Annotated in this window: 107 protein-coding genes and 6 pseudogenes (1 of these 113 running past the window's edge); 52 read left to right on the top strand and 61 right to left on the bottom strand. The window is 65.8% G+C overall.

The features are described from left to right. From AC5Y49_RS17595 to AC5Y49_RS17620, 6 genes and pseudogenes are all read right to left on the bottom strand, one after another. The coding region (locus AC5Y49_RS17595; protein WP_499889300.1) for a type I restriction-modification system subunit M at positions 1–1356 on the bottom strand (1356 nt) is incomplete at its 3' end. 189 nt (positions 1357–1545) lie between these two features. Beyond that, positions 1546–2259: an ATP-binding domain-containing protein gene (locus AC5Y49_RS17600; RefSeq protein WP_499889565.1), complete on the bottom strand. Its 714-nt coding sequence runs from the start codon at positions 2257–2259 to the stop codon at positions 1546–1548. 303 nt (positions 2260–2562) lie between these two features. Continuing rightward, a pseudogene (locus AC5Y49_RS17605) lies at positions 2563–3015 on the bottom strand (UvrD-helicase domain-containing protein); the annotation flags it as partial. Beyond that, on the bottom strand, positions 3012–4793 hold the full coding sequence (locus tag AC5Y49_RS17610; protein ID WP_499889302.1) for an ATP-dependent nuclease: 1782 nt from the start codon (positions 4791–4793) through the stop codon (positions 3012–3014). The gene AC5Y49_RS17610 and the pseudogene AC5Y49_RS17605, both read right to left, overlap by 4 nt. 398 nt (positions 4794–5191) lie before the next feature. Next, positions 5192–5956: a hypothetical protein gene (locus AC5Y49_RS17615; RefSeq protein ID WP_499889303.1), complete on the bottom strand. Its 765-nt coding sequence runs from the start codon at positions 5954–5956 to the stop codon at positions 5192–5194. Next, on the bottom strand, positions 5943–6848 hold the full coding sequence (locus AC5Y49_RS17620) for a HipA domain-containing protein (protein ID WP_499889304.1): 906 nt from the start codon (positions 6846–6848) through the stop codon (positions 5943–5945). The genes AC5Y49_RS17615 and AC5Y49_RS17620 overlap by 14 nt, the downstream gene beginning before the upstream one ends. 324 nt (positions 6849–7172) lie before the next feature. Here AC5Y49_RS17620 and AC5Y49_RS17625 point away from each other — a divergent pair, with 324 nt between their 5' ends. Then, positions 7173–8966 (top strand): thiamine pyrophosphate-requiring protein, encoded by a 1794-nt coding sequence (locus AC5Y49_RS17625; protein ID WP_499889306.1) that lies wholly within the window; start codon positions 7173–7175, stop codon positions 8964–8966. A gap of 140 nt (positions 8967–9106) precedes the next feature. Then, positions 9107–10480, top strand: coding sequence for an HNH endonuclease signature motif containing protein (locus AC5Y49_RS17630; protein ID WP_499889308.1), 1374 nt, complete (start codon positions 9107–9109; stop codon positions 10478–10480). A gap of 7 nt (positions 10481–10487) precedes the next feature. Here the strand turns inward: AC5Y49_RS17630 and AC5Y49_RS17635 are convergent, their stop codons facing one another. The 3 genes from AC5Y49_RS17635 to AC5Y49_RS17645 form a co-directional block, all read right to left on the bottom strand. After that, a complete protein-coding gene (locus AC5Y49_RS17635) occupies positions 10488–12305 on the bottom strand; it encodes a glycoside hydrolase family 15 protein (protein ID WP_499889311.1) in 1818 nt (605 codons plus the stop codon). Further along, entirely contained in the window at positions 12305–13351 is a 1047-nt protein-coding gene (locus AC5Y49_RS17640) for a glucose 1-dehydrogenase (RefSeq protein WP_499889313.1), read from the bottom strand. Before AC5Y49_RS17640 ends, AC5Y49_RS17635 begins: the two co-directional genes overlap by 1 nt. A gap of 256 nt (positions 13352–13607) precedes the next feature. After that, the gene (locus AC5Y49_RS17645; protein WP_499889315.1) at positions 13608–15269 is read right to left on the bottom strand and encodes a molybdopterin-dependent oxidoreductase; all 1662 of its coding nucleotides are present in this window, start codon (positions 15267–15269) and stop codon (positions 13608–13610) included. A 485-nt stretch (positions 15270–15754) separates the two neighbouring features. Between AC5Y49_RS17645 and AC5Y49_RS17650 the strand changes: the two genes are divergently transcribed. Both AC5Y49_RS17650 and AC5Y49_RS17655 read left to right on the top strand, forming a co-directional pair. Then, positions 15755–16675 (top strand): LysR family transcriptional regulator, encoded by a 921-nt coding sequence (locus AC5Y49_RS17650; RefSeq protein WP_499889317.1) that lies wholly within the window; start codon positions 15755–15757, stop codon positions 16673–16675. Positions 16676–16853: 178 nt separating this feature from the next. Then, positions 16854–17813, top strand: coding sequence for an iron-containing redox enzyme family protein (locus AC5Y49_RS17655; RefSeq protein WP_499889549.1), 960 nt, complete (start codon positions 16854–16856; stop codon positions 17811–17813). Here AC5Y49_RS17655 and AC5Y49_RS17660 read toward each other — a convergent pair. The 7 genes from AC5Y49_RS17660 to AC5Y49_RS17690 all read right to left on the bottom strand — a co-directional run bounded on the left by AC5Y49_RS17660 (position 17793) and on the right by AC5Y49_RS17690 (position 22972). After that, complete coding sequence (locus AC5Y49_RS17660) at positions 17793–18008, bottom strand: CDGSH iron-sulfur domain-containing protein (RefSeq protein ID WP_499889318.1); 216 nt, start codon at positions 18006–18008, stop codon at positions 17793–17795. The two genes, AC5Y49_RS17655 and AC5Y49_RS17660, sit on opposite strands and share 21 nt — an antisense overlap. Then, a complete protein-coding gene (locus AC5Y49_RS17665; RefSeq protein ID WP_499889320.1) occupies positions 18005–18703 on the bottom strand; it encodes a HemK2/MTQ2 family protein methyltransferase in 699 nt (232 codons plus the stop codon). The genes AC5Y49_RS17660 and AC5Y49_RS17665 overlap by 4 nt, the downstream gene beginning before the upstream one ends. Before the next feature lie 82 nt (positions 18704–18785). Next, positions 18786–19346, bottom strand: a complete 561-nt coding sequence (locus AC5Y49_RS17670) for a type 1 glutamine amidotransferase domain-containing protein (RefSeq protein ID WP_499889324.1) — start codon at positions 19344–19346, stop codon at positions 18786–18788. 20 nt (positions 19347–19366) lie between these two features. After that, positions 19367–20536, bottom strand: coding sequence for a zinc-dependent alcohol dehydrogenase (locus AC5Y49_RS17675; protein WP_499889326.1), 1170 nt, complete (start codon positions 20534–20536; stop codon positions 19367–19369). Continuing rightward, positions 20533–21465 carry an SRPBCC family protein gene (locus AC5Y49_RS17680; RefSeq protein ID WP_499889328.1) on the bottom strand — a complete coding sequence of 311 codons (933 nt, stop codon included), beginning with the start codon at positions 21463–21465 and terminating at the stop codon, positions 20533–20535. The genes AC5Y49_RS17675 and AC5Y49_RS17680 overlap by 4 nt, the downstream gene beginning before the upstream one ends. Further along, positions 21458–22462, bottom strand: a complete 1005-nt coding sequence (locus tag AC5Y49_RS17685) for an LLM class F420-dependent oxidoreductase (RefSeq protein ID WP_499889330.1) — start codon at positions 22460–22462, stop codon at positions 21458–21460. Before AC5Y49_RS17685 ends, AC5Y49_RS17680 begins: the two co-directional genes overlap by 8 nt. A 45-nt stretch (positions 22463–22507) precedes the next feature. After that, entirely contained in the window at positions 22508–22972 is a 465-nt protein-coding gene (locus tag AC5Y49_RS17690) for a GatB/YqeY domain-containing protein (RefSeq protein WP_499889332.1), read from the bottom strand. Between the two features lie 108 nt (positions 22973–23080). Between AC5Y49_RS17690 and AC5Y49_RS17695 the strand changes: the two genes are divergently transcribed. The 5 genes and pseudogenes from AC5Y49_RS17695 (at position 23081) to AC5Y49_RS17715 (ending at position 28475) form a co-directional block, all read left to right on the top strand. After that, positions 23081–24322: a DUF7847 domain-containing protein gene (locus AC5Y49_RS17695; RefSeq protein ID WP_499889551.1), complete on the top strand. Its 1242-nt coding sequence runs from the start codon at positions 23081–23083 to the stop codon at positions 24320–24322. Between the two features lie 2 nt (positions 24323–24324). After that, positions 24325–24978 (top strand): DUF4129 domain-containing protein, encoded by a 654-nt coding sequence (locus AC5Y49_RS17700; RefSeq protein WP_499889334.1) that lies wholly within the window; start codon positions 24325–24327, stop codon positions 24976–24978. Next, positions 24960–26120: a DUF4350 domain-containing protein gene (locus AC5Y49_RS17705; protein WP_499889336.1), complete on the top strand. Its 1161-nt coding sequence runs from the start codon at positions 24960–24962 to the stop codon at positions 26118–26120. Before AC5Y49_RS17700 ends, AC5Y49_RS17705 begins: the two co-directional genes overlap by 19 nt. Positions 26121–26185: 65 nt before the next feature. Continuing rightward, positions 26186–27153, top strand: a pseudogene (locus AC5Y49_RS17710) (AAA family ATPase); the annotation flags it as partial. After that, positions 27153–28475 (top strand): DUF58 domain-containing protein, encoded by a 1323-nt coding sequence (locus AC5Y49_RS17715; RefSeq protein WP_499889338.1) that lies wholly within the window; start codon positions 27153–27155, stop codon positions 28473–28475. The pseudogene AC5Y49_RS17710 and the gene AC5Y49_RS17715, both read left to right, overlap by 1 nt. A gap of 2 nt (positions 28476–28477) precedes the next feature. On the opposite strand, the gene AC5Y49_RS17720 is transcribed toward AC5Y49_RS17715, so the two are convergent. Next, entirely contained in the window at positions 28478–29470 is a 993-nt protein-coding gene (locus AC5Y49_RS17720; protein ID WP_499889339.1) for a stage II sporulation protein M, read from the bottom strand. 145 nt (positions 29471–29615) lie between these two features. On the opposite strand from AC5Y49_RS17720, the gene AC5Y49_RS17725 reads away from it, so the two are divergent. Next, positions 29616–30449, top strand: a complete 834-nt coding sequence (locus tag AC5Y49_RS17725; protein ID WP_499889341.1) for an RDD family protein — start codon at positions 29616–29618, stop codon at positions 30447–30449. A 1-nt stretch (position 30450) separates the two neighbouring features. Here the strand turns inward: AC5Y49_RS17725 and AC5Y49_RS17730 are convergent, their stop codons facing one another. Beyond that, positions 30451–30837 carry a hypothetical protein gene (locus AC5Y49_RS17730; RefSeq protein ID WP_499889342.1) on the bottom strand — a complete coding sequence of 129 codons (387 nt, stop codon included), beginning with the start codon at positions 30835–30837 and terminating at the stop codon, positions 30451–30453. A 78-nt stretch (positions 30838–30915) separates the two neighbouring features. Between AC5Y49_RS17730 and AC5Y49_RS17735 the strand changes: the two genes are divergently transcribed. Together AC5Y49_RS17735 and AC5Y49_RS17740 are read left to right on the top strand one after the other, a co-directional pair. Further along, the gene (locus AC5Y49_RS17735; protein WP_499889344.1) at positions 30916–32175 is read left to right on the top strand and encodes an MFS transporter; all 1260 of its coding nucleotides are present in this window, start codon (positions 30916–30918) and stop codon (positions 32173–32175) included. 66 nt (positions 32176–32241) lie between these two features. Beyond that, complete coding sequence (locus AC5Y49_RS17740; RefSeq protein WP_499889346.1) at positions 32242–33021, top strand: PadR family transcriptional regulator; 780 nt, start codon at positions 32242–32244, stop codon at positions 33019–33021. A gap of 27 nt (positions 33022–33048) precedes the next feature. Here the strand turns inward: AC5Y49_RS17740 and glpK are convergent, their stop codons facing one another. Next, complete coding sequence (gene glpK, locus AC5Y49_RS17745) at positions 33049–34611, bottom strand: glycerol kinase GlpK (protein ID WP_499889348.1); 1563 nt, start codon at positions 34609–34611, stop codon at positions 33049–33051. Between the two features lies 1 nt (position 34612). Here glpK and AC5Y49_RS17750 point away from each other — a divergent pair, with 1 nt between their 5' ends. Genes AC5Y49_RS17750 through AC5Y49_RS17760 form a run of 3 tightly spaced genes read left to right on the top strand, consistent with a single transcriptional unit; the run spans position 34613 to position 37601 of the window. Then, the gene (locus AC5Y49_RS17750) at positions 34613–35404 is read left to right on the top strand and encodes a class I SAM-dependent methyltransferase (protein ID WP_499889553.1); all 792 of its coding nucleotides are present in this window, start codon (positions 34613–34615) and stop codon (positions 35402–35404) included. A gap of 18 nt (positions 35405–35422) precedes the next feature. Then, entirely contained in the window at positions 35423–36910 is a 1488-nt protein-coding gene (locus tag AC5Y49_RS17755) for a glutamate-cysteine ligase family protein (protein ID WP_499889349.1), read from the top strand. Between the two features lie 10 nt (positions 36911–36920). Further along, positions 36921–37601, top strand: a complete 681-nt coding sequence (locus AC5Y49_RS17760) for a class I SAM-dependent methyltransferase (RefSeq protein WP_499889351.1) — start codon at positions 36921–36923, stop codon at positions 37599–37601. 7 nt (positions 37602–37608) lie between these two features. Here AC5Y49_RS17760 and egtE read toward each other — a convergent pair whose 3' ends face one another. From egtE to AC5Y49_RS17825, 13 genes are all read right to left on the bottom strand, one after another. Next, entirely contained in the window at positions 37609–38742 is a 1134-nt protein-coding gene (gene egtE / locus AC5Y49_RS17765; RefSeq protein WP_499889352.1) for an ergothioneine biosynthesis PLP-dependent enzyme EgtE, read from the bottom strand. Then, positions 38739–39704: an L-histidine N(alpha)-methyltransferase gene (gene egtD, locus AC5Y49_RS17770; protein WP_499889353.1), complete on the bottom strand. Its 966-nt coding sequence runs from the start codon at positions 39702–39704 to the stop codon at positions 38739–38741. Before egtD ends, egtE begins: the two co-directional genes overlap by 4 nt. Beyond that, the gene (gene egtC, locus AC5Y49_RS17775; protein WP_499889355.1) at positions 39701–40393 is read right to left on the bottom strand and encodes an ergothioneine biosynthesis protein EgtC; all 693 of its coding nucleotides are present in this window, start codon (positions 40391–40393) and stop codon (positions 39701–39703) included. The genes egtD and egtC overlap by 4 nt, the downstream gene beginning before the upstream one ends. Next, complete coding sequence (gene egtB / locus AC5Y49_RS17780; protein WP_499889356.1) at positions 40393–41673, bottom strand: ergothioneine biosynthesis protein EgtB; 1281 nt, start codon at positions 41671–41673, stop codon at positions 40393–40395. Before egtB ends, egtC begins: the two co-directional genes overlap by 1 nt. Then, entirely contained in the window at positions 41670–42956 is a 1287-nt protein-coding gene (gene egtA / locus AC5Y49_RS17785) for an ergothioneine biosynthesis glutamate--cysteine ligase EgtA (RefSeq protein WP_499889358.1), read from the bottom strand. The genes egtB and egtA overlap by 4 nt, the downstream gene beginning before the upstream one ends. A 133-nt stretch (positions 42957–43089) precedes the next feature. Then, positions 43090–43728: a sensor domain-containing protein gene (locus AC5Y49_RS17790; protein ID WP_499889554.1), complete on the bottom strand. Its 639-nt coding sequence runs from the start codon at positions 43726–43728 to the stop codon at positions 43090–43092. Between the two features lie 16 nt (positions 43729–43744). Then, positions 43745–44173, bottom strand: a complete 429-nt coding sequence (locus AC5Y49_RS17795) for an organic hydroperoxide resistance protein (protein WP_499889360.1) — start codon at positions 44171–44173, stop codon at positions 43745–43747. Between the two features lie 88 nt (positions 44174–44261). Further along, entirely contained in the window at positions 44262–44735 is a 474-nt protein-coding gene (locus AC5Y49_RS17800) for a hypothetical protein (RefSeq protein ID WP_499889362.1), read from the bottom strand. A gap of 42 nt (positions 44736–44777) precedes the next feature. Continuing rightward, entirely contained in the window at positions 44778–44945 is a 168-nt protein-coding gene (locus AC5Y49_RS17805) for a hypothetical protein (RefSeq protein WP_499889364.1), read from the bottom strand. Between the two features lie 105 nt (positions 44946–45050). Further along, positions 45051–45428 (bottom strand): hypothetical protein, encoded by a 378-nt coding sequence (locus AC5Y49_RS17810; RefSeq protein WP_499889366.1) that lies wholly within the window; start codon positions 45426–45428, stop codon positions 45051–45053. A 64-nt stretch (positions 45429–45492) separates the two neighbouring features. After that, on the bottom strand, positions 45493–46536 hold the full coding sequence (locus tag AC5Y49_RS17815) for a DUF4185 domain-containing protein (protein ID WP_499889368.1): 1044 nt from the start codon (positions 46534–46536) through the stop codon (positions 45493–45495). Between the two features lie 124 nt (positions 46537–46660). Further along, entirely contained in the window at positions 46661–47692 is a 1032-nt protein-coding gene (locus AC5Y49_RS17820; protein WP_499889370.1) for an aspartate-semialdehyde dehydrogenase, read from the bottom strand. Then, entirely contained in the window at positions 47693–48958 is a 1266-nt protein-coding gene (locus AC5Y49_RS17825; RefSeq protein ID WP_499889371.1) for an aspartate kinase, read from the bottom strand. A 281-nt stretch (positions 48959–49239) separates the two neighbouring features. On the opposite strand from AC5Y49_RS17825, the gene leuA reads away from it, so the two are divergent. Next, positions 49240–51117: a 2-isopropylmalate synthase gene (leuA, locus tag AC5Y49_RS17830; RefSeq protein WP_499889373.1), complete on the top strand. Its 1878-nt coding sequence runs from the start codon at positions 49240–49242 to the stop codon at positions 51115–51117. 120 nt (positions 51118–51237) lie between these two features. On the opposite strand, the gene AC5Y49_RS17835 is transcribed toward leuA, so the two are convergent. Continuing rightward, the gene (locus AC5Y49_RS17835; RefSeq protein ID WP_499889375.1) at positions 51238–52227 is read right to left on the bottom strand and encodes a DEDDh family exonuclease; all 990 of its coding nucleotides are present in this window, start codon (positions 52225–52227) and stop codon (positions 51238–51240) included. A gap of 72 nt (positions 52228–52299) precedes the next feature. Between AC5Y49_RS17835 and AC5Y49_RS17840 the strand changes: the two genes are divergently transcribed. From AC5Y49_RS17840 to eccA, 12 genes and pseudogenes are all read left to right on the top strand, one after another. Continuing rightward, positions 52300–53529 carry a Mur ligase family protein gene (locus AC5Y49_RS17840; RefSeq protein WP_499889376.1) on the top strand — a complete coding sequence of 410 codons (1230 nt, stop codon included), beginning with the start codon at positions 52300–52302 and terminating at the stop codon, positions 53527–53529. A 2-nt stretch (positions 53530–53531) separates the two neighbouring features. Further along, positions 53532–54221, top strand: coding sequence for a type 1 glutamine amidotransferase (locus AC5Y49_RS17845; protein WP_499889556.1), 690 nt, complete (start codon positions 53532–53534; stop codon positions 54219–54221). Between the two features lie 135 nt (positions 54222–54356). Then, a complete protein-coding gene (locus tag AC5Y49_RS17850; protein WP_499889378.1) occupies positions 54357–54656 on the top strand; it encodes a PE domain-containing protein in 300 nt (99 codons plus the stop codon). Positions 54657–54667: 11 nt separating this feature from the next. Beyond that, the gene (locus AC5Y49_RS17855) at positions 54668–55864 is read left to right on the top strand and encodes a PPE domain-containing protein (RefSeq protein WP_499889379.1); all 1197 of its coding nucleotides are present in this window, start codon (positions 54668–54670) and stop codon (positions 55862–55864) included. A gap of 172 nt (positions 55865–56036) precedes the next feature. Further along, positions 56037–56354: a WXG100 family type VII secretion target gene (locus AC5Y49_RS17860; protein WP_499889381.1), complete on the top strand. Its 318-nt coding sequence runs from the start codon at positions 56037–56039 to the stop codon at positions 56352–56354. Between the two features lie 28 nt (positions 56355–56382). Continuing rightward, positions 56383–56673 (top strand): WXG100 family type VII secretion target, encoded by a 291-nt coding sequence (locus AC5Y49_RS17865; RefSeq protein WP_499889383.1) that lies wholly within the window; start codon positions 56383–56385, stop codon positions 56671–56673. A 53-nt stretch (positions 56674–56726) separates the two neighbouring features. Further along, positions 56727–57533 carry an ESX secretion-associated protein EspG gene (locus AC5Y49_RS17870; protein WP_499889385.1) on the top strand — a complete coding sequence of 269 codons (807 nt, stop codon included), beginning with the start codon at positions 56727–56729 and terminating at the stop codon, positions 57531–57533. Positions 57534–57555: 22 nt separating this feature from the next. Continuing rightward, a pseudogene (locus AC5Y49_RS17875) lies at positions 57556–58494 on the top strand (MinD/ParA family ATP-binding protein); the annotation flags it as partial. After that, positions 58494–59966, top strand: coding sequence for a type VII secretion integral membrane protein EccD (gene eccD / locus AC5Y49_RS17880; RefSeq protein ID WP_499889386.1), 1473 nt, complete (start codon positions 58494–58496; stop codon positions 59964–59966). The pseudogene AC5Y49_RS17875 and the gene eccD, both read left to right, overlap by 1 nt. Then, the gene (gene mycP / locus AC5Y49_RS17885; protein ID WP_499889388.1) at positions 59963–61468 is read left to right on the top strand and encodes a type VII secretion-associated serine protease mycosin; all 1506 of its coding nucleotides are present in this window, start codon (positions 59963–59965) and stop codon (positions 61466–61468) included. The genes eccD and mycP overlap by 4 nt, the downstream gene beginning before the upstream one ends. Next, a complete protein-coding gene (gene eccE, locus AC5Y49_RS17890; protein WP_499889390.1) occupies positions 61465–62997 on the top strand; it encodes a type VII secretion protein EccE in 1533 nt (510 codons plus the stop codon). Before mycP ends, eccE begins: the two co-directional genes overlap by 4 nt. A gap of 3 nt (positions 62998–63000) precedes the next feature. After that, the gene (gene eccA, locus AC5Y49_RS17895; RefSeq protein ID WP_499889392.1) at positions 63001–64851 is read left to right on the top strand and encodes a type VII secretion AAA-ATPase EccA; all 1851 of its coding nucleotides are present in this window, start codon (positions 63001–63003) and stop codon (positions 64849–64851) included. 32 nt (positions 64852–64883) lie between these two features. On the opposite strand, the gene AC5Y49_RS17900 is transcribed toward eccA, so the two are convergent. Next, positions 64884–65318, bottom strand: coding sequence for a nitroreductase family deazaflavin-dependent oxidoreductase (locus tag AC5Y49_RS17900; RefSeq protein WP_499889394.1), 435 nt, complete (start codon positions 65316–65318; stop codon positions 64884–64886). Between the two features lie 15 nt (positions 65319–65333). Further along, complete coding sequence (locus AC5Y49_RS17905) at positions 65334–66170, bottom strand: NmrA family NAD(P)-binding protein (protein WP_499889395.1); 837 nt, start codon at positions 66168–66170, stop codon at positions 65334–65336. Positions 66171–66284: 114 nt separating this feature from the next. Between AC5Y49_RS17905 and sigI the strand changes: the two genes are divergently transcribed. Then, positions 66285–67157: an RNA polymerase sigma factor SigI gene (gene sigI / locus AC5Y49_RS17910; RefSeq protein ID WP_499889397.1), complete on the top strand. Its 873-nt coding sequence runs from the start codon at positions 66285–66287 to the stop codon at positions 67155–67157. On the opposite strand, the gene AC5Y49_RS17915 is transcribed toward sigI, so the two are convergent. Then, positions 67154–68302, bottom strand: a complete 1149-nt coding sequence (locus AC5Y49_RS17915) for a MinD/ParA family ATP-binding protein (protein WP_499889398.1) — start codon at positions 68300–68302, stop codon at positions 67154–67156. The two genes, sigI and AC5Y49_RS17915, sit on opposite strands and share 4 nt — an antisense overlap. A 680-nt stretch (positions 68303–68982) precedes the next feature. On the opposite strand from AC5Y49_RS17915, the gene gltB reads away from it, so the two are divergent. The 3 genes from gltB (at position 68983) to AC5Y49_RS17930 (ending at position 76961) form a co-directional block, all read left to right on the top strand. Then, a complete protein-coding gene (gene gltB / locus AC5Y49_RS17920; RefSeq protein ID WP_499889400.1) occupies positions 68983–73575 on the top strand; it encodes a glutamate synthase large subunit in 4593 nt (1530 codons plus the stop codon). Then, on the top strand, positions 73568–75034 hold the full coding sequence (locus AC5Y49_RS17925) for a glutamate synthase subunit beta (protein ID WP_499889402.1): 1467 nt from the start codon (positions 73568–73570) through the stop codon (positions 75032–75034). The genes gltB and AC5Y49_RS17925 overlap by 8 nt, the downstream gene beginning before the upstream one ends. 490 nt (positions 75035–75524) lie before the next feature. Further along, the gene (locus AC5Y49_RS17930) at positions 75525–76961 is read left to right on the top strand and encodes a WXG100 family type VII secretion target (RefSeq protein WP_499889404.1); all 1437 of its coding nucleotides are present in this window, start codon (positions 75525–75527) and stop codon (positions 76959–76961) included. Positions 76962–76971: 10 nt separating this feature from the next. On the opposite strand, the gene AC5Y49_RS17935 is transcribed toward AC5Y49_RS17930, so the two are convergent. Then, the gene (locus AC5Y49_RS17935) at positions 76972–77820 is read right to left on the bottom strand and encodes an LLM class F420-dependent oxidoreductase (RefSeq protein ID WP_499889405.1); all 849 of its coding nucleotides are present in this window, start codon (positions 77818–77820) and stop codon (positions 76972–76974) included. A gap of 54 nt (positions 77821–77874) precedes the next feature. Between AC5Y49_RS17935 and AC5Y49_RS17940 the strand changes: the two genes are divergently transcribed. The 3 genes from AC5Y49_RS17940 to AC5Y49_RS17950 all read left to right on the top strand — a co-directional run bounded on the left by AC5Y49_RS17940 (position 77875) and on the right by AC5Y49_RS17950 (position 80094). After that, complete coding sequence (locus tag AC5Y49_RS17940) at positions 77875–78309, top strand: hypothetical protein (protein ID WP_499889406.1); 435 nt, start codon at positions 77875–77877, stop codon at positions 78307–78309. Positions 78310–78331: 22 nt separating this feature from the next. Next, positions 78332–79336, top strand: coding sequence for a PHP domain-containing protein (locus AC5Y49_RS17945; RefSeq protein ID WP_499889408.1), 1005 nt, complete (start codon positions 78332–78334; stop codon positions 79334–79336). A gap of 197 nt (positions 79337–79533) precedes the next feature. After that, complete coding sequence (locus tag AC5Y49_RS17950) at positions 79534–80094, top strand: EspA/EspE family type VII secretion system effector (RefSeq protein ID WP_499889410.1); 561 nt, start codon at positions 79534–79536, stop codon at positions 80092–80094. A gap of 204 nt (positions 80095–80298) precedes the next feature. Here the strand turns inward: AC5Y49_RS17950 and dinB are convergent, their stop codons facing one another. Continuing rightward, positions 80299–81519 (bottom strand): DNA polymerase IV, encoded by a 1221-nt coding sequence (dinB, locus tag AC5Y49_RS17955; protein ID WP_499889412.1) that lies wholly within the window; start codon positions 81517–81519, stop codon positions 80299–80301. Between the two features lie 24 nt (positions 81520–81543). Next, the gene (locus AC5Y49_RS17960; RefSeq protein WP_499889414.1) at positions 81544–82185 is read right to left on the bottom strand and encodes a TetR/AcrR family transcriptional regulator; all 642 of its coding nucleotides are present in this window, start codon (positions 82183–82185) and stop codon (positions 81544–81546) included. 76 nt (positions 82186–82261) lie between these two features. Between AC5Y49_RS17960 and AC5Y49_RS17965 the strand changes: the two genes are divergently transcribed. Further along, on the top strand, positions 82262–83737 hold the full coding sequence (locus AC5Y49_RS17965; RefSeq protein WP_499889415.1) for a flavin-containing monooxygenase: 1476 nt from the start codon (positions 82262–82264) through the stop codon (positions 83735–83737). A 5-nt stretch (positions 83738–83742) separates the two neighbouring features. Here AC5Y49_RS17965 and rraA read toward each other — a convergent pair whose 3' ends face one another. From rraA to AC5Y49_RS18015, 10 genes are all read right to left on the bottom strand, one after another. Next, positions 83743–84237 carry a ribonuclease E activity regulator RraA gene (rraA, locus tag AC5Y49_RS17970; RefSeq protein ID WP_499889416.1) on the bottom strand — a complete coding sequence of 165 codons (495 nt, stop codon included), beginning with the start codon at positions 84235–84237 and terminating at the stop codon, positions 83743–83745. A gap of 2 nt (positions 84238–84239) precedes the next feature. Beyond that, the gene (locus tag AC5Y49_RS17975; RefSeq protein ID WP_499889418.1) at positions 84240–84776 is read right to left on the bottom strand and encodes a hypothetical protein; all 537 of its coding nucleotides are present in this window, start codon (positions 84774–84776) and stop codon (positions 84240–84242) included. Between the two features lie 113 nt (positions 84777–84889). Then, complete coding sequence (locus tag AC5Y49_RS17980; protein WP_499889420.1) at positions 84890–85405, bottom strand: copper resistance CopC family protein; 516 nt, start codon at positions 85403–85405, stop codon at positions 84890–84892. Further along, complete coding sequence (locus AC5Y49_RS17985; RefSeq protein WP_499889558.1) at positions 85402–86049, bottom strand: YcnI family copper-binding membrane protein; 648 nt, start codon at positions 86047–86049, stop codon at positions 85402–85404. The genes AC5Y49_RS17980 and AC5Y49_RS17985 overlap by 4 nt, the downstream gene beginning before the upstream one ends. A 16-nt stretch (positions 86050–86065) precedes the next feature. After that, positions 86066–86722 (bottom strand): DUF6474 family protein, encoded by a 657-nt coding sequence (locus AC5Y49_RS17990; protein ID WP_499889422.1) that lies wholly within the window; start codon positions 86720–86722, stop codon positions 86066–86068. Between the two features lie 107 nt (positions 86723–86829). Continuing rightward, positions 86830–87228 carry a transcriptional regulator gene (locus AC5Y49_RS17995; protein ID WP_499889424.1) on the bottom strand — a complete coding sequence of 133 codons (399 nt, stop codon included), beginning with the start codon at positions 87226–87228 and terminating at the stop codon, positions 86830–86832. A gap of 332 nt (positions 87229–87560) precedes the next feature. Then, positions 87561–88256 (bottom strand): TMEM165/GDT1 family protein, encoded by a 696-nt coding sequence (locus AC5Y49_RS18000; protein WP_499889426.1) that lies wholly within the window; start codon positions 88254–88256, stop codon positions 87561–87563. Between the two features lie 296 nt (positions 88257–88552). Then, complete coding sequence (locus AC5Y49_RS18005; RefSeq protein WP_499889428.1) at positions 88553–89086, bottom strand: peptidase; 534 nt, start codon at positions 89084–89086, stop codon at positions 88553–88555. A gap of 164 nt (positions 89087–89250) precedes the next feature. Continuing rightward, positions 89251–89874: a superoxide dismutase gene (locus AC5Y49_RS18010; RefSeq protein ID WP_499889430.1), complete on the bottom strand. Its 624-nt coding sequence runs from the start codon at positions 89872–89874 to the stop codon at positions 89251–89253. 176 nt (positions 89875–90050) lie between these two features. Beyond that, positions 90051–90209 carry a hypothetical protein gene (locus AC5Y49_RS18015; protein WP_499889431.1) on the bottom strand — a complete coding sequence of 53 codons (159 nt, stop codon included), beginning with the start codon at positions 90207–90209 and terminating at the stop codon, positions 90051–90053. Between the two features lie 462 nt (positions 90210–90671). Between AC5Y49_RS18015 and AC5Y49_RS18020 the strand changes: the two genes are divergently transcribed. The 3 genes from AC5Y49_RS18020 (at position 90672) to AC5Y49_RS18030 (ending at position 92940) form a co-directional block, all read left to right on the top strand. Continuing rightward, positions 90672–91019, top strand: coding sequence for a rhodanese-like domain-containing protein (locus AC5Y49_RS18020; protein ID WP_499889433.1), 348 nt, complete (start codon positions 90672–90674; stop codon positions 91017–91019). A 63-nt stretch (positions 91020–91082) separates the two neighbouring features. Next, on the top strand, positions 91083–92111 hold the full coding sequence (locus tag AC5Y49_RS18025) for a DUF4328 domain-containing protein (protein WP_499889435.1): 1029 nt from the start codon (positions 91083–91085) through the stop codon (positions 92109–92111). A 4-nt stretch (positions 92112–92115) separates the two neighbouring features. Beyond that, complete coding sequence (locus tag AC5Y49_RS18030) at positions 92116–92940, top strand: glycerophosphodiester phosphodiesterase (protein WP_499889437.1); 825 nt, start codon at positions 92116–92118, stop codon at positions 92938–92940. Between the two features lie 177 nt (positions 92941–93117). Here AC5Y49_RS18030 and AC5Y49_RS18035 read toward each other — a convergent pair whose 3' ends face one another. From AC5Y49_RS18035 to AC5Y49_RS18050, 4 genes are all read right to left on the bottom strand, one after another. Further along, positions 93118–93663, bottom strand: coding sequence for a ferritin (locus AC5Y49_RS18035; protein ID WP_499889439.1), 546 nt, complete (start codon positions 93661–93663; stop codon positions 93118–93120). A 167-nt stretch (positions 93664–93830) separates the two neighbouring features. After that, positions 93831–94949 carry an LCP family protein gene (locus AC5Y49_RS18040; protein ID WP_499889441.1) on the bottom strand — a complete coding sequence of 373 codons (1119 nt, stop codon included), beginning with the start codon at positions 94947–94949 and terminating at the stop codon, positions 93831–93833. Continuing rightward, on the bottom strand, positions 94949–95710 hold the full coding sequence (locus AC5Y49_RS18045) for a CPBP family intramembrane glutamic endopeptidase (RefSeq protein WP_499889443.1): 762 nt from the start codon (positions 95708–95710) through the stop codon (positions 94949–94951). The genes AC5Y49_RS18040 and AC5Y49_RS18045 overlap by 1 nt, the downstream gene beginning before the upstream one ends. 65 nt (positions 95711–95775) lie before the next feature. Beyond that, positions 95776–96579 (bottom strand): DUF2470 domain-containing protein, encoded by an 804-nt coding sequence (locus AC5Y49_RS18050; RefSeq protein WP_499889445.1) that lies wholly within the window; start codon positions 96577–96579, stop codon positions 95776–95778. An 86-nt stretch (positions 96580–96665) separates the two neighbouring features. Here AC5Y49_RS18050 and pheA point away from each other — a divergent pair, with 86 nt between their 5' ends. Together pheA and AC5Y49_RS18060 are read left to right on the top strand one after the other, a co-directional pair. Beyond that, positions 96666–97589: a prephenate dehydratase gene (gene pheA, locus AC5Y49_RS18055; protein WP_499889447.1), complete on the top strand. Its 924-nt coding sequence runs from the start codon at positions 96666–96668 to the stop codon at positions 97587–97589. Next, positions 97586–98275 (top strand): histidine phosphatase family protein, encoded by a 690-nt coding sequence (locus AC5Y49_RS18060; protein ID WP_499889449.1) that lies wholly within the window; start codon positions 97586–97588, stop codon positions 98273–98275. The genes pheA and AC5Y49_RS18060 overlap by 4 nt, the downstream gene beginning before the upstream one ends. A 4-nt stretch (positions 98276–98279) precedes the next feature. On the opposite strand, the gene AC5Y49_RS18065 is transcribed toward AC5Y49_RS18060, so the two are convergent. The 3 genes and pseudogenes from AC5Y49_RS18065 to AC5Y49_RS18075 all read right to left on the bottom strand — a co-directional run bounded on the left by AC5Y49_RS18065 (position 98280) and on the right by AC5Y49_RS18075 (position 100250). Next, a complete protein-coding gene (locus AC5Y49_RS18065; protein WP_499889451.1) occupies positions 98280–98471 on the bottom strand; it encodes a hypothetical protein in 192 nt (63 codons plus the stop codon). Then, positions 98468–98890 (bottom strand): annotated as a pseudogene (locus AC5Y49_RS18070) (metallopeptidase family protein). Before AC5Y49_RS18070 ends, AC5Y49_RS18065 begins: the two are co-directional and overlap by 4 nt. Positions 98891–98894: 4 nt before the next feature. Beyond that, a complete protein-coding gene (locus AC5Y49_RS18075; protein WP_499889452.1) occupies positions 98895–100250 on the bottom strand; it encodes a septum formation family protein in 1356 nt (451 codons plus the stop codon). Between the two features lie 130 nt (positions 100251–100380). Between AC5Y49_RS18075 and serS the strand changes: the two genes are divergently transcribed. Next, the gene (gene serS, locus AC5Y49_RS18080; protein ID WP_499889453.1) at positions 100381–101640 is read left to right on the top strand and encodes a serine--tRNA ligase; all 1260 of its coding nucleotides are present in this window, start codon (positions 100381–100383) and stop codon (positions 101638–101640) included. On the opposite strand, the gene AC5Y49_RS18085 is transcribed toward serS, so the two are convergent. Further along, positions 101637–102128 carry a DUF2834 domain-containing protein gene (locus AC5Y49_RS18085; RefSeq protein ID WP_499889454.1) on the bottom strand — a complete coding sequence of 164 codons (492 nt, stop codon included), beginning with the start codon at positions 102126–102128 and terminating at the stop codon, positions 101637–101639. The genes serS and AC5Y49_RS18085 overlap by 4 nt on opposite strands. Before the next feature lie 77 nt (positions 102129–102205). Here AC5Y49_RS18085 and AC5Y49_RS18090 point away from each other — a divergent pair, with 77 nt between their 5' ends. Further along, positions 102206–102811: a TetR/AcrR family transcriptional regulator gene (locus AC5Y49_RS18090; protein WP_499889456.1), complete on the top strand. Its 606-nt coding sequence runs from the start codon at positions 102206–102208 to the stop codon at positions 102809–102811. Between the two features lie 57 nt (positions 102812–102868). Next, on the top strand, positions 102869–104431 hold the full coding sequence (locus AC5Y49_RS18095; protein WP_499889458.1) for a phytoene desaturase family protein: 1563 nt from the start codon (positions 102869–102871) through the stop codon (positions 104429–104431). Here the strand turns inward: AC5Y49_RS18095 and AC5Y49_RS18100 are convergent. Next, positions 104428–104769: a hypothetical protein gene (locus AC5Y49_RS18100; RefSeq protein ID WP_499889460.1), complete on the bottom strand. Its 342-nt coding sequence runs from the start codon at positions 104767–104769 to the stop codon at positions 104428–104430. The genes AC5Y49_RS18095 and AC5Y49_RS18100 overlap by 4 nt on opposite strands. After that, positions 104766–106316 carry a Rieske 2Fe-2S domain-containing protein gene (locus tag AC5Y49_RS18105; protein WP_499889462.1) on the bottom strand — a complete coding sequence of 517 codons (1551 nt, stop codon included), beginning with the start codon at positions 106314–106316 and terminating at the stop codon, positions 104766–104768. Before AC5Y49_RS18105 ends, AC5Y49_RS18100 begins: the two co-directional genes overlap by 4 nt. Positions 106317–106503: 187 nt before the next feature. Here AC5Y49_RS18105 and AC5Y49_RS18110 point away from each other — a divergent pair, with 187 nt between their 5' ends. From AC5Y49_RS18110 to AC5Y49_RS18140, 7 genes and pseudogenes are all read left to right on the top strand, one after another. Then, positions 106504–107286 (top strand): lysophospholipid acyltransferase family protein, encoded by a 783-nt coding sequence (locus AC5Y49_RS18110; protein WP_499889464.1) that lies wholly within the window; start codon positions 106504–106506, stop codon positions 107284–107286. A 4-nt stretch (positions 107287–107290) separates the two neighbouring features. Further along, positions 107291–108040 (top strand): lysophospholipid acyltransferase family protein, encoded by a 750-nt coding sequence (locus AC5Y49_RS18115; protein ID WP_499889466.1) that lies wholly within the window; start codon positions 107291–107293, stop codon positions 108038–108040. Between the two features lie 2 nt (positions 108041–108042). Next, positions 108043–108582: pseudogene (locus AC5Y49_RS18120) on the top strand (lysophospholipid acyltransferase family protein); the annotation flags it as partial. Positions 108583–108644: 62 nt separating this feature from the next. Next, the gene (locus AC5Y49_RS18125) at positions 108645–109229 is read left to right on the top strand and encodes an IS607 family transposase (protein ID WP_499889468.1); all 585 of its coding nucleotides are present in this window, start codon (positions 108645–108647) and stop codon (positions 109227–109229) included. Position 109230: 1 nt separating this feature from the next. Next, positions 109231–110610, top strand: a complete 1380-nt coding sequence (gene tnpB / locus AC5Y49_RS18130; RefSeq protein ID WP_499889470.1) for an IS607 family element RNA-guided endonuclease TnpB — start codon at positions 109231–109233, stop codon at positions 110608–110610. A 15-nt stretch (positions 110611–110625) separates the two neighbouring features. After that, a pseudogene (locus AC5Y49_RS18135) lies at positions 110626–110754 on the top strand (1-acyl-sn-glycerol-3-phosphate acyltransferase); the annotation flags it as partial. A gap of 43 nt (positions 110755–110797) precedes the next feature. Then, positions 110798–111613 carry an HAD family hydrolase gene (locus AC5Y49_RS18140; protein WP_499889471.1) on the top strand — a complete coding sequence of 272 codons (816 nt, stop codon included), beginning with the start codon at positions 110798–110800 and terminating at the stop codon, positions 111611–111613. A 5-nt stretch (positions 111614–111618) separates the two neighbouring features. Here the strand turns inward: AC5Y49_RS18140 and AC5Y49_RS18145 are convergent, their stop codons facing one another. Continuing rightward, complete coding sequence (locus AC5Y49_RS18145; protein ID WP_499889473.1) at positions 111619–113241, bottom strand: N-acetylmuramoyl-L-alanine amidase; 1623 nt, start codon at positions 113239–113241, stop codon at positions 111619–111621. 160 nt (positions 113242–113401) lie between these two features. Next, positions 113402–114361: a hypothetical protein gene (locus AC5Y49_RS18150; RefSeq protein ID WP_499889474.1), complete on the bottom strand. Its 960-nt coding sequence runs from the start codon at positions 114359–114361 to the stop codon at positions 113402–113404. Between the two features lie 288 nt (positions 114362–114649). Between AC5Y49_RS18150 and glf the strand changes: the two genes are divergently transcribed. After that, a protein-coding gene (gene glf / locus AC5Y49_RS18155) for a UDP-galactopyranose mutase (RefSeq protein ID WP_499889476.1) crosses the window boundary here: on the top strand, positions 114650–115343 show its 5' portion. 500 nt of this gene lie beyond the right edge of the window; 694 of the gene's 1194 nt are visible here — the first part of the coding sequence; it begins with the start codon at positions 114650–114652; its stop codon lies beyond the right edge, outside the window.

Raw genomic sequence — 115343 nt, forward strand, 5'->3', positions numbered from 1 at the left:
CTCTTGCCGCGTTACGATGCGTGTGAAAGCCGGTATGTCACTGAACATTCGGTAAGCCGAAACAATCTTCTCGATGTGCTCGGGTTCGAGGAAGTTCTGCGCGCGGCCTTCGCGATAGTCGCGATCGGCGTTAATGAACAGTACCTTGCCCTGGCGCTCGATCGGCTTGGAGTCCTTGTGCCGCAAGATGAGAATGCAGGCTGGGATGCCAGTGCCGTAGAACAGTTGCGGGCCTAGGCCGATGATGGCTTCGATGATGTCATCTTCGAGCAGACGGCTGCGAATCTTGCCTTCCTCACCGCCACGGAATAGAACGCCGTGGGGCATAACCGTGGCCACCATGCCATCTGTGCGCGTGACGGCCAACATGTGCTGGACGAACATCAGATCGGCCTTCTTCCCGCTCTCGGGCGTATATCCGTAGCGGAAGCGCTCGGGGAAAGGAATCGCGTCCTTGTTGTAGTTCAACGAGAACGGTGGATTGGTGATGACGCGATCGAAGCGCATCAGCTCACCGCCCTGTAGGTGGGCTGGATCCTCCAAGGTGCCGTCGTTGTTGTTGCGTACGTCGGCGTCGGGAATGCCGTGGAGCAGTAAGTTCATCTTGGAGATAGCCCAAACGCTGCCATCTTTCTCCTGACCGGCCAACGCAAGGTTACGGCGATTGCCACCATTCTCCTCGACGTAGTCCTTGGACAGAATCAACATGCCGCCCGAGCCGCTGCAGGGGTCATAGACACTCATGCCTTCGCGCGGATCGGCGATCTGTACCATCAGACGCACCACCGCGCGGGGTGTGTAGAATTCTCCGCCCTTCTTACCTGCGGAGTCCGCGAAGTCACGAATCAGATACTCGTAAGCGGCGCCGAGTAGGTCGGGGAACTCGAAGCGGTCCTGACGAAGCGACTCCTTATTGAAATGCATGATGAGCTCACGCAACTTCTTGTCCGACATTGACGACTGACCGACCTTGCGGTTGAAGTCGATGTGTTGGAGCACGCCCTCCAGCGCGGGGTTACGTTCCTCGAGGGCCTGCAGGGCCTTGTTGAGTTCGTTGCCAACCTGCTTGTGGGCGTGGTCACGCAGGCGCGGCCAGCGGGCACGCTCGGGCACGTAGAACGTTTCGTAGAAGGCAGAGTCTTCCGCTCGTTTCTCGGCCTCGGACTGACTGCGACCCCTGGCGAGCTGATCGGCGATGACCTTCTCGCGCTCGGCCGCGAACTGATCGGACGCGTATTTCAGGAATAGCATGCCGAAGATGTATTCCTTGTAGGCCGATGCCTCCATGGACCCGCGTAGGACGTCAGCCGCAGAAAAGAGGTGGCGCTCCAGCTGTGGAAGCGTTAGCCGCGCCATCTACAGTGCCTCCGCAACGGTCGTAGCACCGTAACTATCGGTGGAGCATCTCAGTGCTGTCGCGCCGACCCCGGACATCTTCGTGGACTTCACTTATCACCCTCGTTGGCAGCGTGTTTGCGACGAGACATTACTTAAGCCGAGCCCGTCGATAGGGAGAACCACGGGCTGTGTGCCTTGCCTCGACCATTACTGTTTCCGGCCGGCGATTTTGCGAGGGTTCGGGCTCCGCCTGGTCTCGCTGACGGTGATCGTCGCGCTCCCGCCGATGATGGTCACGGACTTACGTGCCCGCGTGAGGGCGACGTAGAGGTTGCAGTGATCGGTCAGTCGATCGACGTCGGAGATGATCACGTGGTCATACTCGAGTCCCTTGATGAGGACAGTGCGTGAGACGGTGCGCCTTGACGGCCGACGTCCGCTATGGCGGAGGCGGTCACGAACGCGGCCAAGCTCGGCCGTGGGAGAGCGATCGGCTTCCGACCCACAATGCTCCAGCGCCGTAGCCATGTCATTCCACGCCTCGCGGGAATGCGGCTGCGCCTCCTTCGCAGCCCGGATTTCGCGCATCGAGTCGCCGAGGGTTTCGAACGCCGGATTTGCAAGGACTCTGTCGAGGGCGGCGAGGGTGCGTTCAAGCCCTAGCCTCGTCAGGCTGGACACTGTCGTGCCCTTTTCGAGCCGCTTCAGCACTGTCTGATCGAGTTTCGTGTAACCGGTGAAGCACTTCTTGGCGAGACACGCCAACCACAGCGCGAACTGTCCTGGTTCGATTGCTTCCAGCTTGACGAAGGCTTCGATCATGAAGTTGCCGCCGATGTCCTCCATGGTTGTGTAGGCGCCGTTGAGACGGCTTGCGATCGATCTTGCCGACCCTCTGTCGGGTGGCGCGATGATCACCACTGATTCACCGTCGGGACGTGACTGCAGGGCAGCGTCCCGAAGCTCAAATCTCTGTGGCGTTGCTGGGACGAAAGTGACGCCGACTGGTAGGTCTGCGTCGAACGTTATCGGTGATCCTGGCTGCAGCCGGGCCCTGATCGCGTATAGCCATTCGCCGAGGGGTTGATTGTGCTCGGCCCAACGATGCGGGACGTAGTCAACGGGAAATGCGGGGAAATGCGGGAGCACGTCTGACTCCCAATCGACGATGGCTTCGCGAAACCCGAAGATGCCCTGCAGTCGGTCTCCGAAGACCGCGCAGGCGGGGATGGCACGGGCAAGCTCCAATATGAGTTCGTGCTGGGCCAGCGAGCAGTCTTGGTATTCGTCGATCAGGACGTGGCTGTAGCTGCTGGCCATAACATCGCGGATGTGCCGGTTCCCAAGTACACGGCAGGCTCCCTCGATGTATTGGGCTGACTCGTCCCAATTCGGGGTCTCTGGAACTGCTAGTCCGGCGATTCGCGAGTAGCTCCGCGCGAGTTCGAAAGCGAGGCTGGTGATGGTGCCCACGCGGGCGGCTTCAGGTGCCACACCGAGCATCCGCATCTTGTTCCGAATGGAGTGAACGCCCGCGTGTGTATGGGTGAGGACCAGCGTCTTGCCGGACGTGGCGGCGACCTCCCGGAGAGTGTCGACGAGCAACCAGGTCTTGCCTCCGCCGGCAGGGAGTTCCACCGAACATGGCAGCGCATCACTGAGGCGAGCGGTGGTCATTGTTCGGTTAGATTCGACGGATTACCGCGGGTACCGGTGTCCCCCTCGGGAGCTGGTGCGAACACGGCGTCTCGTAGTTCCTGGACCTTCAACGCGCTGTCGGAATCCGGGTAACCCTCTGCCTCAAGAAGGAGCGCCGCCAGCGCTCGGCCTTTGTCGACCCTCTTGAACCAGCTGCGCTTGTGTGCGGCGCGTGCCACTGTCGCGCGGGCGGCATCGAGGCCGACACCAAGTTCGTTCCATTCCTCAACGCGAAGGGTTGTCACCTCCTCGGACAAGCCGTAGGCGTGGAGATGATCGAGAACGTTGCTGCGGTACGAAGACGGGTCATCGGATAGCTCGATGGCCTTACCGATAAGGCCATCGAGTTCGGATGCAGTAAGTGTGTCGGTGACCGCGAGTTCGATGTTGTAACCGTCTTTCCACCGTACGACGGCAACCCCATTGCCCGCCAGTGCATCGGCGGCGTCACGGTCCTTCTCCACGTCGCTATCCATGAAGAGAACGACGTCGTAGCCCACGTCAGCCAGAACTCGTGCCCACTCGATAGTGTCACCGCCGCTGCCTTCCACGGCCACCGCACCGATGGCGGCGGACGAGGGTTTGCAGCCCTCGGCGAGCTCGGCATTCCATCGATCGAGGAGTTCCAGAAGAAATCCGTACTCGGTCTTGCCCTCCGCAAGCACGACCCGGCGGGCGAGGAATGCTTCGGGAGAACGGCGGATCAGTTTTTGGAGATCGGTCTGATCCGGCGCGAATGACTTGACCGTCACAGTGCCATTGCTGTCGCGGCGCACGATTCCGAGGTCGTCGACGGCGAGATGTCGGAGTGCGGTCGGCGAATGAGTGGTGGCGATAGCCAAGGCTGAGGCTGTCCGGTCTTTGACGCACGTCAGCAGGTTGACGAGGCGATGGGGTTCCAGCCCGTACTCGATCTCGTCGATCAGAATGATGCCCTTGTCTGCGTTTGCCATCTGCTGCGCGGCGACACCCGCTAGGCGTCGGCTGCCCAGTCCGAAATTGCTCAGGGGGACAGGCCCTTCGTAGAGGGCAAGGTTGCCCGTGGACGTGGATAGCGATTGGTCTAATCCGGGCTTGAGATTCTTGAACTCGCCACTGCCGAGCGCGTGAAGACGCTGCTGGACAGCAGCAACGAGTTCGGCAAGCTCAGGCGGAATTGCGGCGGAGACGGCCTTGCGTGCCTCCCTGCTGGCCCTGAGGAGAAGTTCGTCCGCCCCGTGCTCTGCCTCGGTGAGTCGGCCGAGTGCGGACGTTCGTGACCACCTCAGGTGAGTATCGATTCGTTCGTCGACTTTGTAGGCGCCGATAAGCCGTCTCGCGGCAGCAGTCACGGTCACAACAGGTTCTGGCTTATTCGGCCGATAGGCAGTCCACGTGGGCTCTAGGTTCTCGTCAACAGCAAGAGCGATGACCAAGCAAGAGTCGTGGTCGTCGTCAGGATCCTCGTGGAGCTCACCAGCCTCATCGATCCCCGCGAGCGACATGCCAAGCATGTCGTGGTGGCGAATCGGGGTCGGCAGATCGCTGAGAGCTACCCGGATGCTGATCGGCTTCTCGACGTCTCCCTGGTAGAAGTCGGTGTCGCTGATCGAAAGGTTCCACCGGTCGCTGAGGGCCATGTCGATCGCGGAAAGGATGGTTGATTTTGCAGTGTCGCCGGGGCCGATCAGCGCTAAGAAGCGCGCCCCTTTCGGAATGTGCCAGGACATATGCTCGATACCCCGAAAATGAGCAATGTCCACCCGCCGTACATCCACCTCAAAACCTCGATCTGCATGTCGGATCACACCGTGGTCTGCGCCACGCCAACGTTCGACTATCTCACCGAGGACCGACAAGATCGTCTAGTTGGGTGAGCAACCAACACACCATGGGGCGGGTTCGCAGGCCTGACGCCAATCAACAGGCCACCACGTCGGCATCACCGGGTCACGAACACTCAGCAGCTGGCTCGCCGCAGGAAGCAGGAATATCGAGAGGAAGCGGGCTGCCCAATCGATTTTCAACTCGTTAGACCCCGGCCTCAAGCAAGATGCGAGGCCGGGGCCATTCGACTAGAGCACAGACCCGCAGGTCATCTCCAACGCTGGTCCCGAAGCCGTTTGTTTCACCGGCCGCATCAGAGTGCACTTCGCTCAGTGTAAGTGGGGTGCGCTCATTCGAGCGCCGGCCACACGCCGCCGGTGAACATCGCTGCCCCGGGAGTGATTCGTCCAGTCAGTCGCACCAGGAGACGCGCGTGCCAGGGCGCGGTGGGCCCGTTGTTCTGTAGCAGGTCCAGGAAGCCGCCGCCGGATCGCACCTGATGGGCGTAGTCGACAAGTAGGTCTGGGACCCATCCCACCGGTGCACCGTCGGACGTTTCCAGGAGCAGAGCTCGCGGGTTCGCTACGTTCGTGGAGTCGTCCATGAGATTGAGGCGGTCGCCAGCCTGGAGCGATGCCGCCACAGCTTCGGTGCCGTGCTGGCGTACTGCATAACTAACCCCGCGAACAAGGAAGATCGCCTCAGTTTCACCGCCGTCGGCGACGGCGGGTGACTCGGCGAGCAACACGCTGTCGCCCTTTCGCTCTCCGCCGCTGCGGCTGAGTATGTCGAGCCGAGATGCCTTGACTGTGAGCCCGAGCCAGCGCACGTACTGGGGATAGTCCGGTCGCTTTCGGTCCATCACGCGTAGGTCGAAGAAGGGCCAGAGCCGGTCCGATTCATAAACGTAGTTGAGGTCTGGGAACCCGATGAAGGGACGGAATCCCTCAACAGACGTCCCTACTCCTTCCAGGTACTGGAAGCGGTAGCCGGTTTCCCGATAATCCAGCACCCCTACCGGTGTGATGACGCGACGCTGCCGATTGCGCCAGGCAATCGCGAAACGTCGCACAGCACGGCTCGTAGGCGGTGAGAGCACCTCAGCGGAGGACATCAAGCAATCTCCCTCGGTTGACCATGATGAGCTCGACGGTGAAGCGGCGCGTGATTTCGGACATCTCCGATGCGGCGACCACACTCACCACCGAGTCGGTGTCCACAGCCACGATGCGCTTGCGCCAGTAATCTCGCGTGGTTGACTCGCAGAGTGCAGTTGCGGAGTGCGCCAGTTCGACGAGGGTCTGCCAGCGGGTACCCCGACCATGCTCGAACCTGTACGCCTTTCCGCGGCTCGCCCAACGCGGAACGGTCCCGTCGCGCAAATGCTGAGCGCGGGTCTCGTCGGTCAGCGTGAACCCGAGGCTGGCCGCGTGGTCGAACGATGGGCACAGCGCTTCCGCCTCGTCTGTCTCCGGCGGTGGCACGAGTACCGCCCAGTTCCGATCGTGACGGTCACCGTGGGCGATCAAAGCGTCGAACACAAGGTAGCCGGCGAAAGCATCGAATGCGCGGAACGTGGACGGGAGCGCTGAGCCGGGAGGTATCGCAAACCGCGTAAGCGCCTGCTGGATCGTCCGAACGTTGTGCCCACGTTGCCCCGGATCGTCCGGGTCGTAGCTCGGCAAAACCTCGGGCATCAACGCCTGTCCCGCCTGCAGCTCCCAGTTCGGCAACCGCACGTCCTCAATAAGGGCACCATGCACCCCATCACGGACAGCCAGCTCGACCGGCGCCGCCGGAATCCCGACGAGCCGCGCCAACTCGCTGGCGAGTTTCTCCGCTAAGTCTTCGCCGAGCGAGCGATCACGCTCAGGTCGCGCCGGCTTGAAGAGCCATGTGCGCTTCTGCGAAGGATGCTTCAGCCAATCGTGCGGGTGCTGGCCCTGGGGCTCCAGACCGGCGACCGACCAATCGTCGACGGTAACGACCGGCCAGGATTCGAGCACCAGCTCATTGTGCCGGGCATACGCGCCGGACAGACGAGCTGACGGCGCCTGTCGCGCCCACATTAATTTCAGGGCCAGTCCGCAGTCAGTCCGCAACACATCCACATTCGGTCCGTGCCACCCAACCAAACCAATACCTTTGACCTGTGACTTCTTACTCACGCCAACACCGTCAACTCAATCAAACGCGCTGGTGTCGTGGTTCGGGACGAAGAGGTCGTGGGTTCGAATCCCGCCACCCCGACTTGTGTGGGTCTAAGTCGACTGCCTCCTGGGTAATCACCTTCCTGTTACCTGCTGCCTAAAACAGGAATGGGGTGTGCGATGGCAGGCGCTTTGGTTGCCGACTTCGTGCTGGAACGGCTGCGCGACTGGGAGATCGAGAAGGTTTTCGCCTACGCCGGCGATGGCATCAACGGGCTGCTCGCGGCCTGGGGTCGGGCGGACAACAAGCCGAAGTTCGTGCAGGCCCGCCACGAGGAGATGGCCGCGTTCGAGGCGGTCGGCTACGCGAAGTTCTCTAACCGGCTCGGAGTATGCGCGGCGACGTCGGGCCCCGGCGCCATCCATCTGCTCAACGGCCTTTATGACGCCAAGCTCGACCGGGTACCGGTACTGGCGATCGTCGGGCAAACGAACCGCAGCGCGATGGGCGGCTCCTATCAGCAAGAAGTCGACCTGATGAGCCTGTACAAAGATGTAGCCAGCGAGTACATCCAGATGGTCACCGTGCCCGAGCAGCTACCCAACGTCTTGGACCGGGCCATCCGCACAGCGGTGACGAAGCGGACGGTGACGGCCGTCATCATTCCCGCTGACGTGCAGGAGCTCGAATACTCGCCGCCGACTCACGAATTCAAGATGGTCCCGTCCAGTCTGGGGTTCGAGTGGCCTGACATCGGGCCCTCGAAGGACGGGTTGCAGCAGGCCGCCGAGGTGCTCAACGCCGGCGAGCGCGTCGCCATGCTCGTGGGTTGCGGCGCGAAGGGGGCGGTCGACGAGGTGACCGAACTCGCCGAGTTGCTCGGGGCGGGTGTCGCCAAGGCATTGCTGGGTAAAGATGTGCTCTCCGACGAGCTGCCTTGGGTGACCGGCTCCATCGGGCTGCTGGGGACGCGTCCGAGCTGGGAGTTGATGCGCGACTGCGACACTCTGCTCACGATCGGATCGAGTTTTCCCTACACGCAGTTCTTGCCGGGATACGACCAGGCGCGTGGCGTGCAGATCGACATCGACCCGGCGTTGATCGGCATGCGCTACCCCAACGAGGTGAACCTGGTGGGCGACGCGGCAGCGACGGTGCGCGCGCTGATACCGCTGATCCAGCGCAAGTCAGATCGGTCCTGGCGTGAAACGGTCGAGAAGAACGTGAATCGTTGGTGGGAAACCATGGAGATGGAAGCCAACGTGTCCGCCGATCCGATCAACCCGATGCGGCTTTTCTCCGAGTTGTCACCCAAGCTGCCCGACAACGCGATCGTCACCGCCGACTCGGGGTCGTCGGCGAATTGGTATGCGCGCCAGCTGAAGTTTCGCGGCAACATGCGCGGCTCCCTGTCGGGGAACCTCGCCACAATGGGCCCCGGCGTGCCCTATGGCATCGGCGGCAAGTTCGCTAACCCTGACCGGCCGGTGATTGTGTTCGCCGGTGACGGTGCGATGCAGATGAACGGGATGGCCGAGTTGATCACGATCGCGCACTACTGGGAGGAATGGGCTGACCCCCGGCTGGTCGTCGCGGTTCTGCACAACAACGACCTCAACCAGGTGACATGGGAGATGCGGGCGATGTCCGGCGCGCCGAAATTCCCTGAGTCCCAGACTATTCCAACGGTAGACTACGCAGGCTTCGCAGCCAGCTTGGGTCTGGCGTCGGCGACGTTGACCGATCCCGATCAGATCGCATCGGCGTGGGATCAGGCGCTGCGGGCGGATCGCCCGACGGTGCTCGACGTGCATTGTGACCCCAACATCCCGCCGGTGCCGCCACATGCGACCTTCGATCAGATGAAGGCCGCCGCCACCGCGGTGCTCAAGGGCGACGAGGACACCCTCGGCATGCTCAGGGAAGGCATCAAAGTCAAGGCTCAGGAGTTCATCCCGCGCCGACGCAAATAGCGGGGTTTGCCGACGCTGGCTTAGCTAACTGAAACCACTTGCGTCACTTGGTTTCAACCGGTTGTCCACAGTCGGCCCTCTATCCACAGACTTGGCGGCTGGAGCCGTAGGTTGTCGGCCGGTGGCGCTACTATTCGAACATGCGAGCGAATAGTTGGGACGAGATCGTCGGGATCTTCGACGCCGCCGACGCCGACATGCGACTCGCTGTGGACCTGTCGTTTGATGGGTTGACCACTCCAGAGTGTTTGGCGCTGCTGGAGCGTTGGGAACGAATCCGTCGGAGCATGTCGGCGGTTGATCACGCGTTGATCAACAAGGTCGCCGAACAGGCCGACGAAACGGAGTTGGGCGGCAAGTTACCGTTTGCGTTGGCGCAGCGGTTGCGTATTACTCGCGCCGAAGCCTCCCGACGTATTGGCGATGCCGCCGATTTGGGGCCGCGCCGCGCGATGACCGGTGAGCCGCTGGCGCCGGTACTGCCGGCCACTGCCGAAGCGCAGCGCGCCGGGGAGATCGGCGACGGTCACGTGCGGGTGATCCGCGGCTTCTACCACCGGCTGCCCGACGCGGTTGACATTGAGACTCGAGAGCAGGCCGAAGCGCAACTGGCTCGCCAAGGCAGCCAATTTCGGCCCGACCAACTGGCCAAGCTGGCCGACAGACTCACCGACTGCCTCAACCCCGACGGCGATTTCAGCGACAACGACCGTGCCCGCCGACGCAGTCTGATCATCGGCAAACAAGACGTCGACGGCATGAGCCCGATCACCGGATATTTGACCCCCGAGGCGCGCGCCACCATCGACGCTGTCCTGGCGAAGTTGGCCGCCCCAGGCATGTGCAACCCCGACGATCCCGCCCCATGCGTGGGCGCCACCCCCTCTCAAGAGGCCATCGAGCGCGACACCCGCAGCACCGGCCAGCGCAACCACGACGCGCTCAATGCCGCCGGACGTGCGCTTTTGGCCTCCGGTGATTTAGGCACGCACAACGGGTTACCAGCGTCGATCATTGTGTCGACCACCTTGGCCGAGCTCGAAGCGGGTTGCGGCAAAGCGATCACCGGCGGAGGAACCCTGCTGCCAATGAGTGACGTGATTCGGCTCGCTTCCCACGCCCATCATTACCTCGCGATCTTCGACAAGGGCAAGGCGATCGGGCTGTATCACACTAAACGCCTGGCCAGCGCCGGGCAGCGAATTGTGTTGTATGCCAAAGACCGTGGCTGTTCATTCCCTAACTGCGACGTGCCCGGCTACCTCACTGAAGCTCATCACGTCACCGATTTTGCGCAGTGCCGGGAAACCAACATCGATGATCTCACCTTGTGCTGCGGTCCACACCACAAACTGGTCAGCTCTGGCGGCTGGAACACCCGCAAACTCAAAAATGGTGACACCGAATGGATCCCACCGCCTCACCTGGACCGCGGCCGACCCAGAACCAATACCTACCATCATCCCGAGCGACTGCTCCGCGACGGCGAAGACGATGATCCAGCGGCGGCGTAGCGATTCACTAGTGCTGGGGCCGCGGGGCGGCGGTAGCCGCCCCCTTGCCGCCGGTCTGCGTCGACGATCCGCTCAGCTGTCGCGCGGTGTTCACCAATCCGACCATGCTGAACGCCTGCGGGGTGTTGCCGACCAGTCGCTGCGCACCGGTGTCGTATTCCTCGCTGAGCAGCCCGACGTCGTTGCGCAGGTCGAGCAGCTTCTCGAACAGCTCGCGAGCCTCGTCACCGCGGCCGATGCCGTGCAAAGCATCAGCGAGCCAGAACGTGCACGCCAAAAACGTGCCCTCAGTGCCAGGCAAGCCGTCGACGCCGCCGTCGGCGTCGGGTCGGTAACGCATCAGGAATCCCTCGCTGGCCAACTCGCGCCGCACGGCATCGACCGTGCCGACGACCCGCGGATCATCCCACGGCAAGAACCCGACGCGGGGTATCAGCAGCAGCGCGGCATCCAGCCCCTGAGAGCCGTAGAACTGCGTGAAGGTCTGCCTTTCCGCGTCGTAGCCGTGCTCACAGACGTCGGCGTGGATGCGGTCCCGCAAGTCGCGCCACGTGTCGAGCGGGCCGTCGAGCCCCTGCGTTTCCACGGTGTGCACAGCCCGGTCGACGCCGGCCCACGCCATCACCTTCGAATGCACAAAATGCCGTCGGTCGCCACGCACTTCCCACAGGCTGGAATCCGGCTGGTCCCAATTGCCTTCGAGAAAGTCCAGCAACGCCAGCTGGATGTCCCACGCCGAATCCACCGCCTGCATCCCGGTTTCACGCGCCAGGTGCAGCCCGTCGAGCACCTCGCCCCACACGTCGAGCTGGAACTGTCCGGCCGCGTCATTGCCGATCCGCACCGGCGCCGAGTTCTCGTACCCGGACAGCCAATCAAGTGTCAGTTCCGGGATCCGGCGGGTGCCGTCGATGCTGTACATGATCTGCAGCTTCGCCGGATCACCGGCGACGGCTCGCACCAACCAGTCCCGCCACGCTCTGGCCTCGTCGATATAGCCGGTGCCCAGCAGCGCCTGCAAGGTGAACGTCGTATCCCGCAGCCAGCAGTACCGATAGTCCCAATTACGAACTCCGCCAATACCTTCGGGCAACGACGTAGTCGCCGCGGCGAGAATCCCGCCGGTCGGGTCGTAGGTGAGCGCCTTCAGAGTGATCAGGGCGCGGCGAACCGCCTCTTCGTACGGACCGCGGTAGCTGCAGCGGCCGATCCAGTCCCGCCAGAATTCTTCGGTGTCGGACAGTGCCCGGTCGGCGTGTGCCCGCACGGCATGCGGACGGTGCGACGACACGTGGGTCAGCACGAACGGCACCTTGTCGCCGGCGGCCACCTCGAATTCGGCGACCGTGGACATGTGGTCGCCGCGTACGTCGGCGGGCGTGGTCAGGCACAAGGTGTCGGGACCGGCAATGGCGATCAGACCGTCCTCGCTTCGCCGAATCCAGGGCACGACATTGCCGTAATCGAACCGGATCACCAGGTGCATCCGCATCGACACCCGCCCGGACAGCCCTTCGACAATGCGCACCACGTCGGCGGCTTCACCGCGCGGCGGCATGAAATCGGTGACTCGCACCGACCCTTCGTCGGTGTCCCACTCGGTGTCCATGATCAAGGTGTCGTCGCGATAGGCGCGCCGCGTCGCCGGCCCACCCGAGGCCGGCGCCAGTCGCCAGTGACCGGCGGACTCGTCGTGCAGCAGCGCCGCAAAGCACGAACCGGAGTCGAACCGCGGCAGGCACAACCAGTCGATGCTGCCGTCACGGCTCAGCAGGGCGGCGGTGTGCAGATCGCCGAGTAGCGCATAATCCTCGATTCGAGCCATCAGAGTTCGATAACCACCTTCACGTCGCCGTCAGCCGGCTGGAATGCGTCCGCTGCATGCTCCAACGGGACGCGGCGGGTGACCAGGCCCTCCAGCCAGTCGTTGTCGGCGCGGGCCAGCACCTCGGCGCCCTGCTGGTAGTGGCGCAGGTTGGCGTTGACCGAGCCGACCACCACGTCGTTCTCCAGCACGATGTCACGGTTCACCAGCCCGGCGTCGACGTCAATGCTGTGCCCGCCTGACGAGACGCCGGTCAGGCAGGTGATGCCGTAGGTTTCGGTGTTCATCAGCGCGCCGAAGACGATGCTGCCCACACCGGTGGCCTCGATGACGACGTCGGGCCGCAATTGTTTGGCCACCGACTCGATGTCCTCGTGGTGGTAGGTAGCGCCGAGCGATGTGACCAGCTTCGGCTTCGGGCCGTCGGTCACCCGGTCCAGCACGTGCGTGTCCAAACCGCGTTGCACACCGATCAGCGCCGCCAACAAGCCGATCGGTCCGGCGCCGGTCACCAGTGCCCGTTTCGGTTCGAACCAGCCGCGGCTGCCGATCCGCTCCACCTGCTCCCAGGCCTTGGCCACCACTGTCGTCGGCTCCAGCAGCATGCCGACACGCTCCAGCGACGGATCGAGCCGCACCGCGTAATCGGGTTCCACACACCACGCTTGGCTCCCGTAGCCGTCCAGCTCCTTGATGCCCCGCTCGCGGTAACGGCCATTGCGGCACATGTCGAACTCACCGTGCGCACACGCGCCGCACGGTTCGGGGTCGGGCCGGCGCACCACGCCGACCACCAGATCACCGGCCGAGAAGCTGCTTGATGCCGGTGCCTGACGCACCCGGCCGAGCGATTCATGGCCGAGGACCAGGCGCGACGAGCTCGGCGGTGCCCAGCCATACTCGCCGGAGACGATCTCCTTGTCGGTGCCGCAAACCCCCATCGCGATGCCGTCGACCAGTAGTTCGCCGTCGGCCGGGGTGGGGTCGGGCACGTCGGACACGCTCAGCGAGCCCTTGTGGCCCGGCTGCACGGTCAATGCGCGCATACCAGCTCCTCCTTCACTAAGTACCAACTTTTCGTCACAGGTGATACCCCGCGCTGGACGTGACAATGCCTCCAGTTCGGGGACGTTCATCGGGGCCGGTCTCGCATAGGTGCTCCTGCCCGGCGCGCACAGTCGAAGTCGGCCCAGTTTCGGCAGATCGGAATCGGCGCCAATCGATATGCACTCGTTCACCTTTCGTTCGATTCCTCTGATGGGGACCAATGCGCGGGACAACCAAGACGGCATCGACAAGCGATCAGATCGGCATCCGGTAGCCGAAAAACTCGTAGTCCTCGTGCGACCCGCCTTGGCCCAACCCGAGATGGGCGAAGCTTTGCACGAACTCGATCCTGTCGATCCATTTGACTTGCTTGAAACCGATCTCGCGCTCATTGCGCAGGCGAAGCGGCGCACCGTGTGTTTCGTTGAGGGCTTGACCGTTCATCTCGTACGCCAGCAGGCATGTCTGCTCGCGCATGTGCCCGATCTTGTGGCAGTCGTAGTATCTGCCTTCCTCGGGGTCGGGACCCGCGTCCGCCATGGAGTAGAACACCACCCAGCGCGCCGACGGTAAAGGGCGGACGATATCGAGGATGTCGGACATGCGCACCCCACCCCATTTGGCCACCCCTGACCAGCCTTGGATGCAGTAATGCTGGGTGATTTGTTCATGTTTCGTCAACGCACGAATATCCTTGTAGGAGAACATCACCGGGTTCTCCACCAGCCCATGGATGCGCAGCGACCATTCCGACCAGTTGGTGGACAGCAAGTAGTTGTAGTGGTCGGAGGTGGGTATGTGACCATTCGGCCAGAAGTACGGTGAGATATCTTTTTCTGAGTAGGTGGCCTTCGGATGCGCCCATTCCATGAACGCCTTGATCCAGCCCACGGCCCACCGACCGACGACTTGAACGACGCCGGGATAACGGATGGTGATCGGCGAGGCAACCAACCACAATCCGATAATGATGGCCATCGCCACGATGTAAACGACTAGCGCCCAATATGATTCGGTGTTCGTCCCCAATACAATGTGATTCAGATTTCCCACGAACCCGGTGATGAAAACCATCACCGTGTGGACTGCGATGAAAAAGACCATCCACAACAAAATCGCGAAGTGCACGGTGCGCGCGACTTGACGGTTGAGGACGCCCCGCCCAAATCCGAACCGGGCGGCAATCGCGGGCGCCTGCAATAGACCGGTGACAAACGCCAGCGGCGCAGCAACCAGCACCGTGGTGAAGTAGGCGACGATCTGTAATCCGTTGTAGTTGGTAAAACCTTCGTTGGTTGGGAAGTCCAACGACGCGTACTGCACTCCAGTCGACAATGCGTTGGGAAGCACCTCCCAGGAGCGTGGCACGATGCGCTGCCATTGCCCGGTGCCGAACATCAGCACATAGAACACCAGGCCGTTGACCAGCCACAATAAATCAAAGCTGAAGTGCCACCACCGCGCTAACCCAATCGAATGCCGAAAGCCAGGTATTCCCAACCATTTCGGGACGGCGACCGAATCGTCTTTTGCCGTCCATATCCGAGCCGCATCGTCTTCGTCCATGCGGTCCGGCGGGACCGGATCGCGCATCCGCAGCCATGCGGTGCCCGGCTTGCAGCCGGAGTTAAGATACAGCCGGGGATGATCGGCCAGGATCTGTATCCCGGCCCGCATCAAGAACATCATGAAGATGATGTTGAACAGATGCTGCCAGCGTAACCATGCCGGGAATCCTGTGGTGACAGCCGGCGCATAGGTAGCCGATGTGCCGGGATAGGTCTCGATGAAATTCTTCATCCAGTCGTACTGGCGCAGCTGCTGGGCCAGCGCCACCATTATCAGTAACCCGGCGACGCTGATCGGGATCAGCCACAGCGTGCTGTACCAGCATCGACCGATCCGGACGTCGGGCACCCGAGCCTTTTCTTGCGGTAATCCGCCTGCCCAGGAACCGAGATTGATGCGACGATCGAATGCTCGCCGGCTCCGTCGCTGATAGAGCGGTGATTCGGGACGACCGGTGGCGGCCGAATCATTGCCGCGTTGCAAACTCTCAGTCACTCTGTTCCCTACGACGTGCCTCTCGGGATTACGGAGCCGGCCCTGAGACGTGATCGCCGGACGACATCTCCCTGATAAAACGGATAGACGGATGATGCGAACCGTCCGCAACTGCTGCGCCCATCGAAGCGGCCCTTATTTTTTGAAGGCACGCTCAGCCAGCCGCAACAACATCAAAGTAGCTGAGCGACAAAGCAGTTGGTGATCGCGTTCGCGCATAAGCCCCCGCTGGTTCGCAGGTTCTGACTCGACGATAGCGAGTCCCGGCCACTGCCTCCACTGTCGCGGCGGTCTTTTCGACAGTTAATTTCGATGGGCGAAATCATTACTATCGATGCATGGACTTGCGGCAGCTGACGCATTTCGTGGCCGTCGCGGAGGAAAGGCAGTTCACCCGTGCCGCCGCGCGGGTTCACGTCGTGCAGTCAACCCTGTCCGCCTCGATCGGTTGTCTTGAACGTGAGCTCGGCACCGCCCTGCTGATTCGCAACAATCGCCGGGTGGAACTCACAGCCGCGGGGCGTGCACTGCTGCCGGCCGCGCGGAGAGCATTAGCGGCCGCTGACGATGCCCGTGCGGCCGTTGACGCGGTGCGCGGCCTACTGCGCGGGCGCCTGGCCATCGGTGTCGTTCAAGCAATCAGCGTCGTCAACCTGTCCTCACTGCTCGCGCAGTATCACGAGCGCTTTCCCGGTATCAGCTTGACTCTGCATCACAGCACCGTGGATGGCCTGGTCCGTGGCACGGTCGATGGCAGCCTGGACCTGGCTTTCGTCAACCGCCCGTTCGATCCACGTCGTATTGAAGAACTGTCGTTGGGGGCCGAATCCCTGGTACTTGCCGTATCACGCGACGACCCCCTCGCGGCCGAGCAGGTCGTCGCACTCGCCGACCTCGTGGGCCGCGACTTCGTAGGATGCCCAACGGAATTTGCGATCCGCGCCCGCGTCGACGCCAGCTGTGCCGCTGTCGGTCTCCACCGCAACATATGCTGCGAGACTGATAGTCTTAGCGACCTGCTCGACCTCGTCGGCAGCGGGTTGGGCATCGCGTTTCTGCCCCCATCGTTAGCACGAAGCTCAGATCGTGTCGCCACTGTGAGCACCGAACCTGCCATCCCGTGGGAACTTGTCGTGGTCACGACGGCCGAGCGCCCGCATTCTCCGGCCGCCACGGCCTTCCTCGACCTGCTTCGGGAATATCTCCGCCCCGCAGCGCAAGGATGCACGAACGAATCGGCTTTACCGGAACCCGCGTAATCGGGCCCGCGCCGGTGCTGACCTCGGCGCTGTCGGCGATGCGCAAGCAGTTCGGCGGGCGCGACGAGAAACCCCGCGACTCCGTTTGGCCGGTGCGCAAATCGGGGTAAACCCCGGCGTGACCCAGGCAGAAGCAACGGTCGAACCCAGGCTGCCCGCAGCGCATGGACCGCTGTCGATGGCGGTGCGGCGCACTCTCACCGAACCGGCGCCGCGGGACCAGTTGGTCCGCATCGGAGCTTCGGTGCGGGAATCGGATCCCTACGGTCTGGACCTGCAGCTGGCGCTGTACATGTGCTACGAGCTGCACTACCGCGGCTTCGCCGGCGTCGACCCGACCTGGGAGTGGAATCCCGGACTGTTGCACCTGCGTGGCCAGTTGGAGCGGGCTTTCCTGGCGGCCGTGCAACGAGACGTCGGTCCGATCGACCCCGACCACACCGCGGCAGCCGAAATGGACGCCCTCTCAGTCGAAACCGTCGACGGCACTGGCCCGTCATACTGGCTGCGCGACAACGGAACCTGGGCGCAGATGTGCGAATACTTCGTGCATCGGTCGCTGTATCACCTCAAAGAGGGCGATCCGCACGCCTGGGCTATTCCGCGCCTTACCGGCCAGGCCAAGGCCTCGTTCGTGGCGGTCGAATTCGATGAGTACGGCGCCGGACAGGGTCCGCGAGTCCATCAACAGTTGTTCGCGAACCTGCTGACCGCCGCAGGCTTGGACTCGACGTATCTGGCCTACCTGGACGCGGTTCCGGCCGAATCGCTGGCAGTGGTGAACCTGATGTCGCTGTTCGGTCTGCACCGCCGGTTACGCGGTGCGGCGATCGGGCATTTCGCGTCGACGGAAATCACCTCTCCACCGGGTTCGCGCCGACTGGTGGAGGCCCTCCAGCGACTCGGGGCACCCGCGGAGTGTGTGAAGTTCTACAGCGAGCACGTCGAGGCCGACGCCGTGCACGAGCAGGTGGTGCGCATCGACGTGGTCGGCGACTTGGTCGGCCGGGAGCCGCAGTTGGACTGCGACGTGGTGTTCGGGATCCGCGCCCACGCGATGATTGAAGACCGTCTCGGTGACGCCATGGTGGCGGCGTGGAAAGCCGGCCAGAGCTCGCTACGACGACCGCTCGGTTGACGCTGACTGCGTGCGGCGACAGCGTCGGTGGCTGGTGTCGCACAGCGGGTAGTTCTTGCTGCGCCGACAGGTGCAGACGGCCACCATGAACCGATCGGATTCGACGACATCACCGTCGGGCATCTCGATGCGCACCGGCCCGGCTATCAGCACCGGCCCGTTGGGCACCACCTGTACCCGCGTACAGCCGGTCACGGCTTGTCCGCCCGGATAACCACGAGTTCCTCCGCACGGCATCCGCGCCGAATGCGGCCGGTGTCTTCTAACCAGCTTGCCCGGGCCGACATCACCGGTCCAAACGGAATCCATTGGGAGGCAATGACTCGAGCACTTAAGCCGGTTGATCGCAATGCCTCGAGCGTCTCGTCGACGCCCGATAAGCTGGAGTGCACCAGCAGCATGGAGCCGCCCTCGCAGAGCAACCGAGATGCGGACTCACACAGCGGATCCAGTATCAGCCGCCCATCCACTCCGGCGTTCCACGCCCATTCAGGGCCAGCGCATTTCGGGATCGCCTCGCTGTCGCCCGCCGGGGGGGTCGCCACATACGGCGGATTGGACATGATCACCTCGAAGGGTGCGCAGTTGAGCGCACCGATCCAAGACCCTTCCCGCACGTCCACATCGACACCGGCATGCACCGCATTTCCTCGCGAACACGCCACAGCGTGGGGACAAATGTCGAATGCGGTCACACTGGCTGCCCCCAATTCGGCAGCGGCGATCGCGATGTAACCGCTGCCGGTACACAGATCCAGTACCCGGCGCCCCGGTACGAGCGCGGTGGCTTCCATGGTGTCGACGAGAAGCTGCGAGTCCTGTTGCGGCGGATACACGCCGTCGGCGGCCAGCGAATCCGTTACGGGCGGCGCCAAGTAAGAAGTGGTCACCTGCGGCCTTTCGACACGTTGCCACGTCGATCGCGGCTGGCGTGACTATGCCCGCAAACCATGCTGTTGAAACCAGGGCCGATCAGGCGCCCGTGGGTGCGTGAGCGAATTTTTCAACAATCGTTGAACAGAACGCCGGCAGATCGGACGGCGAACGGCTGGTGATCAGATTCCCATCGACGACGACCTCCTCGTCGACGACATTGGCGCCGGCATTGCGCAGATCGGTGCGAATGCTCTGATACGACGTCAGCGTGCGCCCCTTGGCCACCCCGGCCTCCACCAACGTCCACGGGCCGTGGCAGATTGCCGCGACCGGCTTTCCCGACGTCACGAAGTCCCGCACGAACGAGACCGCCGAATCGTCCATCCGCAGCTTGTCCGGGTTGACGGTGCCGCCGGGCAACACCAGCGCGTCGAAATCCTCGACCGACACATCCTTGACCGCCCGGTCAACGGGAAATGTCCCCGCCGGCTCCAAATCATGGTTCCGCGCCTCGATTTCGCCAGATTTCAGCGACAGCAACTGGGTCTGCGCACCTGCGTCTTCCAGCGCCGCGCGCGGCTGTTCGAGTTCGACCTTTTCTACGCCGTCCGCTGCCAGAAAGGCGACCTTCTTGCCTTGCATCTGATCATGTGACATAGCGGTTCTCCTTCGTTGTCTTAGGGTTTGAGCACGACCTTGGTGCAGTTGTCGCGCTTGTGTTTGAAGATCTCGTATCCGTGTGGCGCCTCGTCGAGCGAAAGCCGGTGGGTGACCAAGAACGTCGGATCGACCTCGCCGTTGCGGATCCGCTCGAGCAGCGGTCGCATATACCGCTGCACGTGGCATTGTCCGGTTTTGATGGTCAGCGACCGATTCATGATCGCCCCGATGGGGAACTTGTCCATCAGCCCGCCATAGACCCCGACGATCGAGATCGTGCCACCGTTACGGCAACTCATCGCCGCTTCCCGCAAGGCATGGGGCCGTTCGGTTTCCAGCCGAGCAGCCTGTTTCACCCGGTCATAGGCGTCCACCACGGTGGACCCGTTACGGGCCTCCAAACCGACCGCATCGATACAGTGGTCCGGACCACGCCCGGCGGTCATGTCGCGGAGCTCTTCGAGCACCGACGTCTCGGCGAAGTTGAGCGGTACCGCCTGTAGTTCTTCGGCCAACTCCAACCGATACGGAACCCGGTCAATCGCAATGACTTTCGAAGCGCCCAGCAGATAAGCACTCGCCATCGCGAACAGTCCTACCGGGCCGGCACCCCAGACTGCGACCACATCACCCGGCGTGATGTCGCACATCTCGGCACCCATGTAGCCGGTCGGAAAGATGTCCGACAAGAACAGCACCTGTTCGTCGGTGAGGTCATCCTCGATCTTCAGCGGGCCTACATCGGCAAACGGCACCCGCGCGTATTCGGCCTGCCCGCCGGCGAATCCGCCCAGCATGTGCGAGTAGCCGAACAGCCCGGCAGGTGAGTGGCCCATCAGCTTCTCGGCGATGCCCGCGTTCGGGTTCGAGTTCTCGCACAGCGAGTACAGGTCGCGCTCACACGCCGAGCACGCACCGCATGCAATCGGGAACGGCACCACCACCCGATCGCCCAGCGCCAGTTTGGTCACCGCCTTGCCGACTTCGACGACCTCGCCCATGAATTCGTGCCCGAGGATGTCGCCGTGCTTGACGGTCGGAATGTAGCCGTCGTAGATGTGCAAGTCCGAACCGCAGATTGCCGTCGAACTGACGCGCACGATCGCGTCGCGCTCGTTGAGAATCTTCGGATCGGGAACCGACTGCACCTCCACGGTGTTACGTCCGGCCCACACCGTGGCCTTCATCGGTCGGCTCCCTTCGGCTGCCCGCTCTGCTGATGCATTTGCCTGCGCGCGGTAGTACCTTCCGGCGATCCATCCGAACGCGTAACCTGCCCGGTCTCCAGGATCTGCTTGAAACGACGAAGGTCGTCGTTGACTTGTTGGTCCGGCGACTCGCCGAATACGGTTGCCGCCGCCTTGGCCAGCGCGCCGCCCGGCAGGCGATAGCTCATCGTCACCCGCACCTCGGTGTCGGTGCCGCCCGGCGCGGGCGTGAACTCGACGCTGCCACCGTTTTCGATGGCTGAGCCCGGCAGCGACTGCCATGCGATGCGGGTGTCGGGCTCGTCGTCGGTGATCTGCGCGTCCCACTCCACCGACTGGCCCATGGGCGCGTTGGCCACCCAGTGCGTACCACCGTCTGATCCGGCGGTCACCGACTTCAGGTGATACATGAATGACGGCAGGTTCTCCAGGTCGCGCCAAAACCGGTAAACGTCCGCGGGCGGGCGTCGCACCGTGACCGCTGCCCGCAACGTCTGATGGCGCGGCCCGTTGGCGTGTCGTCCACCACCGTCGCGACTGGTGCGCAGCGCCGCGTACAGGTCGGCAGCACCGATGCCGGCCAGTGCGGCCGCCGCGATCGCGCCCCGCTTCCGCCGCCCCGGTCCCCGATTGGCCACCCCGACACCCAGCAACGCCAGATCCAGGACGTCGCCGGCGACGCGGGTCCATACCAGCTTCTCCGGCCCGAACAGCAGCGCGGCGCCGTGTCCGCATTCACGCAGGCCCAGCGCCCGGATCACCGACCGCGTTCGATCGGTGTCGTCCACACCGGCCACCCCGGCAACCTGCGCCGGTGCCAGCAATTCACTGAGGCCCAGCACCACACTCGCTCCCCCGAGCCCCTTCACCAGCAGAGCTGTGCCGTTCGCAAACGACGGATTAGTCATCACCGTCCCCTTGGTTGGCGGCTGCCCGTAGCGCCTCGAGCAACGGCTCGGCGGCCTCTTTGAAGAACAGGTCTTGTGCCTCGCCACCGATTTGCACCAAAGCGACGTCGGTAAACCCGGATTCCCAATAGGCCCGAACCGCGTCGACGATCGCGTCGAGGTCCGGCCCGCAGGGAATGCTCTCGGCGACGTCCTCGGGGCGGACGAACTGGGTGGCGGCGGCAAAACCCGCCGTCGTCGGCAGGTTGGAGTTGACATGCCAGCCCCCGCCGAACCAGCGGAACTGCTCGTGGGCGCGTTGCACCGCGGCGTCGCGGTCCGGGTCCCAGCACACCGGTATCTGCCCGACGACCCGGCCGCCACCGGCCATCCCGACGGCCTGACGCGCGGAGTGCCAGTCACGGACCAGGTCTCCGCTGGGCTGCACCGCGATCAGGTGGTCGGCGAGGGTGGCGAACTTGCCGATCGACCGTTCGCCGGTCATCGCCACCGCGATGCCGATCGGATCATCAGGCAGATCCCACAGTCGTGCCGAGTCCACCTGGTAGTAGTCCCCGCGCCAATCGACCAACTCGCCACCGAACAACGCGCGGATGATCTCGATCGCTTCGCCCAGCATGTCCTGGCGCTGCTTGAGCGCCGGCCAGCCCTGGCCGACGACGTGCTCGTTGAGGTTCTCGCCGCTGCCCAGCCCGAGGGTGAACCGGCCGTCGGCAAGGATCTGCACGGTCGCGGCCTGCTGCGCGACGACCGCCGGGTGGTATCGGATCGTCGGACAGGTCACATACGAGTACAGATCCACCCGTTCGGTGGCATGTGCGACCGCTCCCAGTACTGCCCAGGCGTTGGGGGCGTGTCCTTGCGACGAGAGCCACGGCGAGAAGTGGTCACTGCAGACCTCGAAGTCGAAACCTCGACGTTCAGCCGAAATCGCATATCGGACAAGGTCTTTCGGGCCATTCTGTTCTGTCAACAGGGTGTAGCCGAACCGCGTCATTCCAGACGGGTACCCCAGCACGGCCAGGGCAAACGATTGCCGCGACTAAAGGCGGTCCTTCACCGCCGCCGACAGCCGGGCTCCGTCGGCCTTGCCGGCGGCGATCGCGGTGGCCGCCTTCATCACCATGCCCATCTGTTTCATGCTGGGCCGCTCGCCGAGTTGCTCGGCCACCTGGGCGACCGCGGTGTCGACGACGTCGGCGAGCTCACCCTCGGTGAGCGGGGTGGGCAGGTATTCGTCGATGACCCGCGCTTCGGCGTGTTCCTCGGCGGCGAGCTCGCCGCGGCCGTTTTGGGTGTAGATCTCGGCGGCTTCCCCCCGTTTGCGGGATTCCCGGGCCAATACCTTGAGCACCTCGTCGTCGGAGAGTTCCCGCGACTGCTTGCCGGAGACTTCCTCGGTCTGGATCGCGGCCAGCAACATGCGCAGGGTCGCGGTCCGCAATTTGTCCCGCGTCTTCATCGCTTCGGTCAAGTCGGCGCGCAGCCGGGATTTGAGGTCGGCCATAGCTCAGACGCTACGCGAGCCATCTGGCGCCGCGGGACCTTGCGAGACATTGAGAAATACCCTCGTGGCCGACAGGATGGGAGTCATGATCGACGACGGCGGCGCCACCTGGTGAGCACGCCGCCGTTCGACTACCCCGAATACCCCGAGGGGTGGAACCCGCCGCCAGGTTACGGTCCCCCGGGATACCCCCCGGCGGGCTATCCGCCCCCTGGGTATGGACCGCCGGCCGGCGGCCCGCCGCCGGGGTATGGGCCGCCACCCGGCTATCCGCCTCCGCCTGGTTATGGATCGCCACCTGGCTACGGGGGTCCGCCGCCTGGCTACGGGGGTCCGCCGCCCGGCTACGGCGGCCCGCCGCAGTTCCACCCGGGCGGTTTCCGGCCGGGGATCATCCCACTGCGCCCGTTGGGACTAAGCGAAATCTTCAATGGCGCAGTCGGCTATGTCCGGGCCAATCCGAAAACAGCTCTCGGGCTCACGGCGATCATCGTCGTGATCACACAGGCCATCGCGTTGATGATCGCGGCCGGACCGATTGCCGGCACCAGCCGGCTCACGACGGCATCGCCCGACGAGCCCACTGGCGGTGATGTGGCCGCTGGGCTGATCTCGGCTGCTGCCAGCGGCCTCATCACTTGGCTGGCGGGGATCCTGCTCAGCGGCATGCTCACCGTCGTCGTCGGCCGCGCGGTATTCGGGTCCACGATCACCATCGGCGAAGCCTGGACGAGAATCCGCGGGCGGCTGCCGGCACTGCTGGGCCTGGCGGCACTGGAAGCCGTCGGCGCGATACTGCTTGTCGGTCTGGTGGCGCTGCTCATCACCGCCGTGGGCGCCGTCGGCAGCGGCGCCGCAGCGCTCGTTTTCGGTCTTCCGTTGGTGCTGGCCCTGATCGCAGCGTTGGGCTACTTCTATACCGTGCTGTCGTTTGCGCCGGTGCTGATCGTGTTGGAACAGCTGCCCGTCATGGACGCCATCACCAGATCCGTTGCGCTGGTCCGCAACAGCTTCTGGCGGGTGCTCGGTATCCGGTTGCTGACCTCTGTCGTGGTGTTCGTCATCGCAGGTGCCGTCGCGGCGCCGTTCAACTTCGTCGGCCAGCTTATGGCCGACCCGTCCAGCGGGCCCACACTGATCGGTTTGACGATAGGCGCCGTCGGATCGGCAATAGGCCGAATCATTACCGCTCCGTTCAGCGCCGGTGTGGTGGTCTTGCTTTACACCGATCGCCGCATCCGCGCCGAGGCGTTCGACCTGATCCTGCAGACTGGTGCCGCCAGCGGTCCGGCGGCGGCACATTCCACCGACTACCTCTGGCTGACCCATCCAGGCATGAGGATTGGCTGAGGATGCCGACTATCGACATCGACCGCGATGCCGCACACGAGGCTGCGCAACGCGAACTGGCCAAACCGATCTACCCCAAAGCTTCGCTGACACAACGATTCCACGATTGGGTCGACGAACTACTCTTCCGCCTGGTCGAAAAGGGGTCTGCGTTGCCCGGCGGATGGTTCACCATAGCGGTGCTACTCGTTCTACTGGGGATCGCGCTGCTGATCGCGATCCGGGTGGCGCAGCGCACAATACACACCCGCCGCGGCGGCGACTACCAGTTGTTCGACGGCGGGCCACTCAGTTCCGCCGCGCACCGCGCGACTGCGGACGGTTTTGCCGCTGAAGAGAATTGGACCGCAGCGATTCGGCACCGGCTGCGCGCGATCGCCCGCGCGCTGGAGGAGACCCGCGTACTCGAGCCCGCTCCCGGCCGTACCGCCAACGAGCTGGCCCGCGACGCCGGCGCGCGCATACCACGGGTCGCCTCCGAGTTCGCCCGGGCCGCTGCAGCTTTCAACGACGTCACCTACGGCGAACGGCCCGGGACATCTGCCGCCTACCAGATGATCGCCGACCTTGACGACCATCTGCGATCCGGTTCGGCGACCGACGTGCCTGCAGCCGACCAGTCGACAGCACTGGGCCCGTGGGCGGCGGTGCAGTGACGGCCACCGGCTCGTCGACGCTGGTCAGACGTTGGCGAACTTGGCGGTGGGTCCTGTTGACACTGGCCGCTCTCTGCGTTGTCGCGGCGGTCGGCACTTACCTGACCGCGGCACGGCCGGGTGGCCGGATGGATCCGACGGCCACCGGGCCGGACGGCGCACATGCATTGGTGGCGCTGCTGGCCGCCGGAGGAGTCGACGTCGTCGCCGCCGACACCGTTGCCGATGTGGAACGGGAGATGCGCTCGGGGAGCCTGCTGCTGATCGGGCAGAGCCAGTACCTCACCGATGACGCACTGCTGCACCGGCTCGCCGACGTCCCCGGTGACCTGCTGCTGGTAGAGCCGACGTCGCGGACCCGCGCCGCATTGGCGCCGGACATCCGCAGCGGCGGCGCCAGCACACCGGAGAGCAAGCCGGATTGCGCGCTGCGCGCAGCGAACAGCGCCGGATCGGTACAGTTCGGCCCGACCAACACCTTCAGTGCTGCGTCAACAGCTATCGGCCATCACCAGATCACCAGCTGCTACGGCGGAGCGCTGGTCCGCTACCGCGACGGTGAACGCACCGTCACCCTGGTGGGCAGCACCGAGTTCATGACCAACGGTGGCCTGTTGCGCGCCGGTAACGCCGCACTGGCGATGAACCTCGCCGGCGAACGCGCTCGCCTGGTCTGGTACGCGCCGCAGCGAGTCGAGGGCGAATCGAGTTCCGCGGCAACCATCTTCGATTTGATCCCCGACAATGTCGGCTGGATGGCCTGGCAACTGTCGCTGACAGTGTTACTGCTCGCGCTGTGGAAGGGCCGCCGGATCGGCCCATTGGTCGCCGAGGACCTGCCGGTGGTCGTGCGCGCGTCGGAGACGGTCGAGGGCCGCGGCCGGCTGTACCGTTCGCGGCGGGCCCGCGACCGCGCAGCACAAGCTCTGCGTACCGCGGCCCTGCAGCGGCTGTCCCCCCGGCTCGGCCTGAGCTCGACCACGCCCGCGCCCGCGGTAGCGAGGGCCGTCGCGCAGCGCAGCGGCGCCGACGCGGACTCGGTGCGGCATACGCTGTTCGGGCCGCCCCCGGCGACCGACACCGATCTGGTGGCGCTGGCCCGTGCGCTCGACGACATCGAAAGGCAGGTCGCACACTTATGACCCGCGCTGGCGACGATGCAGAGCGAAGCGATGAGGAGGAGCAGCGCTTATGACCCAGTCGGCCCCCGCATCCGCACCGCCCGCGGCTGCCGAATCGGCACGGCAGGCGTTGTTGGCGTTGCGCGCCGAAATCGCCAAAGCCGTCGTCGGACAGGACGCCGTGATCAGCGGTCTGGTCATCGCGCTGTTATGCCGAGGCCATGTGCTGCTCGAAGGCGTTCCGGGTGTGGCGAAAACGCTGTTGGTCCGTGCGATGGCCGCGGCGCTGCAGTTGGAGTTCAAACGGGTCCAGTTCACCCCGGATCTGATGCCCGGCGACGTCACCGGCTCGCTGGTCTACGACGCCCGCACCGCCGCTTTCGTGTTCCGCGCCGGCCCGGTGTTCACCAATCTCATGCTGGCCGACGAAATCAACCGCACACCGCCCAAGACGCAGGCCGCTCTGCTGGAAGCCATGGAAGAGCGCCAGGTCAGCGTCGACGGTGAACCACGGGCGCTGCCCGATCCGTTCATCGTCGCCGCGACACAGAATCCGATCGAATACGAGGGCACCTATCAGTTGCCCGAAGCGCAACTCGACCGATTTCTACTCAAGCTGACAGTCCCGCTGCCAGCGCGTGATTCGGAGGTCGCCATCCTCGGACGGCACGCGCACGGCTTCGATCCGCGTGACCTGTCGGCAATCCGACCGGTGGCCGGCAGCGCCGAGCTGACCGCCGGGCGCGAGGCGGTGCGCCAGGTAATTGTCGCCGACGAACTGCTGGGCTACATCGTCGACATCGTCGGCGCCACCCGCCACTCACCGGCGCTGCACCTTGGCGTATCGCCGCGTGGCGCCACGGCGTTGCTGGGCACCGCCCGGTCGTGGGCGTGGCTGTCCGGGCGCAACTACGTCACGCCCGACGATGTGAAGGCGATGGCCCGGCCCACCCTGCGGCACCGGGTGATGCTGCGCCCGGAAGCCGAGCTGGAAGGCGCCACCGCCGACGGGGTGCTCGACGGCATACTTGCCTCGGTTCCGGTGCCCCGATAGTGGTCCTGACTGGACGCACTGGGCTGGTTGCGCTGGCCGGTGTACTGCCGGTCGCGTTATCGCCTTGGCCGGCAACGGCTTTTCTGGCGCTACTGGTGCTGCTGCTGATGGCGGTGGCCGTCGACGTCGGGTTAGCCGCAAAGATCAGCGCCCTGCGGTTCAGTCGTTCGGGGCCGGCGTCGGTGCGGCTCGGCGAGTCAGCGAATGTCGGTCTGCTGATCCACAACGGTGGCCGGCGTCGGTTTCGCGGCCAGCTCCGCGACGCCTGGCCACCCAGCACGCGCGCCGAACCCGGTGTTCACACCGTTGACATCGCTGCCGGCCAGGCACAGCCGTTGGCTACCTGCCTGCAGCCGGCACGCCGCGGCGATCAGCGGACGGCGGTGGTCACGGCACGATCGTTCGGACCGCTGGGCCTGGCGGGACGGCAGTGGTCGGCACCGGTAGCCGGGACCGTGCGGGTACTGCCACCGTTCCTGTCCCGCAAGCACCTCCCGGCACGGCTGGCCAAGCTGCGCGAGATCGATGGGCTGTTGCCGACGTTGACCCGCGGCCAGGGCACCGAATTCGACTCGCTGCGAGAGTATGTCGTCGGCGACGACGTCCGCTCGATCGACTGGCGCGCCACCGCCCGTCGCTCCGACGTCGTAGTCCGGACTTGGCGGCCCGAGCGTGACCGTCGGGTCGTCATAGTGCTCGACACCGGACGCACGTCGGCCGGCCGGGTCGGTGTCGACCCCACCGCCGGTGATCCGGGTGGATGGCCGCGACTGGACTGGTCGATGGATGCCGCGCTGCTGTTGGCGGCGCTGGCATCCCGGGCCGGCGACCACGTCGACTTCCTCGCCCATGACCGCGTCACGCGGGCCACGGTGTTCGGTTCGCCGCGGACCGAGCTGCTCGCCCAGCTGGTTGACGCGATGGCGCCGCTGCGCCCCGAACTCATCGAATCTGATGCCGCGGCAATGGTTTCCGCGGTATTGCGACGGGTCCGGCGGCGTGCGCTGGTGGTGCTGTTGACCGACCTCAACGCCGCTGCTCTCGACGAAGGACTGCTGCCGGTATTGCCGCAGCTCTCCGCCAGACACCAGGTGATCATCGCCGCGGTGACCGATCCGCGCGTCGACCGGCTCGCTGCCGGCCGCGCCGATGTGGCTGCGGTGTATGACGCGGCGGCGGCCGAATGGTCCCGCAATGACCGGGACCGGATTGCCTCGCGGCTGCGCCAGGGCGGCGTGGACGTGGTCGATGCGCTACCGACCGAGTTGGCGCCCGCGCTGGCAGACCGCTACCTGGCGATGAAGGCCACCGGACGGCTCTGAGGTCAGCCGGTCGGTAGCACGTCGGGTGCGTCGGCGATGTCACCGGTCTCCGCGGCCAGGACGGCGCGCCGACCGAAGTACACGACGTAGGCCAGAAACGCTGCCTCGGCCGCGATCCCGATACCGATCCGCACAAACGTCGGCAGCGGCGATGGGGTCACTGCCGCTTCGATGACACCCGAAACGAGTAACACCGCCACCAGTCCGACCGCGATCGCGACGACGGCGCGACCCTGCTCGGCAAGCACCTGGACGCGGGGGCGCTGTCCGGGCGAGATCACCGCCCAGCCCAACCGCATCCCGGCGGCGGCGGCCAGAAATACCGCCGTCAATTCCAGCAGGCCGTGCGGAATCAGCAGGCCCAGCAGGACGTCGCCCTTGCCTGCCTGGAGCATCAAACCGCCGATGGCGCCGAGGTTGGCGGCGTTTTGGAACAGCACAAACGGGATCGGCACGCCCAGCACGACGGCCAACGCGATGCACTTCGCGGCGACCCAGGCGTTGTTGACCCATACCTGCAGGCCAAACGCCACGGCCGGATGCTCGCTGTAGTACGCGGCGACGTCATGGTTGACCAATTCGTCGATGTCGCTTGGGGTACCGATGGTGGCCTGCACCTCGGGGCTGCCGGCCACCCACAGCGCGATGATGCCCGCCACCGCGAAGAACGCCAGACCCGTCGCCAACCACCAACGCCACGCGCGGTAGGCCACCACCGGGAACGACACCGTCCAGAATCGGATGAACTCGCTGCTGACCGGAGCGTGCGCGCCGGTCACCGCGGCGCGGGCGCGGGCCACCAAAGTCGACAGGCGGCCGATCAGCGCCGACTCCGAGGATGCTGAGCGCAACATCGACAGGTGCGTCGATACCCGTTGATAGAGCTCGACAAGTTCGTCGATCTCCGGGCCGGTGAGACGACGACGGTTACGCACCAGCCGGTCGAGCCGGTCCCAGGCGCCGCGGTGCGCAAGCACAAAGGCGTCGACGTCCACCTGCACGAGGCTAGCGGCGCGCGTAGCGGCGATCGCAAACTCGGCGAAGTCGAGTGCAGCGGGTCGCCGCCACAGGGGTAGCGGCGATCGCAAACTCGGCGAAGTCGAGTGCAGCGGGTCGCCGCCAATGGGTAGCGTTCGCAGTATGTCGGAGGTCGTCACCGGCGATGCCGTGGTGCTTGATGTGCAGATCGCGCAGTTGCCGGTGCGCGCGGTCGGAGCGTTGATCGACATCGTCGTCATCATCGTCGGTTATCTGCTCGGATTGATGTTGTGGGCGGCCACACTGACCGAGTTCGACGACGCCGCAACTGCCGCCATCCTGATCATCTTCACGGTGCTGGTGCTGGTCGGGTATCCACTGGCCTTCGAAACGGCGACCCGCGGCCGGACGGTCGGCAAAATCGTGATGGGGCTGCGGGTGGTATCCGACGACGGTGGTCCAGAGCGTTTCCGCCAAGCGCTGTTCCGGGCCCTGGCGTCGCTGGTGGAAATTTGGATGTTGTTCGGGAGCCCCGCTGTGATCTGCAGTCTGCTTTCACCGAAAGCCAAACGAATCGGCGACATCTTCGCCGGGACGATGGTGATCAGCGAACGCAGCCCGAAATCGAGTCCGCCCCCACCGATGCCGCCGTCACTGGCGTGGTGGGCCGCGTCGCTGCAATTGTCCGGTCTCAGCTCAGGGCAAGCCGAGCTGGCGCGTCAATTCCTTTCTCGGGCACCGCAACTCGATCCGGGGCTGCGTTATCAGATGGCCTACCGGATCGCCGGTGATGTGTTGGCGCGCGTCGCTCCACCGCCGCCGCCCGGAACTCCGCCGCAACTCGCGCTGGCCGCTGTGCTCGCCGAGCGACACCGCCGGGAACTGGCGCGGTTGCGCCCGCTGGCCGCACCGGTCCCCGGGCCGCCTCCGCAGAACTGGCCGCCGCCCCCACCACCCTGGCCTGCGCCGGGCGGCGGTTTCACACCGCCTCGTTGAGTTACTGAACCACCGTCGCCGCGACGATGACGATGTCGATGACCAACAGCGCCAAGGCGATCACCGGAACCACGATGCCCCACCGGCGGCGAGCCGTGAAGAAGGAAATGACAATGGTCAGAGCCGCCACCACCGGCGCGCCGTAGAACAGGACACCGAAACTGATTCCGTTCGGCCCGAGATTGGGGCACTGCTTGTCAATGCACGCAGCCGTGCTCATCACGGCACCGAGCGTAAAGATCAGCACAGCCGCGGCGGCCGGCACCGTCAACAGCGCGAGCACCCAGTTCACCCAGAGACGCAACCGGCCTTTGCGGTCGGCGTCGTTTTGGGGTACTGCCGGTTCGGCGCCGGCAGCGACCTTCACGTCGCGGTTTTCGTCATTCATCCGTTCAGTGCTACCCAGCCCGCCACGACGGATAAACCTTCCCAGCTTCAGTTCAACTTCGCTGGCTACCGTGCCGGCATGACAAGGACGGCCGGCGCCGCCGAGGCGATCCCGGCACGGCTGGCGCGTGCGCTGGACTTGTTGAACTTCTCGCTGGCCGACGTGCGCGACGGTTTGGGTCCCTACTTGTCAATTTATTTGTTGCTGACCTATCAGTGGGACCAGGCCTCGATCGGGTTCGTGATGGCCATCGGCGGGATTGCGGCAATCGTGGCGCAGACGCCGGTGGGTGCGGTGGTCGACCGCACCACGGCCAAGCGGACACTGCTGATCGCCGGAGCGGTGATCGTCACTGCGGGGGCCCTGGCGATGCCACTTTTTCCCGCGTTCTACTCGATCTCGGCGTTACAGGCGGTTACCGGGATCGCCGGTTCGGTGTTCGCTCCTGGCCTGGCGGCAATCACCCTGGGCGTGGTGGGACCGGGCAATTTTGCCCGGCGAATCGGGCGCAACGAGTCCTTCAACCATGCCGGCAACGCCGCCGCCGCGGCCACCACCGGTGGGCTGGCCTACTTCTTCGGCCCGGCGGTGGTGTTCTGGGTGCTCGCCGCAATGGGCCTGCTCAGCGTGGTGGCCACCCTGCGGATCCCGGCGCAGTGCATCGACCACGACGTGGCGCGCGGCATGGACCACGCACCCGGGCAGGCTCACCCGCAGCCGTCCCGATTGGCAGTGTTGCTGCACAACCGGCGGTTGATGATTTTCGCCGCCGCGGTAGTGGCGTTTCATTTCGCCAACGCAGCCATGCTGCCGCTGGTCGGTCAGGTGCTGGCACTGCAGAACAAGGAGCGGGGCACCGCGTTGATGGCGGCTTGCATTGTGGCAGCCCAGGTGGTGATGGTGCCGGTGGCTTATATCGCCGGCGCTAAGGCCGACAGTTGGGGGCGCAAACCCATCTTTTTGGTCGGTTTCGCGGTGTTGGCCGCCCGCGGTTTCCTCTACACGCTGTCGGACAACTCGTCCTGGCTGGTGGGTGTGCAACTGCTCGATGGGGTGGGTGCGGGCATTTTCGGGGCACTATTTCCCCTGGTCGTGCAGGACGTCACGCATGGCACCGGGCGGTTCAACATCAGCCTGGGCGCCGTCACCACCGCCTGGGGCGTGGGTGCTGCGCTGTCGAATTTCGCCGCCGGCTGGATCGTGGTGGCGGCGGGCTACCACGCGGCATTCCTGGCCTTGGGCGCGCTGGCCGGCGGCGGATTCGCCCTCTACCTGCTCGCTATGCCGGAAACCGGCCCAGCGGCGACGAATGTTTCTCCCACCGTTGCATCGCGATAGTTTTCGATATATCGTTGCTGTATCGCTCACGCACCAGACGTGACGCCATCAGAAACGAGACACACCATGAGCACACCTTTCCGCCCTTACGGAATGCCCTTCGTCGGTGGACCCCCAGAGGGCTTCGGTCCTGGCCCCCAGGTTCATAGCGCGGTGCACGAAAAGCGCCGCTCGGCTCGATCCGAGGTCCACGGGAATCTCCGCAGCCATGGCCGCGGACACGACAACCCGGGCGGTGCGAAATTCGGAGCGGGGTTGGGCCGCGGGTTCAAACCCGGCGGCTTCGGGTCCGGCGGGTTCGGTCCCGGCGGGTTCGGTTCCGGCGGGTCAGGTCCCGGCGGGTTCGGTTTCGGACTCGGGTTCGGTCCCGGCCCGCGCGGTGGTCGCCGCGGTGGCCCGGGCCGGCGCGGTCGCCGCGGCGATGTCCGTGCCGCCATCCTGGTGCTGCTGGCCGAGCGGCCGATGCACGGTTACGAGATGATCCAGGAGATCGCCGAGCGCAGCCAGGACCTGTGGCGGCCCAGCCCGGGCTCCGTGTATCCGACCCTGCAGTTGCTGGTCGACGAGGGACTCTGCGTCGGATCGGAAATCGAGGGAACCAAGAAGCTTTTCGAGCTGACCGAGCAGGGCCGCGCCGCTGCCAAGAAGATCGCGACCCCGCCTTGGGAGGAGATCGCTGACGGGGTCGACCCGTCGCACCTCAACCTACAAACCGCGGTCGGCCAATTGCTCGCCTCGATAGCGCAAGCTGCGCATGCGGCAACTCGTGAGCAGCAGCAGCGCATCATCGACGTCGTCAACAATGCGAGGCGCGAAATCTACACCGTACTCAGCGAAGACGAGTAGCGCCCTACCCCGCGAGCGCCAGAAGGTTTAGGACACGTCGACCCAGTCCAGGGTGCGTTGCACCGCCTTGCGCCAGCCCGCGTATCCCGCGGCGCGCTCGTCATCGTTCCATGCCGGCGACCAACGCTTGTCCTCGCGCCAATTGGCCTGCAAATCATTGGGATCGGCCCAGAACCCCACCGCCAGGCCGGCGGCGTAGGCCGCCCCCAGTGCTGTGGTCTCGGCGATCACCGGCCGCACCACGTCGACACCGAGCACGTCGGCTTGGATCTGCATGCACAAGTCGTTGGCGGTGATACCGCCGTCGACTTTGAGAACCTCGAGGCGCACGCCGGAGTCGGCTGCCATCGCGTCGACCACATCGCGGCTCTGGTAGCAGATCGATTCCAGCGTCGCGCGGGCCAGATGCGCGTTGGTGTTGTACCGCGACAGCCCGACGATCGCGCCGCGGGCATCCGATCGCCAGTACGGGGCGAACAAGCCGGAAAACGCCGGAACGAAATACACGCCGCCGTTGTCGTCGACCTGGCGGGCCAGCGCCTCGCTCTGCGCGGCGCCGCTGATGATGCCCAGCTGGTCGCGCAGCCACTGCACAGCCGAGCCGGTGACCGCTATCGAACCTTCCAGGGCGTAAACGGGTTTGGCGTCGCCGAACTGATAGCAGACCGTAGTCAACAAGCCGTTGGCTGAGCGCACGATCTCTTCGCCAGTGTTGAGCAGCAGGAAATTGCCGGTGCCGTAGGTGTTTTTCGCATCTCCGGGTGACAGGCACACCTGCCCGACCATCGCCGCGTGCTGGTCGCCGAGGATGCCGGTGATCGGCACCTCACCGCCGAGCGGACCGCTGTCCCGCGTGACCCCGTATGGCTGCGGAGCCGACGACGGCGCAATCGCGGGCAGCATCGCCCGCGGTATCCCGAACAGCGCGAGCAGCTCGTCGTCCCAGTCCAAGGTCTCCAGATTCATCAGCATGGTGCGGCTGGCGTTGGTGACGTCAGTGACATGCACGCCGCCGCGCGGACCGCCGGTGAGATTCCACAGCAGCCAGGTATCGGCGGTGCCGAAGACGGCGTCGCCCTGTTCGGCGGCAGCACGTACGCCGTCGACGTTGTCCAATATCCATTGCAGTTTCCCGCCGGAGAAATACGTCGCCGGCGGCAGGCCGGCTTTACGCCGAATCACCTCGCCGCGGCCGTCGCGGTCCAGCGCCGACGCGATGCGATCGGTGCGGGTGTCCTGCCAGACGATGGCGTTGCAGTAGGGCCTGCCGGTGCGCTTGTTCCACACCAGCGTGGTCTCCCGCTGATTCGTAATACCCAGCGCGGCAATGTCTTCGGGTCCAAGGCTGGTTCTGTTCAATACCGATACCAGCACCGAGGCAGTGCGCTCCCAGATCTCGACCGGGTCATGCTCGACCCAGCCGGCTCGCGGCAGGATCTGTTCATGCTCAAGCTGGTGGCGGCCCACCTCGGCCCCATCGTGGTCGAAAATCATGCAGCGGGTGCTGGTGGTGCCCTGGTCGATCGAGGCGATGAACTCAGCCACTTGCTCTCCTCCGCGGGACGGCGGCCACTGCGTGTAATCGTCCATGATGGTCTATGTGGGCAGACGAACGTTCGACCTCGAGAGCATGCCGCGCGGCGGCCCCACAGCGTCGTGCCTGGACCGGCTCTTGCAGACCGATCGGCTGGAATATCTGGACCGCGACGACGTCGACGAGCGCAAGCACGCCGTGGTTCGATCCCTGGACCGCTTCGGGCGACTGTTCGGTCATCACCAGATGTTCGCCCGCATTGCGCTCGAGGAGATCGCCGACGTGCCCGATCCCAAGATCCTCGAGCTCGGCTCCGGACATGGTGGGCTGGCCCGGGCGCTGCTGGAGATGCATCCGACCGCCGACCTGACAGTTACCGACATCGAACCCGCTTCCGTGGCCGCGATCGCCGCCGGTGATCTGGGTCACCACCCGCGGGCTGCCGTGCTTCAGATGGATGCGACAGCCATCGATGCGCCCGACGGCTGCTACGACCTGGCGGTGTTCGCGATGTCGTTTCACCACCTGCCGCCGGCGGCGGCGGCCCAGGCGTTGGCCGAAGGGAGCCGCGCGGCGGACAAGCTGCTGATCATCGATTTGCCCCGGCCACCGTCGCTGCTGCACATCGCCCAGCTGGCCTCGATGCTGCCGCTGGCCATGGTGATGCCGATGGCACACGACGGTGTGATCAGCTCGCTGCGCGCCTACAGCCCGTCGGCGCTGCGAGCGCTGGCCCGGCACACCGACCCGGCGATCCAGCTCGAGCTGCGCGGCGGCGGCTTGGTCAATTCCCCGCTTCGGCCGCGCCCCCAGATCGTGGTGGCCAGTCGCTTGCGCGAGCGTCGCTGAACCTGTTGCATCGGCGATGTGGGCGAAGAGGTCAAACGGGCCGCGTACAACCATTCGCACCGGCAGGAATACCGGCGCAAGGTGCAGTTGTGCCTAGACGTCTTCGAGACGATGCTCGCGCAGTCCAGCTTCGAGTTCGACCGTCCGCTGACCGGGATGGAGATCGAATGCAATCTCGTCGACGACGACTACCAGCCGGCGATGTCGAACCGGTATGTGCTGGCGTCGATCGGCGATCCGGCCTACCAGACCGAATTAGGCGCCTACAACATCGAATTCAACGTGCCGCCCCGGTCGTTGCCGGGTCGCACCGCAATCGAGTTGGAAGCCGACGTGCGGGCAAGTTTGAACGACGCCGAGACAAAGGCCAACGCCGACAACGCGCACATCGTGACGATTGGGATCCTGCCGACGCTGATGCCCGAGCATCTGCGTGGCAGGTGGATGAGCGACTCCACCCGCTATCAAGCTCTCAACGACTCGATCTTCCGCGCTCGCGGTGAAGATTTGCAGATCGACATCGGCGGGACCGAACCGCTCAGCTTGAATTCCGGCACCATCGCCCCCGAATCTGCTTGCACCAGTATGCAATTGCACCTGCAGGTGTCCCCCGCCGATTTCGCCGACAACTGGAACGCCGCGCAGGTGCTGGCCGGTCCACAGCTGGCGCTCGGCGCGAATTCGCCGTACTTCTTCGGCCATCACCTGTGGGCGGAGACTCGCATCGAACTGTTCACGCAGTCCACCGACACCCGGCCGGACGAGCTGAAAACCCAAGGGGTGCGGCCTCGAGTGTGGTTCGGGGAGCGCTGGATCACGTCGATCTTCGACCTCTTCGAAGAGAACGTGCGCTATTTCCCGTCGCTGTTGCCCGAGGTGTCTGACGAAGATCCGGTCGCCGAGCTCGCCGCCGGCCGTACGCCACAGCTTTCGGAGTTACGTCTGCACAACGGAACCGTGTATCGCTGGAACCGGCCGGTGTACGACGTCGTCGGCGGCCGTCCCCATCTGCGGGTGGAGAACCGAGTGCTGCCGGCGGGACCGACCGTCGTCGACATGCTGGCCAATTCGGCGTTCTACTACGGCATGCTGCGTACGTTGTCGGAGGAAGACCGTCCGGTGTGGACCAAGATGAATTTCTCCGCGGCGCATACGAATTTCCGTAAAGCGGCCCGTTATGGCCTGGACGCTCAGTTGTATTGGCCGGGTTTGGGCGAGGTGACCACCGACGAACTGGTGCTGCGGCAATTGTTGCCGATGGCCTACGAGGGCCTGCAGGCCTGGGGTGTCGCCGCTGAGGTGTGCGACCGGTTTCTGGATGTGATCGAGGGCCGCGCGAAAACCGGCCGTAACGGGGCAACCTGGCAGGTGTCCACGGTGCGGGCATTGCAAGCCGGCGGGATGACTCGGCCCGCGGCGTTGGCGGAGATGCTGCACCGCTACTGCGACCACATGCACAGCAATGAGCCGGTGCACACCTGGGAGACGATGACCACGCCCGAGTAGGTTGGAGCTCATGGCGAATGAAGTGATGGATTGGGACAACGCATACCGGCAGGAAGGCGTTTTCGAGGGACCGCCGCCATGGAATATCGGTGAGCCGCAGCCGGAATTGGCTACCTTGATCCGGGACGGCAAGGTCCGCAGCGACGTGCTGGACGCGGGCTGCGGCTACGCCGAACTGTCGCTGGCGCTGGCGGCCGAAGGCTACACCGTGGTCGGGATCGATCTCACCGCGACCGCTGTCGCGGCCGCCACCAAGGCTGCGGAAGAACGCGGACTGCGCACTGCGAGTTTCGCCCAAGCCGACATCACCTCGTTCACCGGCTATGACGGCCGCTTCAATACCGTGATCGATTCCACGTTGTTTCACTCGCTGCCAGTGGAGGGCCGCGACGGCTACCTGCGCTCGATACACCAGGCCGCGGCGCCGGGCGCGGTGTATTACGTCTTGGTTTTCGCCAAAGCCGCTTTCCCGCCCGAGGCGGAGCAGGGGCCTAACACGGTCGACGAGGACGAATTGCGGGCCGCGGTGAGCAAGTACTGGCAGATCGACGAGATCCGTCCGGCATTCATCCACGCGAACATGCCACCCAGCGCGCCCGATGCCCCAATTCAGCTGCCGGAGTTCCCCAAAGACGACAAGGGCCGGTCGAAATTGCCGGCCTATTTGGTGACCGCGCATAAAGCCGACTGAAGCGACGTCAGGTGGTGGCCGCGGTCGCGTCGGCCAATGCGGCGGCGAAGGCTGTCAACTCGTCGGTGGTGGTGTCGACGTGCGGCGAGATCCGCAATACCGGCGCGGCCAATTCCCGCGGCGCCCGCTCCACTCCCGCGGCCGTGGTCACGATCTGACGGTGGTCGATCAGCCAGGACCGCACGACGTCCGGTTGGGCGCCGTCGGTCGGGGCCAGCGTGGTGATCGCGCTCGGCTCTTCCGGTCTTTCGACGACCCGCCAGCCATGGACGTCGGCCAGCACGGTGCGGCTGTCACGGCCCACCTGAGCCAGACGTTGCCGCACCGCCGCCGGGTTGGCGGCCAGATGCTCACCCAGCGCAACCGAAAAACCCACCCGCGCCGCAACATTGGCTTCACCGAGTTCGAGTCGTTGGGCCACCGACAGCGACGACACCCATTCCGGCGGAGGCAACCGTGGCCGCAGCTGCTGCACCAGCGCTGGACGCACGGCGAGTGCGCCAACCCCGCGTGGGCCCGCGAGCCATTTGCGCGACGACGTGTACGTCACGTCGGCACCTACCGCGCAGTCCACGTGGCCGAGCCCCTGGGCGGCGTCCACAATCAACGGCAAACCCAGTTCGCCGCATAGCCGCACCACCTCGGCCAGCGGCTGCACGACCCCGCGGTGGCTGGCCACGACGGTCAGATGCACCAGATCCGGCGGGTCGGTGGCCAGGCGCACGGCCGCTTCGTCGATCGCGATCCGGCCGTCGCCGTCGGCGGGCAACGGGCGGCTGGCGAAACCATGCGCGGCCATCACCGCCAAATTGGGCCCGTATTCACCCGGCAGGCAGGCCAGAGTCCGGCCGCCCGGCGGCCAACTGCCCAGCAGCAGGTCGAGTGCGTGCAGCGAGCCGGTGGTGAACACCACCTCGGCATCGGGCATGCCGGCCAGCGCGGCGACGGCGGCGCGCCCGGCGTCCAGCACCGGTACTGCGGCGGCCGCGGCGACGTAGCCGCCGACTTCGGACTCGTGGCGGGCGTGCCGGGCTGCGGCATCGAGCACAGCCAGGCTCTGCCGCGAGCAGGCTGCACTGTCCAGGTGCAGCCCGGCGACCGGCGGACGGGCCGACCGCCAGCCGTCTGCCAGCGAGGTCACTTGGCGGCCAGCGACAGCCCGAAGTCGCCGGCGCTGTCGGTCCACCACCGGGTGCGCCGCAGGCCGACAGCGGCCAGTTCGGCGGCCACCGTCTCGGGCCGGAACTTGCACGAGACCTCGGTGAGCATCTCCTCACCGGCGGTGAACTCGGCGGTCAGGTCGAGCGCCCGAATCTGCACGCGCTGCGGTCGTTCGGCGCGCAGCCACATCTCCATCCGCTGCTCTTCAGCGTTCCAACGAGCGACGTGCGCATAGGCTTCGACGTCAAAATCCGCGTCGAGTTCCCGGTTGACCACCGAGAGCACGTTGCGGTTGAACCGCGCCGTCACTCCAGCGGCGTCGTCATATGCCCGGATCAGCCGCTCGGTGTCTTTGACCAGATCGGTACCCAGCAGCAGAGTGTCGCCCGGCCGCAACACCGCGGCCAGCGACGCCAGGAACTCGCCACGCGGCCCGGCGGTCAGATTGCCGATCGTTGACCCCAGGAACACGAACAGCCGCCGCCCACCACCGGGAATCTCAGCCAGATGCTCCTCGAAATCACCACAGACTGCGGCAATCTCGATACCGGGATAGTCCCGCTGCACTGCCGATGCGGCCACCGACAGCATGTTGGCGTCGACATCGAACGGCACGTATCTGCGCAGCGCGCCGCGGTCACGCAGCGCATCCAACAACATCCGGGTCTTCTCGGACGTCCCACTTCCCAGCTCGACCAGGGTGTCCGCACCGGTGGCCGATGCCACCTCGGCTGAGCAGCCACGCAGGATTTCGGCTTCCGCGCGGGTCGGGTAATACTCCGGCAGCCGGGTGATTTGGTCGAACAGGTCGCTGCCCACCGAGTCGTAAAACCACTTGGGCGGCAATGATTTCGGAGCCTGTCGCAGGCCGTCGAGTACATCGCGCCGCAACGCCTGATAGGCGGAGTCTGCGGCGAGGTGGTTGGACAGCGTCAGCGTCATCGAGGTCCTCCCAGTGCGGTCAAGGTGACGCCGTCCGCGGTGACCTCGACGAGGTGGCGGTCGGGCACGTCCTCCCAGTCCGGGTCGTCGTCATAGGGTTCGCTGGCCACCACCACGCCGTCGTCGCGGCGCAACACCGACAATGTGTCGCCCCAAGTGGTGGCCAACAGCCGGGAGCCGTTCGCCGCCAGTACATTCAGCCGAGCCACGGGGTCAGCCGTCCCGAGCTCCACAATGGTTTCAGCAAGGTTGTCACAACCTCGGGTGAAAATCAGCGCGGCGAGAAGTGCGCTGTCACACATGGATTCGGCCGATTGGGTGGGGGGCAGAATCGAGCGGTCGACGATTCCGTTGTGGGAGAGCAGCCACTGGCCATCGGTGAAAGGCGCGGCGGCGCTGACTTCGATCGGCATGCCGACCGTGGCCGAACGCACAGCGGCAACGACGCAGTGGCTGCGCAGTGCCGGAGCGATGGAACCGAAGGACGCGTCACCCCACAGCGGGGCAGCGCTACGCCACCGCCGCGGCGTCGCACCGTCGAAAAAGCCTACGCCCCAACCGTCGGCGTTCATCAGGCAATGTTTTTGGCGGCGCGGCGCATAGGACTGCACCCGCAGACCGTAGGGCGGGTCGAGCATCAGCGCCGAGACGGCGACCTCGCGACCCAGCCAGCCCAGGTGTCGACACATCAGATGTCCCAGGCCAATCGGACGCCGGCGAAGATCTGCCGCCGATACGGATGATCCCAATTGCGAAAGCTGGGCCGCAGAATTTCCGGTGCGACGGCCCACGACCCGCCGCGCAGCACCCGGTAGTCACCGCCGAAGAATGGCTGCGAATAGCGCCGATAGATCATCGGCGTGAATCCCGGCCACGGCTGCAGCGGTGAGGTGGTCCATTCCCACACATCGCCGAGCGTCTGCTCGACTCCGTAGGCTGACGCCCCGCGAGGGTAGGCGCCGACCGGTGCCGGGCGCAGCGCCGCACCGCCGAGGTTGGCACGCGTCTGGGACGGATCGTCGTCGCCCCACGGGTAGCGGCGCCGCGCACCCGCGGCCGGATCCCACGCGCACGCCTTCTCCCATTCGATTTCGGTGGGCAGCCGGGCATCTGCCCATGCGGCGTAGGCCTCGGCTTCAAAGAAAGTGACGTGCTGGACCGGTTCGTCGGCGGGGATGTTTTCGACGTGGCCGAACCGGGTCCGCGTTTGACCGTCGGCGTCCCAGAACTGCGGTGCGGTCAGGCCAGCGCTCCGGCAGTGGTCCCAGCCGCGTGTCGACCACCACCGCGGCTGGCGGTAGCCGCCGTCGTCAATGAACTGCCGCCATTCACCGTTGGTGACCGGGACCCGGCCGATCCGGAAGGCCGGGACGTCGACGACGTGTGCCGGGCGCTCGTTGTCCAACGAAAACGGTTCGTCGGCGGAGTCGACGCCGAGCACGAACGGGCCCGCGGGCACCGGCACCGACGTGCCTGCCAGACCTGGCCGGCCCGACGGCAACGGGGCCCCGGTGGGCAGCAACGCCGAGCCGATCCGCAGATTCAACGCCTGCAACATCGTCTCGTCGTGCTGGTTTTCGTGGCTGACCACCATCCCGAAGACGAATCCGGCATCGGGATCGTCGGGCAGTGCGTCCAGGGCGTCGAGCGCCGCCGACCGCACTGTGTCGCAGTATGCGCGAGCCTGTTTCGGTGACAGCAGCGCCAACTCGACGCGGCTGGCGCGGGAGTGCACGAAGGCGTCGTAGAGGCCCTCGACGTCCGGCGGCAACCTCCCCGGCCGATCCGGGGCACCGCCACGCAGCAGCCACAGCTCTTCCTGCTGGCCGATGTGCGCCAGGTCCCATACCAGTGGGCTCATCAATGGGTCGTACTGGCGACGCAGCTCGGTGTCGTCGAAATCGACCAGCTGCAGGGTCCGCTCTCGGGCCCGAGTCAGAGCGCCGGCCAGCGTTTCTCGTGAATTCACGACTCCCCTTGCGCCAGCCGGGTGACCATTGGTGCGATGCCGTGCGTGATCACCTCGTCGGAGAAGTCGTCGGCGGGACAACGGCCCTGCTCGACGGTTTTCACCAGCTGGCCCATCGCCTCGTTGAGGTGTGCGGGGGCGCGGTCGGCGGCGATGGCCACGCAGCGGTGGGCTGCGGCGTGTAGCCGCCGGTCGGCCAGCCCGACCCGGGCCGCGGCGTCCCAGGCAGTGGCGACCGGTTCGACGGCCTGGGCCGCAAGTTCGGCGGCATCGGGATCGTCGAGCAGTGTCACCAACGTGAACACCACCGCGGGCCAGATCGCGTCGGGGACACTGTCGAGGTAGCGGATCTCCAGCCACCCGCGTGGCCGCACCGGGGGAAACAGCGTGGTCAGGTGGTAGTCCAGGTCAGCGGTGGTCGGATAGCGACTGCTGAGCAAAGACCGGCCGTCAGCCCAATCGGCGAACGGCACATAGTGCGTCACCGGAACGGCAGTGCCGTTGTGCGCGGCGTGCACCAACATCACCGGTGCCTTCAGGGCATAGCGCGCCCAGTCGGTGCTGGGATCGTCGCCGCTGGCGGTCAGGATGGGCCCGCAGCGCGCCGAGTCAAGTTGGCTCCACACCCGCTGGCGGGTGGACAGCCAGCCGGAGAACCGCCCACCCACCAGCGGGGAGTTGGCGGCGATGGCCACCATCGTCGGACCCAGCGCGTGTGCCAACCGCACCCGCGCCGCCCACCCCGGCTGCGGTCCGGCGTCGAGGTTGACCTGGACCGACGCCGTCGACGTCATCATCGCCGCGCCGGCCACCCCGGTGCGGCTGGCCACGAAGAACCGTTCCATGGCGGCATAGCGCGCGCCCGGGTTGACCCGTTTGGCCGGGCGCAGCGGGTCTGCGCCCAGCAGCACCAGACCCAGTCCGGCGGCGGCGAACGCGGCCCGCAGCACTGACTGGTCAGCGGCCATCGCCTCGATGGCCGCTACGACGCCGAGGACCGGTGGGCCCGACAACTCCACCGCGCCACCAGGTTCGACAGTGACCGCGCTGGCGCCCGGCAGTCCGGGAAGCGACGCGATGACGTCGGTGATCTCGTCCCAACCGGGCCTGCGGTGCGGCTCGAGCGGATCAAAACAGTGCGCCTCGATCTCCAGGCCGACGCGGCCCAGCGGGGCGTCGGACAGGCAGGTGTCGGTGATGTACTGCGCGGCGGCCGACGAACTGGTCAACTCACCGTCGGCCAGGCGCGTGCCATCCAGCTGCGACGCGACGGCAAACGCCATATGTCAGATCCCTCCGGGCCCGGACCGACGGTCGCAGGCCGCTGGTTGCGCGCGGCTACCCAACGATAGCCGTACGTTTCATCATCCGGAGGGCACCGACATATTCCGCAACGGTCGGCCGCCTCGCCGCGCCTTATTGGCCGAGCGCGTTCTCCATGGCTCCGGCCAGCACGTTTACCGCCGGGCCGGCATTGCCCGATTGACAGACCTTGGCCTGCAGCACAACGTTTTCCCGCAGCCGGGTTTGATTGAAGCAGCGGCGGTCGGTGCCGGCTTCCTGCTTGGTCCACGCGGCATCGGCGGCGCTTGCGGGCCCGCCGTCGAATGACCACACCTCGGTGGCCCCGTCGTCCAGGTGCATTGCGGTGGCCTGACCAGAACAGCCGACGGTGCGGTCTGCGACGCGGTGAAAAGCACGGCCCGCGGCGTCATTGGTGGCGAAGACGCCGACCGCCTGCTTGACGAAATGCGTCTGGTCGCTAGGCGACGTCTGGGTGGTGGCACCGTTGAACGAGGCCAGGTCCGGGTCGTTGTAGACCTCGGGCAACCCGATATCCGCCCAGTTGTTGCACACCGGGTCGTCGACCCAGTACGCCTGGACCGGCTGGGTGAACACCGACTCGTCTCGCATCGGTCCGCCGACGATGTTGCCGACCGACCCCTTGCCCATGACCGCGTAGTTCACCACGCCGGGGTCCGAGGGGCGGGCAGCCGCTGTCGGGGCCGCTGCGATGGCCAGGCCGATGCTCACCGCCGCGGCACTGATCCGCACGAAATTCAATGCCCGGTTACACCTTGGCTGAAACGTCGATGTCGACGTTGCCCCGGGTGGCTTTCGAGTACGGGCACACCTGATGCGCCTGGTGCATCAGGTCGTCGGCCGCCTGCTGCTCCAGCCCCGGCAGGTAGCCGACGATCTTGCCGGTCAGCCCGAAGCCGCCGGCGGGGTCCTTGCCGAAGCCGACCTGGACGGTGACGTCGGTTGCGTTGTCCAACTTGACGTCCGCCTTGCCTGCGACCAGCCGCAGCGCGCCCAGGAAGCAGGCCGCGTAACCGGCGGAGAACAGCTGCTCGGGATTGGTGCCGTCGCCGCTGCCGCCCATCTCTTTCGGCGGCCGGGTCTCGAGGTCGATGCGGCCGTCTGACGACTTCACATGACCGTCGCGGCCGCCGCCAGTCGCCGTGGACTCCGTAGTGAAAACGACTTCAATACTCATGCGCTCGATCATGCCAATACCGCTCACCAAACAGAAGGCAGGGCTGCGGGTGGAGGCGCTGCAGCAGCCCTGGCTTCTGTTTCGCGGTTTACCGGTGCGGGGGCGGAGGCGGAGGCGGAGCGGGCGCGGGGCTCGACGGCGGTGGGAAGAGACCACCAGGCCCGGGGCCTGGCCCCATCCCCGGCCCGCCAGGCATCATCGGCGGTAATCCGGCACCGCCCGGACCACCGGGTCCCATGCCGGGTCCGGGTCCCATGCCGGGCCCGGGTGCCATGCCGGGTCCGCCCGGGAACACGAACAGCCATTGCCCTGCCCCAGGGGGCGGCGGCGGGCCGCCGGGGTTGAACATGCCGTGATGGTGGTGACGGTGATGGAGGTTGTAACCACTAACCACGGCGCCGGTGAAGAAGATCGCCGTCGCGATGAAAACAATGCCGGCAGCGATCACTACCAGGGCGGCGGTCCGGTAAAGCTTGCTCTGTGGTGCCGCAGCCGGAGGCGGCGGTGGCGGCGGTGGCGGCGGGGCGGGGACGGGCGGCGGAGCTTCGGGTGTTTCGGTCATACCCCGATCATGCGCCATCGCGGCGGGTCGCCGCGCGGCCAACTAGTGGCAGCACCAGAGCATGCAGACGACGAACAGGGCAGTCGCGGCGATGAAGACGATTCCTGCGATGATCGCGACCCAGGCCGCGACTTGGTAGAGCCGGTCCGGCGTTGTCGACGGTGGCGCGGCCGCAGGTGGCGGAGCCGGCCGTTGAGGTGTATCGCTCATGTCCCGCATCATGCCGCAGGCGCCGCCCTACCTGCGAATCCGGCACAACGTCGGAACCCGGCGTCCCATTGTCGGGACGCCGGGTTGTGAAGTAATGACGTTGCGCTAGCGCGCCGGAGCAGAGGACGGGGCCACCGACGCTGGCGGCTGCCCGGGCCCGGGTGCGACGGCGCCGGGGCCACCGGGGCCGGCTGGTCCACCGGGAGGGACTGCCCCGGGTCCGCCACCGGGGCCACCGCCCGGCCCGCCGCCCGGTCCGCGATGGAACATCGAGTGGTGGTGGTCGTGATGATGGCCGTGGTGACCATGACCATGATGTCCGGCGATCCGGAAGCCGGCAAAGAAAATGGTCGTGACGATGAACAGGATGCCCGCGACGATCACGACCCATGCAGCGAGTCGATAAAGCCAATACGGCTTGTCCGGACGTGGCGTAGTTGTGGCCGTGGTCGGCGCGGTGCGTGCTTCAGGTGTTTCGCTCATGGTTCGCATCATGCGCGACCAACCGATAGTCCGAGCTAGGTACTAGCTATGTAACAGCTATGAGTCATTCGGGCTTGAACGGGTTGACGGCGAACTGGATCACTCGATACGGGGCCCGGGCGCGCGGATCGCTGTTGTGCCATTGGCTTACAAACACCCGCAGTTCGTCGAGCGTCGACCCCGGGGAGATATAGCCGCCATACGGCTGGGCCAGCCGGTTGTCGTAGGGTGGCGGCAGGCTTTCGGCGGGATCGGGCCACTCGTCGTGTTGCACCACCGTGGTCACCGGCGCGGTGCCCAGTGAGGTCGGTTCGTCGGCGACCCGAACTTCCATGTTTCCCGTGTTGGAGTTGAAATACGACAGGACGGCCTTTCCGTCGATCTGCTTGAAGCTCATCTCACCGATCATGTCCTGCCACAACGGTGTTGGCGGTTTGTTCCAACCGCCATCGGGTCCCGACGCCCAACCTTGCCACCGAGAGCGGTCGGTGAAACTCTCCGGGGCAACCCGGTACAGCACCACCGGCAGATTGCGCTGGAAACTGTCGGCGACGATGTACACCCAGCCGGTCGGCGAGTCGGCGGTCGGGATCGGATCGTAATAGCCGCTGATCTGTGACTGCCCGCCGCCCTGATAGGAAGCATCTCGCACCGATCCAGTAACCGTCTGCCAATACCCTTGCACCGGTTGAGCTTTCACTAACCGCGAACTTTGGGGCACCAGTTCTTTGGTGGTGGCGACGAGCAGGTAGTTGTCGCGGTTGATCCGCACTACCCCGGCGGGCAGCTGCCCCGACCCGGGCGGCGGCGGGTCGGCCAGTAGCGGCTCCGACACGCCAGTGACCCCGGTGTAGCGCACCCCTTCCGGGTCGCCGACGGACGAGGTGTCCACGCGTAGCGCGATCGGGGTGAACCAGCCGCCGAATCCAACGCCCTGGCCGGCGAAGCTGTCCCCGCAGACCTGCAGCACTTCGGTGGGGAACTCCATGAACTCGCACAGGTCGGTGGCGCCGATGCCGTAATCCCGGGTAGGCGTACCGGTCCCGGCGGTGGGACCGATCCGAATCACCTCCCCCGGCATCAGCGGCTGCAGGATCGGCTCAGGCATCGGTGCGGGCGGATCCGCATTCGCAAACGAAACAGTCTGCAGCACAAGCAAAGACACCGCAGCCAAAACCGCCAGAGATAAACGCGCAACGCGAACGGCGTCGGGCGGCGGGATCACCCCCGGATCACAATTCGGCGGCCAGCAGCTCGGCGATCTGAATGGTGTTCAGGGCTGCGCCCTTGCGCAGATTGTCACTTGCGACGAAGAGCGCCAGGCCGCGCCCGTCCGGCGCGCCCGGATCTTGGCGGATCCGGCCCACCAGCGACTCGTCGGCCCCCGCGGCGGCCAACGGAGTCGGCACGTCGACCAGCTTGACCCCCGGCGCGCCGTCGAGAAGTTCGCGCGCACGTTGGGGTGAAAGCGGTTGTGCAAACTCGGCATTGATCGACAAGCTATGGCCGGTGAACACCGGAACCCGCACACAGGTGCCGCTGACCAGCAGGTCCGGAATACCCAGGATTTTGCGGCTTTCGTTGCGCAGCTTCTGGTCCTCGTCGGTCTCGCCGGAGTCGTCGCCGACCAGCGAGCCTGCCAACGGCAACACGTTGAAAGCGATTGGCGCGACGTAGGTCTTGGGCGGCGGGAATGCCAGCGCGCTGCCGTCGTGCACCAGCAGCTCGGCACCGTCGACCACCGCGCGAACCTGCCCGGCCAGCTCGGCCACCCCGGCCACCCCGCTGCCGGAGACGGCCTGATAGGTCGAGGCCACCAGGCGCACCAGCTGGGCCTCGTCGTGCAGCACCTTGAGCACCGGCATGGCGGCCATCGTCGTGCAATTCGGGTTGGCGACAATGCCTTTCGGCCGCTTGCGCGCGTCGGCGAAGTTCACCTCGGAGACCACCAGTGGCACGTCGGGATCCTTGCGCCATGCCGAGGAGTTGTCGATCACCGTCACCCCGGCGGCGGCGAAGCGTGGCGCCTGCACCCGGGACATCGTCGCGCCGGCGGAGAACAGCGCGATGTCCAGCCCGCCCGGGTCGGCGGTTTCGGCGTCCTCGACCCCGATCTCCTCGCCGCGGAACGACAGCTTGCGACCCTGCGAGCGTGCCGAGGCGAAGAACCGCACGCTGCTTGCCGGGAAGTCGCGCTCTTCCAGCAGGGTGCGCATCACCTGGCCCACCTGCCCGGTGGCACCCACTACGCCAATGGCAACCATCTAGCGCCCCGTCCCGGCGTAGACCGTCGCCTGCTCCTCGCCGCCGAGCTTGAACGCCTCGTGCAGCGCGAGGACCGCCTTGTCCAGCTCGGTGTCGCGGCACAGCACCGAGATCCGGATCTCCGAGGTGGAGATCAGGTCGATGTTGACCCCGTTCTCGGCCAGCGTCTCGCAGAACGTGGCCGTGACACCCGGGTGGCTGCGCATGCCGGCGCCGATGAGCGACACCTTGCCGACGTGGTCGTCGTAGAGCACCTCGGAGAAGCCGATCTCGGCCTTGAGCGACTCCAGTTTCTGCACCGCGGCCGGTCCGTTGTCGCGCGGGCAGGTGAAGGTGATGTCGGTCTTGCCGTCTTCGATCTTGGACACGTTCTGCAACACCATGTCGATGTTGATGTCGGCGTCCGCGACGGCGCGGAAGATCCTGGCGGCATAACCGGGCAGGTCGGGGATGCCGACGACGGTCACTTTGGCTTCGCTCTTGTCGTGGGCGACTCCGGTCAGGAGGGCGTCTTCCATGGGGATGTCCTTGATCGATCCGGAAACAATGGTGCCCGGCTTGTCCGTGTAGGACGAGCGGACGTGGACGGGCAGGTGGTAGCGGCGGGCGTACTCCACGCAGCGCAGCATCAGCACCTTGGCGCCGCAGGCCGCCAGCTCGAGCATCTCCTCGAAGGTGACGGTCTTCAGGTGCTTGGCGTTCGGCACGATGCGGGGGTCTGCGCTGAAGATGCCGTCGACGTCGGTGTAGATCTCACAGACGTCGGCACCCAGCGCGGCGGCCAAGGCCACGGCGGTGGTGTCCGAGCCGCCGCGGCCCAACGTGGTGACGTCCTTGGTGTCCTGGCTCACACCTTGGAAGCCTGCGACCAGAACAACTTTGCCTTCGTCGAGGGCCGACTGTAACCGCGCCGGCGTGACGTCGATGATCTTGGCTCTGCCGTGTGCGCCGGTCGTGATGACACCGGCCTGCGAGCCGGTGAACGACCGGGCCTCGGATCCCAACGATTCGATCGCCATTGCCACCAGCGCGTTGGAGATGCGCTCACCGGCGGTCAGCAACATGTCCAGCTCCCGCGCGGGCGGCGCCGGGCATACCTGCTGGGCCAGCTCGAGCAGATCATCAGTGGTGTCGCCCATCGCCGAGACCACCACGACCACGTCGTTGCCCTGCTTTTTGGTTTCGACGATGCGCTCAGCAACGCGGCGGATGCTGTCGGCGTCGGCCACCGACGATCCGCCGTACTTCTGCACGACGAGCGCCACTTCCGTCCTTTCGGTCCACCGGTTTTAGGTCGACAACAGAATACGTGCTCGCCCGACGAGGATGCGGGCCGTCTAATGGCCGCGGGGAGAGCTCGCGGTCAGGGCCCGCGGTCAAAACGTTTTGGTGACGGCAGTGAGCGCGGTAAAGTACACACCGTGCAGCGCGTGCTCCTCCTCGGACGCCGCGGCGGGGTCTGATCCAGACCGGCTTCCCGTCGCGGGTGTTCGCGATGCGCCGGTCGTAGCCTTTCGGCTCCCTCCCATCCCCCGGAGCGATCATCGTGACAAACTTTTCCTCCACCGATCCGGCCGATTCGGCCGATGCCTTCAGGTCCGGTCGAACCATCACCACACCCGCGGGTCCGCCGAATGCCGCGCAGCCCGTCTGGAACACTCAGCGCGCCTCGGCGATGCCCATCGGTCGCTACCGTCCGTTCGCCGAGGAAGTCGAGCCCGTCGCGTTGGGCGACCGCACCTGGCCGGACCAGGTCATCCGCCGCGCCCCGATGTGGTGTGCGGTCGACCTACGGGACGGCAACCAGGCCCTGATCGACCCGATGAGCCCGGCGCGCAAACGCCGCATGTTCGAGCTGCTGGTGCGAATGGGTTACAAGGAGATCGAAGTCGGGTTCCCGTCGGCCAGCCAGACCGACTTCGATTTCGTCCGCGAGATCATCGAGCAGGGCCTCATCCCCGATGACGTGACCATTCAAGTTCTGACCCAATGCCGACCGGAGCTGATCGAGCGCACCTTCCAGGCTTGCGAGGGTGCTTCGCGGGCGATCGTGCACTTCTACAACTCCACGTCGATCCTGCAGCGCCGGGTGGTGTTCCGTGCCGACCGCGCGGCAGTGCAGGAGATCGCGGTGGCCGGAGCCCGCAAATGCGTGGAGGAAGCCGCCAAATATCCCGGTACGCAGTGGCGGTTCGAGTACTCGCCGGAGTCCTACACCGGCACCGAACTGGAGTACGCCAAGCAGGTGTGCGACGCCGTCGGCGATGTCATCCAGCCGACGCCGGCCAACCCGGTCATCTTCAATCTGCCGGCCACCGTGGAGATGGCCACCCCCAACATCTACGCCGACTCGATCGAGTGGATGAGCCGTAATCTGAAACGCCGCGATTCGGTGATCTTGAGCCTGCATCCGCACAATGACCGCGGAACCGCTGTTGCCGCAGCCGAGTTGGGCTACCAGGCCGGCGCCGACCGGATCGAGGGCTGCCTGTTCGGCAATGGTGAGCGCACCGGCAATGTGTGCCTGGTGACGCTGGGGCTGAACCTGTTCAGCCGCGGGGTGGACCCGCAGATCGACTTCTCAGACATCGACGAGATCCGGCGCACCGTGGAGTACTGCAACCAGCTACCGGTGCACGAGCGGCACCCCTACGGGGGCGACTTGGTCTACACCGCGTTTTCCGGCAGCCACCAGGACGCCATCAACAAGGGCCTGGACGCCATGAAGATCGCCGCCGACGAGGCCGACTCCGATGTCGACGACATGCTCTGGCAGGTGCCGTATCTGCCGATCGACCCGCGCGATGTCGGCCGCACCTACGAGGCGGTGATTCGAGTCAACTCGCAGTCCGGTAAGGGCGGGGTGGCCTACATCATGAAGGCCGACCACGGGCTGGCGCTGCCGCGCCGGCTGCAGATCGAGTTCAGCCAGGTGATCCAGCACATCACCGACGGCGAGGGCGGCGAAATCTCACCGAAAGAGATGTGGGACGCCTTCGCTGAGGAGTACCTCGCGCCGGTGCGACCGCTGGAGCCGATGAAGCACCGGGTCGACGCCGCGGACGAGGACAGCGGAACGACCGGCATCGTCGCGACCGTGAAAATCAACGGCACCGAGACCGAGATCAGCGGCACCGGCAACGGCCCGCTGGCAGCGTTCGTCGACGCGCTGGGTCGGGCGGGGTTCGACGTGGCGGTGCTGGACTACTCCGAGCACGCCATGAGCGCCGGTGAGGAAGCGCAGGCGGCGGCCTACGTGGAGGCCACGGTGAGGACCGCGAGCGCGGCGGAGCCGGGCGAAGCGGGTCGTCGCCCCACGGGCCCAGCCGGCGGCCGAACGGTGTGGGGCGTGGGCATCGCGCCGTCGATCACCACCGCGTCGCTGCGTGCCGTCGTCTCCGCGGTCAACCGGGCGGCTCGTTAGGCGCAATCAGAACCGCGCGGCGCCGATGCACGCCGCGCAGCGGCGTGAGGAGAAGCCGGGCAATCAGAACCGCGCGGCGCCGATGCACGCCGCGCAGCGGCGTGAGGAGAAGCCGGGCAATCAGAACAACGCGAACTGTTCGCCGGCGTCGGCCGGCTCGGTGAAGTCCTCGACGCCTGTGCCGCCGGCGACGGTGCCGACGGAATCCATGAACTGCGCGTCGGAAACCACCGGGACGCCCAGTTCGCGGGCCAGATAACCCTTGCCGTGTCCGGGCTGGGTTTCGTTGCAGACCACCAACGACGTGTCAAGGTCGACGGCGTCGCTATAAGCCAGCCCGGCATGCAGGATCCGCTCGACCAGTTCCTCGTGGGTGCGTCGGACCTCGGCCGCCAGCGCCACCCGCATGCCCTGCACCAGCGGACGGCCCCGCACATACGGGCCGGGGTTGAGATACGGACACGGCATCCGAGACGCCAGCATCTTCAGCGGTCGCAGCTCGTCATGCGTGACCCGTCCGTTCGGCCACCGGCGACGAGTGACGGGGCGCACCGGTAGCCACACGTCGCGCTCACGGGCCCGCTGGAGGGCGGCGGCCAGCACACGTGTCAACACCAGGGCGTCGTCGAACGCATCGTGCGGGCGTTCTTGCGCTACTCCCCAGTGCGCGGCCAGCGTCTGCAACCGCAGGTTGTCGGTCCCGAGCCCGAGCCGCCGCGCCAACTCGACCGTGCACATGACGGTGTCGACGGGCAGTTCGGCGTCGGCGATCTCGGCTTCCGCGGCAAGGAAGGCGTAGTCGAACGCGACATTGTGCGCGACCAGTGTGCGTCCGCGCAGCAACTCGACGACATCAGCGGCGATGTCGGTGAACTGCGGCTGGTCTTCGAGCATCGCGGCGGTCAGCCCGTGCACATGCGTGGGTCCGGGATCGACACCGGGGTTCAACAGGCTGACGACGGATTCCTCGATTCGGCCGTCCGCGTCGAGGGCCAGCGCCGCCAGGCTGATGATTCGGGCGTGACCTGGTCGAAAGCCCGAGGTCTCGACATCGATGACGGCCCAGCCCGCGCCGGCTTCACTGGCCGGCCGACCCCAAGCGATCCCCATAAGGGGAGGATGGCACGTCGGACCGACATCGTCGGTTCGCCGCGCGTCGTGTCGTCTATTTAAACTGCGCGGGTGATTACCGCCCGGGGACGCGTGGCCCTCGCCGCCGGGGCCGGTGCCCGGTGGGCGTCGCGGGTGACCGGGCGCGGGGCGGGCGCGATGATCGGCGGCCTGGTGGCGATGACGCTTGACCGCTCGATACTGCGTCAGCTCGGGGCGGGCCGGCGCACGGTCATCGTCACCGGGACTAACGGCAAGTCGACGACCACCCGGATGACCGCGGCCGCGCTGGGCAGCCTCGGGGCGGTGGCGACCAATGCCGAGGGCGCCAACATGGACGCCGGGCTGGTGGCCGCGCTGGCTGCCGGCCGCGATGCCGAGTTGGCCGCGCTGGAAGTCGACGAGATGCATGTCCCGCACGTCGCAGATGCGGTCGAACCCAGCGTCGTCGTGTTGCTCAACCTGTCCCGCGACCAACTGGACCGGGTCGGCGAGATCAATGTGATCGAACGCACGCTGCGGTCCGGGCTGGCCCGGCACCCCAAAACCGTGGTCGTCGCCAACTGCGATGACGTGCTGATGGCCTCGGCCGCCTACGACAGCACCGACGTCGTCTGGGTGGCGGCCGGCGCCGGCTGGTCGGCCGACTCGGTGAGTTGCCCGCGCAGCGGCGAGGTGATCGTCCGCGACAAGGACCATTGGTATTCCACCGGTGCGGACTTCCGGCGGCCCAGCCCGCACTGGTGGTTCGACGACGAGCGGCTCTACGGGCCGAACGGGCTGGCGCTGCCGATGCGGCTGGCGTTGCCGGGGTCGGTGAACCGCGGTAACGCGGCTCAGGCGGTGGCAGCCGCCGTGGCGGTGGGCGTCGACCCGGTGGCAGCGGTGGCGGCGGTCGCCACGGTCGATGAGGTCGCCGGTCGGTATCGCACCGTCCGTGTGGGCGAACACACGGTACGGATCCTGCTGGCCAAGAATCCGGCCGGCTGGCAGGAGGCGCTGTCGATGGTCGACAAGCACGCCGCAGGAGTGGTCATCGCGGTCAACGGGCAGGTGCCCGACGGCGAGGACCTGTCCTGGCTGTGGGACGTGCGGTTCGAGCATTTCGAAGACACCACCGTCGTCGCGGCGGGCGAGCGCGGCACGGATCTGGCGGTGCGGCTTGGATATGCCGGGGTGCAGCACACCCTGGTGCATGACACGCTGGCAGCCATCGCGTCGTGCCCGCCGGGGGCGGTGGAGGTCGTCGCCAACTACACGGCTTTCCTCCAGTTGCACCGGGCGTTGGAGCGCTCGCGGTGACGGTGCGGATCGGGCTGGTGCTGCCCGACGTGATGGGCACCTACGGCGACGGCGGCAACGCGGTGGTGCTGCGGCAGCGGCTGCTACTGCGGGGCATCGCGGCAGAGATCGTCGAGATCACGTTGGCCGACCCGGTGCCCGAGTCGCTGGACCTCTACACGCTGGGCGGGGCCGAGGACTACGCGCAGCGGCTGGCCACCCGCCATCTGGTCAAGCATCCGGGGCTGCAGCGTGCGGCGGCCCGCGGCGCACCGGTGTTGGCGATCTGCGCCGCCATTCAGGTGCTGGGTCAGTGGTACGAAACGTCGGCAGGCGAACGGGTCGACGGGGTGGGTCTGCTGGATGCGACCACGTCGCCGCAGCGCGAGCGCACCATCGGCGAGGTCGTCAGCGCCCCGTTGCTGGACGGGTTGGCCGCGCCGTTGACCGGTTTCGAGAACCACCGCGGGGGGACAGTGCTCGGGTCGGCCGCAAAACCGTTGGGCGCTGTGAAGAAGGGTGCCGGCAACCGCGCCGGTGACGGCGTAGACGGCGCGGTGCAGGGCAGCGTGATCGCCACCTACATGCACGGCCCATGTCTGGCCCGCAATCCTGAGCTGGCCGATTGGCTGTTGACGCGCGTGGTCGGTGAGCTCGCACCTCTGGAACTGCCGGAGGTGGAGTTACTGCGCCGCGAGCGGCTGCGAGCCTGAATCGACATATCCCACTGAATTGTGCGTTGGGCGCCACTGGAGCACTCTGGATTCGAGCCGAGTCCCATTCGCGTCGGTTGTGATCGAGGTACCGGCACTGTGCGGGACGGCTAGACCAGAGCCGGAGGGGATACGATGTTGCCACTCAACGTAATTCCGGGTGCCGTCGATGCGTCGGCAGCGACCGAGGCAGCGATCAGCGCGCAATCGGCCGCCGCCTCCGCGGCGGGTGCGGCCGCGCTCACCGGCGTGACGCCGATGGCCGCGGATGTGGATTCGGCCGAATTCGCCGCAGCTTTGAACGCGACCGGCGCCGCTTACCTTGCGACCGCGGCCGAGCATGTCGGCCAGCGCGCGGCATTCGCCGGATCGCAGGCCCTGGCTTCGGGCACATACACCGCCACCGAAGCGGTCCGCGCGGCCAATTTGGCCTAGCGAAGCGACCCGTGCCCGACCCGAGGTGGTCTGGTCCACCAGAGGTGATCGCCGCTACCTTCGAGGCCGGTTCACCGGCGTCGGTGATCACCAGCAACGCGGCATGGACAGCCGAAACCGCCTGTCACGAAACGGCTATGGGCCTCTCAGCGGCTAACACCGCGGCGACCGCGGCGTCCTGGCATGGGATGGGCGGGGTTGCCTCGACGGCGGCGGTGCTCGGACTCAACGCGACGCTACAGACGTTGGCGGTATGGACGATGGAAAAGATCGCGCTGACGCAAGCCGCCGTGGATGCATTCATCGTTGCCAGTTCATCGGTGGTTCCATCGCAGCTATGTCAGTTGAATCGTGACGAGTGGATGACCGCCAACGCCACCAATTTTTTCGGCATACGCACACCGGAAATCGTGGCCTTGGACAGCGAATACTTCGGCGAACACTGGCCGCACAACTCGAGTGTCGGTTGGGCGTATTCTGCTGCGCTGAACACGCTTTGCACCGCATTGGCGGTGCCGCCGCCAATTGCGCCCGCGGCGGCATCACCAGCCGGGCCGGCAGCGGCGGGCGAGGCCGTCGCTGAAGCAGCCGCGCAAACCGGCATCAATGACGCGCTGCAGCTTTCCAACCGGACTGCGCAGGCCGCGGGTCAGACGACGTCGGCGCCCGCCGCTACAACCAGCCCGCTCAGTGCATTTATCGAACCGTTGCAGCAAGGGGTATCGGGCGCAATCCAGCCGTTGACGGCGTCAGCCCAGGCACCGATGCACGGGCTGCAGGGCTTGACGGGCATGCCGCAAGCCTTGCTGCAGTCGGTCGGCGGCATGTTTCCCCAGGCCGGGTTATCAGATGGGGCGACGACGTCCGGCGCAGAACCAGCGCTCCGCGGTGGCGACAGCACCGGCCGACTTAGTTCCGGAACCCCCAGTGGTGCAAGCGGTATGGGCGGATATCCGGGAGCCGGGCTCACCAGCTACACTCGTCCGCCCAGCAGCTTCGAGCCGCCGGCCGGTGGGCGGCCCACCGGTCTGCGCGGCGAGCTGTTCGGCGCTGCCGAACACCGCAGTCCGACCACATCACCGGCGGCCGGCGGCCCGATGGCGATGACACCGACGAGTCCGCCCGCCCGCGGAGGCAGCGATGCGGACAAGCGAGTGGTGGCTCGCGCACGCGTCGCCGTCGACGGCGACCCAGTGCACAACGGATAGTGCGTGACAAATGCCAGCGCATCGTGGGTTCGCTGTATCGGCCAATAGCGCTTGTAACACATACTAAGTAACGCTTCTCAATGTTTGCTGTCGGGTGAAGTGACAACCTGCGGACCGCGCCTACACTGCTAGCCAAGTCCTCCGCTGGGAGGAGAGAAATCAAGGAGCAGGCATGCCAAACGCGACCGTTGTGACACCGGAATTGCTGCGGACTACCCAGCAGGCCATCGAATCGGCCCTGCAGTACGCAACCGCCGTGGCCAACGACTACCTGAGCACCCACGAAAACGTGATCGGCGTGGCCACCTGGCACGGCCAGGCTGGTAGCACGTCACTGGCCACCGCCGGGCAAATCAATCACGACCTCCAGCAGACGGTAACCGGCGGCCAACGCCTGGCTCATGGGCTCGGCCGCGCGGCGGCACTGATGGAAAACCACGAAGCCGATGCGTCCCATGGATTTACCGGCCTATTTGGTGCAGCGAGCTAGCAGAAGTCAAGCAGAAGGACTCACGGATATGTCAGACCAAATCACCTACAACTACGGGGCAGTCACCGGTTTTGCCTCCGACGTCGCCTCGCGGGCGGCTCAGCTGATGGAAATTCACGACGACATTGCGCACCGCACTCAGGCGTTGGCCGACTTCTTCCAGGGCACCGGCGCCACTGCTTTCTTCGACGCCCAACAACAGATGCTGCATGGCCTGGAGGGCCTGATCCAAACCGTCAGCCAACACGGACACGTCGTCAACAACACGGCCGAAAGCGCTCAAGCCACCGATCAGGCCATCAGCCAGGCGTTCATCTAGCTCAGCCGCCCGATTGCGTTGGGGGACAGGTGTTAACGACCACGGTAGATGGTTTGTGGGTTCTCCAGGTGCTCACTGGCATCGAGGTCATCGCACCTGAACTGGGTCTTCGGCCGCACCTGCCGAGCGTCGAATCCAGGCAACTGGCGCTGGCACATCCGATTGCCGACGAACTGCGGGCGCACGCCGTCATCGACGATTCGGGTGTAGTAGACGACACGGTGGCGGAATGGCTGACCGTGCTGTCGCGTCGCGACATGGCGCTGCTCGTGCAGCTTCGGCCACCGGCCAGCCTCGAATCGGCGCGGGTCCTGCTGGCCAGATACGCCCGGTGGTGGGTGGTAATGGAACGCTCGGCCAGCGGTATCCGGATTCACGGCGCTGGAACCGACAGCAGTGCAGCCACAGCCGCGACACTGATCAGTGCTCACATTGAGCGAGTGTGCGGGTGCCGGCCGGCGGCGCCGCTGCGACCGGTCACCTTCGACGCCGCGGCCATGCGGGCCGAAGCGACCAATCCGGGTGGGCTGCGGCGGTTCTTGGCCGGACAACACCTCGATGCCGATCAGCAGCGGCTGCTGAAGTGGGCCGGCGACTCGACGCGATCAGCCCAAGCCTCGATCGTCGCAATCCGGGCGGCCGATACCGCCCAGCTCACGCGGGTGCACGTCGACGAACGTGCCGTGACAATCATCGACACCCCGGAAGGTCGACTGCTGGCCGAGCATGTCGCCTCTGCCGGCAAGAGCTGGCTGGTCGTCGGGCCGGCGACGCCACCCGCTATCGAATCAGCGGTCAAGGGCATGCTGCAACGTCTGCCCATAAGGGAAGGGTGGTACTCCCATCGAAAAGTTGTGTAACGAAAACCGTTGCGAGGTTCCGGATTCGGTTTCGGGCAGACTACGCATTTCCGACATGGTCGCACCACGGAAAATCCCACCGTCGGCTGGATGGCGAAAGTCCGTCTACAGTGCGTCGTTTCATGCTGTGAATTTGGGCGGATCTTCGACCGAGCGACATCACCGTGAGTTACAGGCACGGATCCGGCGCCACATCCGCAAGCAGTACGTGATCGGCGTGATTTCGGGCAAAGGGGGTGTCGGCAAGACCACCATGACGGCCTGTATCGGCGCGGTGTTTCGCGAGTGCCGGCCCGAAAATGTGGTCGCCGTGGACGCCGCGCCCGGTTTCGGGACACTGGCCGGCCGAATCGACGAAGCGCCGCCCGGCGACTACGCCGATGTCCTGAACGACACGGATGTCCAGGGTTATGCCGACATTCGCGAGCACTTGGGGCAGAACAGCGTCGGATTGGACGTGCTGGCCGGAGACCGCGGATCCGGCCGACCGCGGCCGTTAGCCCCGTCGATGTTCGCCGGGGTACTGTCCCGGCTGCGACGCACCCACAACGTCATCGTGGTCGACACGTCGGATGATCTCGAGCACCCGGTGATGAAGGCAGTCTTCGACGCCTGCGACACACTCGCGTTCATATCCGGGCTGACGGTGGATACCTCGCTGCCGGTATCGCGTTCGATAGACCTGTTGCGGTCGATGGGTTATCACCAGCTGGTATCCCGCAGTGTGATCGTGCTCAACGACAGTCGCGACAAGTATGATCCGCAAGCCCAACGCTACCTCACCGAGCGATTCGCTCAATCCGGCGCCGACGTTGAATTCATGCCATACGACCCGCATCTCGCGGAAGGCGGCATCATCGACACGCAGCATGAGCTGAAAAAGAAGACACGACTGCGCCTCTACGAAATCGCGGCCAGTCTGGCGGATAAGTACATTCCGGAAGCAGACCGGACGCATTGATGGCCAGCGTCTCGCTTCCGGCGCGCTGCGCCGTCGAAGTAGTCTGCGGCAAGCACCTGCTCTCGCAGCTATATCCGGCGTCGGTGCCTATCGAAGTCTTCATCGACGACATTGTCGAGTTGGTCGGCGACGAGCTCAAACGCCGTGGCTTGACCGGACTTACGGCCGGCGTCGGCTATGAACTGCACAAGGTCAACGGCGTGCGGCTCGACATCAGCAAGACCCTCGATGAACTCGGCGTCGAAGACGGCACCACCCTGGTGCTGGCCCCGACCACAAGCGGCGATTCGTTTGAGCCCCAGTACGAGTCACTGTCGACCGGGTTGGCGCGGATCGGCAAGAAGTTGTTCGAGCCGGTCACGGCCGACACCGCGGCGCACACTGCGCTGGCCATCCTGGCGATGATCGCCGCGACGGCGTTGGCGCTGGCGCTGCGGGTCCGCGCCTGTACCGACTCGCTGGCCCCCAGCATTGTCACCGGAGCATTCGGCGTGCTGGCCGCCGCACTGGCAGCGGTGTGGTTGCGGTGGCCACATCGCGGCGACCTAGCCGAAGGATTCAGCTGGATCGCGGTGCCGATGCTGGCCGGCGGCGTTGCCGGGGCCGCGCCCGGACAGCTGGGATCCGCCCACGTATTTATCGCGGTCCTCGCTGTGGCCCTGCTGAGTTGGGCAGTGAGCGTGGCAACGCAACGTCGTATCGCTGCGGCGGCGACCATCGTCACGTTGGGTGGTGTGGCCGGGGCTTTGGCCGCGGCCAGGATGTGGCGACCGGTTCCGGCGCAGTGGCTGGGCATGTGCACCCTGGTCGCATTGCTGGTGGTGTTGACGGCCGCCCCGACGACCGCCCTGTGGGCCGCACGGATCCGGCCGCCACACTTCGGGTCGATCACCGGCCGTGACCTGTTTCGTCGCCGTGACGGACTGCCGGTGGACACCGTGTCGCCGGTGGATGCCGAGGATGAGGCGAACCTGGATACCACGCCGCGCGGAAAGCAGATCGCCGCGGCTGCGGTACGCGCCAACGGTGTGCTCACCGGCATCTGTGTAGCCGCCGCGCTGGCACTTCCCGCCGGCGTTTGGGCCACCCTGATGCCCGGACAGTCGCGTAGCCCGGCTGCAGCCACGTTGGCCGGGCTGTTCGTGCTGATTTTCATCAGCCGCGGAAGGGCATTCACCGACAAACGGCAAGCCGTGGCGCTGGTGTGCGGGGCGGCCGCGGCGGCATGTGCGGGCGTGGCGAAATTTGTTCTGCACCAGCCGGCCGCATCGGCCGACCCATTGCTGTGGGGCGTGCTGGCCCTGGCCGGGTTTGGCGGCGCCGGCCTGGCGGCCGCCCTGCTGGTCCCGATCACCAAGTTCACGCCGCTGGTGCGGATGCTCACCGAATGGCTCGAATTGGCGGCGATTGCCGCAGCCTTGCCGTTGGCCGCGTGGATCGGCGGGCTGTTCACCTGGGTACGCATGCGATGACGCCGGGTAGCATCTTTACGACCGCGATCGCACTTTTCGTAGCGCTATCGGCCAGCGTGCCACTGGCCCATGCGATTCCGCCACCGAGCGTCGACCCCGCCCGCGTGCCCGCGGATGGCAGGCCGGAGCCGGAACAGCCGATGCGGCAAAGCAATGTCTGCGCGCGGACGACAACGGTTGCAGACCCGAACGTGGCGGCCACCGTGCCCGGATTCACCATGCTCAACATCAGCACAGCCTGGCAGTACTCGACTGGCAATGGGGTACCGGTGGCGGTGATCGACACCGGGATCAATCCGACCGGCCGATTGCCCGTCATCGCCGGCGGTGACTACATCATGGCCGGCGACGGATTGACCGACTGCGACGCACACGGAACCATCGTCGCGTCGGTGATTGCTGCTGCACCCCAGGGGATTCCGATGCCCGCCCCGATGCCGGCCACCCCGGCATTCCCGGCGCCGGCAGGCTCGCCGCCCGTCAGCGCTGGGGCGCCGCCGATATCTGATCAACCGGATGACCCGGAGCAGGCGCCGAACCCGCCGCCAGACGCAACCGACGGCGTGGTCGGGGTTGCCCCGCACGCGGTGGTCATCTCCATCCGCCAGTCATCGCGGGCCTATGAGCCGATCACCCCGCTATCGGGCGACGCCGAGGCGCACAAGAAGGCCGGCACCGTCGCCACCCTGGCGAAGGCGGTCGTCCACGCGGCCGACATGGGCGCCAAGGTGATCAACATCAGCGTGACGTCATGCGTGCCGGCGGCCGACCCGCTGGACCAGAGCGCCGTCGGAGCCGCGGTTTGGTATGCCGCCACCGTGAAAGACGCGGTCATCGTCGCCGCCGCGGGTAACGAGGGGGAGGACTCCTGCGCCCAGAACCCGTTCTTTGATCCGCTGGATCCTTCCGATCCGCGTGACTGGCATCAAGTCAAGACGGTGTCGTCGCCGTCCTGGTTCGCCGACTACGTCCTATCGGTGGGCGCAGTCGACAACACCGGTGTCCCCATCGGCAAAAGCCTTGCCGGGCCGTGGGTGGGCGCGGCGGCACCGGGTGTGGGGATCATGGGGCTCTCACCGCAAACCGGCGTTGCGGTCAACGCTTATCCACCGATCCGCGCGGGAGAGCAGACGATGCCGTTCTGGGGAACGAGTTTCTCGGCCGCCTATGTCAGCGGCGTCGCCGCCCTGGTGCGGGCAAAGTATCCGGAGCTCTCCGCCCACCAGGTCATCAACCGCATCCTGCAAACAGCACACAATCCGCCGCGTGGGGTCGACAATCAGGTGGGTCACGGCGTGGTAGATCCCGTCGCGGCCCTGACCTTCGATGTCCCTCCGGGAGAACGTGTTTCACCTGCCACACAGAGCCGGGTGGTGATACCGGCTGCAGCGCCGGCAGCACCGGATTACCGGGCGCGCACCATGGCAATGGTATTCGCGGGGTTCGTCGTCGCTGCGGTAGCGGTCGCAGCGATCGTCGGGCGAGCCCGGCGGGCGCGATGAACGCGACCAGCAGGCAGGCAATCATCACCGGCGTTCTGCTCACCGGCCTCCTTGGCTGGTCTTTCGACGGATATACCGGCGCTGCAACAGGATTGACGTTCGGGATCGTTGCGGCCGTGATCCCGTGGCGACGTCGGACGTTGTGGTCATGGCTGGCATTGTGGATGCGACGTGGCCGGCCCCTGGTCTGGAACGAGCCCGTGACGGTGGTCAACGACGGGGCCGGAGGCGGCGTTCGCTTCCAGGGCGGAGTTGCGGTGGCCGCGCTCCAACTGCTCGGTGCCGCGCACACGCCGACATTGTTCACCGGCTCGGCGTCGCCGCATACCGCGAATGTGCTGGACGTCATGGCCCTGCATCCGTTCATGCGGCAAAGCCTGGGCCTGGCGATCGATTCGTTGAGTGTGATCAGTTCGGGTGCCAGACGACGCAGCACCGGCGACTATTCGCGGCTCTACGACACTCTGATCGGCGCGGTGCCCTACGCGGGGCGGCGCGAAACGTGGGTCATCGTGCGGGTCGCGGGTCGGGATAATGCCCAGGGATTGCAATGGCGGACCTCGATCGGCACCGCGACGCTGGCGGCCGCGCAGCGGATCGGTAGCTCTCTGCGCCAGCAGGGGATTCGCACCAGGGTGGCGACGACCACCGATATCCTCGAGTTGGAGCGACGGCTGGGCCGATCGGCGCTGGACGCTCATGAACAGCGCTGGAACTCGGTGCGGAGCGACATCGGTTCGCTGACGACCTACTGGTACCTCCCGCGCGACATCACTGCCGACAACTTGGCGAAAGGATGGATGGTGCGCTCTGACGCAGTCATCCAGAACGTCACGCTGTTCAACGATGGCACTGCCACTGCCGCCATCACGGTCTGCGATGCGCAGCCGCCGTCCGCCCCACCAAGCGTGTTGTTGCAGACGTTGCCGGGCGCACAGCTGCAAGCCGCCGCCGCTAATCTCTGCGGTCCGACGCCGCCGATCGGCGGTATGCGCCGTGGCGCGCTGGCCGGTCAGCTCGTTGTGCCGATCGGACCGTCCGGTGTGCTCCTCGGCAAGGACGCGGCCGGCAACCGGTTCGCGCTCCCCCTCGACGACCCCGGCGAATTCAGCCGCGTGCATATCGCCACAGACGACGATGTGGCGAAACGAATTGTTGTTCGGATGGCCGGGGCCGGCGAACGCATTACGGTCCACAGTCGGAACACGCAGCGCTGGGCCAGTGTTCGCATGCCCGACATTGCGGTGATCGACCACCCGAGACCCGCCGCGGGCACCACGGTCAGCGTCGTGGACGACACCATTGCGCCGGCGCCGCGGCCGAACACACTGGTCTCCGTCGGCGAACCAGATGAGCCTTACCGGGGATCCGCCGATGTGCTGATCATCCAGACCGGTCCGGCGACCGTGGAAGTACATGCCGCCGGGCGCGTGCACACCGTCGAGGTCGAGTTGTTTCGCGCGGAGAAACGCTATGTGGCTTCCTGTCCCGCCACGCTGACCGCGGCCGGACTAGCACCGGTGGACTAGCTGATGGCCGGCAGCACGTCGATCGTCGCCGCGCGTAAGCGGTTTGATCAGGCGATGGCGGTATTCGACTCCGACGTCCTCGCCGCGCAGGCGCGGTTCCGGGAGGCAACGGAGATCGACCCGTCGATGGCCGACGCCTGGCTGGGCCGGATCGCCACCGGCGACTCGGCGTTGTCTACGCTGCGGAAGCTGTATGCCTGCGGTGCCCGACTGCACCGGGAAACCAACCGGCTCGGCGTGCAGTTGTCTGCGCCCATCAAAGCGGGGCCGTACCTGTCCATCGCGGTGAGCGAGTCGTCACATGCCGGTCTGGCACTGGCCAGCGCACTCATCGACATCGGCGCATACCAGAAAGCCGCTGCGCTGCTCGAGGATTCGACTCTGCTGGACAGCTGGGAGAATCACCAATGGCAGCAGCACATCCGCGCTTACCTGATGTTCGCCACCCAGCGCTGGCCTGACCTGATCTCGGTCGCCGCCACCACCCTACCGCCGCAGGCCATCATTATGCCGGCGGTCAGCGCGGCGACCGCTACGCTGGCCGCCTACGCGGCGGCCCATCTCGGGCAGGCGCTGGTTTCTTTGGACTGGACGGACCGAGTGGAGCTGGGCGCCGGGCCCACCGAGCTGACCGAGCACCGCCGCGCCCAGAGCGACAGCCCGGTCGCCGCGATCGACCCCGGCGAATTTCCGCTGATCGCTGCCGATCTGGCCTATGTACGCGGAATGGCGCACCGCTTGCTCGGTGAGCAGGACAACGCACAGATCTGGTTGTCCAGAGCGACGATCAATGGTGCGCTGACCGCGGCAGCGAAACAGGCGTTGGCCGACCCGGACCTGCAGCTGGCGATCACCGACGAGAAGACCATCGATACCCGCACCGACAAATGGGACATCACCACTGAGCGGTCCGGCCAGCAGTGTCGGGACGAGGAAAGCACAGAGCGGCGCCGGGAACTGCTGGCCGAAGGTCGTGCGCTGCTCAACAACCAGGTCGGTCTGGCCGAAGTGAAGCGTGTGGTGGCCGAGCTCGAGGACCAGATCGAGGTCCGCGCACTAAGACTGGCCGCCGGGCTGCCGGTGACCAGCCAGACCAACCACGTCTTGTTGGTCGGACCGCCCGGCACCGGCAAGACCACAACCGCAGCGGCGCTGGGAAAGATCTATGCGGGCCTCGGCATTGTGCGGCACCCCGAAATCGTCGAAGTCAAACGGGCGGACTTCTGCGGCGAATACATCGGAGCGTCAGGGCCTAAGACCAACGAGCTCATCAACCGCTCGCTGGGCCGCATCCTGTTCATGGACGAGTTCTATTCGCTGGTGGAACGCCACCACGACGGCCGGCCGGACATGATCGGGATGGAAGCGGTCAATCAGTTGCTGGTTGCGCTGGAGGTGCACAGGTTCGACTTCTGCTTCATCGGGGCCGGCTACGAGAAAGAAGTCGACGAATTCCTCACCGTCAACCCGGGTTTAGCCGGTCGGTTCAATCGCAAGCTGCGCTTCGCGTCGTATACAGCCGAAGAGCTGGTCGAGATCGCGGTGCGTTACGGGCAGCCGCGGGCCACCGTCATGGATCCTGCTGCGCGCGACGCACTGACCGGCGGGTGCAAAACCCTGCGGGCCTATCTGGCACCGGATGGCAACCACGGCATCGACGTCATGCAGAACGGTCGCTTTGCCCGCAATGTGATCGAACGCGCTGAGCGACTGCGAGATTCGCGGGTGGCCGCCCAGCACCGTGCTGCCAAGGGATCGGTGACTGTCGACGACCTCGAGACGTTACGTACCCAGGATGTGACCAGAGCGGTAATCGACGCATGCACCGAAAAGCACGTGCCCGTCGAGCTCTGAACATCCGCTGTGCAGCTGTACGGCTCAACGCACTAGACGAATCGAAACACCGCGATCCGGCCGGCCAGAGCTTCGAATTCGTCAGGCGTGCCGTCTCGCACCATTCCGGATCGCTTCGCGAATGCCACGCCGACGGGCACCTCGACTGGGAACGCCCGCAGCACCGGACGCGCCTGTTCGGCGGTCAATTCGACGATCTTGACCTCACGTGACTTGCGTCCGCAGCGCAGCGTGCCGGCGCCCGCCGCGCGGGCATTGGCGGCCCAATCCGCACCGGGGTAACCGGCTACGACGTAGAGACCACCCTGGAATTCGAACGGTGTCATCGGGGTGCTGCGCGGTTGACCGGACCTGCGGCCCGGCACCGTCAAGACCATGGCCGGCCCGGTCGGTATGCCGAGCTTCTGCACGGCCATCATCACCTTGTTCATCGGCTTGAGGTAGCGCGGCGGACGCGGATCAGACATGTCTTGCCTCCTTGGCTAATTGGTGAACGCATCGCGGTGCTGGGCGGCCCACTGGGCAAACGTGACGGCCGGGCGGCCGACGATCTTCTCCACCTCATGGGTGACCAGCGCCGGTTTGTCCAGCGTCTCGGCGAGCATTGCCATATAGGCATCGGCGAACTGAGCGCCCAGGCCGATGGCAACGAAGCGCTGCCGCACTACCTCCGGCGGCACTTCCAGATACCTCAGCTCACGGTCCAACACCGCGCCGATGGTGCGCACCAACTCGGTATCGGTGAGTGCTTGCGGCCCGGTCAGGGCAATCTTGCGCCCGTCGAGTTCATCGCTGAGCAGCGCCCGGACTGCGACTGCGGCGATGTCGCTGTCGGCGATCGGCGCAGTCGACGCCGCCGCGCAAGGGCCCCCGACGACATCGCCGGCCCGGATCTGTGCCGCCCACATCCCGATGAAGTTCGAGGCGAACACCGATGGCCGTAAGCTCACCCAGCCCAAGCCGGAGTCGACGGCGAACTGCTCGACTTCGGCGTTGCGGTCGCCGCGAAAACGCGACGGTTGCCGCGAGAAGTCGTCGTCGGCGTTGAGCGACGACAGCGCGACCAGTTTGGCAACCCCACTGCGCGCGGCCAGTGCTACCACCTCGGCAAGCTGATCACCCAACGCACGCGAGTTGAGAAACACCGCAGCGGCGCCGGCCAGCGCATCGATGGCCGAGCCGACCACCTCGACACCGGCGGGAAATCCTGCGGTGTCAGAAGAACGGGTGACCGCGCGCACCTGCGCACCCTCGGCGGCCAGTTCAGTAACAAGGGGACGGCCGACGTTACCGGTCGCTCCGGTGACCACGATCGTCATGATGGGCTCCTTCCTGACGGTTAAGACTGTGCTTTTCACCAAGGACGGCGCGCAGCATGGGAAAGTTACGGCCAGAACATGTAACTTTTTCCGGCAGTAGATCGTCGTCGACATATGACCGAACCGCAGTCTGAGCAGATCGCCGAGGCTTGGCGACGTCACCGCGCTTACCTGGTCAACCTCGCCTATCAGATGCTCGGGGATATCGGTGACGCCGAAGACGTTGCGCAAGAAGCATTTCTGCGGTTATCCCGAACTGAGGTCAGTGAGCTCGACGACGTCCGAGGCTGGCTCACCGTGGTCGCCGGCCGGCTGTGCCTCGACCAGGTACGTTCGGCGCGGGCCCGTCGTGAGCATCCGGAAGAGCTCGGTGCAGAGGCGTTGGCGCTCAATCAATCCCGTCGGATTGATCCGGCGGACCGGGTCACCTTCGACGACGAGGTCCGTACCGCGCTCCTGGAAGTCCTACGCCGGCTGAGCCCCGGTGAGCGGGTGTCGTTTGTGCTGCACGACGTGTTCGGGCTGCCGTTCGACACCATCGCCGAGACGGTGGGTCGTCCGGTCGGCACCTGCCGCCAGCTGGCGCGGCGCGCGCGGGCGAAGTTCACTGTCGGCCGCCCCAAGCTCAGTGAGATCTCCCCGGCCGAGCACCAACTGGTCACCGAGAAGTTCATCACCGCCTGCGCCAACGGCGATTTGCAGGCGCTGGCGGCAGTACTGGATCCGACCGTGTGGGGTGTTGGCACGGTGCTCGCCGAGCATGCTTTGCCGCCGCAGGTCAACCATGGCCCACGCGACGTCGCCACTAACCTGCTGCGCTACTTAGGCCCGGGCGTGACGTTGGTCAGCGGTCCCGCCGGGCAACCGGTGCTGCTGGCCTACGCGCAGCGCCGGCTCTTCGCCGTCATTGTGTTGACCATCGGTGGCCAACTCGTCACCAAGATCGAAGCAACCGCCGACCCGTCGGCGCGCGCAGAGAACCGCTAGCCGCGGTCTCGCGCGCCGGGCGGCTCCGACGCAAAGAACCGGGCGATCGTCGCGGCGATCTGCAAAAACCGCCGCCGCGCCGCCGGAGCCATCTCGCTGGTGACGTCGATGACGCCGCCGGGTCGCAGGTGGGGATCGAAGGGCACTTCGACCACCATCTGACCGCGGTCGAGGAATTGGCGCGCCAGCACCGAACGCGTCCGTTTGTCGGCGTGGCCGTCGGAATCGTTGAGTACCACGATGCTTCGCCGCAGCAGATCGGTCCGGCCGTGCGCAGACAGCCACTCCATGGTCTGCGCGGCGGCCGAGGCTCCGTCGGCCCACGGGGAGGACACCACGATCAGAGCGTCGAGGTCGCTGAGGGCCTCTTGGGTCACCGGCGCGTCCATCGTCGACCCGCAGTCGATGATTGCGATCGTGAAATGACGGTCCAGCCGCAAGGTGGCTTCCCGGTAGATCGCCGGATCGAGCACGCGCCGCGGGCCTGCCGGCGGTTCTCCGGCCAGCACGTACAGACCGGCGGAGTTGCTCCCGACGCGGGAGCTGACATCGGCGAACGACTGCAGATTTTTGTCGGCCGTCAGTTCCCAATAGGAACCGCTGGTCCGCGGATCGATCCGGCTGCCGAGACGTCCGAAGGCGGTGTCGGCGTCGATCGCCACCACGCGGTCCTGGCGGCGCAACTCGGCAAAGATCGATCCGACGCTGGCCGCGACGGTGGTTTTTCCGACGCCGCCCTTACCGAGCACGCCGACCTTGTAATTGCCGCGCAGGACCGATTTGATGACGGCCTCGAATTCCGCTTCCTGTCGTTCTGCCGCCGACGGGCCCAGATTGACCAGACCGAACGTGGCCGTCCAGAGCATGCGCCGCCAACCACGGCCCGGCGCGGGACGACGTGGCGGCGCGACCGGCGCCGGCCCCACCCCGAAGTCGGGCCAACGCTCAGCGGGGGGTACACCAACGGACCGCGGCGGCCCCGGGGGTGTTCCGGGGCGCGACGGTGTTGCCGGTGGGAACGGCTGGAACGGATGGGGCGGCATCGGCCGCGGATTCGCCGATTGCGGATGCGGCGGAGGCGGCGAGGGTGCGCCGGGCTGCGCAGGCCGAAATCGGTCCCGCAGGAAGTCGTCGCGCTCGTTCATAGGCTCCTCAGCTGGCATCCGACCGTGGGTTTACAGGCTGCCGCCAGTCCAGTATCGGTTATCGAGGCGCCGGAGAAGCACGGTGGCGATCCGCAATCTCGTGCAAAGTTATTGCGCAAACTTGCTGCGCGCCACGCCGTCATCGCCGGATATTCCACACCAGCCCCTGTGAATGCCACATCGGTGCCCGCTGCCACGGCTTATGGTGAGTTCCATCACTGCATCATGGCCAGTCCACCGCCAATGAGGTGCTCCGAAAATGCCGTCAGGTGGTCCTCACAGCAAATCAGCGGGCCTGGATTCGGCCGACCGCGATTCGCGGCTGCGAGTCGCTGAACGCAACGTCACAGCAGGCAAACATCCAGGCGCGCAACCAGAACCGGCAAATTCGCGTACTGTCTACCGTTTCGCCAGCTCGGCGCCGTCAACCGACGAGTTACTATTGATCAAGTTGGCATGTCAGGCGGTTTTTGTCATATCGTTTTACGACTTGTCGAGAACTGGGTACAGGGCCACCGTTCAGCGCTGCACGGACGCATTCCCCTGCTCCGGGTCTTCGCCGTTTGGCGTACAGGATATCGACAAGGGCCGACGGGCTTAGCCGCTCTCCTTAGGAGCGGCGCCGCCGGAGCTACTCATGAATGCCGCGCAGAAAGTTCTTGGTGAAGGGTCAGGTAAGAATGGCGCCCAACCGCGTCGGGCTGTACAACCCCGCGTTCGAGCACGACTCGTGCGGGGTCGCGATGGTCGTCGACATGCACGGCCGGCGCAGCCGCGACATCGTGGAAAAGGCGATCACCGCGCTGCTCAATCTCGAGCACCGCGGCGCCGCCGGTGCCGAGCCGCACAGCGGTGACGGCGCGGGCATCCTGATCCAGGTCCCCGACGACTTCCTGCGTGCGATCGTCGACTTCGAATTGCCGGCCCCGGGCAGCTACGCCACCGGTATCGCGTTCTTGCCGCAGTCGTCCAAGGACGCCGCGGCCGCCTGCGCAGCGGTGGAGAAGATCGTGGCCTCCGAAGGATTAAAGGTGCTCGGCTGGCGCGACGTACCCACCGACGATTCCTCGCTGGGCGCACTGTCCCGCGACGCCATGCCCACCTTCCGGCAGTTGTTCGTCGCCGGAGCCTCCGGGATGGAGCTGGAGCGGCGCGCCTATGTGATCCGCAAGCGCGCCGAACACGAACTCGGCACCAAGGGCCCCGGGCAGGACGGTCCCGGTCGCGAAACTGTTTACTTCGCAAGCCTTTCCGGTCAGACCTTTGTGTACAAGGGCATGCTGACCACGCCACAGCTCAAGGCGTTCTACCTCGACCTGCAAGACGACCGGCTGACCAGTGCGTTGGGCATCGTGCACTCGCGGTTCTCCACCAACACTTTCCCGTCCTGGCCGTTGGCCCATCCGTTCCGGCGTATCGCCCACAACGGCGAGATCAACACCGTCACCGGCAACGAGAACTGGATGCGCGCCAGAGAGTCGCTGATCCGTACGGACGTCTTCGGGGACCCGGGCGACCTGGATAGCGCCGACAAGTTGTTCCCGATTTGCACTCCCGGCGCCTCCGACACCGCCCGCTTCGACGAGGTGCTGGAACTGCTGCACTTGGGCGGTCGCAGCTTGGCGCACGCGGTGCTGATGATGATCCCCGAGGCGTGGGAGCGCCACGAGTCGATGGATCCGGCCCGGCGCGCGTTTTACGCCTACCACTCCGCGCTGATGGAGCCGTGGGACGGCCCCGCGTCGATGACGTTCACCGACGGGACCATCATCGGGGCGGTGCTGGACCGCAACGGCTTACGGCCGTCTCGGATCTGGGTCACCGACGAAGGTCTGGTCGTGATGGCCTCAGAGGCCGGTGTGCTGGATCTCGACCCGTCGACGGTGGTGCGCCGGATGCGGCTGCAGCCGGGCCGGATGTTCCTGGTCGACACAGCGCAGGGCCGCATCGTCTCCGACGAGGAGATCAAGGCAGAGCTGGCCGCCGAACATCCGTATCAGGAGTGGCTCGACAAGGGGCTGATCCCGTTGGAGGAGTTGCCGCAGGGCAACTACGTGCAGATGCCGCACCACCGGGTGGTGTTGCGGCAGCTGGTTTTCGGCTACACCTACGAGGAGCTCAACCTGCTGGTGGCCCCGATGGTGCGCACCGGCGCCGAGCCGCTCGGATCGATGGGCACCGACACCCCGGTCGCGGTGCTCTCAGAGCGGCCGCGGATGCTGTTCGACTACTTCCAGCAGCTGTTCGCCCAGGTGACCAACCCACCGTTGGACGCCATCCGCGAAGAGGTGGTGACCAGCCTGCACGGGGCCCTTGGTCCAGAGGGCGACCTGCTCAACCCCACCGAAGACTCGTGCCGCCAGATCGTGTTGTCCCAGCCCATCCTGCGCAACCACGAGCTGGCCAAGCTGATAAACCTCGATCCCGACGTGGAGGTCAATAAACGGCGGCATGGCCTGCGGTCCAAAGTGATTCGCTGTCTGTATCCGGTTGGCGAGGGCGGCGCCGGTCTGAAGGCCGCGCTGGACGATGTACGTTCGCAGACCTCGGCGGCGATCGCCGACGGTGCGCGAATCATCATCTTGTCCGACCGCGAGTCCGACCAGGAAATGGCCCCGATCCCGTCGCTGCTGGCGGTCTCGGCGGTGCATCACCATCTGGTGCGCGAGCGGTCCCGCACCAAGGTCGGGCTGGTCGTGGAGTCCGGCGACGCCCGCGAAGTGCATCACATGGCCGCGCTGGTCGGATTCGGAGCCGCGGCGATCAACCCCTACATGGCATTCGAGTCGATCGCGGACATGCTCGATCGTGGTGCCATCACCGGGATCGAGCTCGAGAAGGCGCTGCAGAACTACATCAAGGCCGCCGGCAAGGGCGTGCTGAAAGTGATGTCCAAAATGGGCATCTCGACGCTGGCGTCCTACACCGGCGCGCAACTGTTCCAGGCCGTCGGTGTTTCCGAAGATCTGCTCGACGAATACTTCACCGGGCTGACCTGCCCCACCGGCGGTATCACCCTCGACGACATCGCCGCCGATGTCGCCACCCGTCACGCGCTGGCCTTCCTGGACCGGCCCGACGAACGAGCGCACCGTGAACTCGAGGTGGGCGGCGAATACCAGTGGCGCCGTGAAGGCGAGTACCACCTGTTCAACCCCGACACCGTTTTCAAACTGCAGCACTCCACCCGCACTGGGCAGTACAAGATCTTCAAGGAATACACCCGTCTGGTTGACGACCAGAGTGAGCGGATGGCGTCGCTGCGCGGGCTGCTGAAATTCCGCGATGGCCTCCGACCGCCGGTTCCGCTCGACGAGGTCGAACCGGCCACCGAGATCGTCAAGCGGTTCGCCACTGGCGCAATGAGCTACGGATCCATCTCCGCCGAAGCGCACGAGACACTGGCCATCGCCATGAACCGGCTGGGTGGCCGGTCGAATTCAGGTGAGGGTGGGGAGCACATCGGCCGCTTCGACCGCGACCCCAACGGGGACTGGCGGCGTAGTGCGATCAAGCAGGTCGCCTCCGCCCGATTCGGCGTCACCTCGCACTACCTGACCAACTGCAGCGACATTCAGATCAAGATGGCGCAGGGGGCGAAACCCGGTGAAGGCGGGCAGCTTCCGGGCGGCAAGGTATATCCGTGGATTGCCGAAGTGCGGCATTCCACGCCCGGGGTCGGACTGATCTCACCGCCGCCGCATCATGACATCTACTCCATCGAGGACCTGGCACAGCTGATTCACGACCTCAAGAACGCCAACCCGTCAGCGCGAATCCACGTCAAGCTGGTTTCCGAGAACGGTGTCGGCACAGTGGCCGCCGGTGTATCGAAGGCACACGCCGACGTGGTGCTGATCTCTGGTCACGACGGCGGCACCGGCGCCACTCCCCTGACGTCGATGAAGCACGCCGGCGCACCGTGGGAGCTGGGGCTGGCCGAGACCCAGCAGACGTTGCTGCTCAACGGGTTACGTGATCGCATCGTCGTTCAGGTGGACGGACAGCTCAAGACCGGGCGCGACGTGATGATCGCCGCACTGCTTGGCGGCGAGGAATTCGGTTTTGCCACCGCCCCGCTCGTGGTCTCTGGCTGCATCATGATGCGGGTCTGTCACCTCGACACCTGCCCGGTCGGCGTGGCCACCCAGAATCCGGTGCTGCGGCAACGGTTCACCGGCAAGCCCGAGTTCGTTGAAAACTTCTTCTTGTTCGTCGCCGAAGAAGTCCGCGAATACATGGCAGCGCTGGGTTTCCGTACGCTCAACGAGGCCGTCGGCCAAGTGGGCGCATTGGACACCACGTTGGCACGGGCACACTGGAAGGCCCACAAGCTCGACCTGGCGCCGGTGCTGCACGAGCCGGAGTCGGCATTCATGAACCAGGACCTGTACTGCAGTTCCAGCCAGGACCACGGCTTGGACAAAGCGCTGGACCAGCAATTGATCGTGATGAGCCGCGAGGCACTGGATTCCGGTTCACCCGTTCGCTTCTCTACGACAATCAGCAACGTCAACCGCACCGTGGGCACCATGCTCGGCCACGAAGTGACGAAAGCCTATGGTGGCCAAGGCCTGCCGGACGGCACCATCGACATCACGTTCGACGGCTCGGCCGGCAACAGCTTCGGTGCGTTTGTGCCGAAAGGCATCACGCTGCGGGTCTACGGCGACGCCAACGACTACGTCGGCAAGGGCCTGTCGGGGGGCCGGATCGTGGTGCGGCCGTCCGACAATTCGCCGGAAGGCTATGCCGCCGAAGACAACATCATCGGTGGCAACGTCATCCTGTTCGGCGCCACCAGCGGCGAGGCGTTTCTGCGCGGTGTGGTCGGCGAACGATTCGCGGTGCGCAACTCCGGAGCCCACGCAGTGGTCGAGGGAGTCGGCGATCATGGCTGTGAGTACATGACCGGAGGCAAAGTGGTCATCCTGGGCCATACCGGCCGCAACTTCGCGGCCGGCATGTCCGGCGGCGTGGCTTACGTCTATGACCCCGAGGCCGTGTTCCCCTCCCACCTCAACACCGAGATGGTGGAGTTGGAGAGCCTCGACGACGACGACCTGGCCTGGCTGCACGGCATCATCGAGGCCCACGTGGATGCGACCGACTCCGCAGTCGGCCAGCGCATCCTGGCCGACTGGGCGGGCGAGCAGCGCTGCTTCTTCAAGGTGATGCCCCGCGACTACAAGCAGGTACTGGAGGCGATCGCCGAGGCCGAACGCGACGGCACCGACGTCGACGAGGCAGTGATGGCGGCAGCGCATGGCTGATCCGAAGGGCTTTCTGAAGTACACCCACCGGGAGACCCCGAAACGCCGGCCGGTGGACCTGCGCCTGCGTGACTGGAAGGAAGTCTACGAAGACTTCCCGCACGAGACACTGCAGGAGCAGGCAACCCGGTGCATGGACTGCGGGATCCCGTTCTGCCACAACGGCTGCCCGCTGGGCAACCTGATCCCGGAGTGGAACGACCTGGTCCGCACCGGCCGCTGGCGCGATGCGATCGAACGGCTGCATGCCACCAACAACTTCCCCGACTTCACCGGCCGACTCTGCCCGGCGCCGTGTGAATCATCGTGTGTGCTGGGCATCAACCAGGATCCGGTGACCATCAAGCAGATCGAGCTGGACATCGTCGAGAACGCCTTCGACGAGGGCTGGGTGGTTCCGTTGCCGCCGGAGCAGCTGACCGGCAAGACGGTTGCGGTAGTGGGATCGGGTCCGGCCGGACTGGCCGCCGCTCAACAGTTGACCCGGGCGGGCCATAGCGTGACCGTCTTCGAGCGGGCTGACCGCATCGGCGGGCTGCTGCGTTATGGCATCCCGGAGTTCAAGATGGAAAAGCGGTACCTGGATCGCCGACTGGAACAGATGAGCGCCGAAGGCACCGAGTTCCGTGCGGGAGTCGACGTCGGCGCCGACATCAGCGCTGAGCAGTTACGCGCCGATTTCGATGCGGTGGTGCTGGCGGGTGGTGCCACTGTCGCGCGCGATCTGCCCATCGGAGGCCGCGAGCTCGACGGTATTCATCAGGCGATGGAGTTTCTGCCCTGGGCCAACCGCGTTCAAGCGGGCGACGATGTGCTTGGACCGGACGGCGAGCCGCCGATCACCGCCAAGGGCAAGAAGGTCATCATCATCGGTGGTGGCGACACCGGAGCCGACTGCCTGGGCACCGTGCACCGTCAGGGAGCGGTGACCGTGCACCAGTTCGAGATCATGCCGCGTCCGCCGCAAACCCGCGCCGAATCCACGCCGTGGCCGATGTACGAGCTGATGTTCCGGATCTCGTCGGCGCACGAGGAGGGCGGCGAGCGAATGTTCTCGGTCAACACCGAGGAGTTCGTCGGCCGAGACGGTCACGTCACCGCGCTGAAGGTGCATGAGGTGACCATGCAGGACGGCAAGTTCGTCAAAACCGAGGACAGCGATTTTGAGATCGAGGCGGATCTGGTGTTGTTGGCGATGGGGTTCGTCGGCCCGGAACAACCCGGCCTGCTGACCGACCTGGGCGTGGAGCTGACCGACCGGGGTAACGTCGCGCGTAACAAGGACTTCGAGACTTCGGTGCCCGGCGTCTACGTTGCCGGCGACATGGGGCGGGGCCAGTCATTGATTGTCTGGGCGATCGCCGAGGGCCGCGCGGCGGCAGCAGCCGCAGATCGTTACTTGATGGGCCGAACTGCACTGCCGGCGCCCATCACGCCCACCACAGCGCCGCAACGGTAATCACTCCAGGCACACCTGCAACATTTGATAAATTGCTCGGCGCGTCTCCCGCTGTTTGCCAGATGTTAGGTGTCTAATAACCCGGTGTGGGCGCCACCTAACGTGGGCCACGGTCCAGTTGACCGACCGCAGGAGTGATCACTGTGCACATCAACCCACTACCCCGGTCACGGGTGGGGCGAATCGCCTGGTCATGGTTTCGGCACCCGGTTAAAAGCCGCGAATTCCCGGCTCGACATGAACGCCTGATCACACCCGAAGAGCTGCTGCGCTTCGGCGTGTAGTCCCCGGCGCCCACTAACCATTAGATCCACTTTAGTTTGCTCACATTGATCGGTTTGTTATCTGGCTGCGCTGGGCTCGAAATCCTCCGGGTGATCAGCCGTGAGTCGACAGCCATTGCTGCGCCGTTACGATGCCGACTATGACGCCGGCGTCGCAGGCCGAACTCGGCCAGGCGGGCACATATCCGCGTGCTACGAGCTGACGCATGGTCAACATTCCCGATGTTGAGGCATCAAACCCCGACCGACTGACGCAAGCCGCCGGCCAGGCAGGTGCCTCGGCGGCTGCCATCCGGGAACAACTCAGCGCCGGGCGGCAAGCACTGATGCAGCTGCGTGATGGTTGGGAGGGGGCAGCCTCCGAGGCGGCCGCGACTCGTGTCGAGCGCACGTTGGCGCAGCAGCAACAACTGGCTGACACGCTGCAGCGGTTCCGATCGGTACTGCAAAGCGGAGGCGACCAACTGGCTGCGACGCGCGCCAGCACCCTGCGGATCCTTGAGCAGCTCCAGCAACAAGGCTGGCAGGTGGCACCGCACGGAACCGTCTCGGTCCGGCCCGACGGTCCATTACAGCGGTTGTTCCAATCGAGCCCGGTCAGTGCGATGCAACTGCGCCAGCTGGCAGCGACCAACTCGGTGTCGTTAGCCAGGTTGCTGGCCGAATACGACACCCAAGACCGCAGGCTCGCCCAGGACTTGCGGAATGCCATCAAAAGCCTGCCGGGCCATGTCACCGAAACACCGGGCAACCTGGGCGGCGCAGGCCCCACGATCCACGGGCCGGCCACGGTGCACACACCCGTTGAACAAAAACACGACGATTTGGGCGCGACGATCCCGGGCACCGGTATCCGGCTCGGCGGGGATGGCGTCGCCGCCGATGGCAGATCAGGCTATCCGCAGGTGCAAATACCGCGGATATACGACGGGGACAACCCGTTGCCGGTTCGCCGGGATGCGAATGGAAATCCGTTAGCGCGGCCCATTCCGACCGGTACCGCGATTGGCCCGAACGGCGAGCATTACGCGTTCTTTGCCCTCGTGCCGTATGAGAACAGCGGCGGCACCGGTGATCTCGGCTACCCGGTGCCGAAGACGGTCGTGGTAGATCTCGCCAATCTGGAACAACGTTTGTACGCCCTGGACGGTGTTTCACGGGCCAGCGGCGTTTTCGACCCGCAGAGCGGGCGCATGATCATCGTCGGAAACACCCCAGCGGGCGATCGCGCGATGTGGCGCTCTGAGCCCGTCGGGAAAAGCCGGGACTGGCGTAACTTGCTGCCTTCGCAGCCGTACAAAACCTTCAGCGGCGCCATGAACGGTAACCGGGAGAATCAGATCGTGGCACTTCCCAATGGCGGCGGGTACCTGTTGGTGAGCGCCACCGACGCCGGACCTGTCGAGGGCGTCGTGGGACGGACTCCCGAGGCATTGTTCGACGCGGTGCCCGAGCAACTCGTGGGCCCGATCCAAGACAGTGCCCACACATGGGGCTCACCCTATGGGCCGACCATCACCGAATTCATGGACAACGAGCGCGGACAATGGGTCGTGCACATGCGGGTGAGTATCTGCACGAATCCGAACGGGATGCCGCACAACCCGGAAACCTACGACACCACGTTCACGGTGACCCCGTGAGTTGGGCGCTCTAGCCAGATAGTCCCGACCCGCGGATCGCTTCGGCGAGCGACTCCACCACAGCCGGGTCGTGCGGCGGGGCGATGTACACGATGCCCAAGTCGAGAGCTTCAGCGTTCAGCGCGGCCGCATTTTCGATGACCTGTCCGTAGTTGCGGTCGTCACCGAGGAACAAGTGCGCAGACAGCATGATCTCCTTGGGATCCCGGCCGATATCTGCGCAGTGGGCCGCCAGCACGTCGCGCTTGCGCGCGAACTCCTCCGGCGTGCCGCCGACGAAGTTCCAGTGCTGGGCGTACCGCGCGGTGATACGCAGTGTGCGCTTCTCGCCGCTGCCGCCGATGCAGATCGGCGGATGCGGTCGCTGCGGCCCCTTGGGTTCGTTGCGAGCGCCTTTGAGCTGGTAGTGCTTGCCGTCGAAGTCGGTGGTCTCCTGGCTGAGCAGGCTGGTCAGCACCTGGCACGCCTCCTCGAACCGGTCGAAGCGCTCTTTGATGCTGCCCAGTTCAATGCCGTAGGCGCCGGACTCTTCCTCATTCCATCCCGCGCCGATGCCCAACTCGAGCCGGCCGTCGGAGATGATGTCCAGCGCAGCCGCCATATTGGCGAGTACCGCCGGATGGCGGTAGTGAATGCCGGTGACCAAGGTGCCCAATCGAAGTCGCTTCGTGGCTTGAGCCAGCGCGGTCAACGTCGTCCAACCCTCCAGGCACGGGCCGGTGGCATCGCTGAAGATCGGATAGAAGTGGTCGAAGGTCCACCCAGACTCGAAGACGTCGATATCGTCGGCCGCCTTCCAAACGGCCAGCATCTGGGCCCAGGTGGTGTGTTGCGGTGAAGTTTTGAACGCGAATCGCATGAGCCGACCGTAGTCCTCTAGGGCCGGTGACCGCACGGCTAGACTCACGAGACCATGTGCTGCGACCTCGGAATCGACACCAAAATCACGCTGCTGGCGGCTGGGCTGATCTTCCTGCTCGCGCTCGCTCTGGGTGTCTGGAAGTACCGGCAGATCGTCGTTGCCGATAACCACCGCGCACACCCGTACGTTGACATCGCGCATCGGGCCGCGCTGCTCTACTCGTTCGCCACGCTGCTGATCGCGGTTTTCGTCGAGCTGAGCGCCTGGTCAACCTGGGTGAACCTGACCGCCGCCCTGGTGGTGGTGTTCTTCTTCGTCGCCGCGATCGTGAGCTACATCGTCCACGGCGCACTGCGTGACACCACCAACCAATTCGAGCACCCCACCCGCGCTACGGGGGTGTCGATGGCGTTGCTGATCGTCGGTGAGATGGGCGGCTTCGCGGTGGTCCTGGCCGGGTTCATCGCGGCACAATTCACGTCCTAGCCGCTCCGGGCACACTGGTGTTATGGATCCGGTGGCCGCGCTGCGTGAGATCGCCTACTACAAAGACCGGGCGCGTGAAGAGCCCCGCCGCGTCATGGCCTACCGCAACGCCGCCGACATTGTCGAGGCGCTTGATGATGCCGAGCGGGAACGGCACGGCCAGGCCAATAGCTGGCAGTCGCTGCCCGGGATCGGACCGAAGACGGCCAAGGTGATCGACCAGGCCTGGTCGGGACGCGAACCCGATTATCTGATCGAATTACGTTCTGGCGCAAAAGACCTCGGCGGAGGCGATATCCGCGCCGCGTTGCGCGGTGATCTGCATCTGCATTCGAACTGGTCGGACGGCTCGGCGCCGATCGAGGAGATGATGGCCACCGCGGCGGCGCTGGGCCATGAATACTGCGCGCTGACCGACCATTCGCCGCGACTGACCATCGCCAACGGATTGTCGCCCGACCGTCTGCGTCATCAGCTCGATGTCATCGACGGGTTGCGTGAACAGTTCGCGCCGATGCGCATTCTGACCGGTATCGAGGTCGACATCCTCGACGACGGCAGCCTGGACCAGGAACCCGAACTGCTGGAACGCCTCGACGTCGTAGTGGCCAGTGTGCACTCGAAGCTGTCGATGGATTCGGCGTCGATGACCCGACGAATGCTGGCGGCCGTCGCCAACGAGCATGCCGACGTGCTCGGCCACTGCACCGGGCGCTTGGTCGCGGGCAATCGCGGCATTCGACCGGAATCGAAGTTCGACGCCGAAGCGGTGTTCACCGCCTGCCGCGATCACGGCACCGCCGTGGAGATCAACTCCCGGCCGGAACGCCGTGATCCGCCAAGTCGGCTGCTGGCCCTCGCGCTGGAGATCGGTTGCGATTTCAGTATCGACACCGACGCGCACGCACCGGGCCAACTCGATTTCCTCGGCTACGGCGCACAACGGGCGCTGGATGCCGGCGTTCCCGTCGACCAGATCGTCAACACCTGGCCCCTCGACAAGCTGCTGGCCTGGACGACGTCGTAGGGACGTTTAGCCTGGCGCGACCAGAGACACGAGTTCGGTTCCGTCGTCGGATAATTGGGCCATCGGGGCGCGAAGCGCATGGGGCGAGCTGATTTGAAAACGCTTCTTCGGTCGACTGCGCAAAAAATACCGGCAAGGGCCCGACCTGCGGGCCCTTAGACTGATCCAGGGTCTACGTCGCAGAAAGGGGTATCAGGGTGGGAGCGCTCGATGCCTTCATGACGACGTGGTCCAATGCGCGCTCGACAATGGGGGAAGGCACTCCCCAAGACGGCGCCCCCTTCGATCGCAGCAGTCAACTTCGGCAGGCACAAAGTTGGATGGAGTCGGCCGCGCCGGGAGCGCGGTGGAGCGGAACGGCCGCCGACTCCTATGCGGAAGCCAATAGCAAGCAGGGTCGGATGCTGGGGCGAATGGCGGAGCTGGACCAGCGGCTCGGCACCGAGGTTGATCGCTCAGCCGCGGTCGTGGCCGCCGGCAGACGCAACTTGGATGAGATTAAGCAATGGGTGCAAGATGCCGCGTCGGCGGTGCCCCCGGGCGCGGATCGGGAGCAGACGCTACTTCCGATCACGCGCAAAGGAATTGGTGATGTGGCCGATGTGGTCAAGCGAACCAACGGCGACCTCAGCGCGATCGGTGCGCGCATCCGCACCATTGGCAACGAGTTCCACGGACTTGGCCAACCAAACGACGGCGACGCCGCTGATGAACCCGGCGTGTCAACAGCTTTACCGGTCAAGCCTGCACCGCCCTGACCGCACGGCGATGTCCCGATCCAAAAGAATCCTGGCGAGCTGGGTCCGCCTCCGCTGCCGTACATCCCGCCGGGCACCAACCCTGGCGAATACACCGGGCCAACGGATAGCAAGGTTCCGTACACCGAATATCCCCCGGGGTCGGGGACGTGGTGGCCGGACTATCGTCCGCCGCCAATCGGAACCACGCAGCCCTAGGTCACTTCAGTCGGGCAGGTGGGGCATTTCGAGGCCCGGGTCGCGGCCGACCAAAACACCGCGGGTCAGCGCCGCCCTGCCGTAGCGGCTACGAACCCGATCGACGGCGGCTTCGAGGGACCGCGGTTCGGCCGCACCCGCGGTGAACGGCAGCATCAATTGCTCGGCACCGCTGCGGTCGATCTCCGAGACCGCAAACCCAACCATCGTCAGCCCGCGCTCGGCGATCAGCGGTGCGGCCGATGCGACCAGGAACCTTGCGGCGGCGAGGATGGGCGGCGTCGACGCCGTCGCCCACGGCAAGGTGTGCGACCGAGTGGCCCGGCTGAAGTCATCGAATCGCAACCGCAACAAGACAGTTCGTCCGGTGCGGCCTGCTGCCCGCATGCGCCCGGTAATCCGGTCGATCAGCGCGATCACGACCGCGTCGATCTCTCCCGACGACATCGAGTTGCCGGCGCGCCCAACTGCGCGTTGGGCGCCCATCGACCGTCGGCCCACAACGGGAGACACCCGACGGCGGTCGATGTTGTGGGACAGCGCATACAGCTGCCGACCCATCGCTTCGCCCACCAGTGATCCCAGCATGGAGCCGCTGAGTTCAGCGACATCGGCTACGGTTTCGATCCCGTGCGCGCGCAACTTCTCGGCGGTCTTGGCGCCCACCCCCCACAACCGGCGGATCGGCAGCGGATGCAGAAAAGCCAGCTCCTGCTCGGGCGGCACCAGCAGCAACCCGTCGGGTTTGGCTTCCCGGCTGGCGACCTTCGCCAGGAACTTGGTCCGGGCGATGCCGACGGTGATCGGCAGCCCAACCCGATCACGTACATCGACACGCAATTGCGCCGCGATCTGCACCGGCGGGCCCGAAACCCGGTGCAGCCCGGATACATCCAAGAACGCCTCGTCTACCGAGATCGGCTCTACCAGAGGCGTCGTGTCGCGGAACACCTCGAACACCGCGTGGCTGGCCCGCATGTACGCCCGCATCCGTGGTGGCACCACGACCGCGTGCGGGCACATCCGGCGCGCCTGCGCGCCGCTCATCGCGGTGCGCACGCCGTAGGCTTTGGCCTCGTAGCTGGCAGCCAGCACCACGCCGCCGCCGACGATCACCGGGCGGCCGCGCAACGCCGGATCATCGCGCTGCTCGACGGATGCGTAGAACGAATCCAAGTCGGCGTGCAGGATCTCGGCTGCTGGACCGGACGCGCATCGCACGAACATATGTTCGCATTAGACACTGACAGGCTACGTGGGTTCTCCGTAGATGCTGCTGACCCAAATGTGGGCAAGGGTGTCGACGAGGCACTCCTCGGGGACCGCCGGCTGCTCGGCGGACAGTGCCGCCATCATCGTGCGTTCGTTCATCTGGTTCAGTGACGTCGCCAGATCGCTCGCGGAAATCGTCTCCGGTGCTGCGCCGCGCGCTCGTTCGGCTTTGATCATCGCCGCAGTCTGGTCGATCCACTTCTGCATGAAGCCCGACCACACGCTGCGGATCTCGGCACTGGTGGCCAGCGCATCCGTACCCGCCCGGGCTACCGCCGGATGGGAAGCGAATGCGGTGAAGAAGGCCTTGATGCCACTGCGCCACACTCGGCGCGGATCGGCGGGTAGCCGCTGCACAGCGCCGTCGAACTCGGCGTCGACCCCCGCGATCAGCGGCTCCAGCAGCGATACCAGCACCGCCTCTTTGGACCGGAAGTAGAAGTAGAAGGTCGGCCGTGACAGCCCCGCGCCCTTGGCCAGGTCATCGACAGAAATGTCGGCGAACGACCGCTCTTGGAGCAGCCGCACGGCAGTCGCAAGAATTGCCTGCTCCCGGTCGTCGCCCGACGGACGCGTCGAGCGCCGGCCGCGGACTGCGCGGGTAGTACTGGGGGTGGCCACGCTGGTTACTTTACATGGTGTTGAGAATTTCGACAGGCTGTTGACTCACTCAACACGGTGTTGATACCGTGGCGCTATGACCGAACACCTCGACGTGCTCATCGTCGGAGCCGGCATTTCCGGCATTAGTGCGGCCTGGCACCTGCAGGAACGCTGCCCGTCGAAGAGTTATGCAGTCCTGGAACGCCGCGACAATCTCGGCGGCACCTGGGACCTCTTCAAGTACCCCGGCATCCGGTCCGACTCCGACATGTTCACCCTCGGTTTCCGGTTCAAACCGTGGCGGTCGGCCAAATCCATCGCCGATGGGGACTCGATCTGGAACTACATCAACGAGGCCGCCACCGAAAACGGCATCGACAAGCACATCCGATACCGCCACCGCGTCGTCGCCGCGGACTGGTCCGATGCCGACAACCAGTGGACCGTGACCGTCGACCACGACGGTCAGCAAAAGCGCATCACCGCATCGTTCGTGTTCGCGTGCAGCGGCTACTACAACTACGACGAGGGCTACTCCCCGACCTTCCCGGGCTCGGAGGACTTCGCGGGGACCATCATCCATCCGCAGCACTGGCCCGAAGATCTGGACTACGCGGACAAGAAGATCGTCGTGATCGGCTCCGGCGCCACTGCGGTGACTCTCATTCCGGCCCTGGTGAATTCGGGCTCGGGACACGTAACGATGCTGCAGCGCTCCCCGACCTACATCGGGTCACTTCCCGGAGTGGACCCAGTTGCCGTACGTGCCAACAAGTTCCTGCCCGCCAGGGCTGCGCACTTTGTGAATCGGTGGAAGGCGATCGGCTTCAGCACCGGCCAATACCAACTGTCACGGTGGTTCCCGAAATTCATGCGCAACCTGCTGATGACGATGGCGGAGCGCCGCTTGCCCGCAGGCTACGACGTTGAGAAGCACTTCGGCCCGCGGTACAAAGTCTGGGACGAGCGCCTCTGCCTGGCGCCCGACGGCGACTTCTTCCGCGCCATCCGGCACGGCAAGGCCGACGTTGTCACCGACACCATCGACCGGTTCACCGAGACTGGTATCAAGCTCAGCTCCGGTGAGGAACTCAAGGCTGACATCATCGTCACTGCCACGGGTTTGAACATGCAGTTGTTGGGCGGAGTGAAGCCGTCCAAAAACGGTAAGCCCATCGACCTGACCTCGTTGATGACGTACAAAGGCTTGATGTTTTCCGGAATTCCGAATTTCGCCATCACATTCGGATACACGAACGCCTCATGGACGCTCAAGGCCGACCTGGTTTCCGAGTTCGTCTGCCGCTTGCTGAACTATATGGACGCCAAGGGTTTTGACACCGTGGAGCCGCAGCACCCGGGTGCGGACATCGACGAGCTGCCGTTCATGGACTTCACCCCGGGCTACTTCCGGCGTTCGATGCACCTGTTGCCCAAATCGGGTTCGGAGGCGCCCTGGCGGCTCAAGCAGAATTATCTGCTCGACATGCGCTTGATCCGGTACGGCAGGGTGGACGAGAAATCACTGCGGTTCAGCAAACGCCCTGCAGCCGTGGCAGTCTCGGCCTAGCAGCGTTAAACGGTCTCCGACGCCGCAGCGACGACGACGATCCCGTCGTCGTCGCTGTAGGCCATGTCACCCGGTACGAACCGCACCCCGCCGAACTCGACCGGAATGTCACGCTCGCCGCTGCCGGTTTTGGTGCTCTTGCGGGGGTTGGTGCCCAGTGCTTTGACGCCGAGATCGATGTCGCGCAGAGCTGACGCGTCCCGAACAGCGCCGTACACAACCAGCCCGCTCCAGCCGTTGGAGCGGGCCAACTCGGCGATGACGTCACCGACCAGCGCGCAGTGCAACGAGCCCCCGCCGTCGATCACCAGCACCCCGCCGTCACCCGGTTCGGAGAGCACCGACTTCAACAACGCGTTGTCCTCGAAGCACCGTACGGTGCTGATCGGACCGGCGAATGTCGTGCGGCCGCCGAACTGGCGAAACTGGCTATCGCAGCTGCGGACATTAGGCCCGATGTCGTCGACCAGGTCGGCGGTGGGCCGAAAGGTCACCGTCACCTTCAGTTGCCGCGCCGACGCAGCTGGCGAACCAGCAGCAGCGCCAGCAGGCTGACCGCGACAGCCACCGCCAGCGGAACGGCAGAACGGCCCGGCGGCGGTGGCACCGCTGGCTGCCCGGACATCGGGTTCTTTGCGGCGGCTACAGTTGACTTCGCCTGTGCCGCAGCTTCTTTGGCGCCAGCGGCCAACTGGCCGTTGGTGTCGGCCCGCTTGGCGGCGCTGGGCTGGGCTTTTTTAGCGGGTACCTTCTTGGCCGGAGCTTTCTTGGCCGGTGCCTTCTTGGCGGCTTTCTTGGCTGGTGCTTGTTTTTTGGCCGCCTTGGCGGGCGCCTTCTTTGCAGCGGCTTTTTTTGCGGCTTTCTCCGGGGCCTTGTCGGCAGGCGGTGCGGGTGGTGGCGCCTTGTCGGCGGGTGGCGCGGGCGGCGGCGCCTCGTCGGCGGGCGGCGCAGGTGGTGCGGGCGGCGTCGGTCCGGCGCCGGGTGCGTCCTCGGGTGAGGCGTCGGGTGTGTTGTCCGGTTGATCCTGCGGGTCTGCCATGCGGCTGCTCCTTTGCAGTTTCTCGTCGCGTACACCAGTCGCGGGACACCAGCGGTCGGGCTCCATCATGCCAGCCGGGGTTGTCGACCGCTGGTCGTGTCTGCTGGTCGCGGTCAGGACCGGCGTCGCGTCGTCCAGAATGCGGCAGCACCAACGGCCAGCACAGCTCCGGCCACGAACGGCCAGACGGGGGCGGCGTCGTTCGAGGTGTCATCCGGATATGGGGAGGGCCCGGGCTCGCCGGTGCCGGGCACCGTCAGTCGGAACGTCCACGATCCCGACACCACATGGCCATCGGCCGAGGTCACTCGGTAATTCACCGTGTAGGTGCCGCTGGGACCCAGCGGCCGCACGCCGATGCTGACCACCGCTCCCTGCACCAGCGGTTCACCGGTTGACCACACGCGGCCGTCCGGCCCGAGGACATTCATCGCCGCGAAGGCGGGTTGCAACCGCTCGTTGAACGTGGCGCTGACCCGACTCGGGCCGGTGCTGAGGGCGGCATTCTCGGCCGGGTCGGTAGCAACCCGAACCGCGTGCGCAGCGGCGACGCCGGCGGTGCCGAGCGCGGTGCATGCGATCGCGACCAGCAGCAGCCCCGCCGCAGCCGAGCGTGCCAGCCGTGTCATGCCCGCCGCCGAACCAGCGCAACGGCAATACCGATGGCGCCGACCAGCAGGGCCGCGCCGGCCAGTAGCCGGGCAGTGTTGTCGGGCCGGCTTTGCAGACCGCTGCCCGAAACTGCCGCGGTTCGCGAGTCGGCAGCAGTCGTGTGCTGTCCCGGCGACGCGGTCGGTTCTGCCAGCGTCAGCATGGGCGCCGGATGTTCGGGCTCACCCCCGTCGGGCGCGGGCGGCTGGTCCCATTTGACCGCCAACCCGTCCGAATACGTCTGGACGGCCGGGAAGCTGACGGAATCCGCGTCGGGCAGCGTCACCGATATCCGGAACAGTGCGAACTGATCCGCTGGGATACCGCTGTTGGACGCGGCAGTCCAGGTGACCGACTTGACGGTGCCGGCCGTGACGTCACGGTCGAGGCGAGCCGTCCAACCGGGCATGGATTCGGTACTGGCCGAAGCCACGTCAGGGAGCGTGACGGTCAGTGCGGTGGTGAGGGCTCCCGTCGTGGACTCGTTGGGTACCGAAAAAGTGACGAGGGCATGGCCGCCGCGCACCGCATTGTCGCTGACCGCCCGGACATGAGCCGACGCCGGCGCGATGCCGATCGTCGGGCCGAGAAACAGGGTGATGGCCGCCGCGACCGTGATCAACGCCCGTGAAGCCACGTCAGGCCAATCCGAGTCGTGCCATCAAATCGGCATCGATCTCATCGAGTTGCTTGGAGATTGCGGCGTGGGCGGCGCGGCGACGTGGGGTGGGCATATTTTCGGCGGCAGTCACGGCTGCTGCCAAGTCACGGAGCCGTTCGGAAATAGCCGCGACGAATTGCTTGGTCTCGGCGTCTTTGGGCCGATTCTCCTGCACGGTTCGCAGCGATTGCTCAGCGCCGGCGACACGGGCCGACAATTGCGCGCCGTGCCCGGAGAACTGCCCAACTCGTGCCAGCGGAACGCCCAGCTGGTCAGCTCGGCGCTGGTCCAACAGTCCACGTACCGCCGTCGCGCCCCGGTAAACCAGCGGTACCACGACCGGCGCTAACAGTCGTGAGACGGTCAGTACCCGCCGAATCCGGCTGGGCGAGAACAACTTGCCCTCGCGCGCCGCCTTGAGCTGCGCCTCGGCGGCCTTCACCGTTGAGCGGTCACTGTCCCGTTGAGCCTTCAACTGCGCTTTGAGCGCTTTGGTTTCGGCGCGTTGCGCGGACTTGAGACGACGGGCCTCGTTCTTTGCGGCCAGCTTGGCCTCGAGTTTGGCGCGCGCCTTGATCGCCCGGGCCTCGGCACGACGCAGTGCGCGGCTTTTTCGCTTGCGGAACAGGCCCATTCCCGGCCGCCTCCCCGGTATCTCGGTGCGTATCGCCCTACGTCTACGCGATCGATGGGCCAACCCTAACGGACCGAACCGGCGACAGGTCGTCAGGTCGCGGCGGCTCAGGCGTCCAGGTGTTCCTTGCGCCGCAGCTCGTCGACCCGTTGCACGATGTCTTGCTGCGCTTCCGGCGACAAGCCGCTGGCGCGCATCGCAATACGGCGGACACCCTCTTCACGCATCGTGGCCAGCCAGGACAACTCTGTGTCGAGCTTTTCGTAGTACTCGTCGTCGGTGAAGTAAGCCGGCTTGATCCGGAAGAAGTTTGCCAGCGCGGCCATGGTCGTCGTGGAGGGGTTCGTACGGTTGCCCGAGCGTAGCTGCGACAGGTAGGGAGCCGACATCGTGATGCCTTCCGACTTCAGCGCCGCGATCACCTCAGCAGATGTATGCGGCCCACGTCCGGGCGGATACACGGTGTCGAATAAGCGATTCAGCCGGGCAGCGAACGTCGTGCTCATCGATATGACCTCCACCAGGTTGGTAGCACGAATGACTCAGGCACGTATTTGCTGATCATCGTAGCGACACTTATCGCCACAACCAAGTGCAAACCCTTGCGGAATTGTCGAGGGCGGCCCGTACCGCCGTCGACGGAACACCGAAACGCAACGCTTGCCGCACACAGCGCATACACAAGATGCACCAAGCGAATTGTGCAGCAGATCCGTCGTCGTCGTCGCAGGCACTGGCGCACGGTGCCTCGCTCGGGTGAGCGAAGCGAGCGCCGGGCAACCAGCGCGCGGCGCAGACGAGCCGAGAACCAACTTTGCTGTCGGCCCCATAACGCGTCTCAACTGATGCCCCGCGACGCCTCTGGGATCGGGGCCGCGGCAGGCGGCCGGCGGACGAATCGCACCGCCGCGAAGGTTCCTGCGACGAGCGCGGCCGACCCGGTCACGGCGACGGCGACCCAGCGCCAGCCCAGCGCGCCGTCGAACAGCATCCACAACCCGAACAACAGGAACAACAGACTGGCCAACACGTGCAACAGCCCCTCCGGCAACCGCCGGTGCAGCAGGATCCCCGCGGCGATCGCCAGGCCGTCGGCGACGACCATGGCTACCGTCGTACCGATCCAAACGCCGGCCCAGTTCTTATCGCTCGCCAGCGCGACGGTCGCCAGCGTGGTTTTGTCCCCCAACTCGGCAAGCAGAAACGACGACACGACGGCGAGCAGCGCGAACCGGGGCTCACGGACGGGGCGAACGTCGTCGCCCGCATTGGTGCCCTCGCGCCACGTCCACACCGCGAACGCCAGGAACGCAACTGCGGCCGCGAAGGCCATCGGCTTGGCCGGCAGCGTCAGACCCAGGAAGTGGCCGATGGCCACCGAGACTCCGTGCGCCACACAAGCGGCGATGCCCACGCCGGTCAAAACCACCCACCAGCGGTAACGGAGCGCGTACGTCATGGTGATGAGCTGCGACCTGTCGCCGAGTTCGGCGAGGAAGACCACTCCGAAGCTCAGTAGCGCGGCTGCGAGCATGTTTGGTGACCTTTCAGCGCGTCGCTGACGATCGAGGTTTCCCTTCGCTCGTCCAACGTCGGGTCGAAGGTCTCTCCCAATGCCCGGGTCGGACCGGCTCGCCGGCCGGCTATTCGCCAGTGTGTGACCCGATGAATGAGGGCCAGGGCCCTTCGATTTCCTCCGACAATCGCCCTCAGGCTAGCGGTCGTATCCGAAACGCACCAGCGGGCCGACGGAGTTCGGGTAGCCGTATTTCTCGATTCGATGTGCGGCTATTAATGATTCGCCCAATCGTCGGCGGTCGCCGGAATTCGTTATGCGGCAAGCAGCATCGCCAAAATCGCGGTATCGGGGTGGCTGATGGGATCGACACCAACGCGACTGACCATCGAAGTGATGGTCCCGTCGGCTTCTGCTTCTACCCATGCTGCGCGATGTTCCAGGCCCAGATACGGCAGCCCCGGCAACAGTACGCATCCCGAAGCTGCTCCGTTGCATTCAGGCAACGACGGTGTCGTCTCGGATGGCGGATGCAACATCAACAACGCCGGCGGCTGGTGTTCGGCGAAATAGCCTGGGGTAACCGCTGATTCGCCGACGACGGGCCCCTCCGCGAGGACCAGCCCGACCGTGCCGGGCTGAGGTGCATCCGGCAGCTCTTCACGGGCACCGAATACCGTTGTTGTAGAAAGCAATCCAGGCAGCGACGCAACTCTGACGGCCACCATCAGCAGCTGCGCCCATTCCTTGGTCGAATCGGGCCAACGGCCAGAGATCACGAACCCCTTCAGGGCGCCATGAGAGTGGAATGGGGCGACTTCGACGGCCCGGCCTGACCCTGTTTCCATGTGGCCCTCCGCGATATGCAAGCGGGTCGATGTGCTCAGCATGCGTTAGCGCTGGAATACCCGCAAGCCGACACGGCCAATCAATCGACGGTGTCGCGAAAGGATCACGGCCAAAAAAGTCGGGGCGCCGCGATAACCGCGACGCCCCGGGTACTGCTCGAAAGTCAGCCGGCGATCAATCCCTTGGTCTTCGAGCTCGCAGCCGCGTAGCGCGACTGCACGTCGTCCCAGTTGACGACATTCCAAAATGCCTTGGAGAAGTCGGCCTTGACGTTCTTGTACTGCAGATAGAACGCGTGCTCCCACATGTCGAGTAACAGCAGTGGAATGACGCCCAGCGGGAAGTTGGTCTGGTGGTCGTATACCTGGAATACGAGCAGCTTCTCGCCGAGGTTGTCCCACCCGACTGCCGCCCAGCCCGATCCCTGCACGGTGTTGGCGGCCGCCGTGAATTGTGCGCGGAACTTGTCGAACGACCCAAATGCGTCGTCGATCGCGGCGGCGAGCTCACCGGTCGGTTTGTCACCGCCATTGGGGGACAGGTTCTTCCACCACATCGTGTGGTTGACGTGGCCGGCGAGGTTGAATGCCAGGTTCTTCTCGTTCAGCAGAATCGAGGAGTGGTCATCCTTGCTGCGCGCCTCGTCGAGTTTGGCCAGCGCATCGTTGGCGCCCTTGACATATGTCGCGTGGTGCTTGCTGTGGTGAAGCTCGTTGATTTGTCCCGAGATGTGCGGCTCGAGCGCTCCGTAGTCCCAGTCCAAATCTGGCAAGGTGTAGTCAGCCACGGGGTTCCTTTCCTTCATCGTTGGTGAGCTGCGCCTGACGACCGATGGTGAGCTGCGTCCGACGCTGCACTCGCAGGGCTTTCACCCCGCGGGGGGCTAGCGTAATCAACCCTGCTCCATGACTACGCGCACCGCAACAACGAGTGCAACGAGTTGCATACCCGGCGGACGCGTCTTTAGACCAAAACGATGACCACGAGGACGGCCAGCAACACCAGGGCGATGAGACCCGCGCGCACTCCGGCCACCACGTAGGAGCGATTACACGCAGGCGAGCCGGCATACCAATGTGACGACGACGCCGCCGGCTGCGGCCCGATCGGTTGTGTCGTCATCGAATGACCCTGACCTGCACGTCCAACACGCCCCCAGTGAGATGAGTCACAAAGCAACTTCGGTGGTCGCGATAATAACGCCTCGCGAAGCGCGGGGAAAATTGATCCGCCAAAAGGCGGTTGACCTGCACTGCAGCACGGCCGCGTGCGAACCGACGCCGCTGTTGTCCGGGTTTTCGGACAGACCGGCCGCCTAACCGGACTACCGCCGTCGGGCGGCCGCGCGCGGGTGTTTAGCGTGACGATACATTTCGCTCGGCCGTCCGTAGGGCTGTCGACGGACGTGCCCGTTATCCGGTCGTTATCCACAACCGCGGTTCCAACAGGCCTGTTGGAACCGCCTCGACGGTCCGGCGCTGCACAGTGGCCTGTGAATAAACCTGTGGAAACTGTGGATAGCTGTTGGTTGCTGGCGTTTGCGGCACGCTGCACAACTCGCGGGCACCTGCCAAGATCGACCGCATGGGTGGTGAACCGGTGGTCGCAGAAGTAGACGTCGCTGCCTTGCCCGCCGACTTCGAAGCCGCCGCGGCGGTGCTGCTGGATGTGCGCGAAGACGACGAGTGGCAGCGCGGCCACGCCGCCGCTGCTCAACACATCCCGATGGGCGAGGTGCCGGCGCGGCTCGCCGAGATCGATCCCGGCGCTGACTTGTACGTCATCTGCCATGTCGGTGGCCGCTCCATGCGGGTGGCGCAGTACCTACAGCAAATCGGCTACCGCGCTGTCAATGTCGGCGGGGGAATGCTGGCCTGGGCGGGTGCCGGGCGGCCCGTGATCACCGACGACGGCACACCCGGCACCGTCTGACCGCCGTGCATGGCGGCGACCCGGTGCGCCGCCCGGGCTTGCCCTCGTCATTAAGCTGGTCCGGTGATCCAAGTGTGCTCCCAGTGCGGCACACGCTGGAATGTGCGTGATCGCCAGCGGGTGTGGTGCCCCCGCTGCCGCGGGACACTGCTGGCGCCCTCGAGCGAGGCACCGACCACCGATCCGCGCTGGGCGCCGCGCGGTGCCGGACAACCGGTCGGTGCGCAGCGGACAGCGCCGCGGCTGCCGCCGGGCTACCGGTGGATCGCGGTGCGTCCCGGTGCCCCGCCGCCTGCGCGGCGGCGTCGGATGCCACTGGGTCCAACCCCGCGCTACGCGGTCATACCCCGATGGGGCCTGGCGGACCGGGCCGGCCCCACCGGGCCGGCTCCGATGCCGAGCGCCGAGCGCGGGCCAACGGTGGCATGGGTGCGCAGCACGCTGTTCGCTGGCGTCGTGGTGCTGGGCATCGCCGCACTGGTGCATGTCGTGCGCTACTTGCTGCTCGTCATCAACCGCAACACGCTGCTGAACCCGATCGTGGCAGGCGCCGCGTTCTGGCTCGGAGTGCTGGCAAGCATCGCCGCGATCGCGGTGGTAGTCACCTGCGTGATTGTGCTGACCCGATGGTTGATCGCGCGCCGGGTCGCCGCCTTCGCCAATTGCGGCAGACCAGAGCGGCGTGGGCCTCGAGCGCTGTGGGCCGGCTGTCTGGTGCCGCTGCTGAACTTGGTGTGGGCCCCGGTCTATGTCATCGAATTGGCCGACACCGAGGGCATCTACGAACGGTTACGCAAGCCGATCCTGCTGTGGTGGATCATGTGGATCGGCAGCACTGCGGTGTCGCTCTTCGCCATCGCCACCAGCGGAGCTCAGGATGCTCAGGGTATTGCGAACAACACGGTGGCGATGATCTTTGCCTACCTGGTGGCGGCGGCCACGGTGGTCGCCGCCGGGCGGGTTTTCGAGGGATTCGAGCGCAAGCCGGTCGAGCGGCCCACCCGCCGGTGGGTGATGGTTCCCGACGATCACGGCAGTGCAGCGGGATCCGCTCCGGCGGTTGAGTTGGAGGGTGCGGAACCGGCAGCATAGGAGTATGACGCCGGCCGACGAGGTGCTCGCCCGGCACCCGTTCGTGGTCGCCCATCGGGGCGCCTCGGCTGCTCGGCCCGAACACACGCTGGCCGCATACGACCTCGCTCTCAAAGAGGGGGCCGATGGCGTGGAATGCGACGTCCGGCTCACCCGCGACGGCTATCTGGTTTGTGTGCATGACCGCCGGCTGGACCGGACGTCGACCGGTGCCGGCCTGGTCAGCACGATGACGCTCGCGCAACTGCGCGAGCTGGAATACGGGGCGTGGCACGGCAGCTGGCGTCCCGACGGTGGACACGGGGACAGCGGTCTGCTGACGCTCGACGCATTGGTGGAGTTGGTGCTGGATTGGAACCGACCGGTGAAGATCTTCATCGAGACCAAGCACCCGGTGCGGTACGGCGCGCTGGTGGAAAGCAAAGTGCTGGCGCTGTTGCAGCGCTTCGGCATCGCGACCCCCGCCTCCGCAGATCGATCACGCGCAGTGGTGATGTCGTTTTCGGCAGCCGCGGTGTGGCGTGTCCGGCGCGCCGCGCCACTGCTGCCCACGGTGCTGCTCGGTAAGGCTGCCCGATACCTGGGCAGTAGTGCAGCGACGGCCGTTGGCGCTACCGCGGTAGGGCCGTCGATCGCGACGCTGCGTGAGCATCCCGAGCTCGTCGACCGCGCCGCGGCCCAGGGGCGGGCGTTGTACTGCTGGAACGTCGACCACTACGACGACGTCCGTTTCTGCCGCGAAGTGGGGGTGGCATGGCTGGCCACCCGCCACCCCGGCCGCGTCAAAGCTTGGCTGCAGGACGGACTGACGGGCGCAGGGCTCGACTAGTGGCGATCGCCAGCGCGGCGAAGCCGGGCGTAGCGGGTCGCCACCATGGCTAAGTGGCGATCGCCAGCGCGGCGAAGCCGGGCGTAGCGGGTCGCCACCATGGCTAAGTGGCGATCGCCAGCGCGGCGAAGCCGGGCGTAGCGGGTCGCCACCATGGCTAGGTGGCGATCGCCAAAACTAGAGCCGCCCGCCGGCCGCGGCCGGTGCCTCGGACTGCCGAGGCGCCGAACCGATTTCACGAGCGACGAAGTTCTCCAGGTCGAACAGATTGGCTCCGGCGCGGTCGGCGACCCGCAACAGCGTCGTCATCAACGCCACTTCTTCAACCTGCTCCTTGAGGAACCATTGGATGAATTGCTCGCCCAGATAGTCGGCTTCGTCGCGCGCGACGGCGGCTAGCCGGCTCACCTGGTCGGTGACGGACCGTTCCTGATCCAAGGCCAGCGCCAATGCATCCCGTGGCGTGTCGAATTGGTTGCGCACCCGGTCCACGCCGGGGATCTCGACGCGGACGTCGCGGTCGAGCAGGTATTGCACCAGCATCATCGCGTGATTCCGTTCTTCCACAGCTTGGCTGTAAAAGTGTTTTGCCAGTTGAGGCAGGTCGGAATCGTCGAAATAGACAGCCATCGCAATATATTGCTGTGCGGTGGTGAATTCGTTATAGATCTGCTCCTGCATTAATGCATGGAATTTCGTTCGGTGGGCATCGCGATCGGTCATGACGGCAACGCTACCCCAGGTCAGAGGCCATTGTCATCCAAGGTAATACTTACTCAGGCGAGCTTTGCCTAAGTTAAGCAAGGCTATGTTCAATGCTTTAATCGACCGTTCTCATATATTGGTGAGCGAGCTTATGGCGAGTGGTCACGAAATTGTTCCCCCGACTGTTACGGCTGCCCCTCGACAACCGCCGCCGGCACCGGTGCGTCGGCGGCCAGCGCGTCGAATAATTGGGCGGCTTCATCGTGGTTCCACACCACGACCGAGCCCGCGTCGCTGCCGGTGAATTCGCCGATCGGCACTGTCACCGTGGTCGTCGCCCCGTGCAAGGACCAACCCAACCGGGCCAGGTCCCAGACGTGAGTGCCCTGGTCGACGGTCAGCGCATCGGCCGCCGCGCGCGGCACCGAGTACCAGCGCCAGGGGTTCAGCCACACCCCGGCGCTGGTGGCGCGGTGCAACAGTGCCGACATGAACTGCCGCTGGTTGGTCATGCGGTCGAGGTCGGCGCGCGGGGTGGCGCGGCTGCGCACGTAGCCCAGCGCACTACGGCCGTCGAGGGTCTGGCAGCCGGCAGATAGGTCGATCCCGGCCAGTGGATCGTCAATCGGCGCCGTCGGGCAAGCGGTGACCCCGCCCAGGGCATCGACAAGGACCGCGAACCCGCTGAATCCGACTTCGACGTAATGGTCGAGTCGCAGGCCGGTGGCCTGTTCGACCGTCTGCGCCAGCAACGACGCGCCGCCCATCGCGAACGCCGCGTTGATCTTGTCCCGCCCATAACCGGGGATCGGCACGTAGGAGTCGCGGGGAATGGACACCATCGTTGTCGGAAGCGTCGACCCGAACGTCGGCACGTGGACCACCAGGATGGTGTCGGTGCGGCCGTTGCCGATGTCGTCGCCGGTGGTCAGAGCCTGCTGCTGTTCGGCGGTGAGCCCTTCTCGGCTATCCGACCCGACCAGTAGCCAGGTGGTGCCGCGCCCGGCGGCTGGCCGACCGGGATAGTCGGCCAGCACCGGTTGCCGATGCAGCGTGGTGTCCATCCACAGCGCACCGCCGAGGATTGCGGCGGTGGTCAACAGCACCGCGATCAGCGCGGTCAACGAAATCACCTGTCCCCACGCGCGTTGGCGACGCCGCCGGGGCCGGCTGGGACGAGCGCGTTGCGGTTTGGTGGCTCGGTTTGGCGGCGGCGGAACGGGATCGCGCGGTCGAGAGCCGATCTCGCGCTGGATGATCGGCGACGGCTCTCGCTGCGGTCCGGTCGGCCGGTTGCGGTTCATCAGCGCAGCCATCCGAGGTGGCCGGCCAGCAGCGCATAACCGACGAAGGCCACCGTGTCGATCAACCCATGGGCGATCACCAGCGGCCACAGTCGGCCGCTGCGTTGCCAGGCATATCCGAACACCAGTCCCATGGCGATGTTGCCGAGGCCGGCGCCGAAGCCTTGGTAGAGGTGATAGCTAACGCGCAGCAGGCTAGAGCATGCCAGCGCCACCCGCGGGTTGACGCCCAGTTGGGGCAGCCGGGTCAGCAGATAGCCGACGACGATGATCTCTTCTGCCCAGCCGTTGGCGAACGCGGCCGCAACCAATATCGGCACCCGCCACCAGGTGTCGCTCAGACTGGACGGGACGACCTCGGCGTTGAGCCCGATGGCCCGCGCGGCGAAGTAGAGGCCCAACCCGGGTAATCCGATCAGCGCGGCCAGACCGACACCGCCCCACAGATCGGTACGCCGGTCGAAGCGGCCGAGGCCAATCCGGGCAGGAGTGAAGCCGCTGCGCCACAACAGGTACAGGCCGAGCCCGCCCCAGGCGATCAGTTGCCCGATGAAGGCCGCGTTCAGCCCCAGATCAATCAGGTCGAAGTAGGACCGCTTCGGGTTGAGCGGAATCCGCTGCGCGCTTAAATTCCGCAGTACTGCGTCGGTGAGTTGCAGAACCGCGGTGACGGCGGCCAAGCCGAACGTGACGCCCAGTACGACGCCGACCTCGATCCACAGCGCGCGTGGCTGCACCAGTTGGCGATCGGGTGCGGTCACCTCGACACGGTAACCGGTCGAATTACCTCACGGCCGTCACCGTGCTGGGGTCGAGGCGAAACCGGCTACGAGTAGCCGCGGGCCCGCAGGCCGTTGACGAATGGGCAGCCCATCAGCACCCGGATGGCCTGGCTGAGCCCGACGACGTCGTCAACCGGTTGGCGAAATGGCAACCGGACGTCGCTGTCGCCGTCGGCGCTTTCGACGCGCAGCCGCACCCCGTAGCGGTCGATACCCAGCGGTCGCACGTCGCCGCGCCGTAGCCGCGCGGGCAGTCTGGCGGCCAGTCGCGCCACCACATCGCGGTGCGCGGTGTCGAGGTGCCGAATCCAGCATGTCTCCAACGCACAGAACGGGTCCGGGCGTGCGGCCAGCAGAGCGGCGACCCCGACGGATTCGGCCCCGGTGGTATCGGTCGCCACCACCGACTCGATCTCCAGCCGAAGCAGCGCGTAGCGGGTGTCGCCGTCGACGGTGGGCCGAGATGCCGCCGTCTCTACCTGCAGCAGCGCCGGGTTCGGGTCCTCGGCGGCAATCAGGTCAAGCATTTCGCCCACCACGGGCAGCGGCACCGGCCGCAACCGGCCGCGGATCCACACCAGCGAGCGCACCGGCTCACGCAGCGGCAACGGCGCGTAGTCAGCCAGCTCCAGCACAGCTTGCGCCCCTGCCGCAGCGCAGACCAACTGCCCGGCCACCTCCCCATCAGTGGCGGCCACGACCGCGAACGACCCGTCGGCCAGCAGGTGGTGTAGCCGCGTGGTGACCGGCTCCGCCCCGTCGACAGCGAGCAGCGCACCGCCGGCCCGGAAGCAGGTGCTGCGGATCCGCTCAGCGGTCGTCGGCGTGGCGCAGTTGGCGAGGGTCATCGATCACCGTCCTTCAAGTGAGGTAAGCCTAACTTAACTAGCTCGTGTACGGCGGCGCAAGACCGTCGACCCGATAGGGTTTTGTCGTGGCTCGTATCGCGTATCTCGGACCCGAGGGGACCTTCACCGAAGCCGCGCTGCTCCAGATGCGGGATGCCGGCATGGTTCCCCAGCAGAGTCCCGACGCAGTGCAAGCGGTGCCGGTCGTGAGCACACCGGCTGCGCTGGACGCCGTCCGAAGTGGTGAGGCTGATTACGCCTGCGTGCCGATCGAGAACTCGATCGACGGGTCGGTGGTGCCGACGCTGGACAGTCTGGCCATCGGGTCGCCGCTGCAGGTGTTCGCCGAAGTAACCCTGGACGTGGCGTTTTCCATCGCCGTCAAACCTGGTCGCACCGAGGCCGATGTGCGGACGCTGGCCGCCTTCCCGGTCGCGGCTGCACAGGTACGGCGCTGGCTGGCCAAGCATCTCCCCACCGTCGAATTGCAGCCGGCCAACTCCAACGCCGAAGCCGCGCAGCAAGTCGCCGACGGGCTGGTGGACGCGGCGGTGAGCTCGCCGCTGGCCGCGGCCCACCGCGGGTTGGCCGCGCTGGCCGAGGGGGTCGTCGACGAGCCCAACGCGCGCACCCGGTTCGTGCTGGTCGGGCCGCCGGGCCCGCCACCTGCCCGCACCGGGGCCGACCGGACGTCGGTGGTGTTGCATATCGAGAATGCGCCTGGAGCCCTGGTAGCGGCGTTGATCGAGTTCGGCATCCGCGATATCGACCTCACTCGGATCGAATCCCGCCCGACCCGAAAAGAGTTGGGCACCTATGTGTTTTTTCTGGATTGCGTGGGGCACATCGACGACGACGCGGTCGGCGAGGCACTCAAAGCGCTCTACCGTCGTTGTACGGACGTGCGTTATCTGGGTTCCTGGCCTACCGGCGTGGCCGCGGGCGCCGCGCCACCGCAACTTGACGAGGCGTCGCGCTGGCTGACGCGGTTACGGGGTCGGCGGCGATGAGCGGCCGGTTGGTTTTGCTGCGGCACGGGCAGTCCTTCGGCAATGTCGACCGCCGGCTGGACACCCGCCCGCCGGGCAGCGAGCTGACGCCGCTGGGCCGCGATCAGGCGCGCGCGTTCGCCCACAACGGCTTGCGACCGCCGGGGCTGTTGGTGCACTCGATCGCCACCCGGGCGGCGCAGACCGCCGCGGAGATCGGCGCCGCGGTCGACGTGTCGGCCAGCGAAGTCACCGGCATCCATGAGGTGCAGGTCGGCGAGTTGGAAAACCGCAGCGACGACGACGCCGTCGCCGAGTTCAATGCCATCTACCAGCGCTGGCACGAGGGCAACTGGGATGTTGCGCTGCCGGGCGGCGAGACCGCCAACCAGGTGCTGGACCGTTACGTGCCGGTCTTGACCGAGCTGCGGATGCGCTATCTCGACGACGACGAGTGGGACCGCGACATCGTCGTCGTCAGCCATGGCGCGGCGATTCGGCTGGCCGCGGCCGTACTGGCTGGAGTCGACGGCAGCTTCGTGCTGGACCACCACTTGGGCAACGCCGAGTCGGTGGTGTTGTCGCCCATCACTGACGGGCGCTGGAGTTGTGTGCAGTGGGGCGCGCTGTCGCCGCCGTTTTCTCCGGAGCCGCAGGCGACACCGGTGGCCGACGCCGTGGAATCCGGCACCGACCCGATGGGCTGACGGATCAGACCGCCAGCGCGATGGATTCAGCGCACTCGCAGCCGACCGCGTCGCAATCGACCACGAAGGCGTGCAGCATCAGCTCCGGGCTGGTGCAGTCCGGCTCGGTGCACTCCGACCGGCGCAGTGAGTGTCGAATGATGGTGCCGTGGCAGTGATCCAAGCCGGCCCGGCAATCGCGGCAGCCTGTATTCATGGCCCGTTCTTAGCACGCTGCGCCGACAGATCCGTGGTGCCGCGCCCGGCCGGGCCGGGATGAGATCGTCAGGCCCAGCCCAAGTCGTGCAGGCGGTCGTCGTCGATGCCGAAATGGTGGGCGATCTCATGGATCACCGTGATTTTCACCTCGTCGACAACGTCGTCGTCGGAGTCGCAGATGTCTAACAGCGCGTCGCGGTAAATCGTGATCGCGTCGGGCAGCGACCCGGCGTAGTTGGAGTCCCGCTCGGTCAACGCGACGCCCTCATAGAGGCCGAGCAACTCGGCGTCGTCCGGATGGCGGTCGGCGACCAGCACCACGACGTTGTTCATGACGGCGGCCAGCTCGGGCGGAATCAGGTCGAGCGCGTCGGACACCAGCTCCTCGAATCGCTGCGGGTCCATGCGCACCGCCACCCGGCTACCCCCCCGGCGCGGGTTCGGCGGGCGGCGGCGGTGCGGGTTCGGCGGGCGGCGGCGGGGGCGCTTCCGGAGCCGGCGGCGGGGGTGCCGGCGGTGCCTCCGGTGGCGGGGCCGGCGCTTGGGGCGGCGGTGCGGGAGGCTGAGCCGGTGCGGGTGCCGCCGGTGGCGGCTGCACGGCAGGTGCGCCCGGCTGTTGCGGCAGATGCTGGTTGCCTTGCCGTTGCTGGTCGGGCTGTCCGCCGGCTGATGACGAAGCGCCTCCACCGGCGTTGGTCGGCGGCATGGGTATGGGCGGCAGGTTGAGTCGCTCCTGCGGAATGTCCGGCGGCGGAATCGGCGGCTGGCCGTTGATCATCAGCGCGCCCTTGGCGCTGTTCACCAACGTCGCCCAGCCGCCGTTACCCAGTGTCGCGCCGATGCTGCAGGCCACTTCGCGGCTGCCGGCAGACCAACTCGGTAATGACAGCGTGCTGTAAGTCAGCGTCAGCGTCGTGCTGCGCAACTGCACCGGCGCCAGGTAGCCGTCGGTGAGCCGGGTGCACGACTCCTTGACGAAGGCATCCTGTTCGGGTTCGGGAGGCAGCGCGTCAGGGAACTTGGCGACCAGGTTGACGGTGCCGGTGACCTCCATCGCATGCGGGGCGGCGCAGTCGACGGGGACGTCGGTGGGCTGGTTGGTCGTGGGGTCGATACCCAGACAGGTACCGTCCGGCCACACCCGGGACTGGTCGAGATCGGCGACCTTGCCCTTGAAGACCTGTTGTTCGTTACCGGCGCCGGGCAACTGCAGACCGCACAGCATGCGCCGCTCACCGGCTTGCCGCCACGCCCTGTCGCCCGACCACAGCATGCTGATGGTGAACTTGCTGTGCGGATCAAACCGGGCACCGAGGTAGCGGTGCACCGCCGACTCGCACTGTTCCTGGCCAATCTGCTCGATGCGGGCCGCCGACGGCGGAGCGGCATCCGGCCCATACTCCGAACCCGGGAAAGTCCGCATGTCGACCGACTCGGCGACCTCGAACCGGTGCTCGTCCTTGCAGTCGACGATGGTCGCGGCATCTGGGGTCTGATCGGGCCACATCAGGCAGTCGCCGCCGGCAGCGCGGTTGAAAGCGGCGTTGCCCTTGGTGCCGGTGCTGGGCACCGGGTCGATGTAGCCGGCGAGTCGCCCGCCGTCGCCGGTGATCGGCAGCGCGGTCACCAGCCCGGCGATAAGCAGACCACCCAGCGCGGTCAGCAGCAGTGCCCGCCGGGTTGCCGAAGCGTGCAGGGTGCGCAGCCAGCCGAACCGAGCCGGCCGAGATTGCGGCTGGTCGGTGAGCGCATCGTCCTGTTCGAGTGCGTCCAACATCGGCTCCATTCTGACAGGCGCGATGCGCGGCGTGACAGTTGATGCAAAAGTTGCCTGCGAGGTGGGCGCCGGGCGTGCCGGCCTTGGCCAACGCTCGGTGCGGGGCCGAACAAAAGTAGTGTTCTAGGCCGTGATCGACCTGAAGCTGTTGCGCGAAGACCCCGACGCCGTCCGGCGCTCCCAGACCAGCCGTGGCGAGGACCCGGGCCTGGTCGATACCCTGCTGTCTGCCGATACCGCCCGGCGCAGCGCGATCTCGTCCGCCGATTCATTGCGGGCCGAGCAGAAGGCCGCCAGCAAGAAAGTCGGCGCCGCATCCGCCGACGAGCGCCCGGCGCTGTTACAACAGGCCCGCGATTTGGCTGAGCAGGTCAAGGCCGCCGAGGCCGAGCAGGCCGAAGCCGAGGCGACGTTCACCGCTGCCCACATGGCGATCTCCAACGTCATCCTCGATCCGGTGCCCGCCGGCGGCGAGGACGACTACACCGTCCTCGATGTCGTCGGTGAGCCGACCGCTATCGAAAACCCGAGGGACCATTTGGAACTCGGCGAGTCGCTGGGTCTTCTGGACATGGAGCGGGGCGCCAAGGTGTCCGGCTCGCGGTTCTATTTCCTAACCGGCCGGGGTGCGCTGCTGCAGCTGGGGCTGCTACAGCTGGCCATCCGGCTCGCGGCAGACAACGATTTCGTCCCGGTGATCCCCCCGGTGCTGGTACGCCCGGACGTGATGTCGGGCACCGGTTTTCTGGGCGCGCACGCCGAGGAGGTCTACCACCTCCAAGCCGACGACCTCTATCTGGTCGGCACCTCCGAGGTGCCGCTGGCCGGCTACCACGCCGACGAGATCTTGGACCTTTCCGGGGGACCGCTGCGGTATGCGGGCTGGTCGTCTTGCTTTCGACGGGAAGCGGGCAGCCACGGCAAGGACACCCGCGGCATCATCCGGGTGCACCAGTTCGACAAGGTCGAGGGGTTCGTCTACTGCACACCGGCCGACAGCGAGGCGGAGCACAGCCGGCTGCTGGGCTGGCAGCGCGAAATGCTGTCCCGCATCGAAGTGCCATATCGCGTAATCGACGTCGCGGCCGGCGATCTCGGCTCCTCAGCGGCCCGCAAGTTCGACTGCGAAGCGTGGGTGCCCACCCAGGGCGCTTACCGCGAGCTGACGTCGACGTCGAACTGCACCACGTTCCAGGCCCGACGGCTGGCCACCCGGTACCGGGACGCCAACGGCAAGCCGCAGATCGCCGCGACACTCAACGGCACGCTGGCCACCACCCGTTGGCTGGTGGCCATCTTGGAGAACCACCAGCGCCCCGACGGCAGCGTGCGGGTCCCCGAGGCACTGGTGCCGTTCGTCGGCACCGAACTACTCGAGCCAGTCGGCTAGGCATCCACCGCGGTTGGCGTCGCGCGCAACTGCGCGTGCCGGTGCTGTCGCTCGATCGTGGCGAAATAGAACGCGAACGCGAAGGCGCAGCTGGTGAACAGGCTGGACACGAAATACAGCCAGGGCCGCCGCAGGCCCCGCCGGTACCCGTCGATGATGGTGAACAGCGGCAGCAGAACGACATTGATGATCGTGTAGTCCTGGCTGGCCGAACTGGCCGCAGGATTGGTGAACATCAGCCGGATGTAATCCGACCAACTGCCAGGTCCCCAAATCGGATTCCCAGATCCCGTCGAATACTCACGCACGAACCGGATATTGAAATACCAGCCCAACACGATCGACGCGATACCGATGACGTAATACAGGCACTCCAGCGCCGAGAACCGGGAACCGCCGGACGGCCGGCCGAATACGGCGGGGTTCGAGGCAACGATCAAGCCGATCACCGTCAGCCCCAATATTGCGTGTACGAGAAGTGAGATCATGCGGGCAGTCTCGGCAACTCACGCAGTTTTGTCAATATTGACATTTCGGGCGACGAACGGCACGGTAGGTTACCGGCATGGCCCGTCCGCCCCAGACGTCGCGCAGCGAACGCACTCGGGAAGCCTTGCGCCAGGCCGCACTGGTGCGGTTCTTAGCCCAAGGTGTCGAAGACACCTCGGCCGAGCAGATCGCGGCCGATGCCGGGGTGTCGTTGCGCACCTTCTACCGGCATTTCACCTCCAAGCACGACCTGCTATTCGCCGACTACGACGCCGGCTTGCACTGGTTTCGCACCGCGCTGAACGCACGTCGGCCCGACGAGTCGATCATCGAGTCGGTGCAGGCGGCAATCTTCGCGTTTCCCTACGACGTCGAGGCGGTGACCCGAATTGCTGCGCTGCGGGCCCAAGAACTCGATCCTGGACGCATCGTGCGGCACATCCGCCAGGTGGAGGCCGACTTCGCCAATGCGATCGGCGAGCGACTGGCGCCCGACGGACCCCGTACGCCGGATGACCGGTTGCAGGTCACGGTGGCTGCTCGCTGCATCGGCGCTGCGGTGTTCGGCGCGATGGAGGTCTGGATGCTCGGCGAGGACCGGTCGCTGGCCGAACTGGCCCGGCTATGCCGGACGGCGCTCGACTCGCTTCAGCTGGGCGTGCTGGGACCAGTTTCGTCATAATTGACAAAACTAAGGATCCATGCCAGCCTGCGCTGCAGAGTCAGGGAGGGCATGCGGATGGCCGATTACGACGCGATCGTCATTGGTGCCGGGCACAACGGATTGGCCGCGGCGGTGCTGCTGCAACGTGCCGGACTGCGCACGTTGTGTCTGGAGTCCAAGCTTTACGCCGGCGGTATGGCTTCCACGGTCGAGTTGTTCGACGGCTACCGATTCGAGATCGCCGGCTCAGTGCAGTTCCCGACCGCGTCCGTGGTTGTCGAAGCGTTGGGCCTGGACACCTTGCCGACGATCGACCTGGACGTCATGTCAGTCGCGCTGCGCGGAGTGGGTGACGACCCACTGGTCCAGTACAGCGATCCGATCAAACTATTCACCCACTTGAGCGATGTGCACGGCGCTGATGCCGTCAACGGCATGGCCGGGTTGATGGCCTGGAGCCAGGCGCCCACCCGCGCGCTGGGCCGGTTCGAGGCTGGGAAACCGCCGAAGACGATTGATCAGATGTATGCCTGTGCCACCAACGAATTCGAACGCTCAGCCATCGACGACATGCTGTTCGGCTCGGTCACCGACGTCTTGGACCGCTATCTTCCGGACCGCGAAAAACACGGCGCGCTACGCGGATCGATGACTGTGCTGGCGGTCAACACGCTCTACCGTGGGCCGGCCACACCCGGCAGCGCGGCCGCGCTGGCCTTCGGACTCGGTGTTCCCGACGGCGACACCATGCAGATGAAGAAGCTGCGCGGCGGAATCGGCGCGCTCACCTCGCATCTGTGCCAACTGCTGGAAAGGCACGGCGGCGAAGTTCGACTACGTACCAAGGTGACCGAGATCCTGCTCACCGACGGTCAGGTCAACGGCATACGCACCGAGGCGGGCGACACCATCACCGCCCCTGTCGTCGTCTCGGGGATCGCGCCCGACCTCACGCTCAACGGGTTGATCGATCCGGCCGCGCTGTCCGCAGATATCCGGCAGCGCTACGCGCGGATCGACCATCGCGGCAGCTACCTGCAGATGCACTTCGCGCTGGAGGAGCCGCCCAGATTCGCCGCGCCCTACGAGGCGCTCGACGACCCTGCCATGCAGGCGTCGATCGGCTTGTTCTGCACACCCGAAGAAGTCCAGCAGCAGTGGGAGGATTGCCGCCGTGGGACGGTTCCGGCCGACCCGACCGTGGTGTTGCAGATCCCGTCGCAGAACGATCCGGACCTTGCCCCCGATGGCAAACACGCAGCATCGGCATTCGCGTTGTGGTTCCCGATCGAAGGAGATGCCGATTACGGCCGGGCCAAGGTTGACATGGGTCAGCGCGTGATCGACAAGATCACCCGCCTCGCACCGAATTTCGAAGGCAGCATCATCCGGCACACCACCTTCACGCCCAGGCACATGGGTGTGATGTTCGGCGCCCCGGGCGGCGACTACTGCCACGGGCTGTTGAACGCGAATCAGATCGGCCCCAACCGGCCAGGCCCCAACGGCTTTGCCGGCCAGCCGATCCCGATCCGGGGACTGTACCTGGGCAGTGCAGGCTGCCACGGCGGGCCGGGCATCACCTTTATTCCCGGTTACAACGCCGCGCACCAGGCGCTGGCTGACGCGGGCTGCTAACCCGACCGGCCCAGCAGTTGGTCCAGCAATGCGGTGAACTGCTCCGGGTCCTCCGGCGTGAACGCGGGGCTGAGCTGGATCCCCGGTACGTCCAGCGTGATCAATGTCGACTTCAACGGCCGCCGAATGTCCAGCGGCAGCCAGCGACGAAGGTCTGAACTCCCCCAGATCCGGAACCTGTGCATGAGCATCCCGAGCGGCTCGGCCTGATATCCGCGGATCTTTTCCAGAGCAATAATTTTCGAGGTACCCGAAGGGAAATGATAACGCCGCAAGGTGATTGCGGTGCGGTCTAACTGGACCAGACCGTCGTCGTAACGTTGCGTGGACGTGCTCACTGCCGTTCGCACCTAAGCTCGTGGCCGCGCGCCGTGAGGCAGCGGCCGGTTTCCAGGTTCCACTGCCAGCCGTGCAGGTTACAGGTCAGGGTATTGCCCTCCACCACACCGAATTTAGACAAGTCGGCCTTCAGATGCGGACAGCGTCGTTGCATCTGCCAGCCATCCAGGGTGATCGTCGCGGTGTCGTCATGCGTCTCGGCGAACCAGCCGTCGGCATAGGCGATCCGCTCATCGGTCAGACATTTGAAGAACGTGTACAGGTATTCGTTGTAGCCGCCGACTCGCCACGCCTGAAACCGGGTGGACAAGAAGATGGTGTTGACCCAGTCGGGCTCGTCGTCGCGCAGTACGGTGCGGACCAACTCCGGCGGAATCGCAAACCCGTACCGGAATTTTTCCTCGGGAATAGGTTCGCGCACAGTGCGTTTCGGGAAGTCGACAACTACGGTTTCCGAGCCGAGTACCAGCTCGACCGGATAGCCGATACCGTCGCAGATTTCGTCACTGCCAAGCATGATCGGTTCGAACACCGCGCGCAACGGCTCGAGCAGCGACTCGCCGGCAGCCGGTGCCCAGCCGGCCTTCTCGGCAGCCAGCACCGGTGCCATCCGTTCGGCGTAGTCGGCGATATACGCGGCTTTGCCGGTGGTGAAGATTGCCTCGACCTGTTCTTCAGGAACCGGATGACGCAATGAGATCAGTTGTGCCCCAGTAAAATCGGCGGTGGAGCCGGGCATCATTAGCAGACCCCGGTCATGACCATGCGCCTTCATCTGGTCGAGGAAGACCATCTGGTCGGGAAAGATATTGGCCGGGTCGCCGCGGTCGTCGTTGAGGTCCCGCAATTCGGGATCCAGGAAGCATGGCGGGCCCGCTGACGGGATCACCCAGGTGGCGTCGACCTGTGCGATGTAAGCGCGGGCACGGTCCATTTGGCGTTGCCGCTTCTGGGTGCCGAACGCCTCTTTGGCGCGGGCGGGCATGTCGTAGACCATCGGGTACCAGATCGCGCCGGAGTACTGCAGCATGTGCACGTCGATATGGCCGAACTCCGAATGCAGCGCGTCAAGATCCACCGGCCGGGCGTCGTTCATATTGAAAACGGTCGTGAGGCCATCCGAAATCACCAGCGCGGAATCCCCGATCGGCCCGTCGGCGGGAGCGCGCAGAGCGATGACCATGACCTCCAGCTCGCCCTTTGGCCCGCTGACCCGATGCTTGACCGAATCGGTGGTTTCGAAGAATCGATGAAATCCGAGCTTGGCCAGCTCGTCACGCAGGTCGGGCACCGGGTAGTCCGGCAACAGCACCACAGCGTCTTTGTTGACGTGCCGACTGAGCAGCCTGGCGTCGAAGTGGTCTTTGTGCAGGTGTGAGACGTAGAGGTAGTCGCAATCGCCCAGGACGTCCCAGTCCAGCCCGCTGTTGTCCGGGAAGGGGAACCACGACGCGAAGTAGGCCGGGTTGACCCACGGGTCGCACAGGATGCTGCCCGCCTGCGTCTCGATCCGAAAGCCGGCATGACCGACGCTGGTGACCTGCACTAAACCCTTTCGACGAGCGGATGGTGCCGCCCCGAGCTTAGCGGCGATCGCAAGCGCGGCGGAGCCGGGCGCAGCGGGTCGACGCCCGACAACCCAGCGGCGATCGCAAGCGCGGCGGAGCCGGGCGCAGCGGGCCGTGTTGACTGCCCGCGCACTCTCACAGCGGCAAAACACTAGGGTTGGTGAGGTGGAACCGGTGTACGGGACTGTGATTCAGCTTGCCCGCTTGACATGGCGATTACAGGGGTTGCGGTTCACCGTCAGCGGCGTGGAGCACCTGCCGGAGACCGGCGGGGCTGTCGTGGCAATCAACCACACCAGCTATTTCGACTTCACCTTCGCCGGCCTGCCCGCCTACAAGCAGCATCGCGGGCGCAAGGTGCGATTCATGGCCAAGCAGGAAGTGTTCGACCACCGGATGACCGGGCCGATCATGCGCGGCTGCCGGCACATTCCGGTGGACCGCGATAGTGGCGCCGCCTCCTTCGAGGCGGCGGTTGCGGCGCTGCAGGCTGGTGAGCTGGTCGGTGTCTATCCCGAGGCGACGATCAGCCGCAGCTTCGAAATCAAGGAACTCAAGTCCGGTGCCGCCCGGATGGCCATTGCGGCCAACGCGCCGATCGTCCCGCACATCGTGTGGGGTGCCCAACGGATCTGGACCAAAGACCATCCCAAAAAGCTGCTGCGGCCGAAGGTGCCGATCACGGTGGCGGTCGGTGAACCGATCATGCCGACGCTGCCCGCGCCGGACCTGACCGTGTTGCTGCATTCGCGCATGCAGCACCTGCTCGAGCGGGTGCAAGACTCCTACGGACCGCACCCCGCCGGCGAGTACTGGGTCCCGCACCGGCTGGGCGGCGGTGCCCCAACGCTGGCGGAGGCCGCCCGGTTGGACGCCGAGGAAGCCTCCCGGCGCGCCGCGGCCAAGGCCGCCCGGCGGGCTTCCGATTCGGAGGCGACACCGGAGTAGCTGCATGGAACCGGTATTCCGCACACTTGAGATCACCGCGAAAGCCCTGGTTAAGGCGGTGGGTAGCCCCATCACCTACCAGGGGCTGGACAACATTCCCCAGGCCGGCGGCGCGGTGATCGCCATCAACCACACCAGCTATGTCGACTGGCTGCCGGCCGCCCTCGCCGTGCATATCCGCGGGCGGCGCATCCGGTACATGATCAAAGCCGAGATGCAGCAGGTGAAGTCGGTCAATTTCCTGATCAAGCACACCAAGACCATCCCGGTGAACCGCGGCGCGGGAGCCGACGCCTATGCGGTCGCCGTCCAGCGGCTGCGTGAGGGCGAAGTGGTGGGATTGATGCCCGAGGCGACAATCAGCCGCAGCTTCGAACTCAAGGATTTCAAGACCGGTGCCGCCCGGATGGCGCTGGACGCGCAGGTACCGATCGTTCCGTTGATCGTGTGGGGCGCTCAGCGGATTTGGACCAAAGACCACCCCAGAAACCTCGGCCGTAAAAAGATCCCCATCACCGTGGCGGCCGGTCCATCACTGTTGCCGCATGGTGACGTCGAGGCGCTCGAATCCGAATTGCGCGACGAAATGACGGCGGTGCTGCACCGAGTACAGGAGGACTACCCACATCCCGAGGGTGCGTACTGGGTACCACGGCGGCTCGGTGGCAATGCCCCGACGTTGGCCGAGGCCCAGGTTCTCGAAGAGGCCGAACTGGCCGAGCGGGCGCGCAAGCGTGCGGAAGACGACCGATGAAACCGGCGAGCGAAGGCGCCTTGGTCGCCCTCAACCACACCAGCTATGTGGACTGGATGCCGGCTTCGCTGGCCGCACTTCAACGGCAGCGTCGACTAAGGTTCATGATCAAAGCCGAAATGCAGGACGTTCGTGCGGTCAACTACGTGATCCGGCACGCCAAGCTGATTCTGGTGGACCGCCAGCACGGCTCCGACGCCTACGCAGTGGCGGTGCAGGAGCTGAAGCGGAGTGAACTCGCCGGGTTGCATCCCGAGGCCACGATCAGCCGCAGCTTCGAACTCCGGCCGTTCAAGACCGGGGCGGCCCTGTTGGCGCTGGCAGCGCTGGTGTCGATCATTCCGCTAATCGCCTGGGGAGCACATCGGATCTGGCCCAAAGATCACCCAAAGAACGTGTTCCGCAACAAGATCCCCATCGCCGTCACCGCCGGTACGCCGCTGCCGCCGTCCGGCGACGTCGAGCAGCTCAACACCACGCTGCGGAAGGTGATGAACACGATGCTCTATCGCGCGCAAGAGGATTACCCGCGCCCGAAGGGGCTGCCAGCTGTTGCGTTCTGAGTGGTCGGTGGTTGTCGGTGGTGTGTTGTAGGAACAGGTGTATGGATCTCGCGATGTGGGCTGAGCGCAGCGGTGTGGCGCGGGTGACTGCGTATCGCCGGTTTCACTCGGACCGGTTGCCTGTTCCGGCACAACGTGGGGGTCAGCTGATTGTGGTGAACGATGCGGCAGCCGAGACAGCCCGGCATCGGTGGACGGCGGTGTACGCGCAGGTGTCGTCGGCAGACCAGAAAGCTGATATGGATCGGCAGCTGGCTCGGGTGATCGCATGGGCCACGGCCGAGCAGATGCCAGTTGACAAGGTGGTGACCGAGGTCGGTTCGGCGCTCAGCGGGCATCGCCGTAAGTTCCTGGCATTGCTGGGTGACCCGTCGGTGGGCCGGATCGTGGTGGAGCAGCGGGATCGGTTCTGCGGGTTGGGCTCTGACTATGTCGAAGTCGCGCTCGCCGCCCAGGGCCGGGAGCTGGTTGTGGTCGACTCAGCCGAGGTCGACGACGACCTGGTGTGGGATATGACCGAGATCCTCACCAGCATGTGCGCTGGCCTCTACGGCAAGCGCGCTGCTGGCAACCGCGCAAAGCGTGCCATCAGCGCTGCCGCTGTTGATGAGTGCGAGGCGGCCTGAGGTGGCGAAGTTCGAGATTCCCGAGGGGTGGGGTGTGCAGGCATTCAAGTTCACGCTCGACCCGACACAGGACCAGGCTCGCGCGTTGGGCCGGCATTTCGGTGCGCGCCGTAAGGCCTTCAACTGGACCGTCGCGACGCTCAAGGCCGATCTGTCGGCGTATCGCACCGGTGGCGTAGAGACAGAGAAACCCTCACTGCGGGTGCTGCGGAAGCGCTGGAACCAGGCCAAAGACGAGGTGTGCGTCAACCCTGAGACCGGGCAGGTGTGGTGGCCGGAATGCTCAAAGGAGGCCTACGCCGACGGTATCAAGGGCGCGGTGGATGCGTACTGGAACTGGCAGACCTCCCGCGCGGGCGCCCGGGCCGGTAAACGCGTCGGGTTCCCGCGGTTCAAGAAGAAGGGCTGCGACCAAGATCGAGTGTCATTCACGACCGGCGCGCTGCGCGTAGAGCCCGACCGCCGGCACCTGACGCTTCCAGTGATCGGCTGTGTGCGTACCCACGAGAACACCCGCAGAATTGAGCGACCGATCCGTGCGGGGCGGGCGCGGGCGCTGGCAATCAGCGTGCGCCGCAACGGTACCCGCCTGGATGCGAGCGTGCGGGCGCTGGTGCAACGCCCCCAACAACCCCGTATCGCCCGTCCAGATTCGCGGGTCGGTGTCGACGTCGGTGTGCGGCGCCTGGCCACCGTCGCCGACGCTGACGGGAACGTCATTGAGCAGGTACCCAATCCACGACCACTCAACGCGGCGCTCAAAGAGTTGCGGCATGTCAGTCGCGCCCGGGCACGCTGCACGAAAGGCTCGCGCCAGTATCGTGAGCACACCACCGAGATGTCCCGGCTGCATCGCCGGGTCAACGATGTCCGCACCCACCATTTGCACGTCCTCACCACGAGATTGGCCAAAACTCACGGCCGCATCATTGTTGAGGGCCTCGACGCGGCGGGAATGCTGCGGCAGAAGGGCCTGCCGGGCGCCCGCGCCAGACGGCGCGGACTGTCTGACGCCGCCCTGGGCACCCCGCGCCGGCAGCTGTCCTACAAGACAGGCTGGTACGGGTCGCAGTTGGTGGTCGCTGACCGCTGGTTTCCGTCATCGAAAACCTGCCATGAATGTGGGCATGTTCAGGACGTCGGCTGGGACGAACACTGGCAATGCGGCGGTTGTTCGGTCACCCATCAGCGTGATGAAAACGCCGCGATCAACCTCGCACGCTACGAGGAAACGGTTAGCGTCGTCGGCCCAGTTGGGGCCGCCGTCAAGCGTGGAGCCGACCATAAGACCCGGCCGAGCCGGGCAGGTGGCGAGGAAGCGCGGAAGGGACGCAGCCGCAAGGCCGCTGAACAACCCCGAGATGGGGTGCGAGTCGCGTGACCACTAAAGATCACTCACTCGCAACGGCAATTCTGGGTGCCGCGACGACTGGGCGGCAGCGCACCAACGCCGGAGCATTCCAAGCAGCTACGGATAGCCGAACTGGTCGAGCGGGCGCGCAAACAGGGCACGAGCCACCGGTGACGCTGCGTACCGGGAACGACGGGCTCCGCCCGGTGACCCGCCCATGACACTGCCGGCGCTCATCGCCTGCGACGTGGACGGCACCCTGGTCAACAATGCAGACGCGATCACTCCGCGTACCCGGCAGGCGGTGCGCGCCGCCGTCGCGGCCGGTGCGCAGTTCGTCTTGGCCACCGGACGTCCGCCGCGCTGGGTGAAACCGGTCGTCGATGCGCTGGGGTTCGCCCCGATGGCGGTGTGCGCCAACGGCGCCGTCATCTACGACCCGGCGACAGACCGCGTGGTGTCGGCCCGCACGCTGTCGGTGGATTTACTGGGCGAGCTGGCCGACATCGCCACTCGCGCCATCCCGGGCGCCGGGCTGGCCGTCGAGAGGGTCGGGAGCCGGGCGCACGACACCGCCACGCCACAGTTCATCAGCTCGCCGGGCTACGAGCACGCCTGGCTCAACCCGGACAACACCGAGGTGTCCATCGAAGATCTGCTCAGCGCACCCGCGGTCAAATTGCTGATCCGCAAGGCCGGTGCCCGCAGCGAGGACATGGCAGCCGAATTGACCAAACACCTGGGCGTCGAGGGCGACATCACGTACTCCACCAACAATGGCCTGATCGAGATCGTGCCGCGCGGCATCAGCAAAGCCACTGGCATCGACGAGCTCGCCCAGCCACTGGGCATCACCGACGACGATGTGGTGGCTTTCGGCGACATGCCCAACGACGTGCCGATGCTGTTGCGCGCGGGGCATGGCGTGGCGATGGGCAACGCTCATCCCAAGGTCATGGCCGCCGCCAACGAGGTCACGGCACCGAACACCGACGACGGCGTGGCGCGCGTCTTGGAACGGTGGTGGCTGTAACGGGTCTAGCCGACCAGGGGCGAGAAGCGCTCGAGTTGTACCGGCGGACCTTCCGGTGAGGTCGGTGGCAGTACCTCCGCGACGCCGTCGATGACCCGGGTGATACGGCCATCCTCCCGGTCGAAGTTCAACGTGCCGTGCTGGAAGTTCTGTTTGATCCACAGCGGTTCTTGAATCTCGGCACTGGTCGGCAGGCCGAGCACGCCCCGCTCGTAACCCAGCGACGCCCAGGCCTCGTAAATGGCGCCGGTCACCGGTTGCGCACCGGTTTCCGGCGACCAGTACATCGCGCCATGGTCGAAAGTCGCATACCGCGCGGAGCCGGCCGCGACGGCTTCTGGCGAGGTCGGCTCCCCCAGCGCGCCGTTCGCTCCGCCCATTTCCTGCCAGCGGGCGTGGATCGCCCCGCCGTCCAGCGCTGCCGCCAAGTCAGCAGGCCCGGGCGGGTCGTTGAACCGGGCAGCGGTATTGCGAATTTCGGGCATCAGCGGGTAGGCGAGGTGTCCCGGGCAGTCGGTGTTGCTGACGTCGCGATGACTGAAAATTGTCGGCAGTGTGGGCGTGGCCCCCGCCGGGAAATGGGTGTTGGCCCCGCCGGCCGAGGTCAGCGTGACCGTTCCCAACGGATCGACGTGATCCAGGCCGAGCCGCCAGCCGAGCAGTCTGCCGATGGTGCGCAACTGAATCGGCGTCGGCGGCACATCGTCGAAGTTGCCGATCATCGCCACGCCCCAGGTGCCACGGTTGAACCCGCCGGTGTGATCGCCGGTCACCGGGCCGGTGAGCCCGCCGGCCCGCCCCTCGAATACCTGCCCGTATTTGTCGACCAGCGCGTTGTAGGCGATGTCGCACCAGCCCAGCATTCTGGTGTGGTAGGCGTAGATCGCCTGAACGATCCGGGCCGAGTCCTCCGGCTCATAATCGTTGCTCTCTGCGGTGTGGTGTACCACGCTCGCATGCAGCCGATCATGGTACGGCGGGTTGTGGCACCGCACCACGTCGTCGGCGCCCCATTGGGAGCGGCCGATGACGTTGGGTGGCTGGCCCGGCGCGATGACCGCCGTCGGTGGCGTCCACTGCGGATCGGCCGGCGCCTGCGGGGGCGAAATCAGGATCGCGGAGAGATTTTGCGGCAGCGGTTGTTCGACCGTCGCCGGCAGGTAACCGAGGTCGAGCTTGGCGGCGGTCGCGCTCGGTGGCGTCGAAGTCACCGGCGCGCCGACCGGTCGGCTGACTGCGATCTGCACGGCGGTTGTGGTGCCGACGAAAACCGGCTCGGTGCCTCGCGCGACGTGCGGCGACGCCCCATCGGCGCCGTCGGGGCCCAGCGTCTCGGTGTCATACCAGCGGCCCCAGGAACCGTCGACGCGCTTGGCGCGCACCCGCGCGGAGGTTCCGGTGAGGTCTCCGCCGGTCAGCGCCACCATCGAAAAAGGTGTGGGCTGGCTGACTTCGCGGACCGTGACGCCGCCACCAACGCCGATCAGTGGCTGCTGGCTCAGGTGCGTGTCTCCACCCGGCGGATGATCCCCGGCGTGCCGAGTCGGAGCCACCGCGCACGGCAGGATGACAGCCGTTGCCGCGATAGCGGTGAACAGCAGCCTGGGCGGATGGCGGCGGAGCGGCACGAACCGATGTTACTTATGTGACCTATGTTGCCTGTGATGCGACACGGCACCGGAGTGAGGGAAGTTAGCCCGCCTGGTAACGGCACCGCAGAGTCTGGCCGCGAACGCGGGGCTCACTCTGCGGTGCCGTCAGGGGGCAGGTCCTTACCTCAGAACTCCGTTAAGGGGTTGGTACCGGCACGGCGGCTGCGGCCGGCGCGGCAGCGGCTGCGGCCGGCGCGGCGCCCTGCATCGCCTGCGAGATCGACGGCATCACCAGCCCCTTGAGCAGGTCGATGGCCTGGCTGGCACCCAGTTGGTTGGCGGCGCTCATCATGTCGTTGACGATTCCGCCGCTGCCACCCGATGCGGCTGCCGGTGCGGCACCCAAGGACGGATCGCCCAGGATCGGGTACGTCCCGCCGAGGCCCGGATCCAATCCGATCGGTGCGCTGATCGGCACCTCTCCGGGTGACGTCAGGCCAGGCAGCGTCCCAGCCGGGCTGGTCAGCGACGGATCGATACCCGCGGGACTGGTCAGCCCAGGCGTCAACCCGGCCGGGTTGGTCAGCCCCGGCGTCGTCAGGCCCGGGTTGGTCAGACTCGGATCGGTAAGACCCGGCGCGGTCAGACCCGGCGTTGCACCCGGCGTCAGGCCTGGCGTGGTCAGACCCGGCGTTGCACCCGGCGTCACGCCTGGCGTCGTCAGACCCGGCGTCGTGAGACCAGGGGTGGCACCCGGCGTGGTCAGACCGGGGGTGGCCAGACTCGGATCGGTGAGACCCGGCGCGGTCAGGCCCGGCGAAGTCAGGCCGGGACTGGTCAGCCCGGGACTGGTCAAACCGGGACTGGTCAGGCCAGGACTGGTCAAGCCCGACGAGACCGCTGCGGGACTACCGCCCAGGCTCGGCACCGGCGGCATATTGATCCCGAACTGTGAAAGTCCTTGGGTCAGGGCGGACATCAGTTCGTTGGGCAGATCCGTCATGACGGCCGCCTGCACGAACTCCTGATGATCGGGCGCCGGCTTGGAATCAGCCGCTAACTGGCAGACAGTGACATAAGCAAAAGGACTTGCGACCGCCAGAGCGGCGACTGCGCTCATAGCCGTCGAGAGCCTGCGTCGACGTCGGTTCGGCACGGAAGTCTCCTCAATCTGGACTGCATGGTCGTCGGTGTCATGCCGGTGAAGCGCGACATGGAGCCTGAATATCAGGCCACGTGATCGATGGTACTGATGTGACTGCTGGGACTAGTGTGGCGATATCGAATCGTGAACCAATCGCGACCTTCGTCACCTCGCGGGCGCGGTTTCGCCATGGGTGGCTTCGCTGTTGTGCGCGACGCTCGACGAATGTCACCTTCAACCCGGCACTCCCGGAGCCGCGTAGCGGGCTGGAGGCGCGCAGTCGGATACCCTAGGCAACCGATGACTTCTCGTTTTGACCTCATTGTCGTCGGCTCCGGGTTCTTCGGCCTGACGATCGCCGAGCGTGTAGCCACCCAACTCGACAAGCGCGTGCTGGTCGTCGAGAAGCGCCCACACATCGGCGGCAACGCTTTCTCATATGCGGAAGCCCGCACCGGGATAGAGGTGCACAAGTACGGCGCGCATCTTTTCCACACATCCAACAAGCGGGTGTGGGACTACGTCCGGCAGTTCACCGAGTTCACCGGTTACCAGCACCGCGTGTTTGCGTTACACGACGGGCAGGCCTACCAGTTCCCGATGGGCCTCGGCTTGGTCTGCCAGTTCTTCGGCCGCTACTTCACTCCTGACCAGGCGCGCGAGCTGATCGCGCAGCAAGCCGCCGAAATCGACACCGCTGACGCGCAGAACCTCGAGGAAAAGGCAATCTCGTTGATCGGACGCCCGCTCTACGAGGCGTTCGTCAAGGGCTATACCGCCAAGCAGTGGCAAACCGATCCCAAGGAGCTGCCCGCGGCCAACATCACCCGCTTGCCGGTGCGTTATACCTTCGACAATCGCTATTTCAACGACACTTACGAGGGGCTGCCGGTCGACGGCTACACCGCGTGGCTGCAGAACATGGCCGCCGATGACCGCATCGAGGTACGGCTGGACACCGACTGGTTCGACGTCCGAGACGAGCTGCGCGCTG

It is taken from the genome of Mycobacterium sp. NGS62 (assembly GCF_059812285.1).

Coding starts and splice junctions, on each gene's coding strand:
- AC5Y49_RS17940 (WP_499889406.1), top strand. CDS start 77,875: ATGTGCTGCGACCTCGGAATCGACACCAAAATCACGCTGCTGGCGGCT.
- AC5Y49_RS17905 (WP_499889395.1), bottom strand. CDS start 66,170: ATGACGATCGTGGTCACCGGAGCGACCGGTAACGTCGGCCGTCCCCTT.
- AC5Y49_RS18125 (WP_499889468.1), top strand. CDS start 108,645: ATGGATCTCGCGATGTGGGCTGAGCGCAGCGGTGTGGCGCGGGTGACT.
- egtA (WP_499889358.1), bottom strand. CDS start 42,956: ATGGCGTTTGCCGTCGCGTCGCAGCTGGATGGCACGCGCCTGGCCGAC.
- AC5Y49_RS17945 (WP_499889408.1), top strand. CDS start 78,332: ATGGATCCGGTGGCCGCGCTGCGTGAGATCGCCTACTACAAAGACCGG.
- AC5Y49_RS17675 (WP_499889326.1), bottom strand. CDS start 20,536: ATGAAGGCCACGGTGTGGGCCGGACGTAACACCGTGGAGGTGCAGTCG.
- eccE (WP_499889390.1), top strand. CDS start 61,465: ATGAACGCGACCAGCAGGCAGGCAATCATCACCGGCGTTCTGCTCACC.
- AC5Y49_RS17965 (WP_499889415.1), top strand. CDS start 82,262: ATGACCGAACACCTCGACGTGCTCATCGTCGGAGCCGGCATTTCCGGC.
- gltB (WP_499889400.1), top strand. CDS start 68,983: ATGGCGCCCAACCGCGTCGGGCTGTACAACCCCGCGTTCGAGCACGAC.
- AC5Y49_RS17975 (WP_499889418.1), bottom strand. CDS start 84,776: ATGGCAGACCCGCAGGATCAACCGGACAACACACCCGACGCCTCACCC.
- AC5Y49_RS17795 (WP_499889360.1), bottom strand. CDS start 44,173: ATGAGTATTGAAGTCGTTTTCACTACGGAGTCCACGGCGACTGGCGGC.
- AC5Y49_RS17835 (WP_499889375.1), bottom strand. CDS start 52,227: ATGGGGATCGCTTGGGGTCGGCCGGCCAGTGAAGCCGGCGCGGGCTGG.
- glpK (WP_499889348.1), bottom strand. CDS start 34,611: ATGGACGATTACACGCAGTGGCCGCCGTCCCGCGGAGGAGAGCAAGTG.
- dinB (WP_499889412.1), bottom strand. CDS start 81,519: ATGTTCGTGCGATGCGCGTCCGGTCCAGCAGCCGAGATCCTGCACGCC.
- AC5Y49_RS17915 (WP_499889398.1), bottom strand. CDS start 68,302: ATGAACGAGCGCGACGACTTCCTGCGGGACCGATTTCGGCCTGCGCAG.
- AC5Y49_RS18095 (WP_499889458.1), top strand. CDS start 102,869: ATGGCCGATTACGACGCGATCGTCATTGGTGCCGGGCACAACGGATTG.
- AC5Y49_RS17925 (WP_499889402.1), top strand. CDS start 73,568: ATGGCTGATCCGAAGGGCTTTCTGAAGTACACCCACCGGGAGACCCCG.
- AC5Y49_RS18015 (WP_499889431.1), bottom strand. CDS start 90,209: ATGACGACACAACCGATCGGGCCGCAGCCGGCGGCGTCGTCGTCACAT.
- AC5Y49_RS17820 (WP_499889370.1), bottom strand. CDS start 47,692: ATGGTTGCCATTGGCGTAGTGGGTGCCACCGGGCAGGTGGGCCAGGTG.
- AC5Y49_RS17735 (WP_499889344.1), top strand. CDS start 30,916: ATGACAAGGACGGCCGGCGCCGCCGAGGCGATCCCGGCACGGCTGGCG.
- AC5Y49_RS17650 (WP_499889317.1), top strand. CDS start 15,755: ATGGACTTGCGGCAGCTGACGCATTTCGTGGCCGTCGCGGAGGAAAGG.
- sigI (WP_499889397.1), top strand. CDS start 66,285: ATGACCGAACCGCAGTCTGAGCAGATCGCCGAGGCTTGGCGACGTCAC.
- AC5Y49_RS17725 (WP_499889341.1), top strand. CDS start 29,616: ATGTCGGAGGTCGTCACCGGCGATGCCGTGGTGCTTGATGTGCAGATC.
- AC5Y49_RS18050 (WP_499889445.1), bottom strand. CDS start 96,579: ATGACCCTCGCCAACTGCGCCACGCCGACGACCGCTGAGCGGATCCGC.
- AC5Y49_RS17690 (WP_499889332.1), bottom strand. CDS start 22,972: ATGGCCGACCTCAAATCCCGGCTGCGCGCCGACTTGACCGAAGCGATG.
- AC5Y49_RS17980 (WP_499889420.1), bottom strand. CDS start 85,405: ATGACACGGCTGGCACGCTCGGCTGCGGCGGGGCTGCTGCTGGTCGCG.
- AC5Y49_RS17750 (WP_499889553.1), top strand. CDS start 34,613: ATGGTCTATGTGGGCAGACGAACGTTCGACCTCGAGAGCATGCCGCGC.
- AC5Y49_RS17640 (WP_499889313.1), bottom strand. CDS start 13,351: ATGCGCGCATTGACCGTGCAGCCGGGCCACAAGGGCTCGCTGAGCGTG.
- AC5Y49_RS18030 (WP_499889437.1), top strand. CDS start 92,116: ATGACGCCGGCCGACGAGGTGCTCGCCCGGCACCCGTTCGTGGTCGCC.
- AC5Y49_RS17805 (WP_499889364.1), bottom strand. CDS start 44,945: ATGAGCGATACACCTCAACGGCCGGCTCCGCCACCTGCGGCCGCGCCA.
- AC5Y49_RS17615 (WP_499889303.1), bottom strand. CDS start 5,956: ATGTCCTCCGCTGAGGTGCTCTCACCGCCTACGAGCCGTGCTGTGCGA.
- AC5Y49_RS17760 (WP_499889351.1), top strand. CDS start 36,921: ATGGCGAATGAAGTGATGGATTGGGACAACGCATACCGGCAGGAAGGC.
- AC5Y49_RS17930 (WP_499889404.1), top strand. CDS start 75,525: ATGGTCAACATTCCCGATGTTGAGGCATCAAACCCCGACCGACTGACG.
- AC5Y49_RS18020 (WP_499889433.1), top strand. CDS start 90,672: ATGGGTGGTGAACCGGTGGTCGCAGAAGTAGACGTCGCTGCCTTGCCC.
- AC5Y49_RS18040 (WP_499889441.1), bottom strand. CDS start 94,949: ATGAACCGCAACCGGCCGACCGGACCGCAGCGAGAGCCGTCGCCGATC.
- AC5Y49_RS17935 (WP_499889405.1), bottom strand. CDS start 77,820: ATGCGATTCGCGTTCAAAACTTCACCGCAACACACCACCTGGGCCCAG.
- AC5Y49_RS17700 (WP_499889334.1), top strand. CDS start 24,325: ATGCCGACTATCGACATCGACCGCGATGCCGCACACGAGGCTGCGCAA.
- AC5Y49_RS18075 (WP_499889452.1), bottom strand. CDS start 100,250: ATGTTGGACGCACTCGAACAGGACGATGCGCTCACCGACCAGCCGCAA.
- AC5Y49_RS17995 (WP_499889424.1), bottom strand. CDS start 87,228: ATGAGCACGACGTTCGCTGCCCGGCTGAATCGCTTATTCGACACCGTG.
- AC5Y49_RS17630 (WP_499889308.1), top strand. CDS start 9,107: ATGCGAGCGAATAGTTGGGACGAGATCGTCGGGATCTTCGACGCCGCC.
- AC5Y49_RS18085 (WP_499889454.1), bottom strand. CDS start 102,128: ATGATCTCACTTCTCGTACACGCAATATTGGGGCTGACGGTGATCGGC.
- AC5Y49_RS17865 (WP_499889383.1), top strand. CDS start 56,383: ATGTCAGACCAAATCACCTACAACTACGGGGCAGTCACCGGTTTTGCC.
- AC5Y49_RS18140 (WP_499889471.1), top strand. CDS start 110,798: ATGACACTGCCGGCGCTCATCGCCTGCGACGTGGACGGCACCCTGGTC.
- AC5Y49_RS17900 (WP_499889394.1), bottom strand. CDS start 65,318: ATGTCTGATCCGCGTCCGCCGCGCTACCTCAAGCCGATGAACAAGGTG.
- AC5Y49_RS18060 (WP_499889449.1), top strand. CDS start 97,586: ATGAGCGGCCGGTTGGTTTTGCTGCGGCACGGGCAGTCCTTCGGCAAT.
- AC5Y49_RS17860 (WP_499889381.1), top strand. CDS start 56,037: ATGCCAAACGCGACCGTTGTGACACCGGAATTGCTGCGGACTACCCAG.
- AC5Y49_RS17730 (WP_499889342.1), bottom strand. CDS start 30,837: ATGAATGACGAAAACCGCGACGTGAAGGTCGCTGCCGGCGCCGAACCG.
- mycP (WP_499889388.1), top strand. CDS start 59,963: ATGACGCCGGGTAGCATCTTTACGACCGCGATCGCACTTTTCGTAGCG.
- AC5Y49_RS17800 (WP_499889362.1), bottom strand. CDS start 44,735: ATGACCGAAACACCCGAAGCTCCGCCGCCCGTCCCCGCCCCGCCGCCA.
- AC5Y49_RS17740 (WP_499889346.1), top strand. CDS start 32,242: ATGAGCACACCTTTCCGCCCTTACGGAATGCCCTTCGTCGGTGGACCC.
- eccD (WP_499889386.1), top strand. CDS start 58,494: ATGGCCAGCGTCTCGCTTCCGGCGCGCTGCGCCGTCGAAGTAGTCTGC.
- eccA (WP_499889392.1), top strand. CDS start 63,001: ATGGCCGGCAGCACGTCGATCGTCGCCGCGCGTAAGCGGTTTGATCAG.
- AC5Y49_RS17670 (WP_499889324.1), bottom strand. CDS start 19,346: ATGTCACATGATCAGATGCAAGGCAAGAAGGTCGCCTTTCTGGCAGCG.
- AC5Y49_RS17680 (WP_499889328.1), bottom strand. CDS start 21,465: ATGACTAATCCGTCGTTTGCGAACGGCACAGCTCTGCTGGTGAAGGGG.
- AC5Y49_RS17655 (WP_499889549.1), top strand. CDS start 16,854: ATGGCGGTGCGGCGCACTCTCACCGAACCGGCGCCGCGGGACCAGTTG.
- AC5Y49_RS17850 (WP_499889378.1), top strand. CDS start 54,357: ATGTTGCCACTCAACGTAATTCCGGGTGCCGTCGATGCGTCGGCAGCG.
- AC5Y49_RS18005 (WP_499889428.1), bottom strand. CDS start 89,086: ATGGAAACAGGGTCAGGCCGGGCCGTCGAAGTCGCCCCATTCCACTCT.
- AC5Y49_RS18115 (WP_499889466.1), top strand. CDS start 107,291: ATGGAACCGGTATTCCGCACACTTGAGATCACCGCGAAAGCCCTGGTT.
- AC5Y49_RS18065 (WP_499889451.1), bottom strand. CDS start 98,471: ATGAATACAGGCTGCCGCGATTGCCGGGCCGGCTTGGATCACTGCCAC.
- AC5Y49_RS17625 (WP_499889306.1), top strand. CDS start 7,173: ATGGCAGGCGCTTTGGTTGCCGACTTCGTGCTGGAACGGCTGCGCGAC.
- egtD (WP_499889353.1), bottom strand. CDS start 39,704: ATGACGCTGACGCTGTCCAACCACCTCGCCGCAGACTCCGCCTATCAG.
- AC5Y49_RS17810 (WP_499889366.1), bottom strand. CDS start 45,428: ATGAGCGAAACACCTGAAGCACGCACCGCGCCGACCACGGCCACAACT.
- AC5Y49_RS18035 (WP_499889439.1), bottom strand. CDS start 93,663: ATGACCGATCGCGATGCCCACCGAACGAAATTCCATGCATTAATGCAG.
- AC5Y49_RS17635 (WP_499889311.1), bottom strand. CDS start 12,305: ATGGCTCGAATCGAGGATTATGCGCTACTCGGCGATCTGCACACCGCC.
- AC5Y49_RS18090 (WP_499889456.1), top strand. CDS start 102,206: ATGGCCCGTCCGCCCCAGACGTCGCGCAGCGAACGCACTCGGGAAGCC.
- AC5Y49_RS17990 (WP_499889422.1), bottom strand. CDS start 86,722: ATGGGCCTGTTCCGCAAGCGAAAAAGCCGCGCACTGCGTCGTGCCGAG.
- egtC (WP_499889355.1), bottom strand. CDS start 40,393: ATGTGTCGACACCTGGGCTGGCTGGGTCGCGAGGTCGCCGTCTCGGCG.
- AC5Y49_RS17685 (WP_499889330.1), bottom strand. CDS start 22,462: ATGACGCGGTTCGGCTACACCCTGTTGACAGAACAGAATGGCCCGAAA.
- AC5Y49_RS17815 (WP_499889368.1), bottom strand. CDS start 46,536: ATGCCTGAGCCGATCCTGCAGCCGCTGATGCCGGGGGAGGTGATTCGG.
- AC5Y49_RS18000 (WP_499889426.1), bottom strand. CDS start 88,256: ATGCTCGCAGCCGCGCTACTGAGCTTCGGAGTGGTCTTCCTCGCCGAA.